Source organism: Paludisphaera mucosa (assembly GCF_029589435.1).
GTDB lineage: Bacteria > Planctomycetota > Planctomycetia > Isosphaerales > Isosphaeraceae > Paludisphaera > Paludisphaera mucosa.
This window is the reverse complement of sequence record NZ_JARRAG010000002.1, coordinates 2,011,044-2,126,386: the sequence shown is the minus strand read 5'-3', so window position 1 is coordinate 2,126,386 and position 115,343 is coordinate 2,011,044. Positions and strand designations below refer to the sequence as shown.

Sequence of the window (115,343 nt, the reverse complement as noted above, 5' to 3'; positions counted from 1 at the left end):
CCGGCCCTCGGCGCGCATCGTCCTGCTCAAGGGCTGCGACCCCCGGGGCTTCACCTTCTACACGAATTACGGCAGCCGCAAGGGCCGCGAGCTGGCCGCCAACCCCCGCGCCGCGATGCTCTTCTTCTGGAAGGACCTGGAACGCCAGGTCTCGATCGAGGGCCCGGTCGAGCGGGTCTCGGCCGAGGAGTCCGAGGAGTACTTCCACAGCCGCCCCGTCGCCTCCCAGGTCGGCGCGTGGGCTTCGAAGCAGAGCCAGGTCATCCCCGGCCGCGAGCACCTCGAAAACCTCTTTCGCGATTACGAGGCGAAGTTCGCCGCCGACGTCGTCCCTCGCCCGGAAACCTGGGGAGGCTTCCGAATCCTGCCGGAGACCCTGGAATTCTGGCAGGGGCGCCCCAGCCGCCTCCACGACCGGCTACGCTACCACAAGGACGCCGCCGGCGCGTGGACCGTCGAGAGGCTCTCGCCATGACCCGGAACGGCGACGCGACCGACCCGTCGATACAGCCACGGTGCCCGGCCTGCGGCGCGAGCCCGATCGGCGACGTCCCGGCCGAGGCCTGCGAGCGTTGCGGCCGCGGCGCCTGGTTCACCTGGCGCGACGATGGCGACCGCGTGGTCAAGCCGATGGGCGACCTGATGCACGCCCATCCGCTCGACCAGTTCCTGAAGTCGGTCGAATTCCGCCCCGGCGAACGCCTGATCCTCGACCTGGCCGACGTCCACTACATCGCCAGCGAGGCCCTCGGCCGCCTGATGGCCCTCCGCAAGCGGCTGCTGAACGTCCAGGGCCGCCTGACCCTGCGCCACCTCGACGCCGACCTCGTCGAGATCTTCCGCGTCACCCGCATCGCCTCGTTCTTCGACGTCGAGCCGTGAGGAGACGCCGGACATCCGCCGCTCTCGTTCCATGGATATAATGGGGCGCGAGGCGACCGAATCCGGCGGACGTCAGGAGCAGAGCGGATGAGCACCAACATCGATCCCACGGCCAGGGCCGAAGACCCCGACCGCCCTCAGGTCCTCGACCTGACCGGCCTTCCCGGCCCGGTCATCGACGGCCTCCGCACGATCGTCGCCAACCTGCGGGGCGAGGCTCGACAGCGACAGGAGACGACGACGCCCCGGCCGGAATCCGGCGAGGAGAGGCTCCGTCGCTTTTGGGAGTACGTCGAATCCCGAGGGGCGCGCGTCGGCGCCGTACGCGACGATCGCGAGGGCATCTATGAAGGAAGGGGTGAATGAGGCTGCTCGTCGACACGAACATCCTCGTCCGCCTCATCCACCTCGCGGCCCCGATGCATGGGCCGACCTCTCAGGCCGTGGCGCGACCCTTCCTCGACGGGGGAACCCTGTGCATCACGCCCCAGAACCTCGATGAGTACTGGGTCGTGTCGACCCGCCCGACCGCCGCCAACGGTCTGGGCCGGACACCTTCCGAAGCCCTTGCGGACATCGAGCAGTTCAAGTCCGTATTCCCGCTCCTCGACGACGTCGCGGCGATCTATGCGATGTGGGAGGAGATCGTCGCATCGACGCCGGTGATCGAGGAAAAGGCGCACGACGCACGTCTCGTCGCCGCCGTGATCGTCCACGGGGTGGATCGGATCCTCACCCTCAATCCCCAGGACTTTCGCGCCTACCCCGACATCCAGGTCGTGACGCCGGGCGACGTCCTGGCTCCTTGACCGGCATTGGCAGGCGAACACCGGTCGGGTACGCTTGGGGGCTTGGAAGCAGGTGCGGGGGAACGCCCTGGGGTCGCGAAACGGCCCCGGGGAGAGCGGAGAAGCGGCCGAAGATGCTCCAGATCAAGCTGCCGGACGGGTCGGTCAAGGAATATCCCGAGGGGACCAGCCCCCGCGACGTCGCGGCCGGGATCGGCAAGCGGCTGGCCGACGCCTCGGTCGCGGCCGTGGTCGACGGCGCGATCGTCGACCTCGACCGCCCCCTGGAGAACGGCGACCCGACGCGCGGGGCCATCGAGCTGAGGCTGCTGACCTCGCGCGACCGCGAGGCCCTCGACGTCCTCCGCCACTCCACGGCGCACATCATGGCCCGCGCCGTGATGCGGATCTTCCCGGGCGTCCGGCTGGCCTTCGGGCCGACCACCGCGACCGGCTTCTACTACGACATGGAGGTCGACGGCCGCAGCATCTCCGAGGACGACTTCCCCGCGATCGAGGCCGAGATGGCCAAGATCACCAAGGAGGCCGAGCCCTTCGAGCGGTTCACCCTGCCCGTCGACCAGGCCCGCGAGTTCGTGGGCGACCTCGGCCAGACCCTCAAGGTCGAGCACATCGACGAGGAGCTGAAGAAATTCGGCGTCCTGAGCTTCTACCGCCAGGGCGAGTTCGTCGACCTCTGCCGGGGGCCTCACATCCCCAACGCCGGGAAGGTCGGGGCGTTCAAGCTGCTGTCGATCGCCGGGTCGTACTGGAAGGGCCGCACCGACCGGCCGATGCTCCAGCGGCTCTACGGCACCGCGTTCTTCGACAAGAAAGAGCTGGACGCCTACCTCGCCCAGGTCGAGGAGGCCCGCAAGCGCGACCACCGCAAGCTCGGCAAGGAGCTGAGCCTGTTCACCGTCTCGCCCCTGGTCGGCCCCGGCCTGATCCTCTGGATGCCCAAGGGCGCCATCGTCCGCGGCCTGCTCGAAACCTTCATGAAGTCCGAGCTGATGAAGCGGGGCTACCAGCCGGTCTACACCCCGCACATCGGCAAGGTCGAGCTGTACAAGACCAGCGGCCACTACCCGTACTACAAGGATTCCCAGTTCCCGCCGCTCAAGATGCCCGCCGACGCCTCCGCCAAGGAGTTGCTCGACGGCCTCGCCGCCCAGACCCTCGACGACGACGCCCAGCGCGTGCTGCTCGCCAAGGCCGGCATCCCCGAGCGCCTGCCCGACGCCTCGTCCGAGTCGAAGTTCACCCGGCCGTACTTCGAGATGAGCGCGGCGGAGCGGATCGGCTACCTCGAACAGACCTGCGAGTTCGAGGAATACCTGCTCAAGCCGATGAACTGCCCGCACCACATCCAGATCTTCGCCGCCCAGCCCCGCAGCTACCGCGAGCTGCCGCTGCGGCTGGCCGAGTTCGGGACGGTCTATCGCTACGAGCAGTCGGGGGAGCTGTCGGGCCTGACCCGCGTCCGGGGCTTCACCCAGGACGACGCCCACCTCTTCTGCACCCACGAGCAGGTCCGCGAGGAGTTCCGGTCGACCCTGGAGCTGACCCAGTTCGTCCTCGGCTCGCTGGGCCTGGAAGACTACCGCGTCCGGCTCTCCAAGCACGACCCCGAAGACCCCAAGTACCAGGGCGCCGCCGGCGACACCTGGCGCGGGGCCGAGGCCGACATCCGCGCCGTGCTCGACGAGATGGGCCTGCCTTACGAAGAGGCGGCCGGCGAGGCGGCCTTCTACGGGCCCAAGGCCGACTTCATCGTCCGCGACTGCATCGGCCGCCAGTGGCAGCTCGGCACCGTCCAGCTCGACTACCTGCTCCCCGAGCGGTTCGGCCTGGAGTACGTCGGGGCCGACAACCACATGCACCGGCCGGTCATGATCCATCGCGCCCCGTTCGGCAGCATGGAGCGGTTCATGGGCATCCTGATCGAGCACTTCGCCGGGGCCTTCCCGCTCTGGCTGGCGCCCGAGCAGGTCCGCGTCCTGCCGATCTCGGACAAGGCCGCCGACTACGCCGAGACCGTCCTCAAGAAGCTGACCGACGCCGGCTTCCGGGCCTCGATGGACCACCGCCCCGAGAAGATCGGGGCCAAGATCCGCGACGCCCAGATGCAGAAGATCCCCGTCATGTTCGTCGTCGGCGCCAAGGAGGCCGAGGCCCAGAGCGTCGCCTACCGCGACCGCACCGCCGGCGACCTCGGCGTCATGACCCTCGAAGACGCCCTCGCCCGCGTCCGCAAGGAAGACGTCGAGCGCGTCTTCCACCAGGCCGCGCCTCTGGCCCCTCCGACGCCTCCTGAGGAGTCGGGCGCGAATCACGAGTATTGAGGCCGGGCGAGGGACGAGGGTTTGGACATGGGCGACCGCCTACGCCTGGACCTCGGACCGCCCACGGGCGGATGGGTCGGGGTCCGCCTGACCGCTCCGAAGTTAGACCTGGAATTCAGCGCCTCGCCCATTCCCGACGATCCCATCGCCGGACTCGCCGGTTCCGCGAACCGACTGCTGGGCGGCGATTCCGAAGTCATGGTGAACTGGAACACGGAGCCCGTTCGCTATCGGTTCCGCATGGTCACGGTCGCAGGCCAGAGCCGGCTGGAGGTTTCCGAGAGGTCGGCGAGCGATCGAGGGGACGGATCCGCCCCAATCGCGGTCGTGGAAACCGATGCGGCGACCCTGGCGAGAGTCTTTTGGCGCGGCCTCAGGAGGCTGCAGGGCAGCATCGCGGCCGACGCGTTCGAGTCGGCCTGGGGTCGTCCGTTCCCGATCCTGTCCCTGGAACGGCTCGGGGCCCGGCTCCGAGGCCTCGCGGCGGGCGAGGCGAGCGGGACTTCGCAAGCCCCCGAAACGACCGGAGACCCAGGCTGATGTCGCCATCCCCCGAGATCCCCATCGGCGAGGCCCAGATCCGCGAGGCCGTCGAGCGCCTGGCCCCCTGGGTCCACAAGACCCCGGTGATGACCTCGCGGACCCTCGACGAGCGCGCCGGGGCCTCGGTCTTCCTGAAATGCGAGAACCTCCAGCGCGTGGGGGCCTTCAAGTTCCGGGGGGCGATGAACGCGCTCCTGCTGCTGGACGAGGAGGCCAAACGCGCGGGGGTCGTCACCCATTCGTCGGGCAACCACGGCCAGGCCCTGGCGCTCGCGGGGGCCCAACTCGGCGTCCCGGTGACGGTCGTGATGCCGCACACCGCCCCCCAGATCAAGCAATCGGCGACGGCCGGCTACGGGGCGACGATCCGGCTCTGCGAGCCGACCATCGCCGCCCGCGAGGAGGCCGTGGCCGACGAGGTCGCCCGCAAGGGGCTGACCCTCGTCCACCCGTTCAACGACTGGAACGTCATCGCCGGCCAGGCCACCGCCGCGTGGGAGCTGCTCGACCAGGCCGGCCCGCTCGACTGCGTCATGGTCCCCGTGGGCGGCGGCGGGCTCATCGCGGGCACGACCCTCGCGGTCAAGGCCCGGTCGCCCGAGACTCTCGTCGTGGGCGTCGAGCCCGAACGCGCCGACGACGCCCGCCGCTCGCTGGCGTCCGGCCGCATCGAGCCCTCCGGCGACCCCCGGACGATCGCCGACGGCCTCCGCACGACCCTCGGCACCCGCCCCTTCGCCGTCATCTCCCGCCAGGTCGACCGCATCGAGACCGCCGCCGAGGCCGACATCGTCGCCGCCCTCCGGTTCCTCTGGGAACGCCTCAAGATGCTCGTCGAGCCGTCGAGCGCCGTGGTCGTCGCCCCCTTGCTCGAACGCCAGCCGGCCTTCGCCGGCCGCCGCGTCGGGGCCGTCCTGTCGGGCGGCAACGTCGACGTCGGCCCCTTCTTCGACGCCCTCGCGAACCGCTGGCTTTGAACCTCCCGAACTCGGCTTCGTCTGGCTCCGTTGGTAAGCCCAAAGGGGGCCGAATCCTCGACCTAAATCTTTCTCCAATATCGATTTATGAGATTGTGACAGATTGGCTTCAATGGCGCGTTTCGAACGAAAATCTCGGGGCACGACCTCGGCGCGTCACGAGCTGCGAACCTGGGGACGGGACGGCCTCCTCCCGGCCGGATTGACGACCCCTCGACGGCGTGAGGACGGTCGGGCCAGGGCCATGGAACCCATCGAGACGCTGGTTCGTCGACTGAATCGCATCCGATGGTGCAGGGAAATGATCACAGCCGACGCGGAGGCCCTGATCCAGGATTTCCTGCAGAAGGTTCGCCCGGCGATCCAGCGAGTGCTCGCGACTCATGACGTCACCCCGGCCCATGCGTACGGGCTGACCCAGACCGCGGGCCACGCCTCGCCCGAGTCCAGGCATGCGGTGGAAGTCGTGTTCCAGAAGGGCCTGTTCATCGGGGCGGGTGCCCGGGAATCGATCATCGTGGCGATCTCTTCGGCCTATGGCTGGGAGCATGATCCGGAACTCTCCGACTTGCCGAACCCGTGGCTTCCCATGTTGAACTCGATCGAGATGGGTTACACGCCGAGCGGCGATGAGGACCCGGACGGCCAGTGGGTGCAGCTCTGGGTCGGGCACCGAGGCGGTATCGCGACGTATCTCATCGTCTGAACCCTCCGCTGGACCGCTCGAACAAACCAACAGGCGCATCGCCCTCTCCATGCACCATGCGCCAGGATCGCCGATTTGCGATCGGAAGTTCCGGGAGCAAACGGCGATTCGCCGACGGACGGGGGGGGGCCGACTCAGGGGATCGGATCGGCCGAGATCACCACGTCGTCGACGAACAGGGCCGCGACGTCCGGGCGGCCGACGTGGGCCGTGACGCCGACCTCCAGGTCGTTGTAGACGGCGTTCGCCAGGGGGAGCGTCGGCCCCTCGGCCTCGATGAGCTTCGCGCCGTCCTGCCATAACGCGACCCGGCCGTCAGGCCGCTCCGAAAGCCGCAGGTGGAGCCGGACGTTCGTCCACCGGCCGACGGGGAAGGCGACCTCGCGACCCGGCGGCTGGCGGTACGCGGGCTTGTCCGCCCACTTCAACTCGGCGTAGAGGGCTCCCGACGACGGGTCGATCAGGATACGCATCCCCGGATATTCCTTGATCCAGGTCGACTCCAGGTCGGCCAGGCCGAGGGGCCTGCCGCCGTCGGCCGCCGCGAAATACCAGGCCGAGAACCAGACGTCGTCGCCTTTGACGAAATGGAGCAGTTCGGTCGAGAGCGACGCCTTGGCGCAGATCATGCCCGGCGAGGGGGCGACGCACTCGCATCGCAGCGACCGACCGCCGGAATGGGCCTGCGCGGGGGCGACCTCGACCCGGTTGTCGAGGAAGCCGCCCCTTCCGCCCAGGATGCGATTCCGGAGCGCGACGTAATCGGCGACGTTCGGGGCCAGCGGCGACTGGAGCGTCAGGGCGGTCCAGCCCCGCGACGGGTCGATGAGGTCGGCCAGGCTCTCCGCCCCCTCGAAGCCTTCTTCGAAATGGCGACGGGTCGGATAGAGCTTGCCGGTGTCGAGGTCTCTCCGATTGGGCGTGCCGTCGACGACGACGTAATTCTCGGCGAAGAAGTCGGGGTCGTAGAGGGCCTCGACGAACGTCAGGCGGCCGGGATCGGGACCAACGCGATAGACGGCGCCGCGGACGACCTTGTACATCTCTCCGTCGTGCTCGACGGCGTACTCCACGTCCTTCTCATGGGGTGCGGCGATCGTCGTCGGGCCCGGGCCGAGCCGCGAGATCGCCGCGATCCCCGCCGCCAGGACCACGGCCAGGCCGACAGCCCGGCGCCCGCGTGGGAACTTCATCGAATACGCCTCCCGCCCGTGCCGAGTCGCACCACCTTCTCGATACGCGAAACTCTCGGCACGGTGGTCAAACCATGAGGGGCAGCAGCAACAAGTAAAGGCCAAGGAGGATGACGAGGACGATTTGCGGGCCCGGCTCGTCTCGATTGCGGGAGCCCCACCAGGCGCCCATCGCCAGCACGGCGAGGCCCAGGCCGAGGAACTCGTAATGGCCCGACCGGCGGACGTGCCAGGCCGCGGCCTCGTGCAGTCGCGAACGCTCCGCCGGCATGCCCGCGGCTCGGGCCATCGCCATCATCCCACGGGCGGCCTGTCCCATGGATAGGAAATGGGCGGCGATCGCCCCGAGCAGCAGGGCCGACGTGGCCAGGTACAGCTTGCGCCTCGCGAGAGTGGACATGGCGACGACCTCCCGCCGACATTCTCGCATCCGATCGCTGGCATGTGCCAGGGACGAACCTGCACCTCGCCTCGCCGGTGTCTGGGGCTTGCAGCCGGCGCCCAGGCCGCCTCGAATCGCGGGCCCACGACGCGCCAGCCCCTTGTGCTGGATCCGGCCGGGTCGCAAGATCGTGGCACCTTCGGAATCCCTTGGGTCGCGCGATCGAGAATCCTCATGACGTTCCTCGCCTGGCTGGCGATGTTCGACCTCGCGGCGGTCGTCTTCCTGACCGTCCGCCGGGTCGACGTGCGCCTGGTGCTCTTGCTGGGGGCGGTCCCGCTGTTCGCGGCGGCGGGGGGCCCGGGGATGGTCGAAATGCTGGCCCGGGTCGTCGCCGAGATGAGCAACCCGGCGACCATCGTGCCGATCGGCTCGGCGATGGGGTTCGCCTACGTCCTGCGGATCACCGGCTGCGACCGCGAGATGGTGCGGCTCCTGTTGCGTCCGCTCCGCTACGCCCCCGCGCTGCTGGTCCCGGGGGGGATCGCGGCGGGCTACCTCGTGAACACGACGATCGTCAGCCAGGCCGGCACGGCGGCCGTGCTGGGGCCGATCCTGATCCCGCTGCTGCGGGCGGGCGGGCTCGACGCCGCGACGGCCGGCGCGGTGCTCTTGCTGGGCGCGTCCATGGGCGGCGAGCTGTTCAACCCCGGCGCGGTCGAGATGCGGAAGCTCACCGAGCTGACCGGCATCGAGGGCCAGACGCTCGTCGCCCGCCAGGCCCCGCTCAACTTCGCGGCCTGCGGGGCGGCGCTCCTGACCTTCTGGATCCTGGCCCACCGACGGGCCAAAGCCGTGACGGATCCCGAGGACGAGCCGAAGCCACTCGGCCCGGACGAGCCGCGCGTGAACCCGTTCAAGGCCGCGATCCCGATCGCGCCGCTGGCGATCCTGTTCGCCGACGGGGCGCTGGGCGCGGCGTCGCCGCTGGCGGCGTTCGCGGGGCCGTCGAAGATCCTGGCGGCGATGCTCGTCGGCGTGATGCTGGCCTGGGCGGCGGCCCCGCGCACCGGGCCGAGGCTCGCGCCCGAGTTCTTCGAAGGGGCCGGGTACGCCTACACGCACGTCATCTCGCTGATCGTGGCGGCTTCGACCTTCGCCGAGGGGGTCCGCCGCAGCGGCCTGATCCAGGTGATCGTGGGGAGCCTGACCGACCGCCCCGCGCTCGCGCCCGTGGCCTCGGTGCTCTTCCCCTGGGGCCTGGGCGTGGTCTCCGGGAGCGGGATCGCGCCGGCGGTGGCGATCATGGAGTTCTTCGTCCCCGCCGCCGACGCAATGGGGCTGGATCCGGTCCGGATCGGGGCGTTGGCCTCGCTGGGCGCGCATTACGGCCGGACCATGAGCGCGGCGGCGGCCGTCGTGGCCATGTGCGCCCGCCTGTCGGACGCCCCGGGGCCGAGCCTTATCCGCCACGTCGTGGTTCCGCTGCTGGTCGGGATGGGGGTCATGATCGCCGTCACGACGCTCCGCCTGTTCTGACCGAGGCCCGGTCCGTCTTGCCGCCGGCGCGGCCGCCTGGTATCCGTTAGGGTTTCCGCGCGTCCCAGGATGCCCATCGAATCGTCCAGCCCGAGGGGGTTTTTGCAGCCGTGGCCGACAACCATTCGTTCGACGTGGTCAGCGAGATCAACCAGGTCGAGATGCACAACGCCGTCACCCAGGCCCAGCACGAGTGCACCGTGCGCTACGACTTCAAGGGGACCAAGGCTGCGATCGAGTACAACAAGAAGGACAACACGCTGACCCTGACGGGCGACCACAAGGGCCAGTTGGAGACCGTGCTCCAGGTCCTCAAGGAGAAGATGGCCAAGCGCGGGGTGCCGGTGAACGCCGTGGTCCGGGGCAAGCTCGAAGAGGCGACGCACGACTCGGTCCGCGAGACCATGACGATCCACTCGGGGATCGAGTCCGACGACGCCCGCAAGATCGTCAAGGACGTCAAGCAGCTCAAGGTGAAGGTGCAGGCCCAGATCATGGACGACAAGGTCCGGATCACGGGCAAGAAGGTCGACGACCTCCAGGCGGTGATCGCCCACCTTAAGGAGAACGGGCCGAAGTATCCTCTCCAGTTCGTCAACTTCACCTGACCCGCCCTCGCGCTCGCCGCCCGCAAGGTCGCCGGCCCGGCCGGGCCGCGCGGGGTGATGCGTCGTCCTCCCGCCGCCGATCACTTAAGGACCTGGCGGTGTTCCGGGCTCGCGATCGGCGAGAGTCCGCCCGGACGGAATCTCGAGGAGGACGACGGATGGGCTTCCTGAACGGACGTATGACCTTCACCCGCTTCCGCGTCGGCGGCCACTCTCCGCTGCCGTTCTCGGAGGAGACGCTGGGCCAGCTGGAAAGCCACAGGATCGGCCAGCACAGCCCCGCCGAGCCGACCGACGGGGTCAGCACCGGCTGGGCCGGCGGCGGCCACGTCCTGGACGTCAACTTCGACCTCGCCAAGAATCTCATCAACGACGCGCTCCACGCCTCGATCCGCGTCGACACCGACAAGATCCCCGGCACCTTGCTCCGCGCCTACACCCAGATCGAGCTGGACGCCCGCGCCGCGATGAACCCCAGCGGGACGCCGACCAAGGCCCAGCGCACCGAGGCGAAGGAGGCCGCCAAGGCCCGCGCCGAGTCCGAGGCCGCCGACGGCCGGTTCCGCCGCTGCAACCACTACCCGGTCCTGTGGGACGGCCGCGGCGGCATCCTCTACGTCGGGTCGACCAGCTCGAACGTCGTCGAGCGGGCCACGGCGCTCTTCCGCGAGACGTTCGAGCGTCCCCTGGAGCCGATCACGGCCGGATCCCTGGCGATGGGGACCTCGGACTCGCTCGCCGAGTCCGACCGGGTCGCCCAGAAGCTGGGCGAAGGGTCGCTGAACCTCTACGGCGGCGACAGCGGCGACGCCCTCTCGACGGTCGCCTGGGCCGAGAAGGCCCCCAACATGCTCGACCACCTGGGCAACGAGTTCCTGGTCTGGCTCTGGCACCAGCTCCAGAACGAGAGCGACACCATCCCCCTGGCCGACGGCTCGGACGTCGCCGTGATGCTCGCCAAGACCCTGACCCTCGACTGCCCCCGCGGCGAGACCGGCCGCGACAGCCTGACCGACGACTCGCCGACCCGCCTCCCCGAGGCCTTCCGCGCCCTGCAGTCCGGCAAGCTGCCGCGCAAGGCCGGCCTGATCGTCGTCCGCCACGGGGCCCAGTACGAGTTCACGATCCAGGCCGAGAGCCTGGCCGTGACCGGCGCGTTGCTCCCCAAGCCCGAGGAGCGGCTCGCCCCGTACGAGGCCAAGAGCGAGCGGATCGACGGCCTGCGGCACTTCGCCGAGACCCTCGACCTCCTCTTCGACGCCTACCGCGCCCGCAAGACCGCCAACTCCTGGGCCGACGAGGTCGGCCGCATCAAGCGCTGGCTGACCAACGCCGCGTGAACCGGCCTCGATGGCTTCTCGTAGGGTGGGCGCCGCCCACCGGTTTCATTCGATTCGGAGGGCGGCGCCCACCCTACGGGGCTCAGGCGAGGCGAGTGGGTCGTAGCACCATGTTGAGAAGCTCCAGGGTGACGACCTCACGCAACTCGCCTCGATTGAACGCAGCGAGAAGGGCCTTTTCCGACCTGTATTTTTCCCAGAACCGCTCCCATGCCTTCGGGTGTTTTGGCGAAGGCATGCGGATCTTCCAGTGAACGGACTCGCACCCGGCGTGGCACGTGGGACAGTGAAGCGAGGGTACGTCCTGCGGCCGTCGATAGGATTTGCGACAAGAGATGCATACCCAGGTCCGTTGACTCATATTTCGGCCTCGCAGCCTGCGGGCCGGCGAAGCCTCGGCAGGAATGGTGTGTTCACCCAAATCCCGTAATTTGGGAACCGCCCATTGGTTTCATGCGGGGCGGTGGGCGGCGCCCGCCTCACGAGGCTACCTCACCGGTTCCGCTTCGGGGAGCTTCCAGGCGCCGTCGAGGATCTCCTTTCGAGGGCGGTACATCCTGAGCAGATAGTTCCATCCGGGAGTGATGGGCAGGTAGTTCGGGGCCGTCCTGTCACCCCCGAAATGGATCGTCACCGAGCCGTCCGCGTTCGGCCTGGCGGTGACGTCGTTCACGGTGTAGGCGTTCTCCGGGTTCTTCTCGAAATAGCCGCCCTCGTCGTACACGCTCACCGACCAGAACCCGTCCACCGGCACGTCCTTCACGGTCATTCGGTATGCCGTCTTGCCGTCGTTCTCCCTGGGGGAAGCCCCCGCATAGAGCGCGGCGTAACGCGGGTTCCCGCCCCAGCCGGCGGCCGTGCCCAGGAGGTGCTGGACCGGGTCGACCTCGCCCTTCCGACCGAACATCTTCGTCGATTCCAGTCCGCCGTTGGCGGTCACCACCGCGAGCAGGGCCTCGCGGATCTGCTTCAGCGACGCCTGGTCCCATTCGGTCACCTCGAACTTGCCCGACGACTCCTGCTCGACCTTGATGCCGTCTTGCAGGGCGTGGACTTGTCTCACATCCGCCTGGTCGTTCGGGTTCACGAATGTACGGATGGCCAGGGCGACGTACCGCGTGCCCGCTTGGTCGCTCGTGAGCGTGTGCGTCCCGGGTGCGTAGAAGACATCCGTGGCGTAGTGGTCCTCGTTGATGACCTGCATCGCCATGTACCGCTTTCCCGCGTCCGGGAGCGTGATGGTGACCGGCGCGGCGTCGAGGTCGAAGACGCCGAACGAGTAGAGGGTGTCGCGATTCAGGCGGATCACCGTCTGATGGTCGATCGCCGCGAGTTCCCGCTCGTGGTGGAACTTCCCGAATCCGCCATCCTTGACGAATCGCCCGAAATAGGAGTCGGACTCGGCGCGGCGGAAGTTGTCGACCGTGACCCGCACGGGCTCCTGCGCCTGGGACAGGACCGTGGACACGCAGCCGATCAGGCCGACGGCGGCGGCGGCTGAAAACGTTCGCATGACGTCGCTCCAAGGGGCGGATTGGAAACCTTCAACGCCCATGTTACCCCGGAAGCAGGTCTTCGTCAGTGAGCCGTAGTGGGTAGGCGGCGTCCACCGTACAAGGCACGAGGGCGAAGGGTATCGCGCCCGGAAGTCCCGACTCGCCAAGGCCGTCCCACGGTTGCCCCTTACAAACAATCATGTGTGCCGCATTATCGATTTTCGTGGACAAGGGAATGGGCCGCGAGTCAAATCGTCCTGGGGAGGGACTGACACCGAAATTGGAGCCCCCGCCATGGGCAAGATCTCGCAACTCGACATCGCGTTCGCCGGCTCATTCCAGGCTCGTCTGGCGGTGGGGATGGACTCCTCCGCTGCGTCGCCCACCGACCCGTACGGCGTTTACGGCCAGAAGTCGGGGGGCCTCCCCGCGACGCACGCGTTCCGCGAGCGTCCGTTCGACCGGATCATCCGTCTCTCCAACCCCGTGGACTTGCGGAACCTCCAGGTCAACCCGTGGTCCGACACCGTGGTCCGGAGCGTGAATCTGCTTGTGGACGGCAAGTACCAGTCGGCGGCGCCAGGGAGCACTCTCGTGGGGCAGACTGTATCCCTGGGCGATCGGGCCAGGTGGATCGAGGACGAGGGTTGGGAGCTTGAAGGAATGATCTTGAGTATGGGTCCCTTCCTGATCGGCAGGTCAACGGCCAACATGCCCGGCACGAATGTGAACACAATCCCGGCCCGGCAGGCGGAATACCAGAAGCAGAAGGCCGCACGCATCTCCGCCCCCGACGGGGCGATCGACCCGATCCGGCTGCGGGTGCTCACAGAGATGCTGATGACGAATTTGAAGTCCTGGTCCGAGAACTACACCAACATCGGTTCCTATGATTGTCGTCTCGATCCCGGGAGCCTCGTTTTCACGGCCAAGTTCGGGGGTGGCGCCACCATGGACACGCCGAAGAATTACCTCTGGGGCGCCAGCCTGGCCTTCTCGCACTGGGACGTCGACGCTCTGTGCGGCCGCCTGAACGGTGCGGTCGGTGCCCTGCACAAGAGCATGTCTCCAGCTGGTGCGGGCGTCATCATGGGCGGTATCCCGGCCCGCCGTCAGGGTGGACCCTGGTCCTGAAGTCCCGTAGGGTCGGCACCGCCCACCGGTGTCATTCTCCGGCGCTTTCATCGGCCCCGACGCCCAAGTTCAAGGCCGGCGTTCGGCCGTCGCAACAACAGCCCCAACGTGCAGGATACAGCCCGGCGCGGAACCATCGATCGAGGTTTGAAGAAGGCTGGAGGTGCGGACACGAAGTCAGGCCGTGTCGCACCGGGTCGTCATGGATGTAATCCACCAGGCCTTCAAACTCGTCCTCGCTTTCGACGTTGTGCTCCCAAAAATTGGCGCTGCAAGGCGTCGCTCTCGGGGTGCCGGCGCCGCGACCGGCTGACGTCGAAGCTCGCCACGTCACGCCCCGGGAGCGAGCGGGGAAAAGCACCTTCATCCGGCCGACGCGCCGTGAGCAGTCCGCTTCACCCCCGGGGCAGCGACCAGAGGAAATGCGCGTGGTCCGGGAGGACGACCGCCGCAGGGATGCGGAAGGGGGCCTCGCACATCACCTGCCCGAGCGCCCGCCGCAACCTCGCAACATTCTCCGGCCCGTCGAGGATCGGTGCGCGACGGTAGGTGACGAGCGTCAAGAAGACGATGCCCCCAGGGACGTACGCGCGACGGCGGTTGGGGCATGTGCGCCCCCCATTCAGCGGCCTTGACGAGGTGGGCGACGCCCACCCTGCAAGGCTTTGCGGCGTTCCATGCGGGTGGATCACAGCGGGCAGGTCGGTTTGTTTTTCATGGGGTGGGACCTTGTTTTGAGTCCGCCGACGGGCCTCGCAGGGAGCGTCGGCCCGGCATCATGGGCGGGACTTGACGGGCCGAGCGGGGGTCGACGGGTCGATCACCAACTGGGAGTCGAATGACGACCTCCGCCGGGCCGCTTCGCCCTCCCGAAGATCCAGCAGGAAAGGTCGTGGCACCGTCGACGGGCCATCCTCCTCTTGCATCCCAACGACGGCGAAGCGTTCGCCCAAAGATGCGCGAAGATGCCGCCCCATGGAGGCCGGCATCCGCTCGTAGGCATCCCATGGGCCGCCAGCGGTCGCCGCGGCCTGTGCGTGCACTTTATGGGTTACCACGAGGACCCGCCCCTCCGGCCCTTCCTGACCGAGCGCCCAGAGGACGTTCTCGGCCATCGCCGAATCCCGCGCGTCGACCATCCGCCAAGCGTCGCGCGGTACGGGCCCGTTGGGCGGGGCGGCTGGAGCCACGCGGAACATGCGATCCGCCTGCCTCGCCACGACGGCGGACCGGTGGGCCCACTCGTGGTCGGCCGCCGAGGCCGCGGCCAAATACGCGACGCGTTCGCGTTCCAGAAGCGCGACGAGATCGTCGATCGTCGCCGTGAAGGCGTCGTGCTCCTGATCCGTCCAAGGGGCCAGGGGGTCGGCGAGGCGGCGTATCCACGGCTCGAAGGCGACCCCGAGCTTGTGACCTGATTCGACGTCCACGCGGCTCAGGTAGGCGAGGGCAGCCTCAATAGGCGTCGCGGTCGGCCGAGAGCCCCACGGGCCGGTGTAGCTCAGGTCGATCGCGTAGAACCGGACCGGGCGTTTCTTACCAGGTCGCGCGTTGTAGTCCCGCATCCACCGGACGAGCTGCAGGTTTTCTTCGAGCGGCTCGTGCCACCACGTGCGGAGGTCGGCGAGGATTTCCTGTTCGGCCCCCGGCCCGCCTGCGATGTACTCGGCCAATCGTCGAGATTCCGGGAACGCGGACTCCACCGCGATCGCGGTGAAGTCGAGATCCTCGACCAGGTGCTCGAACAGCCGGTTGCGGAAGGCTAGCGGCTCGTGGGCCCCGAGCGTCGACTCGCCGAGGGCTACGATGCGGGCGTCGCCGATGATCGAGCGGAGCGGGGCGAAGTCGGCACGATCGCCCCCGGGCTCGATGCTCCGCAGCGGTGCGGGCTGCACCGACGCCGGTCGACTCGGTTCGGCTTCCTGGAATCCCTCGGAAGCCCAGGCTGCACCCGTGGAAGCGGCCGCCAGCACGAACGCCGCGACGGCGGTGAGGAGCAGCAAACCGGCAGCCCGGCGACCCACGCTCGGACATGCAACGGCTTCGACGAACGCCCTGAGATCCATTTACCAGCTCCGTGAAACTTCGAGGACGCTCCACACGAAAGGAGGCTTCGTGCGGTGAGGTCGAAGATTATCGCTGCGAATCAACCTCGCAGTTTCCAGTCGAGAGTTTGCCTGACTTTCGCACCCGCTCAATCGCCCAGCCCCCCCTGCCTTCCAGCCGGTGTCCCACTCAATGTGGTTCTGCGGGGAGTCGTGATGGATCGAGCTGCCGTTATCAGGCGGCGAGTCCCGTAGGGCGGGCACCGCCCACCGGCGTCATCCTCAGGCCATCTCATCGGACCCGACGCCCATGATCAAGGCCGGCGTTCGGAAGCCGTCCGCGACGATCGTCGGGCGACATGCTCCTTCCATTCAGCGGCCTCGAAGTGGCGGACGGCGCCCACCCTATGAGGGTGCAAGGCTTCCTCGAAGACCCGTGGGGTGGGCATCGCCCACCGGGAAGATTCGAAGCGTTGGGTCTCGGCTTCAGGCGCTGGCCTGGTCCAGCTTCTCGTTCGCGGCGGCGTCGAGCCGGATGTGGACGGATTGCACCAGGTCGTCGAGTTGCTCGACGCTCGTCGCGCTGGCGATGGGGGCGGTGACGCCGGGGCGGGCGATCAGCCAGGCGAGGGCGACGCTCGCCGGCTTGACGCTCAGGCCGGCGGCCACCTCGTCGAGGGCCCGCACGACGCGGAAGCCGCGGTCGTTGAGGTACTTCTTGACGTTCCCGCTCCGTGCGGCGCTCTTGGACAGGTCCGCCTCGCCGCGGTACTTGCCGGTCAGGAAGCCGCTGGCGAGCGAGTAGTACGGGATGACGCCGATGTCCTCTTTCCGGCAGAGCGGGCCCAGCTCGGCCTCGAAGCCCGAGCGCTCGACGAGGTTGTAATGGGGCTGGAGGCACTGGTAGCGCGGCAGGCCGTCGCGGGCGCTCAGCTCGAGCGACTCGGCCAGGCGGGCGGCGGTGAAGTTCGACGCGCCGATGATGCGGACCTTGCCCTGCTTGATGAGCTGGTCGTAAGCCCCGAGCGTCTCCTCCTGGGGGGTCTCGGGATCCTCGTCCTTGTGCGTCTGGTAGAGGTCGATCCGGTCGGTCTGGAGCCGCCGCAGCGAGTCCTCCACGGCGCGGAGGATGTAGGCCCGGCGGAGCCCCTTCTTGCCGTCGCCCATGTCCATGCCGACCTTCGTCGCCAGCACGACCTGGTCGCGGCGGCCGTTCTGCTGGAACCACTTGCCCAGGATCGTCTCGGACTCGCCCCCCTGGTTGCCGGGGGCCCAGCGCGAGTAGACGTCGGCCGTGTCGATGAAGTTCAGGCCGGCCGCGACGAAGGCGTCGAGGATCCGGAACGAGGCCGCCTCGTCGATCGTCCACCCGAACACGTTGCCGCCCAGCGCCAGGGGGGCGACCTCCAGCTCCGATCCGCCGATCTTCCGCGTTTCCATCGCCGACTCCTCGATCAACCGGGATGCGACTTCGGGCCGCCAGCCGGGTCGGCGGGCCTCGCGTCATTCTAGCAGGGCCGCAAACCCGTTCGACGGCGTGGCCGTGCGACGTCGTGGATGCGGACCGACCCGGGACTCGTTAAACTAATCAAAAACCAAGGGCCCGGACGGATGGGTCGGGAACCGAGAGCCGAGGAACGCGCAGGACGATGCCACCCACGATCGACGCCGTCGCCTTCGACCTGGACGGCCTGATGTTCGACACCGAGGCCCTGTTCTTCCGGGTCGCGTGCGAGACCCTGGAGGCCCGGGGCGGCCGGTTCACGGCCGAGATCATGGCGGCGATGATCGGCCGACGGTCGGTCGAGGCCGGCCACGTGCTCCAGACGATGAGCGGGGTGGACGCGAAACCCGAGGAGCTGCTGGCCGACGTCCGCGAGCGGTTCCTGGCCGTCGTCGACACCGACGTCGCCCCCACGGCGGGCCTCTTGACGCTGCTGGACCGCCTGCGGGACCTCGGCGTGCCGGCGGCGGTCGCGACGTCCTCGCGGCGGGCTTACGCCGAGCGGCTGCTGAACGGGCACGGGCTGCGCGACCGGTTCGCGTTTCTGCTGGGGTCGGAGGACGTCAAGCGGGGCAAGCCGGAGCCGGAAATCTACCTCAAGGCGGCCGAAGGACTGGGCGTGGCCCCCGAATGCCTGATGGTGCTGGAGGACAGCCCGGCCGGCGTCGCCGCGGCGCGCGCCGCCGGCGCGTTCGTGGTGGCCGTCCCCCACGAGCACAGCGTCGCCGAGGGCCTCGGCCTGGCCGACCTGATCGTCCCCCGGCTCGACGCCCCCGCGCTGCTGGCGCGGCTGGGCGGCTGAAAGGAGCAAGCCGATGTCCACGTCCGCCGAGCCCCGCCCCCAGACGTTCGACGCCCTGCCGACCGTCACGCGGAGCTTCATGCCCTACATCGCCCCGATGTTCGCCTACGTGGCGCTCGGCAGCCTGGAAAGCTACCTGCCGAGCCCCGGCTGGTACCCGGCGGCCTACGCGGCGAAGGCGGCGATCGTGGCGGCGATCATGTGGTACTACCGCTCGACCTGGAACGACCTCCGCCCCGCCCCCGGGGTGCTCGACGTCCTCCTGGCGGTCGCGACGGGGCTCGTGGTCATCGCGCTCTGGATCGGTCTCGACGGCCGCTACCCCGACCTGCCGTTCATGGGAGGCGCGCGCAAGGCCTTCGATCCCGACGTCCTGGGCCCCGCCGGCAAGGCGGCGTTCATCGCGGTGCGGCTGCTGGGACTGGTGCTGCTCGTGCCGGTGTTCGAAGAGCTGTTCTGGCGTTCCTTCCTGATCCGCTGGCTGATCGACCAGGACTTCTGGAAGGTCCCCATCGGCCGGGTGACCTGGATCTCGGCCCTGGTCTGCTCGGCCTTCTTCGCCCTGGCGCATCCCGAGTGGCTGCCGGCCCTGCTGACCGGCCTGTTGTGGGCGGGGCTGCTCGCCTATACGAAGTCGGTCTCGGCGTGCGTGATCAGCCACGTCGTCGCCAACCTGGCGCTGGGGATCTACGTGATCGCGACGAAGGCGTGGAAGTTCTGGTGATTTGAGGATCGCCCGCGGAGGGGCTCCATGATCATCCCCTGGGGGACCGACGCCCCGATCTACCACCGGCCGTACGCCACGATCGCGGTGATGATCGCCTGCGTCCTGGTGTTCGCGGCGGACCCCTACCACCGGCACACGGAATGGATGCTCGCCCTGGGCGACGGGATCCACCCGGTCCAGTGGGTGACGAACATCTTCATGCACGCCGACATCATGCACCTGCTCGGCAACCTGCTCTTCCTCTGGGCGTTCGGGATCATCGTCGAGGGGAAGCTGGGGGCGATCGGCTTCCTGGCGGTCTACCTGGCGATGGGCGTCTTCCAGAGCGGCTCGATCCAGCTGCTGGCCGACCCGGCGGGCAGCCAGCACATGCTGGGCGCGTCGGGCGCGATCTACGGCCTGATGGCCCTCTGCATGATCTGGGCGCCGCGCAACGACCTATATTGCGTGGTGATCCTCTCGGGCTTCATGCGGCTCCTGATCTTCCAGCCCGAGATCCCGATCCTCTGGTTCGCCGCCTTCTACATCGCCTGGGAGGTCCTGGTGGCGAGCCTGACGTCGGCGAGCGTCCAGGCGCTGGCGGTGTCGTCGGCCCTGGCCCACGCCTCGGGGGCGCTGGGGGGCGTGATCGTCGGGCTCGTCCTGCTCAAATTCGACCTCGTCGACTGCGAGGGCTGGGACCTGCTCTCGCGGATGAAGCACGGCCGGACCGGGACGATGAACAAGACGTCGAAGCGCACGCCGCACCGGTCGATGGTCGAGAAGGTCCAGAAGAAGGTCGCCAAGGCCAAGAAGGCGAAGGCCGCCGGCGAGGCCCCGGACCTCGTCGCCCTGCGGACGCTCCGCGGCCACCTCGACGCCGACGAGACCGAGGCCGCGATGGGGTTCTACCGCTCGACGCGACGACGGCTCAAGGGTTGGCGGCCCCCCGACCCCGAGCGAGTCGACCTGATCAAGGCCCTCGTCGCCGCCCAGGCCTGGGACGACGCCGTCGGCGTGATGCAGGCGTACCTCGACGAGTCGAATTTGCCCTCGCCCAAGATCCGCCTCAAGCTCGCCGAGGTCCTGATCCGCCGCCTCGACCGCCCGGTCGCCGGCCTGCGGACGCTCGAGCGCGTCGGCGAGACCGACCTGCCGTCGAACCTCGTCGACGGCCGCCGCAAGCTCGTGGCGCTGGCCGAGCAGATCCGCGATGAGGGCGTGCTGGAGCTGGACGCCGAGGTCCAACCGATCTGATCGGCAAAAACCCTGCGAACCACCTTTCGCTCCCGACCGTAAAACTCCTCGAAGACCGCGTCGTCACGCCTGAACACGGTTTCCCGACCTTGCAAAGTCCGAAGCTGTTCGGCACGATGAAGGGGTCGCACGTCCTGGGGAAGGCGGGGCGATTTTCCGGCCTCGACGCCCCCTCCCGACGGCGGTCCCCTTGCATCCCCACGCCGTCGTCGCTGCGCGGCCGAGCCCCCATCGATCGCACGACATCTCAGGATTCCTCATCAACGGTTCGAGGAGGGCTTCATGACTCGCATCGGTCGTTTCGCGGTCCTGGCGTCGCTGACGTTGGCGGGCCTACCCGCCGCGGAGGCTCGGGCGCAACAGGCCCCGCCGCCCGCCCCGACGCAGACGCCGCCCCAGCAGGACGGGGCCAAGATCGACATCGGCGAGGCCATGGCCGCCGCGCGAGGGCAGGGGTTCGGCGGCCCCCGGCCCGGCGGGTCGGGGAACTTCCGCGACTTCGCCGACGTGACGAAGGACGCCGAGAAGATCGACGGCCTGTTCACCCTGTACAAGACCGGCGATCACCTCTACGCCGAGATCCGCCCCGACCAGTTCAACCAGACCCTCCTCGTGCCCGTCACCATCGCGCGGGGCATGGCCAACGCCGGCATGCCGGCCGGCGACGACGACCTCGTCCTGATCTTCAAGCGGGTGGGCGACCGGATCCAGGTGGTCCGCCGCAACATCCATTACAAGGCCCCCGCGGGCACGCCGATCGACAAGGCCGTCAAGCAGAACTACACCGACTCGGTCATCATGGCCCTGCCGATCGTCGCGCTCAACATGATGCGCGGCGGCGCGCCGCTGATCGACCTGTCGGACGTCTTCATGACCGACTTCGCCCAGCTCGGCCTGGGCCCCATCGACCGCTCGCGCAGCTCGTGGCAGAAGGTGAAGGGGTTCCCCAACAATCTGGAACTCCAGCTCGAGACGACTTACGCCGGCGGCCGGGGCGGCATGGGCCGGGGCGACGGCGGCGTGGCCGACTCGCGCGGGCTGACGATCGTCGTCCACTACAGCATCATGAAGACCCCCGACGCCTCCTACCGCCCTCGCGCGGCCGACGACCGCGTCGGCTACTTCCTGGCCGCCGCCAAGGATTTCGGCGTCAACAGCCAGGACGGCAACTTCGTCCGCTACATCTACCGCTGGCGGCTGGAGAAGTCCGACCCCCGCGCCAAACTGTCCCCGCCCAAGAAGCAGATCGTCTGGTACGTCGAGGACAACGTCCCGCAGGAGTACCGGCCCTACGTCGAGGAGGGGATCCTCGAATGGAACAAGGCATTCGAGAAGATCGGCTTCAAGAACGCGATCGCCGTCCGCTGGCAGGAGGCCGGCCGCGACGAGTTCGACCCCGAGGACACGAACTACTGCACCTTCCGCTGGGTCGCCAGCGAGTCGGGCTCGGCCATGTCGTGCGTCCGGGCCAACCCCATGACGGGCGAGATCATCGACGGCGACGTCATCTTCGACGCCAGCTGGATCCGCCACTGGAAGCAGGAATACGCCCTGCTGCTGGGCAGCACCACGGCCGCCGGCGGCGATCCCCAGTACACCCCGCTGGCCCTCGGCGAGGTCGTCAGCCCGATCCTGGCCTCGAAGATGGGCTACGGCACGCCCCAGGCGTCGACGATGCCGGGCCTCGACCTGCTCCAGAAGCTCCCCGGCCAGATGGTCCCCGAGCTGATCCCCGCCGACCAGAGCCTGCTGCAGTGGCGGCTCGCCAAGAACCTGGCGCGCAACGCCCAGGGCTTCTGCCAGCGGCACCAGGGGTTCACGCAGGACCTCAGCCTGGCCGCGATCAGCCTCGCCCAGGCCCCCACGCCGCCGGCCGACGCCGCGAAGAAAGACGACGAGAAGAAGGACGGCGAGAAGAAGGACGGCGAGAAGAAGGACGCCCCCAAGCCCGAAGAGAAGAAGAAGCCCGAGATCAAGGACGAGCTGCCCGAGGAGTTCCTCAGCCAGGCCATCAAGGACGTCGTGATGCACGAGGTCGGCCACTCGCTGGGCCTCCGCCACAACTTCAAGTCGAGCACGATGCTCACCGCCGACCAGCTCAACGACACGGGGGTCACCCACGAGAAGGGCCTGGGCGGCAGCGTCATGGACTACAACCCGGTCAACATCGCACCCCGGGGCAAGAAGCAGGGCGACTACTACTCGACGACCATCGGCCCCTACGACTACTGGGCGATCGAGTACGGCTACAAGCAGGCCGACGGCGACGAGGCGGGCGAGCTGAAGAAGGTCGCCGCGCGGGCCGCCGAGAAGGAGCTGACCTACGCCACCGACGAGGACGTCGTCCTCAACGACGACCCCTACGTCAACCGCTGGGACCTGGGCTCCGACCCCTGCCAGTTCGCCAAGGATCGCATCGAGCTGGCCCGCGAGCTGCTCAAGGACCTGGACTCCCGCGTCGTCAAGGACGGCGAGCCCTGGGCCCGGATGCGACGGGCGTTCAGCGTCCTGCTCAACCAGTGGGGCAACGCCGCGACCCTGGCCTCGCAGTACGTCGCCGGCCAGTCCATCTCGCGTGACCACAAGGCCGACAAGGACGCCCACGACCCCATCGACCCGGTCCCCGGCGAGAAGCAGCGCGAGTGCCTGAAGTTCATCACCGAGCACGTGCTGACCGACAAGGACTTCACGTTTTCGCCGACCGTGATGCGCCGCCTCGGCAACGAGCGCTGGATGCACTGGGGCAACGAGGGCCTGTTCTCCGGCCCCAACGCCGACATCTCGGTCTATGAGCGGATCCTGGGCATCCAGCGGATCGTGCTGGGGCACTGCCTCAGCGGCGACACGCTCGCCCGGCTCCAGAACCAGGAACTGCAGGCCAACCCGGGCTCGTCCCCGCTCCGGATCGACGAGGTTTTCCGGGCCCTGACCGACGGCGTCTGGGCCGACCTCGACAAGCTGCCGACGAAGGACGAGAAGGATCCCAAGCCGGGCCTCTCGACCATCCGCCGCAACCTCCAGCGCGAGCACCTGCGGCGCCTCGGCACGCTCGTCATCGGCCAGGCCGGCGGCGGTGGGCTCGGCGACGGCGGCGGCTTCGTCGTCTTCGTCGGCCGCGGCGTCACTTCCGTCCCCGCCGACGCCCGCTCGCTGGCGCGCTTCCACCTCAAGGACGTCGCCGCCCGCATCACCAAGGAACTCGACGCCAAGGGCGCCCAGCTTGACGACACCACCCGCGCCCACCTCGAAGAGTCCAAGGAGAAGATCGCCAAGATCCTCGAGGCCCGCATCGACAGCCGCGACCTCTGATCAAAGCGTCCATGCGAGCCTTCCCTGGCGGGGGAAGGTGGCCCGAAGGGCCGGATGAGGGGGAGACGGGCCACGAGCCGTCGCTCTCTCCTCCGGCCCTTGTGCTTTGATCCTTCTCCCGCCGGGAGAAGGTGCCGCGCAGCGGCGGATGAGGGTCGTCGGGATCCCGAAGGCGCGACGGAACAGGGAGGCGTCCGCGAAGCGCCGCGACCACTCATCCGGCCGTTCCGGCCACTTTCTCCCGGCGGGAGAAGGATTTGGCTCGACCCGCTCAGAGCTTCAGGAAGATCCGGTTCTTCTCCAGATATCGGATCAGCGCCCAGCAGATCGTCAGGTGGAGAAGCGTTCCGGCCGAGGCGTACCAGAGGGGCGCGTCGCGGGGCAGATAGGCGCGGACGGCCCCCTCGACCAGCGTGGGAGCGATGTAGGCCGCCAGGGCGTTCGTCCCGAACGTCCGGAAGACGCCCAGCGACGCCCCGAAGGCGTCGCACGCCGCGACGAACAGGGCGTAGACGGCCAGCGAGAACCCGGCGGCGAAGGTCATGTACGACACGCTCCCGGTCCGCTGGCTCATCGTCCAGAGGTCGACGACCTTGGCCATCGAAGTCGCGGGGGGCGTGAACGGCGGCGGGGCGAGCACGAGCATCGAGGCGAGCCCGTAGCCGGCCAGCATCAGGATCGCGGCCCAGCCCAGGAGGCTCGGCACCGCCGACGCACGAGCGCGGCCGGCGAGGTCGCGCGCGGCGATCGCGTCGTAGGCGAGCGTGCCGACGAGCATCGGGATGGCCCAGCTCAGGATCCCCAGCCAGCCGCCGTCGATCACCGGCGTCTTCCACGCGTAGTCCAGGTAGAACCACCAGGACAGCGTCAGGTGCAGGATCGCGCCGCCGATAAGGTACAGGACGCGGGTCGGCGCCGAGGCCGCCACGACCGGCAGGATCCAAACCGAGGTCAAAGCGATCTGAACGAGCGTCTGGCAGAGCTCGCGGCGGAAGGCCGTCGTCAGGAATCCCCCGAGTCCCAGGTCCTTCAACTCCGCCCACGTCTTGACCCGGCCGTCGAGGTGGTAAAGCACGAATCCCAGCAAAATCAGACCGAGGGCGCGGCGGACGACGGCCAGCGACGCCGCGCGGCGGCCGAGCGTCGCCAGCCGTCGGAGGAAGGTCAGCCGATACGAGAAGCCCACCGCGAAGAAGAACTGCGGCATGATCGTGTCGGCGTAGCTGCAATACGTGTTGTGGTGCCGGAACGTCGAGTGGAAGGCGTTCAGGCCGCCGGCGAAGTTGACGAACATCATCGCCGCGACCGTATAGCCCCGGAACTGGTCGAGGGACGCGATGCGCCCGGGCGAGGTCGACGGCTCGACGTCCATTTGCGTACCGTTCGCTTTCGCCGAAGAAGGGAAACCGCCCGACCTCAATCCTGGGCCGGGTCGTCGAGGTCGAGCCGGGCCAGCCAGCCCGACCGGGCGACGACGGTGACGGAGCTGAGCGACATCGCCAGCGCCGCGATCATCGGCCCGTAGCGTCCGAAGAGTCCGAGGGCGGCCACGGGTATCCCCAGCGTATTGTAGGCGAAGGCCCAGAACAAGTTCTGACGGATCGCCTTCAACGTTTCCCGGCCCAGCTTGAGCGCCTGGGGGACCGCGCGGAGGTCGCCCGAGGCCACGACCACGTCGGCCGCCGCCTTCGCCAGGTCCGCGCCCGTGCCCAGGGCGATCCCGACGTCCGCCGCCGCCAGGGCGGGGGCGTCGTTCAGGCCGTCGCCGACCATGGCCACGCCCTTCTGCTTCGGATCGTTCCGGATCGATTCGATCGTCGCCGCCTTGGCGTCCGGCAGCACGCCGGCGATCACGCGGTCGGCGGGCAGCCCCAGCTCGGAGGCGACGGCGCGCGCGGTCGCCGGGTTGTCGCCGGTCAGCAGCACGACGTCGGCCCCCTGGCTCCGGAGCGTCGCGACGACCTCCCGGGCGTGGGGCTTGAGGCGGTCCGCCAGCGCCGCGGCCCCGGCGGCGCGGCCATCGACCGCCGCGCAGAGGACGGTCTTCGCCTCGGCCTCCCAGGCGTCGGCGATCGGGTCGAGCGCGGCGACGTCGACGCCCTGTTCCATCAACAGCGCCCGCGACCCGACGAGGACCTTGCGGCCGTCGACGGCCGCCGAGACGCCCCGCCCTCGGATCGCCCGGAAGTCGGCGACGGGCCGGCCGTTGGCCTTGCCGGCGAAGGCCCGCGCCAGGGGGTGCTCGCTCGACGCCTCGGCCGCGGCGATCAGCGCGACCAGTCCGGCCTCGTCCCAACCCGGCAACGCATGCGTCGCGACCAGGCTCGGCCGGCCTTCGGTCAGGGTGCCCGTCTTGTCGAACACGATCGTGCCCAGGCGGTCCATCCTCTCCAGGGCCGACGCCTCGCGGATGAAGAGCCCGGCGCGGGCGCCACGGCCCGTCGCCACCGCGACGGCCATGGGCGTCGCCAGGCCCAGGGCGCAGGGGCAGGCGATGATCAGCACGGCTGCCGCGTTCAGCACGGCCCGGCCCCAGTCGCCGCCGAGCAACCCCCAGCCCAGCAACGTGGCGCCCGCGATCGCCAGGACGATCGGGACGAAGACCGACGACACGCGGTCCGCCAGCCGCTGCACGCCCGCCTTGGAACCCTGGGCCGCCAGCACGAGCCGGACGATCTGCTCCAGGGCGCTCTCTTTCCCGAGCCGCTTCGCCTCGATCACGAGCGAGCCGTCGCCGTTGAGCGTCGCACCGGTGACGCGATCGCCGGGACGCTTCGGCGCCGGGGTCGACTCGCCGGTCAGCATCGACTCGTCGACCTCCGACTCGCCCTCGACGACGTCGCCGTCGACCGGGATCGTCTCGCCCGGCAGGACTCGGAGCCGGTCGCCGCGACGGACGTCCGACAGCGGCGCCTCGACGACCCGCCCGCCCTCGACGATCCTGCGGGCCGTGCGCGGGGCCAGGTCCAGCAGCCGCTCGACGGCCGCGCCGGCGTTCCCGCGGGCGCGGACTTCCAGGAACTTGCCCAGCGTGATGAGCGTCAGGATGATCCCCGCGTCCATGAAGAAATGTGCCTGATGCAGCCGGCCCGCCAGCAGGTGGACGAGGCTGTAGGCGAACGCCGTGGACGTCCCGAGCGCGATCAGGGTGTCCATGTTGGCCGAGCCCTGGCGAAGCCGCTGCCAGGCCCCGCGGATGTACGGCCACCCCAGGGCCGCCTGGAGGAAGGCCGCCAGCCCCGCCATCGACCAGCCCAGCCAGGCCGCATGCCCCCAGGCCGGGACGAGCATCGAGCCGATCCCCAGCGCGACCAGGGGGATGGTCGCGGCGACCCCCACGATCAGGCGGTTGCGCCAATAGGCCACGCTCGCGGCGCGTTCCTCGCGGAGCCTCGCCGCGGCTTGGGCCCCGAAGGCCCACTCCTCGCGACGCGCCGAATAGCCGGCCCCGGCCGCCGCGCCGGCCAGGTCGCCGACGTCGACCCGATCGGGGTCGACGACCACCGCCGCGCGCTCCGTCGCCAGGTTGACCCGGACGTCCTCGACGCCGGGGACCGCCTTCAACGCCGTCTCGACCCTCACGACGCAGCTGGCGCAGTGCATCCCGCCGATCGCCAGGTCCCACTCCTCGCGGGAGGACGATTCGACCGCCGGCGAGGGGGCGGGGGGGGTGATCGGCGTCGGAGGCTCGGGCGTCCGGCCGACGATCGCGACGATCGGCGACGGCGACGTCGGCGGTCCGAGGTCCTCCGTCGCGTAGCCGGCCTCGTGGATCGCCCGTTCGACGGCCTCGCGACGGGCGACGGCCGGGTCGACCGAGACCTCGGCGCGGCCGGCTTCCAGGTCGACGACGACCGACTCGACGCCGGGCACGGCCTCGATCGCCCTCGTGACCGAGCCGACGCAGTGGCCGCAGGTCATCCCCCGCACGGCAATCTCCCACACCTCCATCGCGACGGGCATGGCTCATTCTCGCATAGCTGAATTCGATCACGGGTCTCGGCGATCATGGCTCCGCGGCGTCCTCGACCCTCGCACGCCCATTATAGGACGGCACCGAAATCCTCGCCCGTTCCGGCCGTTGCGACCGGTGGGAGGCCCGAACCCCGACCCAGGCGACTCATGAGAGAGTTTTTACGAACGAACGGGTCCGAACGCGCATCGCCGTCTACTTTGGCCAGCCGACCTTGTCAGGCGCGACGCGTCGTCGCCGAGGGTCGACGGCCCTCGGCCGCGAATCCCGCGAGGGTCCGGACCAGGCCGCGACGTCGGCCGCCGACCGCGGACTCCGGACCTCCCGATCTCGCCCGAGGTCGCGGCGCGAGGCCCTCGCGAGGGCCTCGCCGGAGGCTGAAGGAGCCCCGCCGAGGCTGCCGGCGCCCGCGAAACGGGGCGCAAGAAAAATCGTAGGGTGGGTTGACTCGCACGCGGATTGATCGTATTTTGACGTTCGTTCGCGACATGACGACGAGAATCATCGACGAAACGTCATGCCGTTGTGCGAGTTGATTTTCATATTATCCCTTCATGCTGTTCCACCGCCCGCCGACTCCAGGCGGGGCGGTCGTCACAACGAAGTTCAAGGTCCGATTCCCGGCGGCAAGGAAGCGCGCGTCGAGTTCGACCTTACTCCTGAGCGGATTCCGCCGGCCCCGCCGGGGGGGTCCGCTCACGTTCGGCCACACGGCCCGGCCCCCGATCTCACATGGATGCGATGATCGGTCCGGGCCGCAGTGGGCCAACGATTCGCCTACTTTGGCGGTTCCGAAAACGAGCGAGACGCCGCCGCGAGGCGGCCGTCTTCGTTTTTGGGAAGGCGGCGGCTCAAACCGTCCCCATCCCTGCCAGGCCGGGCGACTCAGGGGACGACGCGGTCGGTGTACGCGGCGTCGGCCTGGTCGCGGAGCATGACCGAGTCGGGCACCGCGCTCCGGGAGAAGAAGGGGTTGGCCGAGGGCTTGCTGGGGGCCTCTTCCGGGATCGGCTCGGGCGCGCGCTCGCCCAGCCGGACGGCGACGCGTTGGAGGATCGCGCGCGAAAGGGGCTCGTCGCCGAACCAACCCACCCGCGCGACCGCCGTGGCGGCCCCGCCGCGCGACCGGATCGTGACCGAGGCCGAGCGGTCGTCGCTCGTGACGGCCTCGTAGCGGAGGACGGTCCCGTCGCGGAGGGGCCGGACGTCCTTCATCCCGAGGTCCCCGAGCGACTCGACGACCGCGGGCCCCACGACGCCGGGCGGGGCGGCGAAGGTCTGCGACCCCTGGCCGGCGGAATAGGCGAAGCCCACCTCCGGCACGGCGACGTGGGGGGTCGTGATGGCGCACCCCGCGGAAACCAGCACGAGGCCCGCCAGGGAGGCCCGTCTCGCCGCTCGTCGTCTCATCCTTGAGATCCCCCGGGCGCGACCCGCATCCCCGCGATTCGCGAGGGCCGGACCCGTGCGCCGTCCGTTCGCGGGCACGCTATCGCGGCCGACCAGCCCGGTCAAGGCCGTCCTCCGCGGGCCGCGGGCCAAGAGCGGGTTGTCAAGAATGCACCTGCCCGGATACAATTCATCAACGTCCACCCATCCCGCGCGTGCCGGGGTGGTTTTTTCGTTTTTCCGGCTTTCGCTCGTCCTCGGCAGTGCGTCGTCGAACGGCCATGGAGGCCGCGGCGGCGGCGCCCCCGGAGGCGGCGAGTCCTCCCCGGCCGCGGCCCGGCCCGGGGCGGAAGACATTACGAATCGAACACATGGTAGATCGCAACCTCCTTCGCGAATTCGACATCAACGAGGACGAACTGGCGGCGGTCGTGACCGCCGAAGACGGCTCGAAGACTCTCGAGGACTTCCTGGGCGAGGGCCAGAGCTTCGAGATCGGCGGGATCGTCTCGGGCAAGGTCATCGAGATCGTCGGCGACCAGGTCGTCGTCGACGTGGGATACAAGTCCGAGGGCCTCGTGGCCCTGAACGAGTGGGAAGACGAGCCCCCGCCGCAGCCCGGCGACGAGGTCGAGGTCCTGCTCGAAGGCATGGAGGACGAGACCGGCGAGATCGTCCTGTCCCGCAAGAAGGCCCACCGCATGCGGGCCTGGGAAATGGTCATCGCCAAGTACCACGAGCTCGACGTGGTCAAGGGCAAGGTCACCCGCAAGATCAAGGGCGGCCTGCTGGTCGACATCGGCGTCAACGTCTTCCTGCCCGCCAGTCAGGTCGACATCCGCCGCCCGTCCGACATCGCCGACTTCATCGATCAAGAGATCGAGTGCATGATCCTGAAGATCGACGAGTCCCGCCGGAACATCGTCGTCAGCCGCCGCAAGCTCATCGAGATCACCCGCGAGCAGCAGAAGAAGGCCCTGCTCGAGGAGATCGCCGAGCGCCAGATCCGCAAGGGCACCGTCAAGAACATCGCCGACTTCGGCGCGTTCGTCGACCTGGGCGGCATCGACGGCCTGCTGCACATCACCGACATGAGCTGGGGCCGCATCAACCACCCCAGCGACATGCTCAAGATCGACGACCAGATCGAGGTCATGGTCCTCCACGTCGACAAGGAGCGCGAGAAGATCGCCCTGGGCCTCAAGCAGAAGAGCGCGAGCCCCTGGGAGAACGTCGCCGACAAGTACCCGGTCGGCACCCGCGTCGTCGGCGAGGTCGTCAACGTCATGTCCTACGGCGCCTTCGTCAAGCTCGAAGAGGGCATCGAGGGCCTGGTCCACATCTCCGAGATGTCCTGGACCAAGCGGATCAACCACCCGAGCGAGCTGGTCAACACCGGCGACAAGATCGAGGTCGTCGTCCTTGGCATCAACAAGGACAAGCAGGAGATCTCGCTCGGCATGAAGCAGACCCAGGTCAACCCCTGGGACCAGGTCGCCAACAAGTACCCGCCGGGCACGATGGTCGAGGGCACCGTCCGCAACCTCACCAACTACGGCGCGTTCATCGAGATCGAGGAGGGCATCGACGGCCTCCTGCACATCTCCGACATGAGCTGGACCCGCAAGATCGGCCACCCCAACGAGGTGCTCGAGAAGGGCCAGCGGATCACCTGCCAGGTGCTCAACGTCGACCAGGACCGCAAGCGGATCGCCCTGGGGCTCAAGCAGCTCAAGGAAGACCCGTGGGAGACCGACATCCCCGGCCGCTACGAGCCCAACGACGTCGTGAAGGGCAAGGTCACGAAGCTCACCAACTTCGGCGTCTTCGTCGAGCTGGAGCCGGGCCTCGAAGGCCTGCTGCACATCTCCGAGCTGGCCGACCACAAGGTCGACAGCCCCGAAGAGGTCGTCAAGGTCGGCGACGAGATCGAGGTCAAGATCCTCCGGGTCGACCGCGGCGAGCGCAAGATCGGCCTCTCCCGCAAGAAGGCCCACTGGACCGGCCGCGACGACGAGGAAGGCGAGACGACGCCCGAAGGCGCCGAGGCGGCCCAGGCCGCGCGGGAAGCCAAGGAGACCAAGGAGCTCAAGGGCGGCCTCGGCGGCGGCGGCCCGCTCTTCAGCATCGGCGGCGCGACCGCCGAGACCGAAGAGTGAGCTGATCCGCGAATCGCCTCGACGTGGAATCGAACGCCGCCCCGGGCTCGTCCCGGGGCGGCGTTGCTTTTTGCGCGCGGCCGACGCGACGGGCTCAGGAGTCGGCCTTGATCCTGCGGGCGATCGCGACGGCCGGGGACTCGATCAACTCGACCCCTTCGGGAGCGGGCCCTTCGGCCGGCTCGCGGACGACCAGGAAGAGCCGCGAGGCCTGATGCGCCGCCCCCGCGCGTCGGAGCTTCGCGGCGGCCTCGGCCAGGGGCTCGCCCGGGCGCTGGACCCGCACCACGACGGGACGTCCGTCGTGGGACTCCTCGAGGATCGCGTCGATGCCCGCGTTGCGCTGGACCGGGACGCAGTCCAGGCCGGCGAGCAGGGCCAGGCTCGCCGGGTCGGCCTTCCGGTAGGCCTCGCGGCCCCGCTCCAGCAACCGCGATCGACTCCGCACCGGGTTCTCCAGCCGCTTTCGCGTCAGTGCGACCGCCTGCTCGGAGACGTCGACGCCGATCGCCCGACGTCCCAGCGCGGCGGCGGCGATCAGCGTCGTGCCGCTGCCGCAGAACGGGTCGAGGACCAGGTCCCCCGGGCGGCTCGCCAGCGCGATGATCCGTTCGAGGAGGACCAGCGGCTTCTGGGTCGGATAGCCCGTCCGCTCGCGGGCCTTGGGGTTCAGGTGGGGGAGGTCCCACACGTCGCTCATGGGGACCCCGCGCTTGGCGCCGCCCGGCACCGGGCGGCCCTGTTCGTCGCGCTCGTAGACCGACTTGTCGAAGGCGTCGCGGCGACGCCGCTGGAGGAGCTGGTCGACGTTCGTCGCGGGCGAGTACGCGTCCCAGATGGGGTTGAACACGTAAGAATCGGTCTTCGTGTAGTAGTGGATCGTCTGGTGGGCGGGGAGAAGGCCCGACGATCCGCTCGACCATCGCCGGTAATGCCAGATGATCTCCGACCGGAATCGCCCCGGGCCGAAGACCTCGTCCAGCAAGCAGCGGGCGACGTGGCCCGACCCGCGCCCGCAATGGAAGAAGACGCAGCCGGAGTCGGCCAGCACGCGTCGGATTTCCACCAGCCTTTCCCTCAGGAATGAGGCGTAGGCCTCGGGCGTCTCCCAGACGTCCTCGAACTCGTAGGCCGTGGTGCGATCCCGCGTGTGCAGGCGGTGCGTCCGGCCCGTGGCGAAGGGCGGGTCGAGGTACGCCAGGTCGACGACCCCCGACGTCATCGTCTTCAGGTGCGACAGGCAGTCGTCGCGATGGACCGAGCAGCCCGACGCCTCTCCGGGCTCGCCAGTCGTCACGGCTGCCACGAAATCCCTCCGCTCGAACGCGAGGCCTCGCCCTGTCGCCGGTGCGACCCGCACGACCGCTGCAATGCGGCCGTCCGCGTCAAATTCGGCAACCGGAAAACTACCTCAAACCCCCACGTTCCATGTATTCACAGGATATCCTAGTTTTCCGGTTCCTTCTCAGCTTATCACGCAGCAGGGGGCCGTCCGATATTTCGTTTGTCAAGCGGCGGCGGGACGGCGGGGGCGAACAGGGGTTTGGGTCGAGGCGCGAGGGTTTCGGGCCGGGCTGAAGGCCGGTCCGGGCGGATCTTGCAAGACGACGCGAGACCAGCGGGCGCGGCGGGCCGAAGTCCGGCGCGTCGACGCTTCAAACGCCCCTGCGCCGCGAAGGGACGAGCGGGGGCCGGCGCCTCCGCCCGGGATTCGTCGCATCGCCGAGGTGGATCGGAAGGCTCCCGAATCGGGACGCGTCCGACGCCGCGGTTTCGGTTCTCGTCTACCGATTCGGGGACGTGAGCGGACCTTGTTACGACCGACACAACGAGGATCTTCATGGCCCGGATTCGACGACATCGCCGTGATACGGTGCAGAGCCCCCTGGAGACTTATCTCCGGGAGATCAACGAAGTGGCCCTGCTGAACGCGGACGAAGAGAAGGATCTCGCCCGTAAGATCGCCGTCGGCGACGATATGGCGCGGGATCGGATGATTCGGGCGAACCTGCGCCTCGTCGTCAATATCGCCCGCGGCTACGTGGGCAAGGGCCTGGCGTTGCAGGACTTGATCGAAGAGGGGAACCTGGGCCTGCTGCGGGCGGTCGAGGGCTTCGACCCCGCCGTCGGCACGCGGTTCAGCACCTATGCCAGCTACTGGATCAAGCAGTCGATCAAGAGGGCCCTCGTCAACACGGCCAAGCCGATCCGGATCCCGGCCTACATGGTCGAGCTGCTCTTCAAGTGGCGGCGGACCTCGGCCGAGATGCAGGAGACCCTGGGCCGGGCCCCCACCGTCGACGAGATCGCCAAGATCCTGAACCTGCCGAAGAAGAAGCTGGCGATCGTCAAGAAGGCCATCAAGGTCTACAACCTCGTGCCCCAGACCGACCAGCCCGAGAACGGCTGGAGCCTGGGCGAGATGTTGATGGACGAGCGCACCCGCGCCCCGGACGTCGAGATGGTCGAGGCCGACAACCTCCGGCTGGTGATGAACCGCCTGGAGGAGATGGACAAGCGCGAGGCCACGGTCCTGCGCATGCGGTTCGGCCTGAACGACGCCCCGCCGAAGACGCTCAAGGAGATCGGCGAATCCCTCGGGCTGACGAGGGAGCGGGTCCGACAGATCGAGAACGAGGCATTAGGTAAGTTGTCGGCGTCGCTCCACGCCGACTGACCGACGTCGCGAAAGCCTGACGCCGCCGGGCCTTCCGTCGGCGCAGGAGGCGGGTGGCGACGTAGCCGCCGCCGCAGGTCGCGAGGAAGAGGACGAGGGTCGGCTCGGGGACCGGGATCGGGGCCGACTCGCCGCGGGTCGCCCGCAGGCTGGTCAGGGGCCGTCCGCCCGTGAAATCGGCGGTGAAATCGCCCTGGAACGTGCTGCCGCCCTGCGGCGTGATGCGGAAGTACGCCTCGGGGCCGAACGCCCTCGCCAGCTTGCCCCCCGTCACCTTCAGGCTCAGGTCGAAGACGCCTGAGATCCCCTTGGCGTCCTGGCCGAGGCCCTGCGCCCCGAAGGCGGTCGGCCGCCCCTTGAGCAGCAGGCCCTCGTAGACCTTGCCGGCGATGGTCACCGAGCCGCGAAGCTCGAATCCGTTGTCGGGCTGCTCCACGAGCTTGCCCTGGCGATCCAGCGTGAGCTGCAGGGTCTCGTTGAGGGTCCCCTCGACGTCGGGCATCACGTCGATCATGTGGCGACGGGTCGGCCCGAGCGTGATGACGTGGGGCGCGTTCGTGACCCGGAACACGCCCAGTTGCCGGGTCCGGTCGAACTCATAAGTCTGTTCGCCGACCATGTCGCCGGCGATGTTCGGGTAGGCCCGGAATCCGTGCGGGCGGATCAGGTCGGCCCGGAGCGGGGAGCCCAGGGCGCCCAGGGTCATGAAGAAGGCGGGTAAGACCAATCGTCTGATGTCGTATCGCATCCGGTGCATGGCGTCGTTCCTTCGTACGCTCGCGTCCCGCGAGCGCGACCTGACCTCCTGGTGATCGGCATCATGCTGATCCCTGCGGACTTCCCGCCGCGAAGGCCGCGGAAGGAGTTCCGGAGAGCGACGACGGCAGCCCGAATCGCAAGCGATGGTGTCAGGTCGAAGGTGTGGGCCTGGGCTGTCGCCGATCGAGGATCTCGGCGCGACACCTCGGAAGGGGTCCCGACGGTCCTCGACGTTCGGGATTAAAACGAGGACCGGCGAACCTGTCAACCCCGGTATTCCGGCGAAAGGCCCGGCGTCCCCTTGCCCGAGCTTGCGCCGGGGGCCTAGACTCGGGGACGAACGTCGCGAAGCCGTCCAGCGACATCGCCCCCTTACGCCAAGCCCAACGAGGCGACGTCCCGGACGATCCCGCGGCGACGAACAGCATGCCCTCCCCGAACGCCCCCGGCGACCTCGATTTCCGCACCCCTCGCAGCGAAGAGCCCGGCGATCCGGCCGACCTGCCGGATGTGGAAATGCCCTCGGCGGGGTTCGTCCTCCGTTTGTTCGTGATCCCGGCGCTGGTCGTGGCGGCCGTCGTCGCGGTCTGGCTCCTGTTCGGCGTGCTGGCCGGCGGCCGGGGCGACGCCCTGCAATACGTGCGAGAGATCCGCTCGGGGACGGGGAGCTGGCGGTCGGCGTTCGAGCTGGCGAATCTGCTCCAGGGCGACCCGAAGACGGCGACCGACCCCCGGATCCTCGGCGAGCTGACTGACATGCTCGGCGTCGAGCTGGATCGCGCGGCCGATCCCCGGCTCGCCCAGTACCTCGCGCTGGCGATCGGGACGTTCCGCACGCTCGACGCGCGGCTCGCCGACGGTCGAACCCCGGACCCGCTCGCGATGCTCGCCCGGGCGCTCGACGGCCGATTCGACTCGTCGATCCGCCTCGCGGCGGCGGCGAGCCTCGCCCGGCAGGGCGCGCGGCTGGAGGGCGGTCTCGACGACCCACGGGTGATCGTCGCGCTCGGCGACGCCGCGAACGCCGCCGACTCGCCGGAACTCCGGCGCCTCGCCGTCTTCGCGCTCGGCTTCTGCGGCGGAGAGGCCGCGACCGGCTCGCTCCGGGGCCGGCTCCGATCCGACGACGATCGGTTCGTCCGCTACAACGCCGCGATCGCACTCACCCGCCGCGGCGACGCGTCGGCCCTGGCGATCCTGCGCGAGATGCTCGGGGCGGCCGCCGCCAGTCGTCCCGACGACGAGTCTCCGGACCTCGTCGAGACGATCCAGCTCCAGGCGCTGGAAGCCCTCGCCGCCTCGAAGCCGAACGACGCGATGCGCCAGCTTCGGCCCGAGATCGAAGCCCTCGCCCGCACGGGCTCGGCGGCCGTGCGGACGCGCGCCGAAAGCGGATTGCAATTCCTACAATCCGGCCGCGCGTTGTAAGAATTACAATGCGCTTCCCCGCTTGAGTTTTTCCCCCTTTCTTTCGTACTCCGCGCGTGGGTTTTGCGTAGAGTTACGATAGCGAGGAGGTCCGCGGGGATCGGGTCGCGGCGCGCCGCTTGCTCCACTCCGCCTGATGAATACATCCCTTCCTCCCGATGCATTCGTTGCAATCGCTAGAGGAAGAACCACGGCTCCGGGAATTCCCGCCAAATCCTAAAGTCGCAAAATGGGCCGGTGTTATACTCGATTTCGTGGGGCCCTGAGAGGGGCCGCGAACGTATAGGTTTCGGCATGAGAGCGGCGGCCCCTTGAGGGATTTTTCGAGGGGCCGGGGAAATTTCATCGTTTTGGGGGGGCTTTCTCAGGGACGAGACAGCGCACTCCCTCGGGGCCGGCCGCCCGGCCGCATCGGTCCGGGCGGCGAGGTGGAAGCCCGAGGATCCGCCGAGGAGTTCCGCATGTTCAAGTCCTTGAGAGCCGTGCGCCTGGCCGCCGGAGCGGCCGCCGCCATCCTGGCGGGGTCCGCCTCGCCCGCCTGGGCCACCTACGGAGGCGGGGCCTGCCATTCTTGCGCCCCGTCCCCGGTCGTCGCGACGCAGCTGAGCGTGGTCGCACTGGCCCCTCAGGTGCAGACCGTCTACCAGACGGTCTACGAGACCGTGTACGAGAGCGAGCCCGTCACCGTCATGGAGACCCGGTATCGCACGGCCTTCCAGACGGAGAACTACACCGTCATGAGGCCGGTCACCGAGACCTCCTACGTCCAGCGCAAGTACACGGTGGCGAAGCCCGTCTATCAGACCGTCAACCAGGAACGTCGCTACTCGGTCATGAAGCCGGTGTACCAGACCGAGCGTCGCGAGCGGCGCTACACCGTCACCAAGCCCGTCTATCAGACCGTCAACCAGGAGCGCAAGTACACGGTCATGAAGCCGGTCGTCCGCACCCAGCAGATGGAGCGGCGCTACTCGGTGGCCAAACCCGTCTACCAGACGCAGAAGATGGAACGCCGCTATTCCGTCATGAAGCCGGTGTACCAGACCGAGCGTCGCGAGCGGCGGTACACCGTCACCAAACCCGTCTATCAGACCGTCAACCAGGAACGTCGCTACACGGTGATGCGGCCGGTGACCGAGACCGTCATGGTCGAGCAGCCTTACACGGTCTGCCGACCGGTGACGACCGTCCGCCAGGAAGTCGTCGAGACCGGCTACTTCGAGCGGCAGTATACGACCATTCCGGGCCCGGTCGTCGAACGCCAGGTGCGAGTCCCCGTCACGGAATGCGACGCCTGCGGCTACGAGAAGCCTCGCGGCCTGCTGGGGTGCCTGCACAAGAAGAAGGTCACCGCGACGGTCGCCGTCCAGTGCCCGCCTCGCACGGTCAGCCAGCGGGTCTTCGTGTCGCGGCCCGTCATCCGGGACGTGAGCGAGACCCGGTACGTCCGCGAGTCGATGGTCCGCCAGGTGCCCGTCACCCAGTGCCGCTACGTCGCCGAGGAACGCGTCGAGTCGAACCCCGTCACGACCTGCCGCTACGTCGCCGAGGAGCGGGTCGAGCCCTACGAGGTCCAGACCTGCCGCTACGTCGCCGAGGAACGCGTCGAGCCTTACGAGGTCCAGACGTGCAGCTACGTGAACGAGGAGCGGGTCGAGCCCTACGAGGTCCGCACCTGCGAGATGGTCGCCGAGCAGCGTTCCGAGACCATCCCGGTCACTACGTGCAGCTACGTGGCCGAGGAGCGGGTCGAGCCCTACGAGGTCCAGACCTGCCGCTACGTCGCCGAGGAACGCGTCGAAACGACCCCGGTGACGACGTGCAGCTACGTGAATGAAGAACGCGTCGAGGAAGTCCCGGTGACCCAGACGCGGATGGTCGCCGAGACGGCCAGTCGTCAGGTCCCGGTATGCGTGGCGGAGCAGGTTCCCGTCACGACGAGCCGGGTGGTCGCCCGCTACGTCCCCCGGACCGTGGCGGTGCAACAGACCACGTCGGTCCCCGTGATGGTCCCGAGCTGCCTGAGCTGCAACTGATCTGGATCACGACCGTAACCGCCGCCGGCCGCGACGCCGAAACCGTTCGCGTCCGGCGGCCTGCGACGAGGGGCGACGCCCTCCCATTCGTGGGAACGGCGCCGCCCCTCGTCCATTTTTCCAGGCGACCGATCAGTCGTCGAGCGTGAGGTCGAGCTTGGTGGGCTCGGTGCCGATCTGGACGTGGATCTCGGGGTGCTCGGCGTCGAGATACTTCGCCGGGACCGGGTAGCCCGGCCGAGGCGCGACTTTCAGGGTGGTTCGGTCGGTGACGAGGGGCGGGCGGATATAGACGGCGTAGCGGCCGGGCTGCAAGGCGATGTCGGACCGGGACGACACGATGTTGAAGCGGCCTCCTCGGCCGAGATGGCCGGCGCCCCAGGTGTTGGCCTTGTCGGAGACGGGCATCAGGATGACCGCCCCCTCGGTGAGCGGCTTGCCGCGGCACACCACCTGGCCCCAGACCTGCGATGGTGCGTCTTCGTCGGATGAGCCGCAGCCCGCCGCGAGCAGGCCCAGCGCGATCGCCGCGAGGACTTCGCGCCGCGAGCGCCCCGGAATTTCACGGAGACGGATTGTCATGAAAAGAGACCTTGTGCCATCGATCGCCGTGGATGGGGGCGAACATCATCCTAATTCCCCGGGCTCGGGCGATCAATGCGCCTGAGCGGCGACCGAGCGGAGGCGGGCCGCGAGCGAGTCGAGCGGCCCGAAGTCGAGCAGGCCCTCGCCGGCCGCCGCCAGGCATCGAAGGCCGGCCGACCGCCAGGCCGCCGGGATCGCCGCGGTCGCGACGTCGAGCCCCGCCGCGTTCGCCGAGAACGCCGGCAGCACCAGGAGCGCCGGGCCGACGAGGAAGCACGGGGCCGCAGAGCCTGCCACGCGCAGGGAGGGGTGGTGATGGCCGATCACGGCCCGATCGCCGACGACGGGACGGTCGCCATGCTGGATCGTCCAGCCGGCGACGGCGGCGGACGCGGCGATCGCCGGCGGCCGGGGCGACGCGGCGAGGCTGCGGTCGTGGTTGCCGGGCACGAGCAGCAGCTCGACCCCGCGGCCGGCGAGCCAGACGTCGAGGCGGGCGACGTCGGCGGCGGTCCGCGCGCAGGGACGGTGCGATTCGACCAGGTCGCCGGCGACGATCAGGCACCGCACCTCGCAGCGCGCGAAGACCCGCTCCAGGCGGTCGCGGGTCTCGGCGAGCGAGTGGGCCGGCACGCAATCGCCGGCCGCCCCTCGCGCCCATTCGTAGCCCAGGTGGACGTCGGCGATCACCGCGGTCGCCGCCTCGGGCCGGACCGCGGCCCCCTCGGGGGTCAGGAGCCAGCCCTGATGCAGGCTTTCCGGGTCGGTCACGCTCACGACGACCCTCCGGCCGCGGCGGTCATCCGGGCGTGGAGCCGACGCAGGGCGTCGTCGGGCGAGTCGTAGCGCAGGGGCTCGTCGCCGCCGGGCGCGATCCAGGCGGTGGCGAACGGGGAGGGGGCCGCAAGCCGTCGCAGCCGCACGGTCGGCCCCGATTCCAGCCAGCGGGCCGCCGCGGGGACGTCGAGGACGTCGCAGAGGATCTCGCGGCGGGTCTCGCGGAGCAGGGGGTGGTCGGGGCAGGCCGCCTTGACCAGGGGGTACAGCCGCGTGGAGACCCAGTTCATGCCGCCGACCCGCACCCGCCGACCGGGCTCGGGATTGCGCAGGACCATCAGGGCCGTCGACGCGACGTGGCGAAACCGTCGCGCCGCCAGCTCGCCGCGGTCGACCCCTTCGAGGACGTCTTCCTCCAGGCGGTCGAGCGTCGCGATGTCGGCCAGGTCGGCCTCGGCCACGCGGACGTCGTCGGGGAGCCTGAGGATCCAACCCAGATCGGCGGGCTGGAAGGTGGCGTCGCGGCCGAACCGCCGCCCCAGCCGCGCCGAGACGGCCCGGCCCAGGGCCTCGCTCGCTGAGCGGTTCAAGGGCGCGTGAAAGGCGTAGGTCCAGCCCGGTTCCAGCGGCGTCGGGAACTCCTCGATCAGCAGCATGTCGACGGTCGGGGTCTCGCTCCAACGGTCCTGGGCCTCGATCAGCTCGGCGACGACCTCGGCGGCGCGCGAGTCGAGTTCGAGCGTCTCGGCCAGCCAGTCGCGGACGGCGCCGGGGCCGTCGCAGGCGGATCGTCGCGACGCCTCGGCGCGGAACGCGGCCAGTTCGGCGGCCAGCTCGGTCGACAGGGCCTGGCGGTCGCTGTGCCAGACGGGCAGCGCGCCGGCCTCGCCGCCGACGAGCTTCGCCTGGAGGACGAGGCCGTCGAGCCGGCGGAACTCCAGGGTGCGGCCGTCGAGGACGAAGCGGTCGCCGGGCGAGAGCCGCTCGGCGTAGCTCCCTTCCACGGTCCCGATCGACGTCCCGTCGGCGACGACCGCCGCGGACTCCTCGGCGTTGATGGTGCCGACGTTGCTCCACAGCCAGCGCTGGACGCGTCGGGAACGGACGCCGAACCAGCCGTTGCGCTTCCAGATCCGCGGCGACGTCCAACGAGGCGCCGCCCCCGGCTCGGGCTCGAACGCGCCCGAGGGGCCGGACAGCTCGCCGGCGAGGAAGTCGAGGCAGGCGAGGAAGTCGTCGCGATCGAGGTCGGCCGTCGGCCCGGCTTTGCGGAGAAGATCATAGGCCGCGTCGATCTCGGTCTCGCCCGCGCAGGCGATGCCGATGAGCTGCTGGCAGACGACGTCGAGCGGCGAGGCGATCGGCTTCAGGGGCTCGATGGCCCCGGCCCGCGCGGCCCTGGCCGTGACGGCGCCGGCGGCGACCTCGGCGGCCGTCGCCGCCAGGATCAGCCCCCGCGCCTGGCCGCCCACGCGGTGGCCCGACCGGCCGATTCGCTGGACGCACCGCGCCACGCCGCCGGGGAGGCCGATCTGCACGGTCAAATCGGCCGTCCCGACGTCGACGCCCAGCTCCAGGCTCGTGCTCGTCACGACGGCGCGGAGCTTGCCGGCCTTGAGACGCTCTTCGACGTCGCGGCGCCGTGTCGCATCGAGCGCCGAGTGGTGGACGGCGACCTCGGTCTCGCCGTCGAAGGCGTGGCGGGCCTCGCCGCGGCCCGAGGGCTCGTTGCGCAAGTCGTGCGCGACCTTCTCGGTCATGGGCCGGCTGTTGGCGAAGACGACCGTCGTCCGGTTGTCGGCGACGGCCTTGCGGATGCGCCGCAGCAGGCGACGGTAGGTCAGCCCCCGGTGCGGGCCCTCGCCGGGTCGGAGCAGCGACTCGACGGCGATCTCCAGACCCTTCGAACCGGCGGGGCGGGGGGCCTCGACGATCCGGCACGTCCGCGAGGGGCCCACGAGGAACCGCGCGACCGGGTCGGGGGGGCGGCAGGTGGCCGAGAGCCCCACTCGCGCCGGGTCGTCGCCCGCGGCGTCGGCCAGCCGCTCCAGCGAAATCGCCAGGTCCGCCCCTCGCTTGGTCGCCGCCAGCGCGTGGACCTCGTCGACGACGAGATGAGACACGCCTCGCCAGTGGTCGCGCCAGCCCGACTGGCTGAGCAGGAGGGACAGGCTCTCGGGCGTCGTGATCAGGATGTGCGGCGGACCTTCGCGGAGCTTCCGACGCTCGTACGCCGACGTGTCGCCGGTCCGGACGCCGACGCGCACGGGGCATTTCGCCAGCCCCAGCAGCCGCTGAACCCCGCGCAGGGGGATCGACAGGTTCTTCTCGACGTCATATCCCAGGCTCCGCAGCGGCGAGACGTAGACGCATCGCAGCCCGGGCTTGAGGCCGTCCGCCGCATGCTCGCGCAGCAATCGGGCCACGATCGCGAGGAAACCCGCGAGCGTCTTGCCGGTCCCCGTCGGCGAGATCAGGAGGACGTTCTCGCCCGAGTCGATCGCCGGCCAGGCGAGCCGCTGGGCGGGCGTCGGCCCTTCGGGAAAGGCACCCGTGAACCACTCCCGGACGGGGTCGCCGAGCAACCCCAGCGCGTTTTCGGCGTCGTCCTTGCCGTCGATCATGGAAAATCCTGGGTGACTCGCCTTCGCCCCCCGGGGAGGGAGGGATGCGTCGACTGACGTCCAGGTCTTCGATGGTAGCCGGTCGCGCCGTTTTAGGGAATCGGCGCGACCGAGCGAAAAGCCCGAATCAGGGATTGGGACGCCCGTCCGCCTCGGGGTTTCGCCGCCCGGCTCGGGGGACCGGTCCGGCGGGATGGGGCGTCGGCGGAGGCCGCCGAGGGTTGGCTCGGGGCGCGCCGGCCCGAGGCGGCTGGGCGGTCGCGGGGCCCTCGCCGAGATGTCGCGGCGCGAACGGTCGACCCGCCGCCGGCCCGGCGGGATTCGGTCGGGCAGGGGCTCCTTCCGCCTTCCCGAGGTGAGAAAGACCCGGCCGATTCGCGGCCGGATCGGGCTGATGTCCCGGGAAGGCCGGCCCCGCGCCGCGCGCCACGGGCCTTTCGACCCGACCCGGCGGCCGCTCGCGGACTTGCGGTCGCGTCGATCCGGCGACGGGCGGCACCCCGTCATTGGCGGCGAGATGCCGCGGCCCGGCCGGTCGCGCGGCGGTCCCGACCGAGGGTGAGGCCTGATGCTCCGGGCGGCGCATGGGTCCGGTGGGGCGCTCGACCTGCGGGCGATCGAGCCTCGGGGCCGAGACGGGCGACGCCGCCATCGCGAACGGCCGTGGGCGGGCCTGGGCCAGTTGCGGCGGCTGGCCGGGCCGAGGGCCGCCGGGCCCGGGTCGCGGGGCGGCCTCGACTTCGCGGCCGGCTCGCTGGAGTCGAAAATCGGCCATCTCGCGAGAGCGCGTCTGCCATTGCCGACGGGCGTCGACGCCGACCCGTTCCATCCGCGGCCCGCCCGGTTCCGGCCCCGAGCGCCGCATGGCCACCTGATCGATGGGTCGACCGATCATCGCGGCGGGGCCGGGTCGGTGGCCGGGTCGGCCGCCGGGGCCCTGGCGGTTGATCGTGATGTTGTTGGTGATATTCACGTTCGTCTGGACGATCCGCGTCTGCTCGATGTACGTCCGCGGCGGCCGCATCGCGATGTTGTCGCGGCGCAGGACGTAGTCCTCGCGGCATCGCGCGGCCCAACCCGGGTTGCTCCTGACGTTCACCGACGCATAGAAGGTGAACAGCGGGTCGTAGTACGCCGGCGGCCGGGGCCCGGAGACGTAGGTCATCGAGAACCACGGGAAGACGCCGACGGACAGGAACGACCGGTCGTAATAGTCGCCGAAGCAATAGTGGTTGTAGCTCGGCTGCACGAACAGGTTGGCGACCAGTCCGGGCGCGGCGATGGTGATCGTCGGCGAGTAGACGTAGGCCGGCTGCAGGTAGACCGGTTGGGCGTAATAGACGGGCGCGAAGAGGATGCCGCGCTCGACGAGGGGGAGGTCCCAGTAGCCCTCGACGAACAGGCAGCCGCCGGGCGTCCAGACGTAGTGCGCGGGGACCCAGACCCAGGTCGGCTGGACGGCCGCCCAGAAGCCCGGCCGCCAGACGTACCGGGACTGGCGCCACGACCAGCAGCCGGGCGACCAGAAGACCTCGCCGGCGGGCTGGGGGATGTTCGGGCCGACTTCCAGGCTGGCGGGAGGCTCGGGGAGGTAGACGGCCTCGCCTTGCGCGGGCATGACGTCGGCGTCGAGGGTCGCGGGGCCCGCCTGGGCGACCGGGATCCACGCCCCGGGGACCCACTGGCAGCCGTTCGCCACGGGGTTCCAGTAGCCGGGGACCCACTGCCGGCCCGGCGGGGGCTCGCGCCAGATGCCGCTGATCCAGACGAAGTCCGCGCGCGACTGGTCCCAGCTCCAGTAGCCCGCCATCCACTGGACGTCGTCGCCCGCGGGCTTCTCGTCGGGCGGCAACTCCTCGACCGCCGGCGGTGGGGTCTTGGGGGCGACCAGGCCCGGCCTGGGGTCGTTGACGACCGGGACGGCGAAAGCCTCGTGGACCGGACCGCGCGTCAGCACTTCCACGCCGGCCTGGGAGCCGTCGGCCGGGGCCTGGGCGCGGGCCGTCGCGTAAAGCGTGGGCAAGCCGACCAGCCAGATCGCGGCGAGGGGCCAAAGTCCTCGAGCCCGCGGCTCTTCGTTGCCTAACTTCGGTGAACGACCCATCCTTGCGCTCCCGGTGTCGGAACGTGGCGACCCTTCGTTCGGACGCCTGCGAGACGCTTCGCCCGACGCGATCGCACGCCTTCCTATGAAGGAATACGCGGCCGCCGTGCCGCGCATGGGGCGGTTCTACCATAATCGCAAGAATCCGTCCCGGGCGATCCGCGAGGTCAGGCCGCCAGGGGATCGACCTGAAACTCGCGCGCCGCGACGCCCACGATCCGGGAATCGACGATCGGCCGGCTCTCGGCGTAGGCGACCAGCAGGCAGAGGTCGGCGATGTGGTTCAGCCGCCGGGGGACGCCCAGCGCGGCGCGGTGGAGGTCGACGAGCGCCTCGGCGGCGAACAGCCGATCGCGGGCCCCCGCCGCGGCCAGCCGGCCGACCACGTACGTCGCGGATTCGGCTTCGGTCAGCGGTGGCAGGAGGCTGCGCGCGGCCAGGCGGTCCTGGAAGGCCGCGGGGAGTTGCAAGACCAGCTCGGCCGTCCCGACCAGGAGGAGGGCGAGATCCGGGGCGCCGTCGGTGTGGAAGTTGAGCAGGAGGCGGAGGGATTCGAAGACCGAGGCGTCCTGGATGAGCTGGGCTTCGTCGACGATCAAGAGGGGGCGAGCCCGACGCGAGGCGTGGTCGCCGAGGGCCTCGCGGAGCCGTCGCAGGGCGGAGGCCATCGTGGGGGCGGCGACGGGCGCGCCTCCGAACTCCTCGGCGAGGTGCACGACCAAGTCGACGGCCGGCATGGCCGGGTACGTCAGGTGGACCGTGGGGGCCGCAATCTCGGCCGCCAGGCGGTTCGCCGCGAGCGTCTTGCCCGAGCCCGAGCCGCCGTAGAGCAGGGCGGGCCCCAGGCCGTGTTCCAGGCCGTAACGGACGCGCCGGAGGGCCGCGTCGCGGCTGGGGAGGGCGACGTACGCCGACGAGCGGGCGGTCTCGCCGAACGGTCGCTGTTCGAGGCCGAAATGCGCTTCGTACACGGGGCCTCCCGATGCGCTCAGGCGAACGTCTCGGCGAGCCCGAGCAGGGGGACGCCGCCGGCTTCGAGGACCTCGCGCGCCCGCAGGATCGACCGCTGGCCCGTCGCGTCTCGGTTGTGCACCAGCACCGCCGCGTCGACCGAACGATGCATCACGGCCGCGGAGAGCCCCGTGAAGAGCGGGCTGCCGTCGATCAGGACGAGGTCGAAGTCGCGCCTCAGCTTCGCCATCGCGCAGGCCCACGCGGCGCTCGCCAGGAAGTCCCGGGGCCGCGCGACCGCCGCCCGCATCGGCAGGACCCAGAGATGGTCGCCGGGGGCCTCGATCAGGGCGTCCTCGATCGCCTTGCCGTCCTCGACGACGTCGTCGAGGCCGACCTCGGGCTGAAGCCCCAGCGACCGCGCGAGCATCGGGCCGGAAAGGTCGGCGTCGACGACCAGCGTCTTCAGGGGCCTCCGCGCGAGCGTGCGGGCGAGCGTCAGGACGAGCGTCGTGCGGCCCTCGGCCCGGTGGCAGCTCGTGAAGAGCAGAACGCGGACGCCTTTCCGCTCGCGGGCTTCGAGGATGCGGTCCGCCATCTGCCGGAAGCGATCTCCCCAGGATTTCTCCAGGACCGAGACCACCTCGGGCCACTCCAGCGCGACCCCGCCGACCGTCGCGGGCGTGGGCCCGGCTTCGGGGGGCAGGAAGACGCGAGAGGGCCGGCCGGCCGAGGTCCGACGGGCCGGGAGGTGAGGCGCCGGGGGCGAGCCGGCGTCCGAGGCGGCCCGCTCGGCATCACGTCCCTGGCGGGCGTAGGCGTGGCTGAGCGCGTCGTCAACTTCCCTCATGCGACGGCTCCTCCCGGCGTTCGGCGGGCAGCAGGTAGCCGGGGAACACCACGGGGGTCTCCGGCTCGGACTCGGCCGGCTTGATCGACAGCCGGATCGACCAGGGGCTCGCCTCGTCCTCGTCGGCGGGCCGGGACGCCGAGGCGACCTCGGCGGCCGCGGCGCGGCGGACGGGCGGGAAGCCCCAGGCCCCGAACGCCGTGACGATCGGCGCGAACGCCAGGCAGACGCATGCGGCCACGCGAAACTCGCGACGCAGCCGGCGGCGAGGGCGGGTTCGCAAGGCCGGGCCGTGCGACCGGCGCCGTTCGGCCCACGTCCGTTCCCAGCTCTCGACGGGACTCGTCCGCGAACAGGCCGGGCCGACGTCGGGGACCTGGATCAGCGTCAGGCCCCATTCGAACCCGTCGTCGTCGAACCGGGCGGTCGCGTCGTTCGAGGGTGCGAGGAGAGGAGTCATGACGGTTGTCCTCGGTTCGACCTGGCCTTGTGCAGCGGGTTGGGGTTTCGAGAGGTCTCGCGGCGCCGTCGATCGTCTGAGGATGAGGCCCCGGAGCGTTCTCTCGCGATGGTTATGGGATCGACCACCGGCCCGGGAAACTTGAGCGGCCGTGACGAAAATACCGAAGCGGAAAGGACGTCCGATTCCGGGGCCGTTGCCGTCGCGCCGAGGACGCCGATCGTGCCGGTCGCGCCGGCGCGGCCACGGTCGGGAAACGCGACCGCCCGACCGGACGAGGCCTGGGCCGGCGTCGGGTCGGGCGGTCGCGGCGTCCGGAGCGGTCCGAAATACGGGCCGTCCGCGGACGGTTCGGGGTCGTTGCGATCGGGGCCTCAGCGCCCCCGGAAGAAGCCGAAGAACCCGCCGCGACGGGGCGCCGAGGCCTCGTTGCCGCCGGCGAACATGGGCCCGCTCACGCCGGGGAGGGTCCGGCCGGCCTCGTACTGGGCGACCGGCAGGAACTCGGGCGCCTTGCCGGCGAACCGGGCGTTGCCCGTGCCGCCGTTGGCCAGGTCGAGCGACCGGACGTTGTCGATGGTGATATACGGGTTGTGGCCGGCCCATCGGGAATCGAGCACCTGCAGGACGTTGAGCGGGGCGAAGAGCGCCTCGCCGCCGACCGCGATCCAGTCGGCCGCGGCCGGGTTGGACTCGTCGACCCGTCCGTCGAGGCCGTAGACCAGGCTGTACTCGTAATGCACCACGCGGTCCTTGTCGTCCTGCCCGTTGAGCGAGGACCCCGAGTTGGCGTGGACGTCGATGTTGATGTCCACGGCGCGGGGGCCGCGGCCGGGGATCGCCTTGTACTCGGCGACGTACTTGTAGATCGCCTGGTTCCAGACCTCCAGTTCCGTGCCTCGGGGCGGGAAGGCCCGCATGTTGGAGAGCAGGGGCTTGCGCTCGCCGCGGATGTGGGTCTCGTACATGGCGTGGACCCGGGCGACCTTCCAGTCGGTCGGATCCGGGCCGGGGCGGGGCGGGCCGAACGGGATGTCGGTCGCGTAGTCGCCGATCCGGTGGTTGAGATGGTTCTCGCCCAGCTCGGCGTAGAGCGCCTTCAGCTCGTCCTTGGTCATGCCGCTCCCCGGGGCCGGGACCGGGTCGTTGAAGAACATCGAGGCCACGGCGCCGCCGAGGCAGTGCCCGGGCCAGCGGGTGATGTCGTTGTTCTGGCTGTTGACCGCCTCCCAGATCCTCGCCGAGGTGCCGAAGAGCTGGTCGTACTTCAGCATCGGCGAGGGGGTCTGGAAGAGCGTGTTCTTGGGCCCCAGCCAGTACAGGTCGTCGTACATGTTGGGGAACCAGGTGGCGTCGTCGCCGGCGACCGGCGTCGTCTCCAGCAGCCCGTTCCGGCCGGCCAGGACGATGTCCTTGCCGGGCTCGATGTAGCTGCCGGGGGAGATGATCCGGACGTCGTCGCCCTTCAGGTCATACGTATCGACCCGCGCGTTGCCGCCGGCCCAGGGCTCGTGGAGCGAGTCGGCCTTCGTCGGCCAGTAGTAGAAATTCCAGGGCTTCTTGGCGGCCTGCCCCGTCTGGACGAACTTCGTCTCCACCTTGTAGGGCTTCGTCGTCCCTTTCACCTTGAAGGTGTACCAACCCTGCTGGTCCACGCCGACGTCCTGGCCGTTGGTCCGCGTCGCGCCGTTGGGCCCCTTGATCTCCTCGACGGTCCCCTCGCTCGTCTTGATGGTCAGATCGCCCCCGAACCGCGTCGGGACGTAGACCCCGTAATAATGCTCGCCTTCCCTGGCCTCGAGCGAGCCCCCCAGGGGGACGGCCACGACTCGCTCGGCGGCCTCCGCCCGAGCCGTCGTCCCGCACAGGGCGACGATCAGCCCGAACATCGCACCACCGAGCCGGTTGCCGATACGCATGCTGCCTCCCGATACCGGTGTTGAGTTGATGACGCTGCATCCTAATAGTGCAGAGCCCCCGCGAGGACCACCCTGTCCTCCGCCCGAGGCTCGAACTCGACCGCCCCAACAAGACAGCGGCTCCTTGCCAAACCTCATCATGGTTCGGCTTCGAGACAGGCGGGGGACGATCCCATTTCCCCGAGTCCACACACCCAACCTCTTGAAACTCGTCAAAGCCCCTAGAGTCCCCCAAGCCGGCATGCTCTCGATTTTCCCAAGTTCACTGAACGCCTCGTGAGGGTCTGCCGATAACCTGCTGTGGCCACCCCTGGGGTGGAGCGCGGACGTCGGCCAAGACGGTCGGCCCCGCGGCTTCCGCCACCATCCGAGGCCTTCCAGGTTGTCCTCTCTAAAACGGAAGAGGGGACAGGCCCCACGAGCCGGCCCAACGGGCGCGGGACGTGGGGTACGACAGGGCGGTGGTGTTGGCGTTCGGACGTTGTCCATCATCGGCCGGGACCAGACCATCAGGGGACTGTCAGCTCACCGCGTCGATCGAGACGTCGACCGACAACTTCACTCCTCATAGAGGACATCGCGATGACCAGTGCGGTTCTAGTTGTTGCCCTGAGTGTCTCGGGCCAACTGTTCCATCACAAGGCGACGCCGGCCGCTCCGAGCAAGATCCTGCCGACCGCTCAGGTGCCGTCCAAGCTAACGCCCGCCTCGGTGGCCCCGGCCCCGCAGGCCCCGGCCAAGATCGCCCCGGCGCCCCAGGCTCCGGCCAAGATCGCCCCGGCCCCGCAGGCCCCCGCCAAGATCGCTCCGGCCCCCCAGGCGCCCTCGAAGGTCGCCCCGGCCCCTGTGATCGCCCCGGCCCCGCAGGCCCCGGCCAAGATCGCCCCGGCGCCCCAGGCTCCGGCCAAGATCGCCCCGGCCCCGCAGGCCCCGGCCAAGATCGCTCCGGCCCCGCAGGCCCCGGCCAAGATCGCTCCGGCCCCCCAGGCCCCGGCCAAGGTCGCTCCCGCGCCCCAGGCCCCGGCCAAGATCGCTCCCGCGCCCCAGGCCCCTGCGAAGGTCGCCCCGGCCCCCCAGTTCGCCCCGGCTCCTCTGGCCCCGGTGAAGGCCGCCCCCCAGGGCTGAGCCCGACGACCACTTCGCGCCGATCCGACCGGGATCGGCCGGCGTGGCTGGGATCTCCTCGTCAAGCATAGAACGGCCGGCGCCGCGCCTCAACCGAAGCGCGGCGCCGTCGTCGCTTTTATCGCCTCGACTTCTTCGCACGATCTTCGGACCGAGCCGAATCCGCATCTCTCCCAGCGCACCTCCGACCGGTCTCCCCCTCCTCGCACGTCGTCTCCAGCACACGGCCCGCCCCATAGTCGGCGTCCATCTCGACGCCCGGCGATCGATGCAAACCTCTGGGAAATTCCACCTTTCGCCATCCAGGCGGCGACCGGCGGGTGCCGGGTCGCTTTTTTTGGAAGAATCTCGCCACGGCTCGCAATACGCGACCTAGGGTGTTCTTAGAGGCACAATCCAGCCGCAGCCCGCGCATCGGCGGCGAGATCTCCCTCGCCAACTTCGCCGGGGACGGCCCAAGGAACGACGCGATCCCGTGCCTCCTGTGATCCGCATCCCAAGGGAGTGCATCGAACATGGCACAGTCGCCCAATGTCTCGCGCGATGGGAATTCGTCGGGCCCGGATCGCCGCTCTCGGCCGAAGATGGAAGGGTTGGAGGAGCGCCTCCTGCTCTACGCCACCCTCGGTGCGAACTGGGTTTACGGTTCCCGGATCACATACAGCTTCGTCCCCGACGGCACGTCGATCGGCGGGACGCCCAGCACGTTGTACCAGACCCTCAACGCGCTCTACCCGACCAGCGTCTGGCAACGCGAGTTCAACGAGGCCGCGGCCGTCTGGCAGGCGGTCGCCAACGTCAACCTGGTCCAGGTCTCGGACGACGGTTCGGCGCTCGGGGCCGCCGGCTACCAGCAAGGAGACCCCCGGTTCGGCGACATCCGCTTCAGCGCGATCCCCCTGGCGTTCGGGACCCTGGGGGCGGCCTACTCGCCTCCCCAGCTCAACGGCGGCCCCCTGGCGGGGGACGTCGTCCTCAATTCCATCATGAGCTGGAAGATCGACGCCAATTACGACCTGAAGACGGTCGCGATCCACGAGATCGGCCACGCCCTGGGGATGAGCCACTCCGAAATCAGCAGGGCGGACATGTACTCGTATTACACGGCGATGAAGCAGGCGTTGCACAGCGACGACGTCAGCGGGATTCGCTCCATCTACGGCGGCCGGCAGGGCGACGCCTGGAACAGCAACGGCCAGAGCAACCTGTCGTACTGGGACGCCAAGAGCCTCGACGGCTGGCGGACGTCGGCGAATCAGATCACGGTCGCCGACCTCAACATCACGAACCCGGGGCAGACCGAGTGGTTCTGGGTGACGATCCCGTCGTCGAACATCGGCAGCTTCACGGTGTCGGCGCAGTCGACCAACCTCAGCCTGCTGACGCCCCAGGTCACCGTCTACGACGCCTCGCTCGGGCTGAAGGGGAACGCGTATTCCTCCCAGTTCGGCGACACGGCCACGCTCACGATCCCCGGCGTCTCGACCGGCCAGGGCTTCTTCATCCGGGCCACGGCTTCCGGAGGCGGCTCGACGGGGGCCTACGCCTTGCAGGTCAACTTCGGCACGGTCCCTCTGACGCCCGTCGCGCCGCCGTTCACGATGGTCCCCACCCAGAACAGCCAGGGAGCCGGCCTGAACACCCTGGTTCAGGGGACGGTCAACACCGTCCGCGCGACCGAGCGTGCGCTCCAGGACCATCACGTCCAGCTCAAGATCGGCAACCTCTCGGCGTGGGGCGACGCCCTGCTCGCCCCGGGCTTCGCGCGGGCCTCGCCGGCGCTCGAGTCGCTCTACGCCGCCGCCGCGGCGAAGGCCCAGGCCGCCTCCGCCCCGATCGCCGCGACGGCCGAGGCGAGCGCCTTCGGGGCCGCCTTGAGCTTCCGGCACGAGGTCTCGCCGTCGTGGACCGGGGGCCTCCAAACGACGACCGGCGCGATCGACGACGTCCTCGCAGGGTGGGGCGGATTCGAGAAGTCATCGGTGGGCAAGCGACGTCCCCACCGGTCGTGAGGGCCTCGCAAGGGTCGTGAAGCGCGAGAGACGTTCCAACTGGTGGCGCAACCATGAAGACGCAGCAGAGCTTTCGCTGGAACGGTGCCGGGATGGAGCGTCTGGAACGTCGTCGCACGCCGTCGACGACCGCGGGCGTCGCGATCGTCGCGGCGGCCCAGTCGTCGGGCGACCTCCGGACCACGCCCGCCGACGGCGACGTCGTCGATGCCGCGAACGCGCCCGACGCGCTGATCTTCAGGTTCAACGCAAATCCCTCCACTATCTGGGCGGATTACAACGTCGCATTCTCACGCATCGAGGCCGACGGCTCGGAGACGCCGATCTTCGACGGGTACAACTCCGTCGCCGGCGTGATCGACGATGCGGCCGGGACCGTGTCGCTCCCCCTGAAGGGGCCCCTGGAACCCGGACGATACCGCCTCGCCTTGATCGGCGGCGGCCCGCTGTCCGCCGCCCTCTCCCGGTCCGCCGCCCTCTCCCAACAAGGCTGGGACGCGACCCAGGACCACGTCGTCGCCGAGTTCGAGGTGAAGGCGCCGGATCGTTCCGCCGGCGCGGCGGACCTGGGACTTCTCGGCCCCGCCGTCCTTAGGGTGCAGGGAAACCTGACGAACTCCGGGACCGATTTCGCCGCCTACCGGATCCGGCTGGGAGCGGGGCGGGAGCTCTGGCAACTGGGGCTCCAGCTCGATGCAGAGCGGATCGGAAGCCCCCTGAACGCCGAGTTGAAGGTCTATGACGAAGCCGGCAACGACGTCGCGGCCACCCATTTCGGCGCCAACCTCCCGCTCGCCTATCCCAACGACCCATACCTTTTCGTCGGGCTGGCCCCGGGCGATTACGTGGTCGTCGTCAGCCGGTCGGAAGGACGGCCCGGCGGGGCGTTCCAGCTCGATCTCGTCGCCGACCCGGTGACCGCGCCGGCCCGCGTGACCGACTTCACGCTCGACCGGACCGACGGGGCGGTGACCGGTTTCACCATCGCATTCTCGTCGGCCGTCGATCCGTCCCGACTGCTGACCGACGCCATCCGGGTCGTCGACGGCCGGGGAGGCGCGCATCTCGTGGAGCTTACGAAGGTGGACCCCGGCCTCCAGCGGGTCGCCTTCCAGTTCGTCGAACGGCTGCCGGACGGGGACGAACTCATCCAGTCGCTGGCGGCGGGAAGCTACAGCCTCATCGCCTCGGGCGACGCACCGATCGCGGACCTGATCGGTCGGATCCCGGTTGCGGACGGTGTGCCCGCCGGGACTCTCGCCCGATGGACCGTCTCGCCGGAAGAGGGCTCGAAATTCAAGGTAGCCCGCCACGTCAGCCTCGGGGGCGGCGTCATCACGCTAGCGCCGGGAGAGTCGACCGAGTTTCCGTTCGTGATCGCCGACGATTCGCCCCTCGTCCAGATGGACGGCGACGCCCTCCTATCGCTTGGGGTGAACCTCACAGGCGGATCGCTCCGGTTCGAGGTGTTCGACGGCGGCCTTCGCGTACTGCAGTCGGGATCCGCATCCTTGACCAGTGCGATTCCCCTCGTCCTCGGCCCCGGCTCGTACGTCCTCCGCCTGACGGCCGCCGGCGACGCGCCGCTGGTCGCCACCTGGATCCTGACGAGAGGCCATTCCGACTCGCTGATCGGGAACGCCATCGGCTCGAACGGCGCCCTCAGCCTCCGCCTGGGGGCGGATCCCGGCGCGACCACCCCCACGCCGAGCCCTCCGCGTCCTCCGGTCGAAGTTCCGGGGAGTGCCTCGGCCGCCGGGTTCCCCATGGGGCCTTCGCCCTGGGCCTACGTCGCGAACAACGGCTCCGGGCTGGTCGGCCGACCCTCGACGAACGGCGACGGCGTCGCGGCCGTCGGACCGACGGTGCCGGGCGGGCTCAACGCCGTCGCCTGGGGCGGTCCTGGCGTCGGCCTCAATGGGCTGGCGTCGAGTCTCGTGCTGAGTTCGAACGTGCAGGCCGACGACGGCGCTTCCAGAGGACCCGCCGGGTTCGTCGAGGACGCTGCCGAGCCGAGCAATCGCGACGACGCCGTCAAGGTCGCCGCCTCCGAGGGAGACGCCGACGACGCGGCGCTCCGGCGCGCCGACCGCGTGGTCGAGGCCGTGAGGAGCGGGCTGCGATGGCTGGTCGACGGGCCCGAGCCCCTCGCCGGGCCGGTCGCGGCGATCGCCGCCGGCGATCGGCTCGACGGCCGGGTGATCGCCCTGGCCGAGGCCGTCGACCCGAACGGCGACGGCCCATCCAGGGGGGTCGTCGAACAATCGGCGTTCGACCTCCCGATCGGCGTCCTGTTCGTCACGGCCTCGGTCGTCCACCTCCGGCGGGCCCTGCCGCGATGGTGGCGCAAGCGGCGGGCCGTCGCCGCGCCGGCCTCGGCCCCCGCGAAGTCGATCTACCACGGTCCCCGTCGCATGGCCCCGCTCGACCTTCGATCGCGGGCACGCGACTCGGATCGCGTCTGAGCCGATCCGTCCGTCTCAGGCGTCGATGCGGAAGGCCTCGTCGGCCGTCAGGATCATCAGCGCGACCTCGACCAGCTTGCGATTGTGGTCGCTGGCCAGCCGCTGGAGCCTCCGGAACGCGTCGTGCTCGCCGAGGCCCGTGCGCTTCATGAGGAGGCCCTTGGCCCTCTCGATGAGTTTTCGATCTTCCAGCGCCTGGCGGAGGTCGGCGGTCTCCTTGTGCAGGGCCTGGAACTGCTCGAAACGGCTCATGGCGACGGTGATCGCCGGCTCGAGGTCGGCCTGCTTGATCGGCTTGACCAGGAAGGCGAGGACGTGCTCCTGCTCGGCCCGCTCCAGGACCTCGGCGTCGTGGTGCGCCGAGACGAGGATGACGGGGATCGGGGTCGCCTCGTAGATCCGCCGCGCCGCCTCGATCCCGTCCATCACGGGCATCTTGACGTCGGTGATGATCAGGTCGGGCGTGGCGGCGCGGCAGGCCGCGATCAGCTCCGCGCCGTCGCTCGCCGCGGCCACGACGACGTGGCCCAGGCGCGGCAGGATCGCCTGGAAGTAGTCGCGCATGTCGCGCTCGTCGTCTGCGACGGCGATGCGGAGCGATCGGATCATGCGTCCGGCCCCCAGCTTCGGGGGATCGTCAGGGTCCACACGGCCCCCGCCATCCTTTCGCATTGAATCAGGATCTAGGCGTGGAAGCGGCCGGCTCAAGACGCCGGCCGTCTCGATTGTAGCAGATCCGCGCAGGCGAAGATCCTGGCGCCCGCGCGTCGCGAAGATGGACGTCGCGATCGATTTCGGCCCACGAGCCGCACTGGCTCCGTCTCCTCTCCCGCGGCCCGTCCTTCCCGCGAGGATGCGAGTCGCGAACTTCCTTGCCGGCGGACCTCGAGCCGGTTCCGCGACGGCCGTTCGATCGGGCTGCGAACGCCCAATGCTGGTTAAATGATTCAAACAATCTGCGGACTTTGAATTAAAATAATTAAATAGATTAGCTGCACCCTTGACTTGTTTTCATCATGTTCCCATGGTATTGCTCTTGGCAGAACAAAACAACTGTTTTCCGAATGCATTCCTTAGTATTACGTTGCATTCGGGACGCCGACGCACTGCATCCACCAGCCAGGAGTCTGAGCATGTTCGGATCCACTCCCCGTCGCCTCCGACACCGAACCGGGGGAAGTCCATCCGGTCGGCCCGGCTTTGATCGACCCGCCCCCGGACGACGTTCCCGGGCCAGGGCGTTCCGCCTCGAGTTCCTGGAGGAACGCATCTGCCTGTCGCCGGTCGCCTCCGACGACTTCTTCAACATCCGCGTGGATCAGCCCGAGGTCGTGGACGTCCTGGCGAACGATTACGATTTCGCGAGGCCCATCGATCGCTCGTCGATCCAGATCGTCTCGGGGCCGAGCGAAGGCTCGCTGTCGACCCAGAGTTCCAGCTTCCTCTACACGTACGATTTCGACGGCAGCCCCGTCGGCAGCGGGACCGCCTCGGGGCTGGGCGCATTCTCCCAGGGCGACGCGGGGATCGAGCTGAAGGTGTCCGGCGGCTTCGATACGTCCTTCGGAGGCTCCCATTCGGAGTTCGGGGATTACACCCTCTACGTACGCCTCGGCGTGAGCGACTTCTCGAACTTCGATCCGTCGATCTACGACTACAGCTTCAGCGGGACGCTCAACCCCGGCGCCGTCGATTCGTACCCGATCCCGAGCGTCCCGCAGTTCACGCCCTACATCGCCTGGATCGACAATACGGTCGGAGCGGGCGCGCCGGACACGATCCTCGGCGCGTTCGATTCCTACAGCTACCAGCTCTACACCCCGGACCCGGGCTTCGTCGGATCGGACAGCTTCCAGTACACGGTGCAGAACGATCTCGGCGAGGTCTCGAACGTCGCCACGGCATACCTGACGGTCGCCCCCAACCAGGCGCCGGTCGCGAACGATGACGTATACACCGCGATCGAGGGCCGGCCGAATACGCTCTACCTCTACTTCAACGACTACGACCCCGACGGTTTCATCGACACGTCCTCCTACGCCGTGGTGACGCCGCCGACGCATGGAACGGTGACGCTCGGGAGTTTCGGCGAGGTCTACTATGCTCCGGACGCCGGCTATACGGGCCCCGACAGCTTCACCTACACGGTGAACGACAACGAAGGGGTCGTCTCCAACGTGGCGACGGTGAGCCTGCAGGTCCAGCTCAACGAGGCGCCGGTCGCCGCGGACGACAGCCTGCTGGCGGACGCCGGGCTCGGGATCGCGGTCAACGGCCTCCTTGCCAACGATTTCGACCCCAACGGCGACTTCCTCAATCCGTCCAGCATCTCGGTCGTGACGCCGCCGAGCCACGGGACGATCGCCTTCAACAACCTCGTCGGCGCGTTGGTCTACACGCCCGATCCGGGCTACCTGGGCACGGACGGCTTCCAGTACACCATCGACGACGGATACGGCGGGGTGTCGAACGTCGCGAGCGTGGCGATCGTCGTGCAGCCGACTTCGTCGACCCTGACGTCGCCCACGAGCGGCGGCACGCTCCCCTCGGGCGTGACCCCGGTGGGAGGCCTGGTCCTCGACCTGATCGGCGTCAACGGCGTCCGAGTCGTGAGCCAGCTCGCCGCCAGCAGCCTCTACGTCGGATTCTTCAACGACGGCACCCCGGTCGCGTATCGGGGCAACCCCGGGACCATCGGGATCCAGACGAACTTCAGCGCCGAGCTGCTCGCCGCGCTCGGCGGCGGCCTGGCCGAGGCGGCGCTCCGCGTGACCCTCTACGACGGCGACACCGGCGTGGGCGACTTCGACGACCAGGGCCAGAACTTCCTGCTCGTCAACGGCGTCCAGATCGGCGACTTCAGCGACGTCCCCACGGTCAGCACCACGGGCGACGGCGAGATCCTGATCTCCCGCAACCCGGGCGGGGGATTCCGGGACAACACCGTCGACACGGGCTTCTTCTACACGAACGATCCGACCTTGCTGGAGCAGCTCTACGCCACCCTCGGCGGGGGCTCGGTCACGTATCAGGTCCAGGACGTCGACCCGTACGACAATTTCTTCGACTTCACCCAGGGCGTCGACGGCGGCCTGATCGACGTCGGAACCCTGCCCAACTCCCGCCCGATCGCCCGGGACGACGCCGCGACCACCCCGCTCAACACGCCGATCGTGATCAACCCGCTGGCGAACGACATCGACGTCGACGGCACGGTGATCGCCGCGTCGGTGGTCATCGCCCTGGCGCCTTCCCACGGCACGGCGAGCGTCGACCCGACGACCGGTGCGGTCACGTACACGCCCAACGCCGACTTCTCGGGGTCGGACACCTTCCGGTATACGGTCCGCGACGACGACGGGGCCATCTCCAACGAGGCGACCGTGACGGTCAACGTCCTGCCCCTGCCGTCGGTCGCCGACGTGAAGGTCCTGTACGGCGGCCGATCCTACTCGCTGCTCACCAACACGCAGGTCCTGCCCTGGACGACGATCAACGCCATCTCGTTCTCCTTCAACAGCCCGGCCAACCTGTCGATCGGCTCGTTGTCGCTGACCGGGATCAACGTCGCGAATTACCCCATCGCGGCGTTCGCTTACGATCCGTCGACGATGACCGCGACCTGGACCCTGGACCGGACGATCGGTCCCGATCGCCTGGTGCTCTCGATCCTCGGCGACGAGGTGCTGCGATTCAACGTGCTGCCGGGCGACTTCGACCAGGACGGCGTGGTGACGATCATGGACAGCCGGGCGATCCTCCTGGCCGCGGCGGGCAACGTCTTCGCCGACCTCGACGGCGACGGCGACGTCGATCTCGACGACGTCAACGCCTCGCGTCGCCGGTTCCGTTCGACCTTGCCGCCCATCGTTTGAGGCCCCGCAGGCCGACGCATCGTCCGGGAGTGGGGGCGGCCGGCCCGCCCCCATTTCACCACGACTTCCATTCATCCCGACATGAACCATAGACTACTCGACGACCGAGGTGCTTCCATGCTAAAGATCTTCCGACGTACGCTGTTCTCGCTCGCGCCCGCCGTGTTGGCCCTGTTCCTGGCCGACGCGCCGTGCCGCGCCGGATTCGTGGTGACGACTACGGCCGTCGTGGCGAATCAGGGCGGGACGGGCTATTTCGAGGTGCTGCTGACCAACGATTCGGCCCCCGACCGCACCCTCTCGGCCTATTCGATCGACATCCAGGTCGGGCCCGGCGTCTGGATGACGTCCGTGGACGACGCGACGTCCGTCGCCGCTTTCGTCTTCGGTTCGGAGGGGACGGGCACTCTCAGCTTCGACCCCCTCCCGGCGAACTTCGTGAACGTGTCCGATCTCAGCACGTCGCTGGACGGATTCGTGACCGTCGCGGCGAACCAGACCGTCTCGCTGGGGCGAATCGGCTACTCGGTCGCGTCCAACGCGGCGCCCGGGCTGGTCCCCATCACCTTCGTGATGGGACCCGGCACCATGCTCCTGTCGGGGTCGGGCGTCAGCTATCCGAGCAGCGTCCTGTCGTTCGCGCCGGGGACCTTCGAGGTGGTGGGGTCCGGTACGGCGGTCCCCGAACCGTCGAGCGTCCTGCTGTCGCTCAGCGGCGTCGGCCTGCTGGCCGCCGCCGGCTGGGCTCGGCGGAAGGCCCCGACGGCGGCCGCCCGGTCATAACGACCTCGATGCTCGCGGCGGCGCGGTGCGATCGGTTCAGGCGTCCGGCCCGGGGCCGCGGGGGATCGTCAAAATTACCTCGGCCCCGCCGGAAGCGGACGCACCGACCTCCACGCGGCCGCCGTGGGCCTCGACGATCCGCTTGACGATGGCCGTGCCCAGGCCGGTCCCCCGCGTCTTGGTCGTGAAGAAGGCGTCGAAGAACCGGGCGCGCTGTTCGGGGGTCAGGCCCGGCCCGTCGTCGCGCACGACGATCCGGACCTCGCCCCGGCCCTCGGGCTCGACGACGGAGACGGCCACCTCCACCCTCGCCGATCCGGGGGCGGCCGCCAGGGCGTTGTCGAAGAGGTTGGCGAACACCTGCTCAAGCCGGAAGGCGTCGACCGCGCAGTCGAGCGCCTCGGCCTCGGCGGCCTCGACGAGGAGGGCGTCGCGGCCGGCGCGGGCCCGGCCGAGGTTCGTCCAGGCGCGACGCCAGACCTGGTCGAGCCGACAGGGCTGCAAGTCCAGGTGGATCGGCGCGGCGAATTCGCGGACGTCCTCGTAGAGGCGGTGCAGATCGTCCTGCGCCTGCTGGAGGCGGCCGATCAGGTCGACGGCCGCGGGCCGATCCTCGACCTGGAGAGCCAGCATCTCCAGGCACGCCTGGCTGCGCTGGAGGGCGTTGCGGCTCTCGTGGGCGAGCCCCGCGCACATCTGTCCGATCGCCGCCATTCGCTCGGCCTGGAGCAGCCGCTCCTCGGCCCGTCCCAGGTCGGTGACGTCGCGGCCCACGATCAACAGGGCCGGGGCCCCGCCGCCGAGGCCGTCGTCGATCGCCCGCAACGCCCAGCGCATCATCCGCAGCGAGCCGTCGCGGCGGCGGACGACCCCGTCCCGTTCCGTCGCCGACGCTTCGCGGATCGCGCGATCGCACGCATCCTGGAAGGCGGCCCGGTCCTCCGGGGGGATCAGCGTCTCGGCCAAGCCCCGGCCGAGGACCTCGGCCGCCGCCACGCCCGTCGACCGCTCCGCGAACGGGTTGAGATACACGACCTCGCCGGAACCCGTCCGTGCGACGGCGACCAGGAGGTCGACGGCCTCGGCCAGCTCCCGGAAGGCCCGTGCCGGATCCGGAGATCGATCCCGCGGTTCCGCATCCGCCATCCGACCACCAGGGTTCGAGGTCCCGAGAAAGGATCAACCCGCGAGTCGGGCGGGATCCATGGTAGCAAATCCGGTACGGGAGGCGTCCGACCGATCGCTTCGACGCGAAGCGACCGTCGTCCATGGCGCGCGGTTTGCCTATACGCTGGCCGAACCCGTTCACAGGAGGCGACGACGACGTCCGTCGCGTCTCGCGGACGCTCCCGCCCACCCACTCGCCAATCGAAGGATCCTTTTCATGCGCGTCTGGCCTGGCCGACCATTCCCCCTCGGAGCCACCTGGGACGGAGCCGGTGTGAACTTCAGCCTGTTCGCGGAGAACGCATCACGCGTGTCGCTCTGCTTGTTCGACGGTCCGGACGCCACTCGGGAATCGAGGACGGTCTCGCTGCGGGAGCAGACGGCGAACGTCTGGCACCAGTACCTGCCCGACGTCGTCCCCGGCCAGCTCTACGGCTATCGCGTCCACGGCGATCACGACCCGGCGACCGGCAAGCGGTTCAACCCCCACAAGCTGCTGCTCGACCCCTACGCCAAGGCGATCGGCCGCGACCTGAAGTGGGACGACTCGCTCTTCGGCTACCCGCTCGACGCCGCCGACCAGGACCTGGCCTTCGACGAACGCGACAGCGCCGCGTTCGCGCCCCTCGCCGCCGTGGCCGACACCTCGTTCACCTGGGGAGACGACCGCGCGCCCCTCGTCCCCTGGCACAAGACGTTCATCTACGAGGTCCACGTCAAGGGCTTCACGAAATTGATGAACGAGGTCCCGGAGAAGGTCCGCGGCACCTACGCCGGGCTCGCCTCCGAGGGGGCGATCCAGCACCTCAAATCGCTGGGCGTGACGGCCGTCGAGGTCCTGCCGATCCATTATCACATCGACGACCGCTTCCTCACCGACAAGGGCCGCGTCAACTACTGGGGCTACAACACACTGGGGTTCTTCGCCCCCGACCCGCGTTACTCGACCCAGCCCGGCGACCCCCTGGCGGCGGTCCGCGAGTTCAAGATGATGGTCCGCGCCCTGCACGCGGCGGGCATCGAGGTCATCCTCGACGTCGTCTACAACCACACGGCCGAGGGCCAGCAGCAGGGGCCGACGCTCTCGTTCCGGGGGATCGACAACGCCGGCTACTACCGCCTCAGCCCCGAAGATCCCCGCTACTACATGGACTTCACCGGCTGCGGCAACACGTTCAACATGAGCCAGCCCCACGTGCTTCAGCTCATCATGGACAGCTTGCGGTACTGGGTCGTCGACATGCACGTCGACGGCTTCCGGTTCGACCTGGCCAGCACGCTCGCCCGCGAACTTTACGAGGTCGACCGCCTCGGCGCCTTCTTCGACATCATCCACCAGGACCCGATCCTCTCGCAGGTCAAGCTGATCGCCGAGCCCTGGGACGTCGGGCCCGGCGGCTACCAGGTCGGCTACTTCCCCGTCCTCTGGACCGAGTGGAACGGCAAGTACCGCGACAACGTCCGCCGCTTCTGGAAGGGCGACGGCGGCACCGTGTCGGAGTTCGCCACCCGGCTCACCGGCTCGAGCGACCTCTATCAGCAGACCGGCCGCGCCCCCTACGCCAGCATCAACTTCATCACCTGCCACGACGGCTTCACGCTTAAAGACCTCGTCTCGTACAACGAGAAGCACAACGAGGACAATGGCGAGGAGAACCGCGACGGGGCCGGCAACAACGATTCGTGGAACTGCGGGGCCGAGGGCCCGACGGACGATCCCGAGATCAACGCCCTCCGCCAGCGTCAGATGCGGAACTTCATGACGACGCTGATGCTCTCGCAGGGCGTCCCGATGCTCCTGGCCGGCGACGAGATCGGCCACACCCAGAAGGGCAACAACAACACCTACTGCCAGGACAACGAGCTGACCTGGCTCAACTGGCAGCTCGACGACGACCAGAAGCGATTCCTCGACTTCACCCGCCGGGTCGCGCTGATCTTCCGCGAGCACCCGGTCTTCCAGCGCCGGAAGTTCTTCCAGGGCCGCGCGCTCCGCGGTTCCGAGATCAAGGACATCTCGTTCCTGGTGCCGTCCGGCGTCGAGATGACCGACGAGGACTGGGACGCCGGGTTCGTCAAGTGCCTGGGCGTGCGGCTGGCCGGCGACCTGATCGGCGACGTCGACGAGCGCGGCGAGCCCATCGTCGACGACACGGCACTCATCCTGCTCAACGCCCACCACGAGGCGATCCCGTTCACCTTGCCCGAGACCAAGGAGGGGCAGGTCTGGCGGCGGGTCCTGGAGACCTTCGCCGACGACACCGAGCCGCTCGTCGCCGAGGGGGGCTACATCTACGACCTCCGCGATCGATCGATGGCCGTCTTCTTCACCCGCGACCTGGGCGAGGCCCAGCCCGACATCTCCGCGAAGCAGGTGGAGGTGCTCCGCCGCGACGCGAACACGCCGACGCCCGCGATGCCGTCGCCGCACCGCACGGCCTCTCGCGAGATCTGACGACGTCCGTACGCTTCGCACAGGAACGAGGATGGGGGGGCGGGTCTCGGGGCCCGCCCTTCCGCTTTCCCGGCCGCCCCCAGACACGGAGACCCTCCCATGGAAGCGACGCCGCACCAGCCGGCCGAGGTCGAACCGGCCGCGCTCGACGCCCACGCCGAGGCCCTGCTCGCCGCCACGCTCGAGGAGATCGGCTGCCGCCGCGTGGTCCCGACCGCCACCTACCGCGTCCAGCTCCACGCCGGCTTCCGGTTCGACGACGCCCGCGCGATCGTCCCCTACCTCGCCAAGCTGGGGATCACCGACCTGTACACGTCGCCCTACCTCAAGGCCGCTCCCGGCAGCACCCACGGCTACGACATCACCGACCACTCCCAGCTCAACCCCGAGATCGGCGAGGAGGCCGACCACGAGGCGATGCTCGCCGCCCTCCGCGACCACGACCTGGGCCTCCTGCTCGACGTCGTCCCCAACCACATGGGGATCCTCGGCAACGAGAACCCCTGGTGGAACGACGTGCTGGAGAACGGCCAGGCCTCCGTCTACGCCGGCTCGTTCGACATCGACTGGTCGGCCCCGACGAGGCCCGAGAATCGGGGCCGCGTGTTGCTGCCGTTCCTGGGCGGACTCTACGGCGACGTCCTGGAGGGGGGCGAGCTGAAGCCCGGCCGCGACGGCGGCGCCTTCCGGGTCGAGTACCACGACCATCGCTTCCCGCTCGACCCCCGGAGCTACCCCGCGATCCTGGAGCCCGCCCTGGAGCCGATCCTCGCGACGCTCGGCTCGGACGACCCCGGCGTCCTGGAATTCCAGAGCATCCTGACGGCCGCTCGCAACCTCCCTCCCCATTCCGAGACCGATCCGGCCCGGATCGCCGAGCGGAACCGCGAGAAGGAGATCGTCAAACGGCGTCTGGCCTCGCTCCTGTCCGAGCAGGCCGCCATCGCCGAGGCCGTCGACGCCGCGCTGGCCGCCCTTCAAGGGACGGCCGGCGAGCCTCGCAGCTTCGACGCGCTCGACGCCCTGCTGGAGTCGCAGCCTTACCGCCTGGCCTACTGGCGGGTCGCGGCCGACGAGATCAACTACCGCCGATTCTTCGACATCAACGCCCTCGCCGCCCTCCGCGCCGACCGCGAGGAGGTCGTCCGCGCGACGCACCGCCTGGTCTTCGACATCCTCGCGCGGACGCCGGCCTCCGGGCTCCGGATCGACCACCCGGACGGCCTCCTCGACCCGCGGACCTACCTGGCGCGGCTGCAGGAGGCGCTCGTCGTCGTGATCGCGCACCGACTGCACCGCGAGGGCCCCCAGGCCGAGGCGATCCCCTGGTCGGAGGTCAAGCCCCGGATCTGCGGGACCCTCGCCGCCGAGCCACCGGGGGCCGTCCGCCCACCCTCGCTCTACGTCGTGGTCGAAAAGATCCTCGCCTTCGACGAGAAGCTCCCCGAGGAGTGGGCCACGCACGGCACCTCGGGCTACGACGCCCTCAACCGGATCAACGGCCTGTTCGTCGACGGTTCGAGCGGGCCGAGCTTCGCGCGGCAGTATGAGGAGCTGATCGACGACCCGACGCCCTATCGCGACCGGGTGATCGAGGAGAAGCAGCTCATCATGGACGCCTCGCTCTCCAGCGAGCTGCACGTCCTGTCGCACCAGCTCGAACGGATCGCCCACCGCGACCGCCGGGCGCGCGACTTCACCCGGAACACCCTGCGAACGGTGCTGCGCGAGGTCATCGCGGCCTTCCCCGTCTACCGCAGCTACATCACGCCCGAAGACGTCTCGGCCGAGGATCGGCAGCTCGTCGGCCGGGCCGTGGGCCGGGCCAAGCGCCGCAATCCGCTGCTCAGCTCGGCGATCTTCGACTTCCTGTCGCGCACCCTCCTGGACCGCAACGCCCGGCCCGTCGACCTCCCCGCGGACGAACCGTCGCAGGCCGACTTCGCCGGCAAGTTCCAGCAGGTCACCGCGCCGGTCACCGCAAAGGGCATCGAAGATACGACGTTTTATATCTACAACCGTCTGATCTCGCTCAACGAGGTCGGCGGCGAGCCCGACCGCTTCGGCGCGCCGCCGGGCTCGCTCCACAAGTGGTTCGCACGCCGGGCCGAACGGCACCCCTACGCCCTCTCGGCGCTCTCGACCCACGACACCAAGCGGAGCGAGGACGTCCGGGCTAGGATCGACGTCCTCTCGGAGATCCCCGATGAGTGGTTCGACGTCTTCGTGAGCTGGACCGACCTTAACCTGATCCACCACCGCGCGCTCCACGACGACGCCGAGACCCCCGGCCGCAATGAGGAGTATCTCATCTACCAGGTCCTCCTCGGCGCCTGGCCGATCGAAGAGATGGACGACGAGGCCCTGGCCGCCTTCCGCGACCGCATCCGCGCCTACATGGTCAAGGCGACCCGCGAGGCGAAGGTCCACACGAGCTGGCAAAACCCCTACGAGGAATACGAGGCGGCACTCGACGCGTTCCTCGTCGACATCCTCGACCGCTCCAAAAACCCCGCGTTCTTCAGGGATTTCCTCCCCTTTCAGAGGCGTATCGCCTTCCACGGGCGGATCAACAGCCTGTCGCAGTCGCTCCTGAAGATCGCGGCCCCCGGAGTTCCGGACACCTACCAGGGGACCGAGATCTGGGACCTGAGCCTGGTCGACCCCGACAATCGCAGGCCGGTCGATTACCAACGCCGCGAGGCGATGCTCGACGACCTGATCCGTCGGGCCGAGGCCGCCGGCGAAGACGCGTCGTCCCTCGCCCGCGAGTTCGCCGAGGGGCCGTTCGACGGCCGGGCCAAGCTCTACCTGCACTGGCGGGCCCTGCACGCGCGGAAACGCTCGCCACGCCTGTTCGCCGAGGGGGAATACACGCCGCTCCAGCCCGCCGGAAAGTACGAGACCTCGATCTTCGCCTTCCATCGCCGCCTCGACGGCGAGTCCGCGATCGTCGCGGTCCCCCGACTTACGACTCGCCTGCCGCTCGAAGGGCGGATGCCGCTCGGCGAGCCCGCCTGGGGCGAGACCGTCGTCCGGCTGCCGGGCGTCGAGCCGGGCGTACGCTACCGCGACGTCTTCACCGGCGCGATCGTCACCGCCTCCGACCGCGACGGGACGACCGCCATCCCGGCCGCCGTCCTCTTCGCCGACTTCCCCGTCGCGCTCCTCATGGAGGAATGACCCGCTCGCCCGTATAATCGCCGGACTTGGCCCCAGCCCCCGACTCCAAGTCCGTCGAGAATCTGCACATGACTGAGCGAACCTTCTTCCTGGTTCGGGCCGCCGCAGCGGCGTTGTTCGTCTCCGCGTCCGTGGCGACCGCCGCCGCTCAGGACGCTCCGCGGCGACCCAACATCGTCTTCCTCTTCTCCGACGATCACGCCTATCAGGCCGTCGGGGCCTATCAGGATCCGCGGAAACTGCTGGAGACGCCCAACCTCGACCGGATCGCGCGCGAGGGCGTCCGCTTCGACCGCTGCCTCGTCCCCAACTCGATCTGCGGGCCCAGCCGGGCCACCGTTCTGACCGGAAAGTACAGCCACCTCAACGGCTTCTACAACAACACGAACAGCCGGTTCGACGGCGCCCAGGCGACGTTCCCCAAGCTCCTCCAGCAGGCCGGCTACCAGACGGCGGTCGTGGGCAAGTGGCATTTGGTCTCGGCCCCGACCGGGTTCGACTACTGGAGCATCCTGCCGGGGCAGGGGATCTACTACGACCCGGACATGATCGAGATGGGCGTACGTTCCCGGCGTTCGGGATACGTCACCGACGTCATCACCGACCTCTCGCTCGACTGGCTCAAGAAGCGAGACAGGTCGAAGCCTTTCCTGCTCATGTCCCAGCACAAGGCCCCGCACCGCCCCTGGTCGCCGGCGATCCGCCACCTGGGCCATGACGGCGACCGCGCCTACCCCGAGCCGCCGACCCTTTTCGACGACTACGCGAACCGCTCGCTCGCCGAGCGCGACCAGGACATGACCATCGCCCGCACGATGACGCCGAACGACGTCAAGATGGGCGGCTTCAACGAGCGGTTCTCTCCCGAGCAGCGGCAGGCGTGGGACGCCTATTACAAACCCCGCAACGACGCGCTCCTGAAGGCCGGCCTCCAGGGGGCCGACCTGGTCCGCTGGAAGTACAACCGCTACATGCACGACTATCTCGGGTGCATCAAGGCGGTCGACGAGAACGTCGGGCGGATCCTCGAACACCTGGACCAGGAAGGGCTGGCCGAGAATACGATCGTGGTTTATGCGTCCGACCAGGGGTTCTACCTCGGCGAGCACGGCTGGTTCGACAAGCGCTGGATCTTCGAGGAGTCGCTCAGGACGCCGCTGCTCGTCCGCTGGCCGGGCGTCGCGAAACCGGGGCGGGTCGAGGGCCGGATCGTCTCCAACGTCGACTTCGCCCCCACGTTCCTGGAGGCCGCCGGGATCGCGATCCCGCCCGAGATCCAGGGCCGGAGCCTCGTCCCGATCCTCCGCGACGCGGCCCCAGCGGATTGGCGCCGGAGCTTCTACTACGAGTACTTCGAGTACCCGGCTCCGCACCACGTCCGCCCCCATCACGGCGTGGTGACCGATCGCTACAAGCTCGTCCGTTTCGACGGGCCGGACCTCGACGCCTGGGAGCTGTTCGACCTCCGCGAAGACCCGCGCGAACTGAAGAACGTCTACGACGAGCCGACGAACGCCCCGATCGTCGCCGAGCTGAAGCGCGAGCTGGAGCGGCTTCGCAAGGAGCTGAAAGTCCCCGCGAAGCCGCCTCGCGAGGCCTTCGGCGACGCCCCCCTCTCGAAGCCCTCGCCGCGGTCGTGAACGTGATCAAGACGGCTTGCGCCGCTCGCGGAGCGCAGGGTGGATGTCGTAATCCTCGACCAGGGTCGACCCCATCTCGGCGATCTCGGGGCGGTCGGCCGCCGGCCTCGGCGTCAGCACGACGGCCGAATGTCCGGACGCGCGCCACGGCTGCTCGGGCTCGATCGGGGGGATCCCCGAGCCGCCGTATCGGGGATGCTCGCTGAACCAGAGCAGCGACCAGTCCATGCCCGGCGGCGGCGCCAGCAAGGGCTCGGTGTTCGCCGTCGGGTACAGGTCGCGGCCGAGGTTCACCAGAATCAGCCGACTGTCGTACGCCTCTGCGAAGAAGCGAAGCACGAACGCCTCGGGACCGATCACCGCGCCCTGCACCTTGAGCGCGTCCTGGGCCCGGAAGATCGGATCCTCGCGACGGAGTTTCAGGAGGTCCCGGATCAGGCGGAACTCCGAAACCTCGCGATGATCGCCCGGCTCCTCCAGCTTGCAGGCCGAAAACGTGGACCGGGCGCCGGGGTCGGCCAGGGCCTCGCGAAGCTCGGGCAGGGTCGTGCTGCGGAACCCGGAAAGCTCATCCAGGCGCCCCTTGCAGACGGCGGCCGCCAGCTCGTCGTGGTGGTCGCTGAAGTAGAGGAAGGGGCGTTCGCTGCCAAGCTCCTGCCCCTGGAAGAGCATGGGGGTCTGGGGCGAAAGCAACCATAGGGCCGTCAGCGCGCGGTAGCGTCCCGGGCTCGTGATCGTCTTGAGGCGGCTCCCCTTCGCCGAGTTGGCGACCTGGTCGTGGTTCTCCAGGTAGGTGACGAAGCGTGGGGCCTCAACGTCCAGGGCGTAGGTCCCCCGGCGTTTCTGCTGCCACTTGACGACCTGTCCCTGGAACAGGAAGTTCCACTTCACCGCCGAGATCAGCTCCTGGGGCGTCCCCTGGTAGTCGCCGTAGTAGGCCTCGGCGCGTCCGGTCGCCGCGACCTTCGCCGCGTGGTGGAAGTCGTCGTTCCAGAGGCCGTCGAGGCCGTGGCCGCCGTCGGCCTGGGGACGGATCATGCGGACGTCCTGCGCCTCGTTCTCGGCGTAGATCAGGATGCTGCGCGAGCCGGCCGCCTCGCGGGCGCGTCGGGTCATGGCGGCGATGACGTGGTCTTTCGAGTCGTCGTGGATCGCCTGCGTGGCGTCGAGCCGCAGGCCGTCCAGGTGGAACTCGTCGATCCAGTAGCCGGCGTTGGCGATGAAGAACTCGCGCGTGGGCGCGGAGTCGAAGTTGATCGAGGCGCCCCAGCCGCTGGCCCGCTCGTGGTGCAGGTAATCCTCCGAGAAGGTCGTGTGATACGTGCCGTCGGGGCCGAAGTGGTTGTAGACGACGTCCAGGATCACGCCCAGCCCCAGCGCATGGGCGCGGTCCACGAATCGTCGCATGGCGTCGGGCGTGCCGTAGGGGTGATGAGGCGCGAACAGGTCGACGCCGTCGTAGCCCCAGCCGAACTCGCCGGCGAACTCGGCGACCGGCATCAACTCGACGGTCGTCACGCCCAGCTCGACCAGCCGAGGGAGCCGTTCGACGGCCGCGTCCCAGGTCCCCTCGGCCGTGAAGGTGCCGAGGTGCAACTCGTAGAGCACCTGCCCGCGCAGCTCGACGCCCATCCAGCGGGCGTCTGTCCAGGCGAACCTCGACGGATCGACGACCTCCGAGGGTCCGTGGACCCCGTCGGGCTGGGACCGCGAGACCGGATCGGGGAAGGGGCCCTCGCCGTCGAGCCGGTAGCGGTACCGCGTCCCCGCGCCGAGCCCGGTCGCGAACCCGGAGAAGTAGCCGTCGGCCTCGGGCTCCAGGGCGATCCGCCGGGCGTCGGGCCCTTCCACGATCACCTCGACCGCCCCCCGCTTCGCCGCCCAGACGCGGAAATGGACCCCGCCGTCGTGGACCTCGGCGCCGACCGGCAGCCGACGCCTCGCGGAAATCCCTTCGGTGCTCGCCTCGTTCATCTCGCTCATGGCATCGTCCCGAGGCCCGCGCCGTCGTCGCGCCTCGGCTCCTTGGTCGTGACCGGCTCTCATGAAAAGTTTGGCGACTCGCCCACCGCGTCGATCTGACTCGCAACTCCCATTCCTCGATTTCCGTTGACCCCGGCGAGGCCGAAGACGACGATCGGGTCGTCCGATCGCCTCATACTCACACGTCTCGTGAAAGGAGCCGACGATGCCTCGTTCGGCGATCTCACGGTCTCTCGTCGCAATCTTCGCGCTCGGAGTCGCCGGCTGCGGCTCGCCCGCGCTCCTCCAGGTCGAGACCACGATCCGGCCCGACGGCTCGTGCGATCGGTCGATCTGGCAGCCCAAGGAACAGCTGCTCCCCGCCGAGGCCCTCACCCCGGCCTGGGACGCGCGTTGGGCCGTCGTGGCCGACGTGCCGATCCCGCCGGCGTTCGCCGAGCAGGCCTCGGCATCAAGCGACCGGGCGTATTTCCACGCCCAGGGCGTCTTCGCCACCCCGGCGGCGATCCCCTCCCACCTCCGCAAGTCGATCGAGGGGCATCCCGAATTCGGCGCCGGCGAATTGGTTCACAAATACGACCGCACGGATTACGGCCTGTTCGTCGAGCATCGGTGGAGCGAGTCGCTCACGAACGGCGTGACCCGCGAGGGCTTCGTGCGGGCTCGCGACGCGTTCGCCGAGGCCGCCCTGCCGATCCTCGCCGACGGCTTCAGCCGGATCTACGGGCGGGATTTCGACGTCGACGCCGCCGTCGACGAGCTGAACCGACGCGGCCCGGCCTTACTCCGCGACCTCCTCGACGTCTGGTACGACGCCGCGGCCGTCGGCGACGCGGCCAAATCTTCGCAGGTCTTCAACGCAGGCTTCGTCGCGGCTATCGAACGGGCGGGGGTCGGCCTCCACGACGCGGGCGGGGCCGTCGTCTCCGTCGAGGAAGGGACGCGCCGGATTCGTGAGCACCTGGCCGGACGCATCGCCGCCACCTTCCGCAAAGACGGTAGGCCGCCCCGGGCTGAGGAGATCGAGACGATCCTCTCCAGCACGACGGATCCGGCGATCTCCGAGGCGTGGTCGAAGTACGCCGCCGAACGCAAGGCGGATTACGAGTCGAGGCTCGCCCCGCTGCTGGTGCAAATGACCGGCTTCTACGCCTATCCGCCGTTGCTCCAGCCCCCCGCGCCCCGGTTCGCGTTCGGGGTTCGGCTCCCCGGCGAGTTCGTGAGGGCGGACACCAACGGCGAGGTCGACGCGACCGGCCGCGTCTCCTGGAGGTTCGACGCCGGGCGTCTCTATCCGGGCGGATTTACGATGACCGCGAGGAGCCTGGACCTCGACCGCGACGCCCAGCGCCGGCTCCTCGGACGGGTGGCGATTCCGGACGCGGCGTCGGCCCTCTCGGTCCGCGACCTCCTGGCCGACGATCCCGACCTGATCGCCGTCTTGTGCCAGGCCTGCAAGACGGGCGACGCCCAGCTCCTGACCCCGACGCCCGGCATGGACGACGCTCGAAAAATGCGGCTCGCCCGACTCCGAGAGCGACTGCGAATCGCTCCCTGAGCGGGCGAGCCGCCGTTCTCCTGCGACCCTGCGTCGCCTTGTTTGTTCGCCGCCATTCCATACTGCAAGTTCGTCGTCCTGGGACGGCGGGCGACGCAAATGGCGGAAAATCGGCCGCGAGACGGCGAAAGAACCGCCCGTCGTCGTTCCCCCGCAAAACACGCGATCGGATTAAAGACTTGCAAACCAAGGCGTTGGGTCGAGCGACGTCTTCAGGCATCCCACGTGCTTGGCAGGACCGCGTTCGACGACCCTTCAGACCGATCCCTTGGCGCGGCGTCGCCTCGCGCGATCGAATCAAGAAGCCGTCCGCGACGCATCGACCCCAGCCACGGTGAAACGAGAGCATCCCATGAGCGTCAGCACCCGTCGTTCGTTCCTCGAGAATTCGGCCGGCGCGTTGGCCATGGCGGCCGTTTCCGGCCCGCTGTCCGGTCGGTCCGTCGCGCAAGAGGCGACGCCCACGACGGCCGACGCCCTAACGGCGAAGGCGGTCCGCTTCCTCCGCTCGCGGCAGGACGCGGACGGCGTCTGGTCGGCCGACCGCAAGGAGCCCGGGGTCACGGCGCTGGCGGTGACGGCCCTCCTGCGGTCAGGCCTTGCGGGGCCCTCCGACCCGGCGGTCGTCAAGGCGCTGGCCTACCTGGAGACGTTCGTGAAGCCCGAAGGGGGGCTCCCCGACGCCGCTCACGCCAACTACGCGACGGCCGTGGCCCTGATGGCCTTCCACCACGCCAACACCGACGGCCGCTACGACGCCCTCGTCCGCGGCTCTCAGGCGTTCCTCAAGGACAAGCAGTGGGACGAGAAGGAGGGGAAGACCCCGTCCGACCCGTTCTACGGCGGCTCCGGCTACGGCGGCCGCAGCAACCGGCCCGACCTCTCGAATACCACGTTCATGCTCGAAGCCCTGCGCGACTCGGGCGTCCCGTCCAGCGACCCGGCCTACCAGCGCGCGGTGGTCTTCATCTCGCGCTGCCAGAACCTCGACTCCGAGTTCAACGACCAGCCGTGGGCGAAAAAGGTCAACGACGGCGGCTTCATCTACACCCCGGCCAACGGCGGCACGAGCATGGCCCCCCCGGAGGAGAACGGCGGCCTGCGCTCGTACGCCTCGATGACCTACGCCGGCCTCAAGAGCCTCATCTACGCCGGCCTCACGCTCGACGACCCTCGCGCCAAGGCGGCCCTCGAATACCTCAAGAAGCACTACACCGTCGACGAGAACCCCGGCCTCGGCCAGCGCGGGCTGTATTACTACTACCAGGTCTTCGGCAAGACCCTGGCCCTGCTGGGCTCGGACAAGTTCCAGGACGCCGCGGGCGTCGAGCACGACTGGCGGGCCGACCTGATCGCCGCCCTGGCCAAGCGACAGGGCGCGAACGGCGAGTGGGTCAACCCGAACGACGGCTTCATGGAAGGCGACGCCAACCTCGTCACCGCCTACGGCCTGCTGGCGCTCGCCTCGACCCGCAGGAAAGCGTCCTGAACCCGCCCACAGACGCCCCGAGGACCCGGAGGGAAATCCGGCATGCGTTCGAGCCTCATCGTCCTGCTGGCGGCGTCGGGGCTCGTCGCGTGCCCCGGCGCCTCGTCGCAAGCCCAGGGACCGTCAGCCCCGGCGCCGGATCACGCGGCCGCGAGCCTGCGAGCGTACGAATCGACGGGCCTGTCCATCCTGAAGCCCTACGAGAAGGGGAAGATCCCGGTCGTCCTGGTCCACGGGCTCTGGGCCTCGCCCTGGTCCTGGGACCGGATGATCCGGACCCTGGAGAGCGACCCCGCCATCGACGGGGCCTTCCAGTTCTGGACCTACGGCTACTCGACGGGGGACCCGCTCCCTTACTCGGCCTCGAAGCTCCGGGCCGTGCTCGACCAGGCCCGGGGCCAGTTCGACCCCGACCGGTCGGATCCGGCCTTCTCCCGGCTCGTGTTGGTCGGCCACAGCATGGGCGGGCTGATGTCCTGGATGCAGATCACCGCAAGCGACCGGGCCCTGTGGCGCGGCGTCACCGATCGAAGCTTCGAGGAACTCCGCGGACGCCAGGACGACGTGGAGATGACGCGTCAGTGCTTCTTCTTCGAGCCTCGCACGGAGATCGCGCGGGCGGTCCTCATCGCGACGCCCCACCTGGGGAGTCGGATCGACCACGGTTCGATCCGCCAGCTGGGCAGCCGCCTGGTCCGCCTCCCCGACCCGCTCACGTCGTGCCATCGCCGGCTCCTCGCGGCCAACCCGCCCGACTTCTTCAAGGGCCGCTTCTCGACCCACGTCCCGACCAGCGTGGACGAGCTGGCCTGGCGCGACCCGATGATCACGGCCGTCGCCTCGCTCAAGCCCCGCGCGGGCGTGCGGATCCACTCGATCATCCCCACCCTTTCCGGCCAGGCGGGTCCTCATGAGACCGACGGGGTCGTCCCCTACGAGAGCGCCCACCTGGAGAAGGCCGAGTCCGAGACGGTCCTCAAGGCCGGCCATCTCTGCCAGGACCACCCCCGGGTGGCCGAGGAAGTCCGTCGCATCCTGATGGAACACGTCGCCGATCGCTCCTGAGCGTCCCAACCCGGTCGATCCGACGGCGGCGGTTGACCTTGCATCGCGAGGGCGAGTTTCGGACAATGGGTGTTCGCCTGATACCCGTCCGCGGCGGGGGTCCGGGCGAGCCGGGGGGGACCCGGGCAATGGGGGTTTGTGAACCTGGTCAGGGCGGGAACGCAGCAGCCATAAGCATCACCCTCATGTGCGCGGGAGAACCTCCCCGGCTCACCCAGGCCCCCGCAAGTCGGGCGGGCCGATCGGAAGGAACCGAATCGAGGTCGCATCGTCCCGGGCATGACGCCCGGCCCGGATCTCGGCGACCCGCGAAACCGGAACGAGGGAGCGCCGGCTCGTGTCGCAAGGTCCCGCCTCGAAAAAGCGAGCCGACTCGCCGGCCGCCGTCCCAGCCGGTGGCGGGGCCCCCCCGCCGGCGTCCGACAATTACACGGTCGTCGCCCGCCGCTATCGTCCCCAGCGCTTCGAGGACGTCGTCGGCCAGGACCACGTCGTCCAGGCCCTCCGCAACGCCATCCGCCTGAACCGGCTGGCCCAGGCGTACCTGTTCTGCGGCACGCGGGGCGTCGGCAAGACGTCGATGGCCCGGATCTTCGCCAAATGCCTGAACTGCGTGAAGGGCCCGACCGAGGAGCCCTGCCAGGTCTGCGACATCTGCCAGGCGATCTCGGTCGGGCAGGACGTCGACGTCATCGAGATCGACGGGGCCAGCAACAACGGCGTCGAGCAGGTCCGCGAGCTTCGCCAGAACGTCTCGCTCCGCCCCAGCCGATCGCGGTTCAAAATCTACTACATCGACGAAGTGCATATGCTCTCCACCGGCGCGTTCAACGCCCTGTTGAAGACGCTGGAGGAGCCGCCGCCGCACGTGAAGTTCTTCTTCGCCACGACCGAGGCGAACAAGATCCCGATCACCGTCCTCTCGCGGTGCCAGCGCTACGACTTCGCGGGGATCGCCCCCGACGCGATCGTCGAGACCCTCAAGTCGATCTGCGACCGCGAGGGGGTCGAAGCGGACCTGGACGCCCTCCAGATCGTCGCCCGCCGCGCGGGGGGCTCGATGCGTGACGCCCAGTCGCTGCTGGAGCGGATGCTCTCGTCGGGTAGCCCGAGGCTCACGCCCGACGTGGTCCACGGCCTGCTCGGGACGGCCAGCGACGACCGCCTCATCGGCATGGTCGAAGCCCTGGCGACCCACGACTCGGCCGCGGCCCTGACGTTGCTCGACCAGGCCGCCTCGGAGGGAGTCCAGCCGACCGAGCTGCTCGCCGGGGTCATCGACTTCCTGCGCGACGCCCTGGTCCTCTCGATCGGGGCCGAGTCGCTCACGCTGACCATCGCACCGCGTCAGAAGCCGAGGCTGCAAGCGGCCGTCGATCGCTGGTCGACCGATGCGATCCTCGCGTCGCTCCAGATTCTCGCCGAGGCCCGGGCGCGGATGCGAGGCGTTTCTCATGGCAGATTGCTCTCGGAACTGGCTCTCGTCCGCGTCGCCCGCCTGGAAAACCTCGATGAACTCGGTGAAGTCGTCCAGAGGCTCAAAGCCCTTGAAGCCGGCACGACCCCGCCGCCCAAAGTTTCAGCAACGAGCGCGAAGAAAAAGCTGTCTCAATCCGACTCCATCGCCAGCCAGCAATCGGGGATCGGCAAGCCTCCTCATTTCGCAGCCCCCGTCGAAGCCGTACGGGTAGCCTCGGTCCTTCCGCCCGTGCTACGAGCCACCGAGCCGGAAATCGTTGTGGAGCATCGGCTTGCGATCGAGCAAGAACGTCGCGTCGAGGCCTTGCCGCCGCTCGACCTGGAGGTCGTCCAGAAGATCTGGCCCGACCTTTTGAAGAAGGTCGGGGCGAGCTTATCCTGGCGACTCAGCCAGGCGCAACCGATCGGCGTCGACGAGCCCGACGTCCTGGTCATCGGGGCCAAGCCGGGATACAATTCCGTGGCTGATCCGTGCGGAGCCGACGAGGCCCGCAAACGGATCGGCGAGTGCCTGCAATGGCTGCTCCAGAGGCCCTTGAGCGTGCGCTACGAGGCGTCGCAAGCCGATGGCGCCCAGCCGGAAGCGCCCGAATCCGGGTCCCGGCGCCTCGACCAACTCGGCGCCGACCCGCTGATCCAGAAGGTCGTGGAACTCTTCGAGGCCCGGGTCTCCCATTTCGAGCCCGAAACCCGGCGCGACGGCGAAGACGGCTCGACGTCCGTCCACTAATTCGTCATGATGGAGAAGTCCCTTTGGCGACGACCCCTCGGGGTCGGTCGATCGATCGTGGACGCTCCCTCGAAGACGCCGACCAGAAGGGGTGACCTGACGTGTTCGGAAAACTTGGCGACATCGCGGACCTCATGAAGAACGCGGGCAACATCCGAGAGTCGATGGCGAAGGCCGCCGAGGCTCTCGGCAAGATCGAGGCCGAGGGCGACTCCGGCGGCGGGGCCGTCGTGGCCAAGGTCAACGGCCGGATGGAGATCACCTCGATCCGCATCGATCCCAAGCTGCTCGCGGACGGCGACGTCGAGCTTCTCGAAGACCTGGTGGCGGCGGCCGTCAACGCGTCCCTGGTGAAGATCCGCGAGAACGCCGCCCAATCGCTGACTTCCATGACCGGCGGCTTCCCCGCCAACCTCTTCCCGGGCGTCGGCGGAGGCTCCTGACATGGCGGGCTACGGTGCGGCGCTCGACCGCCTGACCACCACGCTGGGACGCCTGCCGGGCATCGGTGCCAAGTCGGCGGAGCGGCTGGCCCACCACCTGCTCAAATGCCCCGTCGACGAGGCCCTGGACCTGGCCGAGGCGATCCGCGCGGCCAAGGAGCAGGTCCGCCACTGCGAGCGCTGCTTCCACCTCACCGAGGTCGAGCAGCCCCTCTGCGGCATCTGCCGCGATGATCGCCGCGACCCGGCGCTGGTCTGCGTGGTCGAGCAGTCGCGTGACCTCCTGGCGATCGAGAAATCGGGCTCGTATCCCGGCGTCTACCACGTCCTTTTAGGCCGGCTCGCCCCCTTGCAGGGCATGGGCCCGGACCAGTTGACCATCGCCGCGCTCGAGGTCCGCGTCCGCGAAGGGGGCGTCCGCGAACTGATCATGGCGACGAACCCCAATCTCGAAGGCGACGGCACCGCGCTCTACATCGCGCAACGTCTCCAGGGCGAGCCGGTCCAGATCACCCGCCTGGCTCGCGGCCTGGCGTCCGGGAGCACGCTGGAGTTCGCCAGCCGCGACATGCTGGCCGACGCCCTCACCGGACGCCAGCCTTTCTGAGCCGCGCAACAGACATCTCCATCGAGGGTTCCGCCGATCGCGGTTGCGTCGCCAGGCACCCCTCGGGATGTGTTCCGACAACTTCCCCGGGGTTGCCACTTGAACGCCGGAAAAGCGCGGCATAATACTTGCTAGAGAACACGTCGCCGTGACCATCGTGGGCCGACCGCCCACCGTCGCGACGATGTCGAGGCCCGTCGGTACTGGGGAATTACGGATCATGCGGCTTGATACCTCCCAGCAGATGCGAACCGAGATGCGCCTCCGCATGGCACCTCGGATGATCCAGTCGATGGAAATCCTGCAATTGCCGATCATGGCCCTGCAGGAGCGTATCGAGCAGGAGTTGAGCGAGAACCCGGTGCTGGTCGACCTTCGCGAATCGGCCTCCCCGGCCGAGGACGGCGAGGAGACGAACGGCCCGGCGGTCGCCGAGCCGGCCGACGCCGAGCCGAGCGAGTTCGACAACCTCGGGAACATGGACGAGAATTGGAGCGAGCTGTACGACGAAGGGCCCCGTCGCAGCCGCGCCTCGCTCAGCGAGGAAGGCGACCGCAAGCTCGACGCGATGCAGAACATGGCGTCGCGGCCTCGCTCGTTCCACGACAGCCTCACCGAGCAGCTCGGCTTCTTCGATTGCGAGCCGATCCTCCGCGAGCTGGCCGAGTACCTCATCTACAACCTCGACGACAACGGCTATCTGCCGAAGAACGTCACCCTGCACGACATCGCCCGCGATTTCGGCCGGGACGTCACGGTCGAGCAGGCCGAGGACTGCCTCCGGATGGTCCAGCGGCTCGACCCGCCCGGCGTCGGGGCCCGCGACCTCAAGGAGTGCCTGCAGCTCCAGCTCACCCCCGACACCCCCTGCCACGACATCCTCCGCACGCTGATCGGCCACCACCTCGACGACCTCCAGCACAACCGGCTCCCCACGATCGAGAAGAAGACGGGCCTCTCGATCGAGGCGATCAAGGACGCCATCGAGCACCTTCGCCGGCTCAACCCGCGGCCGGGGTCTTCGTTCAACCTCAGCGAGAACACCCAGTACGTCGTCCCCGACCTGATCGTCGAGCCCAACGAGACGGGCGCCTATGACGTCCGCCTGGCCGACGAGCACACGCCGAACCTGTCGATCTCGCGGTACTACCAGAAGCAGCTCCGCAACAAGGGGACCGACCCCGCGGCCCGCGAGTTCATCCAGAAGCGGATTCAGTCGGCCCGATGGCTGATCGAGTCGATCGAGCAGCGGCGGAATACGCTGCTCAAGGTCGCGCGGGCGATCATCGACCACCAGAAGCCCTTCCTGGACAAGGGGCCGGAGTTCATCGAGCCCCTCAAGATGCAGCAGATCGCCGACCGCGTGGGCGTCCACGTCACCACGGTGAGCCGGGCCGTCGACGACAAATGGGTCCAGACCCCGCGCGGCATCTTCCCGCTGAAACGCTTCTTCGGCGGAGGCACGGTCACGGCGGACGGCGAGGAGATCGCCTGGGACACCATCAAGCAGAAGCTGCTCGAAGTGGTCGCCAAGGAGAACAAGTCCGACCCGCTTTCGGACGAGGACATCGTCGACGAGATGGGTCGGCACGGCCTCAAGGTCGCCCGCCGCACCGTCACGAAATATCGCCAGGCCCTGATGATCCCGTCGAGCCGCCAGCGCAAACAGTTCTGACCGTCAGGCTGTGCAAACGTCTCGACCCGTCGAATATTCTAGAGTGCCGCGCCCGAGTCGAGAGTTCCGTCAGCCCTCTTGAAGCCGGGCCGGTCACGCACCTTTCGCTCGAACGTCGGTCGATCGGAAGTCCTCGGCAGGTACAGGGGCGTCGGCCTCCCCTCGCATGACTGGCCGAGCAAGGCCTGGCGTTCGCCCCAAGCGGCCTCGATGAACCCAACTCCTCGGGGCGTTCGCGAGGCCGTCCAGGGCGTTCCCGGTGGATTCTCGATAGCCTGATTGCGTCGATGCTCGTCTCAGCTCGCGTCACATTCGTCTTGCCCACACTGGCGGAGCCGATCGGACGCTCACGAGTCGTATGGGCGACGACCTGTGCCGAGAGCGACCATGGCACGCCGGCGGGGACGGCGGAAAACGGTTTCTCGGACAAACGTCGTGATGACGTCAGGCGGTGGCGGTGGCTGTGGCCGGGCCGCGGAGGACGTGCTGGCCGTTGGTCGAGAGGGAGGTGCGGGGCTCGCCGATCTCGTCGTCGAGCCGCTCGATGACGGGCTTGGAGGCGGCCCCGATCAGGCGGGCCATGGCGACGTCATAGCCCAGGATGCGGACGATCTCCAGGACGCGCTGGGCTTCGTCGCCGCCGACTCGGCGGCAGATGCCGAGGAGTTTGTGATCCTCGGAGGTGAGGGCGTCGTCGGCCTGCGCGGGCTCGACGTCGATCCTGTCGTCGGCCAGGTAATCGAGCGAGACGCCGACGGCCTGGGCGAGCCTCAGCGCGTTGTCCAGGCCGGGACGGGACTTGCCCTGGAGAATCCGCGAAATCTCCGAGTCGCTGACCAGGGAGAGCTTCGCCAGCTTCTGGCCGTTGAGGTTCTTGCTCTTCATCAACATCAAGAGCTTTAGTTTGAGTTCCATGACGCGCCGGCCGTTATTCTCCCCGATAAGGGGGACTTTGACTTCGTGTTTGCAATATTCCGACGAACGCACAAGCCCGCAAGCGGGAAAGAGGTCCTGGATTTCGTGGGGCGAGCGGGGATCAGCGTCCCCGGATCGGTGGGGTCGCCCCCCTCGACGTCGGACCCGGCGGCCGGTGGGACGATCTTTCCGAAGGTCGCGAAGGCAGGCCCGGCCGGGTCTCCAGCCACATCATAGCTTTCGGCGACCGCGGTGCAATCAAAAAAGCCCCAAATAATTCGCGGCTTCGGCACGCGGCGGCGGCCGGGCCCGGAGCGGGCTTGGCGCGAAGGGAGGCGACGCTCGAAGCGACGCGATGCGGACTCACGCAAGATTCCACTCTCGCAATGATCGACAAATATTAAACTCTGTCGATCACGTAAACGGGAAAACGCCGCCCCGCGGAGACGGCGTCTCTCGGATTCCGGGGGACGGGCCGATCAGGACGAGCGGCGGACGACGTACTCGGCCATCTCGGACAGGACGTCCTTGAAGGGGGAGGGGCCGACGGCCTCGAGCACCGCGACGGCCCGCTCGACGTGCCAGCGGGCCTTCGACCAGGCGTAGTCGAGGGATCCGGAATCCTCGAGCAGCGGCCGGAGGCGGCGGCGGGCGTCGGCGCGGGCCTCGTTGAGCAGGCGTCGCGCCAGCTCGACGGCGGCCGGCTCGCCGACTTCGAGCAGGCGGATCAGGGGGAGGGTGAGCTTCTGCTTCTCCAGGTCGGTCCCCAGGCTCTTTCCGGTCGCGCGCTCGTCGCCCCAGATGTCGAGGACGTCGTCGGCGATCTGGAAGGCCATGCCGATGTGCGAGCCGTAGGCCTCGAGCGCCTCCACGACGGCGGGCTCGGCCCCCGCGTAGTGCGCGCCCAGCCGGCAGGAGACGGCGGTGAGGGCGGCGGTCTTGCCGGCGATGATCTGGTTGTACGACGCCTCGTCCAGGTCGAGATTGCCGCGGTGATGCAGCTGCTGCATCTCCCCCTCGCAGACCTCGTGGGTGGCCTTGCCGATCCAGCGGCAGGCGAGGGTCGATTCCAGCGACGCCGCGAGGTGGTAGGCGTGCGAAAACAGGTAGTCGCCGAGCATGACGGCCTGCTCGTTTCCCCACTCGGCGTTGACGGTCGCGGCGTAGCGGCGGACCATCGACTCGTCCAGGACGTCGTCGTGGACCAGGGTCGCGGTATGGATCATCTCGACGACCGCGGCGAGCACCGGGTGCGCGGCGGTCGTGCGGCCGCAGGCGCCGCCCGAGAGCAGCACGAGCGCCGGGCGGAGCCGCTTGCCCTGGTAGTCGCCGCAGTGGTCGACGAGCGCCTGCACGAACGCGAACCGGCTCCGCAGCTCGTCCTGGAAGATCCGCTCCGCGTCCGCCAGCCCGGCCTGGATGGGCGCGAAGAGGCGCCCGAGCGTCCGCCGGCTCTCTTCGGCCTGAAGCCCCGATGGTCTGGTCATGCCCGTCTCCACTCCGCTGCGTCCACCGTCACGTCGGTTCATCCCGATCGATCCCGCACGTAGGCGCCCCGCGCGCCCCCGGTCTTCTCCTCCAGCCGCACCCGCTCGATCACCATGGCCCGGTCGACGGCCTTGCACATGTCGTAGATCGTCAGGGCGGCGACGCTGACCGCGGTCAGCGCCTCCATCTCGACCCCAGTCCGGCCGTGGACCTTGACGGTCGCCGTGATCTCGACGGCGTCCGGCGGCCGGGGCGTCAGGTCGACTTCCACCGCGTCGAGGCCCAGGGGATGGCAGAGCGGGATCAGGTCGCCCGTCCGCTTCGCCCCCATGATCGCCGCCAGGCGGGCCGTCTCCAGGACGTCCCCCTTCGCGGCCTGACGATCGAGGATCAGGCGCAGCGTCGTCGCCGCCATCCGGACGAGTCCGCTGGCCCTCGCGGTGCGCAGCGACGGCTCCTTGGCCGACACGTCGACCATCCGGCTCGCCCCTCGCTCGTCGTAATGGCTCAGCTCTCCCATCGAGCCCTCGAAAGTTTCGTTCAATTCGTTCTAAACATATTTTACGAATCAGCCCAATCGAGGCTAGAGGGTGTCGCGCCGAATCTTCATCGGCGACGCGAGGCGTCGCGATCGACCGGCCGCCCCGAAGAAGATCTCCGATCGGGCCTCTCGACTCAAGGCGAGGCTCGGGCCGGGCCCGCAAACCGCCAGAGTTCCGAGAGCCGCACGCCTTGCCGGCTCCGCGAGGCGACCAGGCGTCCGGCGCCGTCCGCGAGCCGCTCGCGAACCGCGGCCCCAGTATAAGCTTGACGGCGGAAGTACAGGACCCAGTCGGCTTTCGAGACGGCGGACTCGTCCTGGATCACGACGTCGCGGCGCACCAGGGGGGCGGTGGTCGTGGCGACGCCCTGCCCGGGGTAGAGCGTCGGGGCCAGCGCGACGACCTCGCCGGGCCGGACCTGACGGGCCAGCTCGTCGAGCAGGACGCGATCCACGGCGTCCCCCCAGTACGTCAGTTCCAGCCCGAGACGCTCCGCCCCGGGGAGGCCGCCGACCAGCAGATTGTAATAGCTGAGCCCGAACGGGTGCATCGAGATCGTTCCAAACGCCTGGCAGAGCATCAGCCCGACGAGCCCGCCCCGGGCCGCGCGGCTCCCGCCCCAGCGCGTCCAGGCCCGCGAAAAGCCCAGGCCGATCAGCATCGCCCAGGCCGGGAAGACGAGCAGGAACAGCCGCTCGCCGTCATAGACGGGGACGTGGGTGCTGAACAGCAGGAGGAACAGCAGGATCGAGGCGGCGAGCAGGCCGGGGAAGGGGTCGTCGCGGCGGCCCCGCCAGCCGCGGACGAGTCCGGCCGCGCCCAGGGCGTGGAGCAGGACCGGGACCGTGACGGCGAAGTAGAACCAGGGATAATGCCAGGGGAGGGCGGTATCGTCCCAGTCGGCCCCGAAGTAGCGGACGTGGATCGACGTGCGATGCACCCCCGTCCCCCAGTAGGCGGCCCAGCGCGCGAAGCCGTCGTACCAGAGCCAGGGCCATCCCGCGAGGAAGACCCCCACGCCCACCATGAACCAGGCCGCGACGACGCCGATCGCTTTCGCGGGCCGCAGGCGGAGCAGGGCCCAGGCCAGGACGAGCGGCGGCAGGAACCAGGCGTGGATCTTGACGAGCAAGGCCAGGCCCCAGAGCGCGCCGGCGGCGAGCATGGCGAGGGCCGGCCGCCTCGCGTCGACGGCCCGCGCGGCGGCCAGGAGCGCGAGCGTCCAGAAGAGGCACAGGAACGTGTCGAGCGCCGCCAGATGGGCGTGGGCGAAGACGCGGGGCATGACGACCAGCGCCCAGGCCGACGCCACGCCCGCGGGCCCCCCCCAGCGGCGGGCCGCCTCGGCCGCGATCAGGCCGACCAGGACCGCGAAAGCCAGCGCCGGCGCGATCCTCCCCGACAGGACGTACAGACCGGTCGGGTCGGGGCCGAAGATCCAGGCTTCGAACGGCTGGAAGGCCTTCGAGGCGAGTCCCAGCAGCCAGCGGCCCAGCGGAGGGTGCTCGGCGTTGTCGCGGAAAAGGGCGTCGACGTTGCCGCGCTCGAAGAACCGCAGGCCGACGCGCGCCAGGAGCGCGACGTAGTCGCGGCCCGGCCGGACGTCGAGCGGCTCGTCGATGGTCAGCCCCGGCCCCCGCAGGGTGGCGAGGGTCAGGAAGGCCGCGACGAGGCCGGCCGACAGGCCGAGGCGGCGATGGGTCGTCGGGCCTCCGGGCGGGGCGCTCGTCATGGTCGCTCGTCTCGGGGTGGGGATCGGCGGCGAAGCGGGCCCTCATCCTACGGATCGGGGCGCGGGTCGTTCCAGGGGTGAGGGGATCGTTCGAGGGCCGGCGACGGGCGACGCGCCGGAAATCCGACGAGCCCGGGCCGCCCGCCACCTCGACCCTGGGGAGGGTCGGGGGTGCGGGCCGCCCGGGCTCGGTCGGCCGGAGAACCGGGATCTGGGTCGACGTCGGGTTCCCGGGGCGACGTGCGACCGTGTGCGATCGGCTCAGGGCTCGTCGGACTTCTTCTGCGAGATCAGCCGACGGATCCGCTCGGCGAGCAAGGCCCCGTCGAACGGCTTCTTGAAGCCGTCGTTGAATCCGAGCGAGAAGATCTCCTCGCCGGGCTCGTCGCTGGTCAGGGCGAGGAGGATGGTCGACTGGTGGTCCGGGCTCTTGCGCAGGTTCTGCGCGATCTGCCCGGCCTCGATGCGACCCAGGGCCATATCGATGATGATGCAATCGGGGTGGAAGCTCTCGGCGCGGATGCCGGCTTCGAAACCCGACGCCGCGGTCTCGATCCGGAAGTCGTCTCCTTCGCGGAGATGATCCCGGAGGACGGCCTGGAGCGGGGCGTCGGCCCCGACGACCAGGATCTTATTGTAGACCTCGGCCTCGAGATCGCCCAAGGGCATTCCATGCTCCTTGAGGAACCGCAGGAGGTGTTCCCGCGGGATCCGGCGATCCTGAGAGCCGGGGATGCGATATCCTCGCAAGCGGCCCGAGTCGAACCACTTGCTCACGGTCCGAGGCGCGACTTTGCAAATCTTCGCGACCTGGCCGGTTGTAAACACCTTCTTCATCTCGAGGACTCCACTCGCCCTGATGGGTGCGAGGCCACGGAGGCTTCCTCCTCCCTCCGGATAGGAACCACGTCGGCCCGCGACGGCCGGGCTTCGCCGCGGCGGTCTTCCCTCCCCGTCTCCGGGTCGAGTCGCTCGCACGCGTCGAGGGCCCATCCAATCGCTCCGACCCTTCCCCCGTTCTTTATCGCCCCGTGAAGCAGCGTTCCTACAACTCGAATCCAGACTCAAGTTTCCGAAAGTCCGGAACGTGTCGGAGGCCGCCCTCCCCGTCGTGGGCGAAGGCTTCGGGAACCCGACTCCCCAATGTTCGATAAAGACCGAGGGACCCCCCGTCCTCTCACGAGGCGGGAAGCGGCCCCAGCCCGCATCCTTCAAGGGCGTCTCGCTCGCTTCCTTGCTGTAGCGGACCTGACCGTCAAGACTATTATTCGTGCCGCGCGGGCTGGGACTTTAAGAGGGGCCGCGAGTAGTCGTCGCGAGCCCTCCGCCGGCGATGGATGCGCGGATGGCGGGGGTTGTAAGGGGGCGCAGGCCGGCCCGGAGGGGGAAACACGAAGGCCCCGCGGCCGGCGACGCGGATCGTCGCCGGCCGCGGGGCCGGGTGGTAAGCCAGAAATGGCGGCGGTCACTCGCCTCGGCGGCGGAAGACGTCGAACATCCGGGGCCGGCCGGGGCGGGACGACGAATCGTCGGACGAAGCCGAGGCGGCCTCGCCCGAGGTCTTTTGGAGGGCGTCGTCCTTCTTGGCGGCGGGCTTCTCGGCGTCGTCGGAGGCCTTGGCGTCGGAGCCCTTGGCGTCGGACTTGGTCCTGGCGTCGGACTTGGCCTTGGAGCCGGCGGTCTTCGAGTCCGCCGCGTCGGCGGCCTTGGCGTCGTCCGAGTCGTCGCCGTCGGACTTGTCCGCCTTGTCGGGCTTCTTGGCCCCGTCGTCTTCGCGGCCGCGGATGTTGAACATGCGGCGGAGGAACGAGCCCGAGGCCGTCTTGACCTCCTCGTCCATCTTGGGGGCCTCATCCTTGCCCAGCAGGGCCTTGTTGAGGTACTTCATGTTCGCCTTGGGCACCGAGTCGACGAACAGGGGGCCGGGGAGGTTCTTCTGCCGGTCGGCCGCCTCGATGATCGCCACGACGTCGGGATAGGTCGCGCCCAGCCGGGCGACGTGGCGGATGACCTCGCCGATTTCCAGCGAGCTGTGGATCTTGACGTCGGAGTCGCCGAATCGGCTGGGGACGATCTTGGAGATGTCCACCGCGTCGTCGTGGTCGGCGGCGTTGAGCAGGATGTCGCCCTGGCCGAGCACCAGCGGCGGCACCAGGTTCTGGCCGCGGCCGAAGACGACGATCTCGGAGCGTCGCGTCCGCGAGACGTGGACGACGGGCGGGCCTTCGGAATCGACGATGTAGAGGGCGAACGGGTCCTCGGGCCGGGGGCGGCGACTGTTGATGATCGCGACCGCCATGGCGTCGGGCGACTCGTCGTCGACCCCCTCTTCGGAGCGCGGGTCGTCGAGGATCCGGACCTGGCCGAGCGTGGCGTCGTTCGGCTCGACCATCCTCATGGCGTTGAAGGCGCCGTAGCGGACCTCGATGTCGGACTCGTCCATCAGGTGGCGGAGCCGCGCCCGCGCGGTGGGCTCGTCCATCGCGGCGAGGGCGGCGAGGGCGTAGGCCCGGTACTGCTGCATCGCGACGGCCGTCTCGCCCAGGACCTTCACGCCGCTCGCCTGGTCGAGATAGGCGAGGGCCTCGGCGGCGAAGAACCGGACGTGGGGGTCTTCGCTCTTGAGCCCGGCCTCCAGGGCCTGCGCGGCCGAGGGCCCGAGCGCCTCCAGCTTCAGCGCGGCGACGCCCGAGGTCTTGGGGTCCAGCAGCTCGCGGGCCGTCGCCGCCACCCGCTTCTCGCGGAGCTGGGGGGTGTCGACCATCGGCAGGAGCTGGACGACGCGGAAGTACCGCTCCTGGTTCTGATGGTAGACGTCCGGGACGCGAAGTTCCAGGTACGTGTCGGTCTTGGCGGTGCTGGCGCCCTTCTTCTGGCCGTGCTCGTTCTGGCGGAACCGCTCGTTCACGACCTTCTCGATCATGCCCGCGTTGCGGACGAAGCGGCGGTTGTCCTTCAGGATGAGCTTGTAAGGATGGTCCTTCTTGACCCGGCCGCCGCCGAGGACCCGGCCCGCCTTGGGGTTGGACCCGTCCTTGGCGTCGCCGATCATGACGGCCCCCGAGGCCGAGCCCAGCTCGCTGCCGGTCTTCGGGGCGCCGCTGGCGTGGAGGACCTCTCGGAGCCGGGTGTGCATCAGGTAGCCGCCCGCCAGGCTCTTGACCGAGCTGGCCGGGGGCAGCTCCAGCTCGACGTCGAAGCGGTCGCGCGGCGCGGCCCCCGTGGGGATCTTCATCCTGACGATCACGAGCGCGAACTGCTTGCTCTCCAGCTTCTTGCTGGGATACTCGACGCCCGCCTTGGCCATCTCGTCGACGAGCTGGTCGCGGTGCCACGAGGGCGGCGTGTCGCCGCCGGTGCCGTCCAGCCCGGAGACCAGGCCGACGCCCTCGACGGCCGTCTCGCCGTTCTGGAAGACGTAGGCGAGGTCGCCGACGGACTCGTCGACCTTGGGCGCGTTCTCCGCCGCCCGCTTCTTCGTCAACGGCCCCGCGCCGACCTGGCTCACGGCCAGGGCCGCGATCGCGACCAACGCACCCAACGCCCAGGACCGCCTGGGGACTGTCCGCCGCATGGACCTGCCTCCTTGCCTACCGCACGGGGAGAACCCCCGGACTCGTCTTCGAAGATGTGACCGAAGACGCGTCGCTCGCGAACGAACGGAATGCCCACCCACGTCCTGTGAACCGGGCGTCGCGGATCCAGGCCGAACCCACGATCGGCGGACTCTAGCCCGGCCCTTCGGGGCCGTCAAGTCGAAGTGGGCGATGCAGCCCGGCGTCGCCGCCGCCGGCCCATGCCAGGAAATGCATCAGGATCACGGCGAGCTTGGACTCGTCGCCGGCCCCGTGCCAGACCGCGTCGGGCACTCGACAATGCAGCCAACGTGGACCTTGCGGCGAGCCGGCCCCATCGACGCTCTCCGCGATCGACTCGAACGAGCGGTCCTGCAATTCCGTCCCCACGAGGTCGATTTTCCCCCACCAGCCCGGGTTGTCGCACGTGGTGATCTTCACCCCGTAGTCATTCTCCCAGAGGCCGTCGAATTGCCTTGCATACCAGTCTTGCAGGCCGTGCAGGATGCTTTCCATCGGGCGTCCCATGGGTCGTCGTGGTCGTCGGGCGTTCGACGGTGGGGCTGCCGGCGAAGGGGGAACGGGGCTTCGCGGTCAGCCTCGTTTCGGCCGTCCCGGACGAACGACGTCCCAGCCCCGCTCGCGGGCGAGCCTCGTCAAGCGCTTGCCGGGGTGGACGACGACCCCCCGGCCGACGCGGCCGAGCAGGGCCCGGTCGCTCCAGTTGTCGGCGTAGGCCGCGGCCTCGCCGATCGGCAGGCCGTACCGCCCCGCCCATTCCTCGGCCCAGAACAGCTTCCCCTCGCCGTAGCAGGGGGGGCCGCCGCCGACGCCGACCAGCCGGCCGCGGTTGATCACGACCTTCGTCGTCAGGGCGTCGGCGCAGCTCAGGTAGATCCGCAGGGGCTCGATCACGAGGCCGGGCGACGACGAGACCAGGACCAGCGGCGTCCCCAGCTTGCGCAAGGCGTTGAAGTGCTCGACGACCCCGGGATAGAGCCGGGGCTTGACGTGCTCGACGAAATTCTCGTAGGCGATCCGCTCCAGCTCGACGACCGGGACCGAGGCGATGTTCTTCAGCCCATAGGCGATCAGCGCCCCGTAGTCGAGGCGACCGAAGCGGTGCTGGAGCCCGTGATAGAGGGCGCGAAGCAGCGACGACCGGCGGATCAGCCCGCGTCTCATGAGGATGCGGGCGAACAGGAACGTCGTGGTCTCGGCCAGGAGCGTGCCGTCGACGTCGATGAACGCCGCCGACGGGGGCTTCTCGTAGGTCGGCCAGCCGTCCGGCCGGGGCTCGTCCGCGATCATGGTCGGCCTTCTCCGGCCGTCACGCGGCGGCCGACGTCGTCGGCCAGGGAGCGGGCGTCACCGGCCGCGCCGGCCTCGGCGATGACCCGGACGATCGGCTCGGTGTTGCTGGCGCGGACGTGGACCCAGCGATCGGCCCAGGTCAGCCGCAGGCCGTCGCGGCGGTCGATCTCGGCCGTCGAATGCGCGGCGGCGATCCGATCCCAGAGGCCGGCGATCGCGTCCGGACCGAGGCCGGGGGGCAGGGGATACTGATCCTTGACCATCGCGAACCGCGGCAGTTCGTCGACCCAGGCCGAGAGCGGCTTCGACGCCGGCCCCGAGGCCAGCAGGTCGAGCGTCAGGGCCATGCCGACGAAACTGTCGCGGACCAGCCCGACTCGGGGGTCGATGACGCCGCCGTTCCCCTCGCCGCCGATCACCGCGTCGGCCGACCGCATGGCCTCGACGACGTGGATCTCGCCGACCGGCGTGCGGACCGTGAGGCATCCCCGGTCGCGGGCCAGGGCCTCGGTCGTCATGGAGGTGGAGAGGTTCAGGACGACCGCCCCCCGGCGCTGTTCGAGGCGTCGCAGTGCGGCCAGGGCCAGGGTCAGCTCCTCGCCGATGTAGCGGCCGCGCTCGTCGATCAGGGCGAGGCGGTCGGCGTCGGGATCTTGCGCGAAGCCGACGGCGGCCCCCACCGCGGGGACGATCCGGGCGAACTCGGCGAGGTTCTTCTCGGTGGGCTCGGGCGTGTGGTCGTAGCGGCCGTCGGGCTCGCCTCCCAGGATGATCGCGCGGCAGCCCAGGCGGTCGAGGAGCGTCCGGCCCAGGCGGCCGCCCGCGCCATGGCAGGCGTCGAGGGCCACGGCGAACCGTCGGGCCCGGATCGCGTCGACGTCGACGACCGCGAGCACGCGCGCCAGGTGGATCTCGTCCGGTTCGTCGAGCGTCCGGATGCGTCCCAGGCCGTCGAACGGGGCCCAGGCGAAATCCTTCCGCTTCCAGCGGTCGAGCACGAGTCGGCCCGCGTCGGGGCTGAGGACCATGCCCGCGGGTTGAAAGAATTTCAAGCCGTTGTATTCGGGGGGGTTGTGCGAGGCCGAAATCTGCACGCCTCCCGCCGCCCCCCGCTCGCGGACGAGGACGCCGACCGTGGGCGTGGCCGTCGCGCCGACCTTCCAGACCTCGCGACCCGTCCCGGCGACGCCGGCCGTGACGGCCGCCTCGAACACGGGCGCGGTGATCCGGCCGTCGTGGCTCACGACGATCGGCCCGGGCCCGCACTGGCTGGCGTAGGCCGCCGCGTACTCCAGGGCCGCCGCCGGGTCGAGCCCGTCCCCCACCCATCCCCGGATCCCGGAGACGCTCGCGATCCGCGTTCCCTTCACGACTCCGCCGTCCTTCCCGCGTCCCCGTTCGCCCCGCCGCCGCAGCCCCGTCCACCCGACCGTCCCGGTCGACCCGCCGCCGGGCGAGGCCGCGTCAGGCGGCGTGCATGCCGATCCCCAGGAGGATCAGCCGCATGGCCTCGCGTTGCTCCGCAGTGATCCGCTCCTCGCGGCGGAGGGCGTCGACGCCCTCCAGGCACCGGTCCAGGGCGCACTCCACGCCCGGACGCGAGGCGTTCCGGGCGATTCGACCCACGCACGCGACCACCCGGTCGGGACAGACGAGGCTCGACATGGCGTTCTCCTCCTTGAGGGCCGGGCGTCGGATCGAGGGCGTTGCGAACCCTGGTCCGCCCGTCGGCTCAACTCGGCAGGATGCCCCGGCCGGTCGCGGCTGTCAAGGGGAACGGTCGATGTTCGACCCCCGCGACGGCCGGCTCGACGGGGCGGCCTCTTGGATGGGACTTCACGGGGTGTTAGCCTGGACGGCCCGAAGCCCTGCATCCCGACCGCACGACACCAGGAAAGGACCCGGCGGCCATGGCCGTGGAATGGAACGACGAGCACCGCGGCGCGCTGGTGGAACTGCTCAAGCGCGACGCCCTCCGCGTCGGCCAGTTCACGCTGGCGAGCGGGCGCAGCTCGCATTACTACATCGACGGCCGGAAGGTCACGCTCGGCGCCGAGGGGGCCCGGCTCATCGCCCGCGGCGTGCTCAAGATCCTCCGGGAGCATCCCGAGCTCGCGGCCGTCGGCGGCCTGACGATGGGCGCCGACCCGATCGTCGGGGCCGCGCTCGCGCTCGCGCCCGAGAACGGCCTGGGGTCGCTCCGCGGCTTCCTCGTGCGCAAGCAGGCCAAGGGGCACGGCACGGGCAACCTCGTCGAGGGGCCGCTCGAACCGGGCTCGACGGTGGCCATCGTCGACGACGTCGCCACGACCGGGGGCTCGTCGCTCCAGGCGGTCGACGCGGTCGAGGCCCTCGGCTGCAAGGTCGCCGTCGTGGTCGCGGTGCTCGACCGCCTCGAAGGGGCGGCCGAAACTTTCGCCGCCCGCGGGCTCGCCTTCCGAAGCCTGCTGACCATCCGCGACCTCGGCGTCGAACCTCTCAAACGGGACTGACCAGGCCCGATCAAGGACGATCGCGCGGATGGAAACCAGCCTGCACCGGAGCCTCAAGGAGCGATACGGCACCCTGGGCGGGGGCCGCTGTGAGGTCGCCGTGGCCGGCTTCCGCATCGACGCCGTCGCCGAGGACGGCACCCTGATCGAAATCCAGTCGGCCGGGCTGGGAAATCTGAAGCCCAAGCTGCGCAGATTGCTTCCCCACCACCGGGTCCGAGTGATCAGGCCGATCGTGCTGCGACGCGTCGTCGTCCGCCGCGAGCATGCCGACGGTCCCGACCTCTCGCGCCGCCGCAGCCCCAAGCTGGGCAGTCTCGTCGACGCCTTCGACGACCTGGTCGGCCTGGCGTCGCTCCTTCCGGATCGCAACCTGTCCGTCGAATTGCTGGGCGTGACGATCGAGGAGATCCGCGTCTCGCGCCGGCGTCGGCCGGGATTCGCCGTGGTCGATCGCCGTCTCGACGCCGTCGTCGATTCGGTCTCGATCGTCCTGGCGGCCGACCTCTGGAATCTCCTGCCGCTCGGATTTCCGACGACAGAGCCGTTCACGACCGCCGACCTTGCGCGAAAATTAGGCAGGTCGCTGCCATTCGCACAGCGAGTGGCTTACTGCCTCCGGCTGGCGGGGGCCGTCGAGACGGTCGGCAAGCGGGGTAATTCTCTGATTTATGAGGCCCAGGACGACGTCGTCTTGATGAGGTGAGAGACGAGCGACCGTCTTGCACGCATGCAGTTTATTCGGGCTGCGGATCCGGCCAAGCAAGGGAGAGGAGGAATCCATCCGTGAGCGAGACGCTGTAGGTCTCAAGAAGGCTGGCGAAACGACTCAGATCTTCGGGGTGACCACCGCGAGCTGTCCGACGTAGGCGTTCGGGTTCTGCGAGGCCGCCGGCGCGATGCGACCACCGTTATAGAGGAGGCGGAGGTTCCGGCGGGCCCGATCCCAAAGCTGCGCTTCCAGGATCTCGAGTCCATCGTGATACGACCCGGCGGACGACGCCTCGGATCGGGAGGATGATGTGGGGTTCATGTCTTTGCCCATCGTCACTAAGACTTCAATAGCCAGTATTTCGGTTGAAAGAAAGAGCCGTCGATTGGGGGGGGACGTCGCTCTGACGGCGAGTTCTCGGCCCTTCGAATCCGGCGGCCGGTGGACGATGACGATCCAGTCTCCCCCGTCAGCGCCGTCGAGACGCGGATCATGGTCTCGCATCACGCATCCAGGCGGGCCGGACGGACGAGGCGGACTGGACGGTTGACGGATCGAGATCCAGGGGGTCAGGCGGGGCCGAAGGATGGCGGGATGAGGTTGGAAGGGGGCTCATGGTGGAGCCGCCTCCTCCCGCGGGCCGGGTCAACAACAGCGAGGCGTCGACCGGTTCCTGATACGAGAAGCCGCATGGGCCAACCTCCTTGCCTGGCGTTTACGCAGGGCTTGCGTCGCAGCCGCATTCTCAAGATGTCTGTCGAGCCCAACGAGCATGGCCACGGATCCATGGGACGGCGATTGAGGGATGACTACATGACGTCGATCGGGTTCGGGAGATCATCTCCGTCGCTCCGATGGGAGGGTCGCGGGATATTCAGCAAAAACCGCGCCCGAGTCGATGCAGGTCGCAATGCCGGGTGACACCTTGCAGGCCGGGCCTCCCGCGATGGTTAGGGGAAGGCGGGCGAGCGGCCCCGGCGGATGGCCGAAGCCGGATGTCCGGCCGCCCCAGGATGAAGCGGATGGCCCGAACGCAGAATCTACTGCCGCGGGACGCGCTTGTCAAATAAAAAAGCCCGGAGGTTCTGATTTCAGGGATCCCTGCCGACCGGCCCCGCACGGCGTCCGGCGGGCTGGGCTGACGCGGCGGCCGGCCCGCTGCTTATAATGGGATATGGAGGGCGGCGACGCCCGCCGGGTTCGCGCGGCGGAGGGGGTCGGGGACCGCCCTCGCGGTCATCGAGGGGCGGCGTCCATGAGTCTCGTCGGCGAGCCGGTCGATCTGGAGCACGCGCTACGCGGGCGCTTCGGCCTGCAGGACTTCCGTCCCGGCCAGCGCGAGGTCATCGAGGCCGTCCTGGGGGGCCGAGACGTCCTCTGCGTCATGCCCACGGGCGGCGGCAAGAGCCTTTGCTACCAGCTCCCCGCCGTGGTGACGCCCGGCCTGACGCTCGTCGTCAGCCCGCTCATCGCCCTGATGAAGGACCAGGTCGACGCCCTCACCCAGCGCGGCGTGCGCGCGACCCTGCTCAACAGCACGATCGACGCGGCGCTCCAAACTCAGCGCATGGCCGAGATCGAGGCCGGCCTGTACGACCTGGTTTACGTCGCCCCCGAACGGTTCCGCAGCAGCCGCTTCACGGCCATGATCCAGCGCGTCCGGCCGGCCCTCATGGCGGTCGACGAGGCGCACTGCATCAGCCAGTGGGGCCACGACTTCCGGCCCGACTACGCACGTTTGGGCGAGGCCCGTCGGCGGATCGGCTCGCCCCCCTGCATCGCGCTCACGGCCACCGCCACCGACGTCGTCCAGCGCGACGTCGCCGAGCAGCTGGGCCTCCACGACCCCCGCCTGTTCGTCACGGGGTTCGATCGGCCCAACCTCCGCTACGTCGTGGCCAAGACCGGCCGCGACGAGGCCAAACTCCAGGAGTTGAGCCGGACCCTCGAACGCGCCCCGGGCCCCGCCGTCATCTACGCCTCCAGCCGGGCCCGCTGCGAGGCCGTGGCGGCCTACGTCGCCAAGGAGTTGCGTCGCGAGGTCGTCGTCTACCACGCCGGCATGGACCGCGACGCCCGCAGCAAGGCCCAGGACGACTTCATGAACGGCGAGGCCGACGTCGTCGTCGCCACCAACGCCTTCGGCATGGGGGTCGACAAGTCCGACATCCGCTCGGTCATCCACTTCAACATGCCCGGCACGATCGAGGCCTACTATCAAGAGGCCGGCCGCGCCGGCCGCGACGGCCGGCCCTCGGTCTGCGTCCTGCTGTACTCGGCCGGGGACCGCAGGCTGCAGGAGATGTTCATCGAGAACGAGTTCCCGCCCCGGCAGGCCGTCCACCAGGTGTACGACTACCTGCGGAGCCTCGACGACGACCCGATCGAGCTGACCTACGCCCAGATCCTGGAGCAGTCGGGGGTGGACGTCAAGGAGTCGGGGGTCGGGGCCTCGATCCAGATCCTCGACGACGCCGGGGCGATCGAGAAGTTCTCGCCCCGCGAGAACATGGCCATCGTCCGCTTCAACATGGAGGCCGACGAGCTGGAGGGGAGCCTGGTCGAGCGGATCAGCGCCCAGGCGCCGGTGAAGCGGGCGGTCCTCGCCGGCCTGGAGGCGATGGCGCGGGGCCGGGTGGGCGAGCCCTGCTACTTCCGCCCCGACGAGCTGGCCGCCGCCCTGGGGCTCGACCGCCCGGCCCTCAACCGGGCGATCAAGGGCCTGACCGCCGAGCTGCCGATCGACTACATCCCCCCCTTCCGGGGCAACGCGCTCCGCGTGGTGGACCGTACTCGCAAGGCGCGCGACCTGGAGATCGACTTCCGCAAGCTGGAGGTCCGGAAGCGGCACGAGTACGAGAAGCTCGACCGGATGACCCAGTACGCGATGAGCCCGATCTGCCGGAGGTCGTTGATCCTCAGCTACTTCGGCGAGCGGGCCAACCTCTCCGAGCACTGCGGCGGATGCGACAACTGCCGGTCCGACGGCGACGGGCCGGGCGGCGTGGACGCCACCCTCGTCGACGCCCCCGCGGCCCGCGAGACGATCCAGAAGGTTCTGTCGGGCGTCGCGCGGGCGAAGGGGCGGTTCGGCAAGACGTCCGTCGCCCAGATGCTCGCCGGGTCCGATTCCGAGCGGATGACCCGCGGCGGCCTTCAGGCCCTGAGCACCTACGGCATCCTCCGCAATAGCGGCCTGACCCATCGCGAGATCGCCGACCTCATCGACGCCCTGGGCGGGGCGGGCCTGATCGAGAGCCAATCGGTCGACGGCTTCAAGCCGGTGGTCTCGCTGAGCGAGGCCGGCTGGGCCTGGCTCCGCGACCGCGAGGCCCCGGCCCTGAGCCTGCGGCTCCCCCGCGAGGTCGCCCACAAGTTCGCCGCCGTCCACGGCCTGGCGCGGGCCTCGGCCCGGGCCGCGACGGCCTCGCGGTCCGCGGATTCCTCGGCCGCGGGCGATTCGGCGACGGCCTCCGACTTCTGCGGCGATCCTCTCTGGGAGCGGCTCAAGGCCCTCCGCCAGCAATGGGCGCGCGAGGCGAAGCAGCCGGCCTATTGCGTCTTCACCAACCAGACGATGGAAGCCCTGGTCCGCCAGCGGCCGACCACCCCGGCGGCCCTCGGCGAGGTCAAGGGCCTGGGCCGCGCGCGGATCGAACGCTACGGCGACGCCCTGCTGGAGGCGATCGCCGGCCTCCAGCCCGACTTCGCGCCGACGATCGACGAGCCGTTCACGGAGCCCGACCCGCTGCTCCCCACGCCACGCCCGCCGCGGACGACGACCCCGCCGGCGACCAAGACGCCCGTCGCGGCGGCGCCGAGCCCGGCCACGCCCGCGATGCCGGCACCGGCGACGTCTTCCGACCACGTCTCGACCGAGGAATGGACGTGGCGGCTGCTGGACCGCGGGTTCACGATCGAGGACGCGGCGGCGATTCGCAGCCTGGATCCCTCGGTCGTCGTCCGGCACCTGGTCTGGATGGTCCGGCGCGGCAAGCCGCTGGCGGCCTCGGCGATCGCGCCGGAGGCCGTCGTGACGGCGTGGGATGCGTGGATGGCGGCCCGCCCCGACGGCGAGGCTCCCGTCGAGCCGGCCGACCGCCTGTATCTCTGGCCGCTCTTCCGCGCCTGCCGGACGGGCCTATGACTCCGCCCGGGCGGGGAGGACGACGATGACGACCTGGGACCTGTTGATCCGGCTGACGACGGCCGCGGCGCTCGGGGGCGTGATCGGGCTGGAGCGGCACCGGGCGGACCAGGCGGCCGGGCTGCGGACGCACATGCTCGTCGGCCTGGGCTCGGCCCTGTTCACGATCGTCTCGGCCCACGGCTTCCAGGACGTGCTCCGGCCGACCTACGTGGTCCTCGATCCGTCCCGGATCGCCTCGCTGGTGGTCAGCGGGATCGGCTTCCTGGGCGCGGGGACGATCCTGCGACGCAACGAGGCCGTGCTGGGATTGACCACGGCGGCGAGCATCTGGGCCGTCGCCGCGGTGGGCCTGGCGGCCGGCTGCGGTATGATTCTCGCGGCGGTCCTCGCGGGGTCCGTGATCCTCGCCACGCTCACGGCGATGAAATGGTGCGAGGACCGCGTGGGGGTCCGGCCCGGCATGCGGGTGCTATCATTGCTCGTCGAGAGCCGCGACGCCGCCTCCCGCGTGGTCGACTCGGCCTTCATCCAGGCCAGCGTGCCGGTGCAGGCGATCCGGATCGGCGGCGACCGCCGTCCCGGAGACCACCGCGTCGAGGCGACCGTCGCCGGCCTCTCCGACTTGGCCCTGCTGGCCCTGGCCATGAGGCTTCAGGCGACCGAGGGCGTCCTGGAAGTGTCCTTCGAAGGGAAGACGCTATGAACCGGCGGCGGTGGTGCATCTGGATCGTGATGGCGAGCGTCCTCGGCGCCGGCGCGGCGCGGGGGGACGACGCGGCGGGGCCGGACGTCGATCGGCCGCCGGCCGCGGGCCGGCTGCGCATCGAGCCGATCGGGCTCTCGACCCCGTCCCGCTACACGCCGGGGAAGGTCCCGGTCGTATTCGTCCACGGCTTCTGGGTCGGCCCGCGCACGTGGGAGCCGATGATCCGGGCGCTGGAAGCCGATCCCGAGATCGCCGCCGGACACCAGTTCTGGACCTTCGGCTACGCCACGGGCGATCCGCTGCCGTACTCCGCCTACCGGATGCGGCTCGCCCTCGACGAGGTCCGGCGCCGTCTCGACCCCGACCGGGCCGACCGGGCGCTCGACCGGATGGTGGTCGTCGGCCACAGCATGGGCGGCGTCCTGGCGAAGCTGCTGACCGTCGACAGCGGCGACCGCTTCTGGCGGCTGGTCAGCGCCCAGGAGCCCGACCGGCTGGCGGGCGAGCCCGCGGACGTCGCCCTCGTCCGCGAGACGCTGGTCTTCCGCGCCCGTCCCGAGGTCCAGAAGTTGGTCTTCATCGCCACGCCCCACCGAGGCGGGACCGCCGATCAGGAGATCCTGCACGACGTCGCCAGCCGGCTGGTCCGCAAGCCCGACCCGCTTCGGAACGCCTACCGCCGCCTGATCGCCGCGAACCCCCCCGATTTCTTCACGAACTCGTTCCGGGCCAGCCTGATCACCAGCATCGACGAGATGCGCTGGAACTCCCCCATGCTGGCGGCGCTGAACGCGCTCAGGCCCGCCTCGGCGGTCTCCATGCACTCGATCATCCCCATCAAGAACGGCCCCCCCGGCCCCGGGGGCGACGACGGCCTGATCGCCTTCGCGAGCGCCCACCTCGACGGCGTGGCGTCGGAGATGGTCGTCGCCGCGGGCCACTTCTGCATCGACGACTCCCGGACGTTCGCCGAGGTCCGTCGCATCCTCAAGGCTCGTTGAGCGCCTCGGGGCGGACGGAATTCAACTTGCGATTCCATCCCGGCTTAGGTAGAACCTGGACAGGATTCGACCGGGAGCGGGTTGATTTTCGGCGAGGATCGGCCGGACAATCGTCTCTAGATGATGAACGACGGCGACCCCGGCACCCCCAGCACGAAGCGCAGTGTCAGCCACTATGAAGGACCAACCGACGGATAAGACGAACGAGCCGCTCTCGCCCGCCGAGTACGGGGCCAGCGTGATCTCGCGCACCTACAAGGCCGGACCGGCTGCCATGGCCCTGGTCATCGGCCTCGCCGCCCTGACCGCGCAGGCTTCCGAATCCGACCTGGTGCGCGACATCCAGCGCTACTGCACGGTCTGCTGGCGGAACGCCCGGCTCGACCCCCGCGTCTGGGACGACTGCACGCAGGAGGTCTGCTGCCGCCTGCTCACCAAGGCGCGCGACGGGCAGCTCGACCTCGCCCAGGTCCTCTCCGACGACACGCCCGAACGGCGGGAACTCGTCCGGGCGATCGACATGGTCCGCAAGCGCGTGCAACGCACCAAGCGACACCAGCCGATCGACGCCCTGGCCCTGCCGGCGCCCGACGCCGACCAACGGCACCGCGACCGCCTCGAACTCGGCGAGATCCTCGAATCGGCCCGCCGCGCCGTCCTCTCGCCCCGCCAGGACCGGATCGTCGAACTCTGGATGCGCGGCTGGTCCGTCCCCGAGATCGGCTCGGACCTCGGCATCGCCGTGAACCGGGTCAGCGACGAGAAGTACAAGGCCCTGCGGAAGCTCGAACAGCACCTCCGCAACGGCCACGACGAGCTGGAAGCCTTCACCCAGACCCAGGCCCGCGCCGAGGACGCCTCGCGACGCGAGATCGCCTGACCCGGGCGAGATCCAGGGTCGGACGAGGGGGCGAGCAAGCAAGCCGCCCCCGATCTTCCGCCCTACACTCACTTCAGCTCCTGCACGGCCTCCAGGACGGCCTCGGCGTGCCCGGGCACCTTGACCTTGGGGAACACCCGCGCGATCTTGCCGTCGCGGTCGAGGACGTAGGTCGTCCGCTCCACGCCCATGTACTTGCGGCCGTACATGCTCTTCTCCTTCCAGACGCCGTACGCCGCGCAGACGACCTTCTCGACGTCGGCCAGGAGGGTGAAGGGAAGGTCGTACTTGGCGACGAACTTGGCGTGCGAAGCCGAGGAGTCCGGGCTGACCCCCAGCACCGTCGCCCCGGCGGCCTCGAACGCGGGGAAGCCGTCGCGGAACCCGCAGGCCTGCTTGGTGCAGCCCGAGGTGTCGTCCTTGGGGTAGAAGTAGAGGACGACGGGCGAACCTTTGAGCCTCGCGAGGGTCGTCTCCTTGCCGTCCTGATCGGGTAAGGTGAAGTCGGGCGCGGGCGTTCCGGGTTCCAGCATCGCGAGATGGCTCCAGGGGGGGTTCGGCCCCGGCGCGGGCTTCGGGCCGGGCGATCGTTTGTAATCGGGGCGGCCGGCTCCGTCGAGGGGAGGATCGTCGTGGGGCGCGTGGAAGTCTTCGATCATACGGCCGACCTGGGGCTGCGGATTTGGGCGGACGACCTGTCCGACCTCTTCCGCACGGCCGCCGAGGGGCTGTTCGACGTCGTCACGGCCGACCGCTCGACGATCGAGCCCCGCGAGGAGGAAGCCGTCGCGCTGGCGTCCGACTCGCCCGAGCACCTGCTGCTCGACTGGCTCAACGAGCTGATCTTCCGGGTCGAGACCCGCCACGCCCTCTACGCCCGCTTCGACGTCGCCGTCGCCGCCGACGGCCGCTCGCTGACCGGCGTGATCGCCGGCGAACCGATCGACCCCGACCGCCACGAACTGGACCACGAGGTGAAGGCCGCCACCTACCACGGCCTCGTCGTGCGCCGCGAGGCGGACGGCTGGTTCGCCGAGATCATCGTCGACATCTAGATAGGCGGCTTCGCTTCGGCTTCGATCTGGGTTCGTCCGCTTCCGCCCGAAATCCGCCCGGATGACGCAAACCCTTATCTCATAATCGATTCCGCATCAAAATCCGGTCCAGGAATCGGGTTCGTTGGTCGAAAACGGTGTGAGAATTTTCGGCGTCCGCGGCTGGGTCTCGATCGTCTTCGCATCGACAGGGGGACGAGCGGGCCGCGAAAGGCGCAGGCCCACAGGTTGAGGATGGATCCGTTTCCGCACATGGAAACGTCGGATCTTCGCCGATTTCGATCGATCGGCCCCTCCGGGCGACCGGGTCAGCTTACGACGATCCGTTCGATGGGGATCGCGTGGCGGGCGAGGAATTCGTCGGCCTCGTGGCGGCGGAAGACGCCGGCGGTCGTGCCGACCTCGCGGACGCAGCTCGCGCCGACGGCGCTGGCGAGGGTGAGGCAGTCGATCTCGGACTTGCCTTCGAGCAGGCCGACGATGTAGCCGGCGTTGAAGGCGTCGCCGCCGCCGGTGCCGTCGCGGAAGGTCACCGGGAACGCGCCCATGCCGACCTCGTTCTCGTTCGAGAGCGAGATCAGGCCGCGGTCGCCCATCGTCACGACGACCCGGCGCGCGCCCATCGCGCGGAAGGCGCGGGCCTGGCGGAGCGGGTCGTGCTCGCCCAGGATCAGGGCCGCCTCGTCGGTGTTGGGGACGAAGACGTCGGTGTAGGGGAGCACCTTGCGGAGCGGCTCGACGTAGTCCCCCTCGCCGGGCGTGACGACGTCGAGGATCGTGTAGCCCCCGGCCTTCTGGACGCGGGCGAACCGCTCCGCCAGGCCGTCGCCGTCGAGCTGGGGGAGGATCAGGAAGTAGCCGATGTGCAGGACCTTGGGCGTGACGGCGATCGCCGCGTCCATGTCGGCGGCGACGTAGCCCCGGTTCGCGCCCAGGGTGTGGATGAACCGCCGGTCCTCGTTTTGGACGTTCACGATGAGCGTCTGGCTGGTCTCGCGCTCGCGGTCGACGGTGATTTCGCTCGTGCCGACGCCGCCCGATTCGAGCGACTCGACGATGAAACGCCCGAAGGCGTCGTCGCCGATCCGGGCCGAGACCGAGACCGGCACGCCCAGCCGGGCGAGCGCCATGCTGGTGTTCGCCGCGCCGCCGCCGATGTTCAGGTAGAGCTGGTCCACGGCGATCAGCTCGCCGGCCTTCGGCAGGCGGGGGATCGGAGGCGTCAGGTGATCGACCAGGACCATCCCCGCCGAGACGACGGGCGGGCGCGACGAGGCGGAGGGAGAGGACGGCGTGGACACGGCTGGAGGTCCCTGAGGAATGAGCCTGAGAAATTCAAGTGGCCGGGCGGGGGTGCCGGCGATCTGACGACGAGCGTCCTTCTCCCCTTGTGGGAGAAGGTGGCCGGAGGCCGGACGAGGGGGACCACCAGGGCGGAGACGGCGTCGGCGGCACGCGCACGGCCGCCCCTGCGGACCCTTCCCCCGGGGCGGAGGACGGATCAGGCCGCGCCTGCGCTCCGACGGCTCGCCTGCTCGTCCTCCCCCTCATCCGGCCCTGGCGGGCCACCTTCCCCCGCGAGGGGGGAAGGCCGTTCGACGTCGCAGGCTACCGTTTTAGCTCGGATTGTCGAGCGACGCCACCACCTCGTCGCCTTGGGGGGCCTTGGCCGCCTCGGGCTCGACGTGGCCGGAGCGCTTGCCGATGAGCTGGCTGATCTCGGACTCGGTGAGGACTTCCTTCTCGATCAGGGCCTCGGTGACCTTCTCGAGTTCCTCGCGGTGCTCTTCGAGCAGCCGGAAGGCGTGCTCCTCGGCCTCGCGGAGGATGCGGCCGACCTCCTCGTCGATGATCTGCTGCATGTGCTCGGAGTGGTCGCGGGGCTCGGACATCTCGCGGCCCAGGAACGGGTGCTCCGAACTGGACCGGAACGAGACCGGGCCGACGCGGTCGCTCATGCCCCACTGGGTGACCATCTTGCGGACCAGCCGGGTGGCCTGGTCGAGGTCCTGCGCCGCGCCCGTGCTGAGGTCGTCGTAGATCAGCCGCTCGGCGGCCCGGCCGCCCATCATGGTGTAGATCCGGGCCTTGATCTGGCTCTCGTTGTAGCTGACCCGGTCCTCCTCGGGGAGGAACTGGGTGACGCCCAGCGAGCGGCCGCGGGGGATGATCGTGACCTTGTGCACCGGGTCGGACCGGGGGGTGAGCCAGCCGACGAGGGCGTGGCCGACCTCGTGATACGCGGTGGCCCGCTTGTCGCGGTCGGTGATGACCTCCTCACGCTTGGCGCCGAGGATGACCTTGTCGAGCGCGGCCTCCAGGTCGCGGTCGTCGACGGCCGCCTTGTCCTCGCGGGTGGCGAGCAGGGCGGCCTCGTTGACGAGGTTGGCCAGGTCGGCGCCGCTCATGCCGACGGTGTTCCGCGCGATCCGGTCGAGGTCGACGTCGGCCGCCAGGGGGACGTTGCGGGCGTGGACCTTGAGGATCTCCAGCCGGCCCTTCTTCGTCGGCAGGTCGACCGTGACGTGGCGGTCGAACCGGCCGGGGCGGAGCAGGGCGGGGTCGAGCACGTCGGGCCGGTTGGTCGCGGCCAGGACGATGACGCTCTCGCTGGGCGAGAAGCCGTCCATCTCGGTCAGGATCTGGTTGAGGGTCTGCTCGCGCTCGTCATGGCCGCCGCCCAGACCCGCGCCGCGGACCCGGCCGACGGCGTCGATCTCGTCGATGAACAGGATGCAGGGGCTGTTCTCCTTGGCGGTCTTGAACATGTCGCGGACCCGGCTGGCGCCGACGCCGACGAACATCTGGATGAACTCGGACCCCGAGATCGAGTAGAACGGCACGCCCGCCTCGCCGGCCACCGCGCGGCCGAGCAGGGTCTTGCCCGTGCCCGGCGGGCCGACCAGCAGCACGCCCTTGGGGATCCGGCCTCCCAGGCGCTGGAACTTCTCCGGGTTCTTGAGGAACTCGACGATCTCCTGCAGCTCGGCCTTGGCGTTCTCCAGGCCGGCGACCTCTTCGAAGGTCGTCCGCTGCTTGGACTTGTCGTGCCGCTTGGCGGGGCTCTTGACGAAGCTGCCGAGGATGCCGCCGTCGAACTGGTCGCGCGCCCGGCGCATCATCAGGTAGATGAAGCCGAGGATCAGGAAGGTGGGCAACAGCAGCATCAGCCAGACGACGCCGCTGGCCTGGTTGGCCGGGCTGGGCTCGATCCGGACGCGGTCCTCGGGCGTCTTCCCCCCCTTGCGGAGCTTCTCGATCACCGGCTGGATGGCGTCTTCGGACGGGAAGTAGGTGAGGAACTTCCGGACTTCTACCGTCGCCCGCGAGGTCGGCGAAGGCTCGTAGGGCTTGGCCTCGCGAAGCTCGCCGCGGACCTCGGTCCCCATCAGCGAGACGCTCTTGACGTTGTCGTGATCGACCTGGTCGAGGAACCAGGGGTTGTACACGACGGGCGTCTCGGGCTTGGGGACGAACTGCCAGAAGATGAAGGCGAATCCCACCAGGAGGATCACCCAGAGCCACGGGGGCGTCGGCGGCCCGCCGGCGCCGTTCGGCTTCCGCACGGGCGGGGTCGACGGCCGGCGAGGGGGCTCTTGCTGCTGCGGTCGGTTCTCCATGCGGTCTCACTCTATGATGGCAATCGAAGCGGCGCGTGTTTCGATCGTTTCGATCCAGGGGGCGCGTGCCAAGCTCGCGGGGATCGCCGAGTCCCGGCCCGTCGGCGCCGGCGCGGCGGCCGAAGGGCGATCCCTGGAATTGTAGCGAAGATCGGACGAAAGGTCAGGGGGTAGGGGGGCCGGAGGGTCCCTCCGTCGATTCCGTCGGGGGCGTCGCCTGCGGACGTCGCAGCCGGGTCATCCCGTACCATGCACCGAGCACGAAGGACGTCGGGACGGCGAAACAGAAAAGCAACGCCGGCACGGCCCGGGGCGGTGCCGGACGCCGCACGATCACGACGCGAGCACCGGCTTCCTCGGACCCGGCCAGGAGCCGGTCCACTACGGGCTGGACGGCGGCCTGGGTGGGGAAGACGACGGAATACCTCGTGACGAAGGCCGGTGGCATGTCCTTCGATGTAGGCCGGTATTCCCTCGGCTCGCTGAGAATCCCAACGGCGCTGATCCCGTCGCCGGCCAACTCGAGAGTCGAGACGACGCCTTCCTCGACCCGGTCGAGGAACCAGGGGCTGTATGGGACCGGCGTGAAATTCGGCACGAACTGGTAGAAGATCGAGGCGAAGCCGAAGAGGAGGATGGCCCCCAAAACCAGGCGTCGCAGGAATTTCGGCGACGACGCGGCCGTCCGGCCGACGTTCGGATGCTTCATGACAGGTTCCCGCTACGAGGACCGCGACGATGCCTGGTGACTCCACCACCGGAATTCTAGCCCTCCCGACTCTCGACGTCAGCCGACCGCCGCCCCGCGCGATCTCCGAAGATGTAGGCCGAGCAGAGGCGCCCCATGATCCGGTCGCAGAACGCCTTGCGGCCGAGATCCTCGCCCGCGGCGCCGGCGGCGACCATGAGGGGGATCAGGTGCTCCTCGCGAGGGTGGGCGAACCGGCCGCCGGGGGCCGAGGCCCAGCCGTCGAGACGTCGCCGCCGCTCGTCGGCCGAGTGGGCCGCGACGGCGTCCGAAAGCCAGGCGTCGAAACGATCGGATTCCTCGGCCCCGTCACCGCCGAAGAACGCCCTGAGGTTGTGGAAGCTCATGCCGCTGCCCAGGATCAACACCCCCTCGTCGCGCAAGGGGGCGAGCGCCGCGCCGGCCCTGGCGTGCAGGTCGGGGTCGAGCGAGCGGTCGAGGGACAGGGCGACGACCGGGAGGTCGGCGTCCGGGTACGCCACCTTGAGCGGCACGAAGACGCCGTGGTCGAACCCCCGCTCCGGGTCGACGGCCGCCGTCAGGCCGGCCGCTTCGAGGAGCCCCGCCACCCGCGCGGCCAGGGCCGGGTCGCCGGGGGCCGGGTAGGTCAGCTCGTAGGTATGGGGCGGGAAGCCGGAATAGTCGAAGATGAGTTCCGGACGCGGACCCGAACTCACGCGGAAGCCGGGCGTCTCCCAGTGGCCGGAGACGATCAGGATCGCGCGCGGGCGGACGCCGACGAGGTCCGGCAGGCTCCTCAGCCAGGCGGCCAGGCGGTCCCACGAGTCGTGCGGGCCCATCGTCCAGTCCATGAAGAAACAGGGGCCGCCGCCGTGGGGGATGAACACGACGGGCATGCGAGCCCTTGGGGCGTCTCCGGTGGTCACTCGGGCATCCTCGTGATGGGGGATCGACAGTCGTCCTATTGTCGACCCCGGACGAGGCGAGAAGCTCCTCGGACGTTTCGCGGGCTCTTGGCGTCGTCGCCGGCCCCGCTCGGCGAGTAAGATGATTCCCCGCCCGCGTTGAGTCGGGCATCCTTGCGGTTCGAGCCTGTCGGGAGGCGTCGTTGAGACCTGGGCGAGACGGTCTGGAAGCGCTCTTGCGCGATTGCGGCGTGGACCTGTCGTCGGAGCAGCTCGACGCTCTCTGGACGTACCACCAGATGCTCCGCGCCGCGAACGCGTCGCTGAACATGACGCGGATCCACAACTTCGAGAACATGGTCCTCAAGCACTACGTCGACAGCCTGCTGGTGCTGGAGCTCGTCGACCTCCCCTCGCCCTTGATCGACATGGGGACGGGGCCGGGGCTGCCCGGCATCCCGCTCAAGATCGCCCGGCCCGAAGTCCGCATGATCCTCTGCGAGCCCCGATCGGCCCGCGCCGAGTTCCTGACGCAGGTCTGTGAGCGGCTCAACCTTCAGGACGTCGAGGTCTACGCCCACAAGCTCGGGCCCGATTACCCGGGGCAGGTGCAGGGGATCATCACCCGCGCGGTGGCCTCGATCCCGGAGACCTTCGAACGCGTCGCGAGCTGCATCGAGCCCGGGGGCCGGATGATCTTCATGAAGGGCCCCGGCTGCGATCCCGAGATGGCCGAGGCCGAGCGCGACTGGCCCGCGCAGTTCCGGCTCCAGGCCGACCACGCCTATACGATCCCCGGCACCACCCACGACCGTCGCCTCGTCGTCTACGAGCGGACGGACGTCGACCCGCCGCTCTCGGCCCGGGACGCCCAGGCGCGCGCCGTGCGGGCCTTCGAGGGGACCGTCCGCGAGATCACGAGCGAGTCGAACGCCACGTTCCGCCAGCTCTCCGACCTGCTGACGGGGCGGGGCGTGCGCAAGAACGGCCTGGCGATCCTGGCCGGGCCGAGGATCACGGCCGAGGTCGCCGAGCGGTTCCCCGATCGCGTGGTCGGCTGGATCACCGACGCCGAGGGGCCGCCCCCGGCCGACGCCTCGTGGACCTGGCATCGGCTGTCGACCCCGCTCTTCAAGGCGATCGACGTGGCCGGGACGCACGCGCCCCTCTTGCTCGTCGAGGCGCCCGCGACGGCGACGTGGTCGGACGCCGCCCCCTGGCCGAAGGGCTGCACGCTGTTCGTCCCTTTCCAGGATCCGGAGAACGTGGGCGCGGTGATCCGCTCGGCTGCGGCGTTCGGCGTCCCGCGCGTCGTGCTGCTCCAGGAGGCCGCCCACCCCTTCCACCCCCGCAGCAGCCGCGCCGCGGGCCCGGCCCTGTTCCAGACGGAGCTGCTGGCGGGCCCCTCGATCCGCGACCTGGATTCGCGGGCGCATCCCCTGATCGCCCTCGACGCGACGGGCGAAGAGCTGGACGGCGAGCCCTTCCCGGAGACCTTCGGCCTGGTCGTCGGCGTCGAGGGCCCCGGCCTCCCCGAGCACCTGCGCCAGGGCCCGCGGCGACGAATCCCGATCGCGACCGGCGTCGAATCGCTCAACGCCGCCACCGCGACGGCCGTCGCCCTCTACGCCTGGTCGCGACGGGCCGGCGGCCTCTCGAAGCCCCGACCTTAACGCGACGATCGGGCAGGCCCTTATTTCTTCCGCGCCTCGCGGACGAGGTGCGGGAGTTCCGGGAGGATGATCTTGGTCATCGCCAGCTCGACGGCCGCGCGGGATCCGGGCATGACGAGGACGGCGATCGCGCCCATGAGGCCGCCGACGGCGCGGCTGAGCATGCAGGCGGGGCCGACCTGGGCGTAGCTGAGCATTCGGAACAGCTCGCCGTAGCCGGGCAGGGGCTTCGTCAAGAGGGCCGAGACCGTCTCGTACGTCTGATCGCGGGGGCTGACGCCGGTCCCGCCGGTGACGAGGACGGCGTGGACGTCGGGCTCGCCGGGCTTCGGCCGCGCGTGGGCCTCGAAGAACGCGCGGAGGGCGTCGGGGTCGTCGGGGACGATCGACCGGACCACGACGCGGTGGCCGGCGACCTCGGCCAGCTCGACGATCAGGGCCCCCGACGCGTCGTTGGCGATCGTCCGCGTGTCGGACACGGTCAGGACCGCCAGGTTCAGTGTCGTGAGCGCCTCGGCGCGATGCTCGGAAACGGACTGGGGTATCGTCATATCAATCGTCCTTGGAATCTCGGCGCGACGGGCCCTCAGGACTCGACCCCAGCCCGCCTCAGTTCTTCCACCAACAAGGGACCCATCGAGATCCCGGGGTTGGGGAAACCGGCGCGGAGATAGAGCGAGACGGCCTCAGCCGACTTCCGCCGCTGGATTTGGGTGAGCGCTCCCACCGAGAAGCGACCTGGATCGAGGGATGAATCGACGCAGCCGTGCATCAGGAGTTGGTCGAATCGATCTCGAGACTCGTAGATCGTGATCGGGACGCCGGACCCCTGCAGGAGTGCGGCGTGGGCCTGGAGGAAATCCTGCCAGGCTCGCGACTGGAGCGCGTCGGCCTTGCTGCGTCGAAAACCCATGTAACGGCTTCCCGCGGGGGGACTACGCCACGACCGAGCGGACGACCTGGCCGTGGACGTCGGTCAGGCGGAAGTCGCGGCCGGCGTAGCGGTAGGTCAGGCGCTCGTGGTCGAAGCCGAGCAGATGCAGGATCGTGGCGTGCAGGTCGTGGACGCTCACGGGGTCCTCGACGGCCTTGAAGCCGAACTCGTCGGTCGCGCCGTGGATGGTGCCCCCCTTGATCCCGCCGCCGGCCATCCAGACGGTGAAACCGTAGTGGTTGTGGTCGCGGCCGAGCTGGGCCTTGCCGCCGGCGTCCAGCTCGACGGTCGGGGTGCGGCCGAACTCGCCGCCCCAGACGACCAGGGTGTCCTCGAACATCCCGCGCTGCTTGAGGTCGGTGATCAGGGCGGCGATGGGGCCGTCGATGTCGCGGGCGTGGCTGCGATGGTTGGCCTCGAGGTTGGAGTGGTCGTCCCAGGGCTGGCCCGCGCCATGCCAGAGCTGGACGTAGCGGACCCCGCGCTCCAAAAGGCGGCGGGCGATGAGCGTCTGGCGGCCGTGGACGGTGTCGCCGTAGAGGTCGCGCACGACCTGCGGCTCGCGGCCGACGTCGAAGGCGTCGGCGGCCTCCATCTGCATGCGGAAGGCGGTCTCGAACGACTGGATGCGGGCGTCGAGCCGGGCGTCGGGCCGCTCGCGGCGGTGCTCCTCGTCGAGCGCCCGCATCAGGTCGAGCTGCCGGCGCTGGGCGGCGCGCGAGGCGTGGGGGCTGCGGATGTTCTCGATGAGCTTGTCGACGTCCTGGAAGCGGGGGTCGACGAACGTCCCCTGGTAGACGCCGGGGAGGAAGCCCGAACTCCAGTTCTCGGCGTCCTTGATCGGGAAGCCGTTGGGGCACATGGCGACGAAGCCGGGGAGGTTCTGATTCTCCGTCCCCAGCCCGTACAAAACCCACGCGCCGACGCTCGGGCGGGGCAAGACCGAGTCGCCGCAGTTCATCAGCATGAGCGACGGCTCGTGGTTCGGCACCTGCGCGACCATCGAGCGGATCACCGCGACGTCGTCGATGTGCTGGGCCGTCCGGGCGAACAGCTCGGAGACCTCGATGCCGCTCTCGCCGTAGCGGCGGAACTTGAAGGGGGACGGGAACGCCGCGCCGGTCTTGCGCTCGGTCGTCAGGTTGATCGGCACCGGCCGGCCGGCGTACTTCGCGAGGGCCGGCTTGGGGTCGAAGGTGTCGACCTGGCTGGGGCCGCCGTTGAGGAAGAAGTGGATCACCCGCCTGGCCTTCGCCGGGAAGTGCGGGGCCTTCGACGCCAGGAACCCGCCCGGCGAGGCCTCGCCGGCGCGGGCACCGTCGTCGGTCAGCAGGCCGCCCAGGCCGAGAGCCCCCAGCCCGAGCGCCGAACGCTGGAGCAGGGCCCGTCGGCTGATCGTCGGCGCGTCGCGAGGATCGTCAAGCATCGTCCGGACCTCCGCCTCATTCAATCGACGAAATCGAACTCGTTCGACATCAGCAGGACCTGCGCGAGCTGCTCCCAGGGGGCGAGCTTGCGGGGCGAGGGCCCGGCGAAGTCGCGACGGGCGTCCCAGGCGGTCGACGGCGACGGGGGGTCGGCCCGCAGCACGCGGACGGCCGGCGCCCACAGATGCTGGTCGTTGTTCAGGACCTCGCGGACGTCGACGACGAAGTCGAGCGTGTCGCCGGGCTCGACCTCGACCGACGGCGCGGAGAAGTCCTCGCGGCGGTTGTGGACGAGTGCCGACTTCAACACCCCCTTCCTGCCGTGGACGAGCCAGCCGCGTATGCCGTCGCCGCTCGCCTCCTCGTGGATCAGGGTCGAGGCCACGGCGACCTCGCCCCGGATGGGCGACGTCCAGCGGCGGTACGTCGCGTGGGCGAGGTCGTTGCCGGGATGGCCCCCTTCGCCCGTGATCCGCGCCCAGCCGAGCTTGGGGTCGGGCCAGGTCGGGCCGCCGCCCCACCCCTTGCCGTCGTAGTGGGGCAGGGGGGTGAACGACTTCGGGGCCGGGCCCGAAGTCGCGTCGACGGGGCCGTAGCCGTAGCTCCAGGCGAGCGTCTCGGGAGCCGGCGGGGCCTCGGCCTCGGTGGTCGCCGAGCGCACGAAGGCGACGGCCGCTTCGGCCTGCGCGGCGGTCGGCCCGCGCTGGTAGACGGCCTCGAACAGGCGGCGGACGCCGGCCGCGGGGTCGTCCTTGGGCAGCCTCGCGGCGATCGCCCGGGCGCGGTCGGCGACGAACGGGTGGTTGAGCGCGAAGAGGGCCTGCTGGGGCACGGTCGTCTCGCTGCGGGCCGGCGTGTGCAGGTCCGGATTGGCGAAGTCGAACGTCCGAAAGACCCCCGGCAGGTACTGGCGGTCGATCAGGCCGTAGAGCGTCCGGCGCGTGTTCGGGGCGCCGTCGAAGAGCGCCGCGGCCCGGCCCCCCATGCGGTCGTCCAGCTCGCCCGAGGCGGTCAGCAGGGTGTCGCGGAACTCCTCGAACGTCAGCCGGTGAGGGTTCATCCGCCAGAGCTGGCGATTCTCGGGATCCGCCTGCTCGGCCCGCATGCGGACCCCGGCGTCGGCCGGCGCGCCGGAACGCTGGCGGTAGGTCGAGGAGAGGAGGATCAGGCGGTGGATCGCCTTCGTGCTCCAGCCGCCCTGCACGAGCCGGGTCGCGAGCCAGTCGAGCAGCTCGGGATGGCTGGGCGGCTCGGCGCGGACGCCGAAGTCGCTGGGGGTGCGGACCAGGCCGGCGCCGAAGTGCCGCGCCCAGATCCGATTCACCCACACGCGGGCCGTCAGGGGGTTCGACGGGTCGACGATCGCCTGCGCGAGTTCGAGCCGGCCGCTCCCCTTCGCGAACGGCGACGGGTCGGGGCCGATCAGCTTGAGGAACCGCCGCGGGACCGTGTCGCCGAGGGTCGCCGGGTTGCCGCGGCGGAAGATCCGGGGCTCGCAAAGCTCGGCGCGGTCGACCACGGCGACGGCGAAAGGGGGGGCCGTCGGCTGCAAGAGCCAGCGCTCGACGTCCCCTTGAAGCTTCCACATCGCGTTGATCGTGTCGGTGTCGAAATACCCCTCGGTCGAGACGATCGGCTCGTCGGGGACGCGGCAGGGCGAGTCGTCCGCGTACAAAACCCGCCGCAAGGCCTCGGCGTCGGCGTCGGGAAGGGCGGTCGTCCCCGGCGAGGCCGCGAGGGCCGCGCGCCACTGCTCCTCGATCTCGGTGAACAGCTTGCCGTAGCGCTCGGCGGCCTCGCGCACGGTCGCCGGCGGAGGGGTGAACGCCTTCGCGACGATCGCGTTGAGGGCCGCCGCGCCCGGCTTCGTCAGCTCGGCGACGGCCTTCGGGGCCTCGGCGGCGAAGTCGGCCTCGGGGATGGTAGCGAGCCGTCGCCAGGGGCGGAAGATCGGGTCGTCGACCCTGGCCTGGTTCTCCAGGTAGGTCGTCCAGCGGCGCACGGCCGCCGGCACGACGTCCTCCTTGCCGACCACGATGTCGAAGCCCTCCTGGGGGACCTTCGCCAGGTCGAGCTGGGCGAACAGGTACTCGACCACCTTGCCCCGCACCCGCGCCGCCGCGGCCTCGCGGGCCGCGGCCATGCCGTCGCGGACCGCGTCCTGACGCTTCCGCAGCTCGGCCTCGAACGCCTCGCGCGCCGGGCCTTCGAGGACCGGCTCGCCGACGCGCCTGAGCTGCTCGGCGCCGTTCAGGAACACGCCGTAGAGCGAGTAGTAGTCGGCCGTCGGGATCGGGTCGTACTTGTGGTCGTGGCACCGCGCGCAGCCGACGGTCAAACCCATCGTCCCCCGCGAAACGACGTCGATGCGGTCGTCGATGACGTCGCGCGTCACGCCCAGGAACCTCCTGCCGATGGTCAGGAAGCCCATCGCCGCGAGCGAGGCGGGATCGTCGGGCGTCGCCTGATCGGCGGCGAGCTGGCGGACGAGGAAGCGGTCGTACGGCATGTCGTCGTTGAACGCCCGCACGACCCAGTCGCGATACGACGGCGCCTGGACGAGGAACCGCTCCTCGCGGGCGTAGACGTAGCCCTTGGTGTCGGAGTAGCGGGCGACGTCGAGCCAGAGCCGCCCCCACTGCTCGCCGTAGCGTTTCGAGGCCAGCAGCTTGTCGACGAGCTTCGCGTAGGCGTCCGGATCGGGGTCGGCTGCGAAGGCGTTCACCTCATCCATCGTCGGCGGCAGGCCGGTCAGGTCGTAGCTGAGGCGGCGGATCAGCGTGCGACGGTCGGCCTCGGGCGAGGGGGGCAATCCGGCCGCGTCGAGCCGGGCCCTCACGAAGGCGTCGACCGGCGTGCGGAGCCAGGCGGGGTCCGCGGGCGTCGGGACCGGCGGATCGACCACCGGCCGGAAGGCCCAGTGCCGCGACCAGGCCTCTTGGCGGGTCGTCACGGCGGGGGCCGCGGACTCGGTCCAGGGCGCGCCCGCGGCGATCCATCGCTCCAGGGCGGCGACCTTCTCGGGCGGGAGCTTCCCCTTGGGGGGCATCTTGAGGTCGCCCGTCTGCCGGACGGCCGCCAGGATCAGGCTCTTCGCGGGGTCGCCGGGCACCATCGCCGGGCCCGTATCGCCCCCCTCGACGAGCGCAGGGCGGGCGTCGAGGCGAAGGCCGCCCTTCTGCTTCTCGGGCCCGTGGCAGGCCTGGCAATGCTCGACCAGCAGGGGCCGGATCTCGGTCTCGAAGCCGTCGTCGCCCCGGGCGATCGACGCGAAAAGCCCCAGCGCGATCACCGCCCAGGCGGCGCCCTTCCGTCGATCCGCGGTCATGTCACGCCCTCGGGACCAGGTGGGCCGGATCGCCTCTCGCAGGCCCCGGATTGTAGTCGATCTGGCGAGGCCGCCGCAACGCGCGGATGGCCCGGAGGCCCGCCCGCCCTCCCGCTCGACGCAGCTTCCCCCGTGTGACGCGCAAGCGTGGCCGGCATGCCTGCGTCGCCCGGATCCACGGTTGTCGGGGCGTGCGGTCGGCCTCATAATGATCATGAGACGCGGTTCGGACGGTCCCAAACGAAAGCGAGGCTGCCGTGGGTCGCGGAACGCTGGGCGTCGGTCTGTGGGTCGTCCTGTCGGCCCTGGTCGCCTCGGCCCGAGCTGATCTGATCGTCCTCAAGGGCGGCGGGTCGGTGCAGGGGAAGGTCGTCGCCGACGCCGCGGCCAAGAAGGACGGGCGCGTGATCGTGGTGCTCCCCAAGGGGAAGACGCCGCTGACGCTGCGGAAGGACCAGATTTTGGAGGTCCTCGCGAAGCCCGGCCCGCTGGACGAGTACGCGACGATGCGCGAGAAGCTCGCGGCGACGGCGCAGGCCGAGTTCGACCTCGGTGCCTGGTGCAAGGCCCACGAGCTGCCCGACCTGGCCGAGGTCCACTTCGAAGCCGCCCTGAAACGCGACCCGAATTTCGCCGACGCCCACCTCAAGCTCGGGCACGTCGAGCACGACGGCCGGTGGCTCACGCCCGACGAGCAGCGCCGGGCGCGGGGCATGGTCCTGCACAAGGGCAAGTGGGTCATGGAGGACGAGAAGGCGAAGGACGACGAGCAGGCCCAGAACACGGCCGGATTCGCCTCGTGGGTGCGGCGGATCAAGGTGCTCGTCCAGGGCGTCCGCGCCGAGGCGCCCGACCGCCGCCGCGACGCCGAGGACCAGCTCCTGCAGCTCCGCGACCCGGAGGCCGTCGGCCCGCTGGTCAAGGTTCTGGGCGATCAGGACGCCGACCTCCGCATCCTGCTGGCCCAGACCCTCGCCGAGATCCCCGGCGAGCCCGCCGCGCGGGCCCTGGTCGACATGATCCTGCGCGAGGCCGAAGACCCGGTGCGGGCCGTCGTCCTGGACCGGCTCCGGAGTCGCGACGAGCCGATCGTGCCCTCGCGGCTGGTGCGGGCCCTCCGCTCGTCCGACGTCCGCGTGATCAACCGCGCCGCCTGGGCCCTGGGGAACCTCGACGTCTTCTCGTCCGTCCCCAGGCTGCTCGACGTGCTCGTCACGTCCGAGGAGCGGGTGGTCCTCTTCCCCACGAACGGGGGCGGCGGGGCTTACCCCGGGACCGGCAATCCGCCCCTGATCGCCTACAACGGCAGCTCGGCGGCCTACATGACGGGGCCGGTGGTCGGCCCGGGCGCGGTGGCGTATGGGGCGTTCGTCGTCCCCAACACCATCGGCCTCGACCCGTACAACGACGGCGCGCCGCTCAGCGTCGGCGACGGCATGGGCAACCCCGGCACCCTCGGCGGCTTCGGCTACAACGCCGGCGCCGGCGTCGGCGCGGATCGCGGACCGCAGCCGGGCCTCGTGACCTTCACCTCCCAGAACGTCGAGGTCCGCGCGGCCCTGAACCGGCTCACCGGTCAGGACTTCGAATACGACGTCCCCCGGTGGCGGAACTGGGTCGCCCGCTCCTTCAACCCCCGCCCCGACCCGGGCCGCCGCGCGCCCCAGCCTTGACTTGATCGATCGCCGTCCCCGCCGTACCATTCGGGCTCGACGTCGGCGGGGATGACGGGGGGGCGGCGCTTTGACCGAGTCGGACATGGATGAGGCGACGGATTTCGACTACGACGCCGAGCGGCTCCTGCTGATCCGCGAGGTCCGCCAACGGTTGGAGTCGCTGTCGCGCGCGGGGGCGGCGACGATCCCGAAATCCCCCGAGCGCCCGCGCGTCCCGCGGCCGGCCGCCGCGACCGTCGCCCGGCCCCGGCCGGAGGTCGAGCCCGAGCCGATCCCGCCCCCGGTCGTCGAGCGACCCGAGCCCCCGCCGCCGGTCGCCACCCCCATCGCCGCCGCGACGTCCACGCCCACCCCGGCGAAGCCGAAGCCCCGGGCCGTCGAGCCGCCGGCGCCGGCCTCGCTGTTCGGCGTCGTGGAGTTCAAGACGCCGGCCCTCGCCCCCGAGGACCGTGCCGCGGCGCTCGCGGTGCTGGCCCAGGAGGTCGCGGGCTGCGTCAAGTGCGCCGAGCTGGCGGCGACGCGGACCCAGACCGTGTTCGCCGACGGCTCGCCGACCGCCCGCCTGATGTTCATCGGCGAGGCCCCGGGCGCCGAGGAGGACCGTCGCGGCGTCCCCTTCGTGGGCAAGGCCGGCCAGCTCCTGACCGACATGATCACCAAGGGCATGGGCCTGCGCCGCGAGGACGTCTACATCGCCAACATCCTCAAGTGCCGGCCGCCCGAGAACCGCGACCCCGCCCCCCACGAGGCGTCGAACTGCTTCCCCTACCTCGAGCGCCAGATCGAGATCGTCCGCCCCGAGTACCTCTGCCTGCTGGGGAGGATCTCGACCTCGACCCTGCTCAACACGGCCCTCAGCATGAGCCGGCTGCGCGGCCGCTGGCATCGCGTCTTCGGCGTCCCCACGATCGCGACCTACCACCCCGCCTACCTGCTGCGCAACCCCGCCGCCAAGAAGGACGCGTGGGAGGACCTGCAAATGCTCATGCGGGCCATGGGCCTGGTCGTCCCCAAGAAGAAGGGTTAGGCCGCCGGCCTTTTCTTGCGTTTTCTCACCGGAAGCGCATGTTAGAATCATCCGGCGCGGATTCGCGCGAATCGCGGTCGTGATCCCGGGCGCACGTCCGGCGAGCCGCGAGGGACCCCCGCAACCCGGCCCGGAAGGCTCGGCCCGATGAACGACCATGCGCCCGAAGGTACGGAGGGGCCGTCGCCGTCCGAGATGACGCGGATCGCCGAGGCCTGCGAACGTTTCGAAGCCGCCTGGCGCCGCGGCGAGGGCCCCCGGATCGAGGACAGCCTGGCCGCCGTCGGCCCCGACTTCGACCCGCTGCTGGAGAAGATCCTGCCGTTGGAACTCTCGCTCCGCCTCGCCGCGGGCGAGGCGCCGACGCCCGACGAGTACCTCTCGCGGTTCCCGGGCTCGCGCGGGGTCGTCGAGGGGGCGTTCGCCGAGCAGACGACCGCGGCCGACCTCACCGCGGCCCCGCCGCCTCCCGTCGCCCCGCCGGGCGGGCCCCCGGTCGCCGGCGCCGGCCCCGGGGAAGGGCCGTCCGGCGGATCGTCGTACAACCTGCTGATCGGGATCCTCGCGCTCCAGAACGGGTTCATCGACCATCACACCCTGATCGCGGCGATCCAGGCGTGGGCGCAAGACAAGACGCGGCGCCTGGGGGCCGTCCTCATCCGGGCGGGCAAGCTCGAAGAGCGGCAGCTCGCGCTGCTGGAGGCGCTGGCGGACGAGCACCGGCGGCGTTACGGCGACGACATCCACAAGAGCCTGGCGGCCCTCGGCTCGCTCGCGCCGGTCTTCCGGGCCGTCGAGGGCATGGGGGATCCGGACGTCGAATCCAGCCTGACCTTCGACCCGGCCTCGACCCAGTTCGGCACCGAGGCCACGACGGCCCGCGACGAGGCCGAGGCCGGCCCCTGGCCCGATGGCGAGGCTCCCCCCGGCGGCCCCGGGGAGGGCTGGTCCTCGTCGCGGTTCGAGATCCTGAGCCTCCACGACGCCGGGCAGCTCGGCAAGGTGTTCATCGCCCTGGACCGGGAGCTGAACCGGAACGTGGCCCTCAAGGAGATCCAGGAGAAGCTCGCCGACCATCCCGTCAGCCGCGGCCAGTTCGTGCTGGAAGGGATCATCACCGGGGCCCTGGAGCATCCGGGCATCGTCCCCGTCTACAGCATGGGCCGGCGGAAGGACGGCCGGCCGTTCTACGCCATGCGGTTCATCCAGGGGCCGAGCCTGCGGGACAAGCTGAAACAGCTCCACGGCGACGCCGAGGCCCGTCCGCTCGCCGAGGGCGAAGCCCCCCCCACGCTCCCCCGGCTGCTCCGCCATTTCGTGAGCGCCTGCCAGGCGATGGCCTACGCCCACAGCCGCGGCGTGCTGCACCGCGACCTGAAGCCCGAGCACGTGCTCCTCGGCCCCTTCGGCGAGACCCTCGTCGTCGACTGGGGCCTGGCGATCGCGATCCCCCGGAAGGACGGCGAGCCGGGCGACGCTGAAGCGTCCCTGCATCTCCCCC

At 69.7% G+C, this 115,343-nt stretch carries 86 protein-coding genes and 1 other RNA gene (2 of these 87 cut by a window edge); 46 read left to right on the top strand and 41 right to left on the bottom strand.

Annotated elements, in window-relative coordinates; translation table 11 throughout:
- The 7 genes from pdxH to PZE19_RS17855 all read left to right on the top strand — a co-directional run.
- Positions 1-475 carry the 3' portion of a pyridoxamine 5'-phosphate oxidase gene (pdxH, locus tag PZE19_RS17885; RefSeq protein ID WP_277861993.1) on the top strand. 164 nt of this gene lie to the left of the window's left edge, so only the last 475 of its 639 coding nucleotides appear in the window; its start codon lies beyond the left edge, outside the window; it ends in the stop codon at positions 473-475.
- Entirely contained in the window at positions 472-882 is a 411-nt protein-coding gene (locus PZE19_RS17880; protein WP_277861992.1) for an STAS domain-containing protein, read from the top strand. The genes pdxH and PZE19_RS17880 overlap by 4 nt, the downstream gene beginning before the upstream one ends.
- Before the next feature lie 87 nt (positions 883-969).
- Positions 970-1,248: a hypothetical protein gene (locus PZE19_RS17875; RefSeq protein ID WP_277861991.1), complete on the top strand. Its 279-nt coding sequence runs from the start codon at positions 970-972 to the stop codon at positions 1,246-1,248.
- Positions 1,245-1,691 (top strand): type II toxin-antitoxin system VapC family toxin, encoded by a 447-nt coding sequence (locus PZE19_RS17870; RefSeq protein WP_277861990.1) that lies wholly within the window; start codon positions 1,245-1,247, stop codon positions 1,689-1,691. Before PZE19_RS17875 ends, PZE19_RS17870 begins: the two co-directional genes overlap by 4 nt.
- A 113-nt stretch (positions 1,692-1,804) precedes the next feature.
- Positions 1,805-4,015, top strand: a complete 2,211-nt coding sequence (gene thrS / locus PZE19_RS17865) for a threonine--tRNA ligase (protein WP_277861989.1) — start codon at positions 1,805-1,807, stop codon at positions 4,013-4,015.
- A gap of 539 nt (positions 4,016-4,554) precedes the next feature.
- Entirely contained in the window at positions 4,555-5,535 is a 981-nt protein-coding gene (locus PZE19_RS17860) for a threonine ammonia-lyase (RefSeq protein WP_277861988.1), read from the top strand.
- 244 nt (positions 5,536-5,779) lie between these two features.
- On the top strand, positions 5,780-6,241 hold the full coding sequence (locus PZE19_RS17855; protein WP_277861987.1) for a hypothetical protein: 462 nt from the start codon (positions 5,780-5,782) through the stop codon (positions 6,239-6,241).
- A gap of 134 nt (positions 6,242-6,375) precedes the next feature.
- Here the strand turns inward: PZE19_RS17855 and PZE19_RS17850 are convergent, their stop codons facing one another.
- Together PZE19_RS17850 and PZE19_RS17845 are read right to left on the bottom strand one after the other, a co-directional pair.
- Positions 6,376-7,434 (bottom strand): polysaccharide lyase family protein, encoded by a 1,059-nt coding sequence (locus PZE19_RS17850; protein WP_277861986.1) that lies wholly within the window; start codon positions 7,432-7,434, stop codon positions 6,376-6,378.
- A 67-nt stretch (positions 7,435-7,501) separates the two neighbouring features.
- Positions 7,502-7,834: a hypothetical protein gene (locus tag PZE19_RS17845; protein ID WP_277861985.1), complete on the bottom strand. Its 333-nt coding sequence runs from the start codon at positions 7,832-7,834 to the stop codon at positions 7,502-7,504.
- A 216-nt stretch (positions 7,835-8,050) separates the two neighbouring features.
- Between PZE19_RS17845 and dcuC the strand changes: the two genes are divergently transcribed.
- The 3 genes from dcuC (at position 8,051) to PZE19_RS17830 (ending at position 11,303) form a co-directional block, all read left to right on the top strand.
- Positions 8,051-9,355, top strand: coding sequence for a C4-dicarboxylate transporter DcuC (dcuC, locus tag PZE19_RS17840; protein WP_277861984.1), 1,305 nt, complete (start codon positions 8,051-8,053; stop codon positions 9,353-9,355).
- 110 nt (positions 9,356-9,465) lie between these two features.
- Positions 9,466-9,963, top strand: a complete 498-nt coding sequence (locus PZE19_RS17835; protein WP_277861983.1) for a YajQ family cyclic di-GMP-binding protein — start codon at positions 9,466-9,468, stop codon at positions 9,961-9,963.
- A gap of 158 nt (positions 9,964-10,121) precedes the next feature.
- Complete coding sequence (locus PZE19_RS17830; RefSeq protein WP_277861982.1) at positions 10,122-11,303, top strand: hypothetical protein; 1,182 nt, start codon at positions 10,122-10,124, stop codon at positions 11,301-11,303.
- Between the two features lie 487 nt (positions 11,304-11,790).
- Here PZE19_RS17830 and PZE19_RS17825 read toward each other — a convergent pair whose 3' ends face one another.
- On the bottom strand, positions 11,791-12,816 hold the full coding sequence (locus PZE19_RS17825; RefSeq protein ID WP_277861981.1) for a DUF1214 domain-containing protein: 1,026 nt from the start codon (positions 12,814-12,816) through the stop codon (positions 11,791-11,793).
- 277 nt (positions 12,817-13,093) lie between these two features.
- On the opposite strand from PZE19_RS17825, the gene PZE19_RS17820 reads away from it, so the two are divergent.
- Positions 13,094-13,933, top strand: a complete 840-nt coding sequence (locus tag PZE19_RS17820; RefSeq protein WP_277861980.1) for a hypothetical protein — start codon at positions 13,094-13,096, stop codon at positions 13,931-13,933.
- Positions 13,934-14,709: 776 nt separating this feature from the next.
- Here the strand turns inward: PZE19_RS17820 and PZE19_RS17815 are convergent.
- Together PZE19_RS17815 and PZE19_RS17810 are read right to left on the bottom strand one after the other, a co-directional pair.
- Entirely contained in the window at positions 14,710-15,999 is a 1,290-nt protein-coding gene (locus tag PZE19_RS17815; protein WP_277861979.1) for an erythromycin esterase family protein, read from the bottom strand.
- A 465-nt stretch (positions 16,000-16,464) separates the two neighbouring features.
- Positions 16,465-17,418, bottom strand: a complete 954-nt coding sequence (locus PZE19_RS17810; RefSeq protein WP_277861978.1) for an aldo/keto reductase — start codon at positions 17,416-17,418, stop codon at positions 16,465-16,467.
- Positions 17,419-17,627: 209 nt separating this feature from the next.
- On the opposite strand from PZE19_RS17810, the gene PZE19_RS17805 reads away from it, so the two are divergent.
- The 4 genes from PZE19_RS17805 (at position 17,628) to PZE19_RS17790 (ending at position 23,556) form a co-directional block, all read left to right on the top strand.
- Complete coding sequence (locus PZE19_RS17805) at positions 17,628-18,284, top strand: HAD family hydrolase (protein WP_277861977.1); 657 nt, start codon at positions 17,628-17,630, stop codon at positions 18,282-18,284.
- Between the two features lie 13 nt (positions 18,285-18,297).
- On the top strand, positions 18,298-19,008 hold the full coding sequence (locus tag PZE19_RS17800) for a CAAX prenyl protease-related protein (protein ID WP_277861976.1): 711 nt from the start codon (positions 18,298-18,300) through the stop codon (positions 19,006-19,008).
- A 27-nt stretch (positions 19,009-19,035) separates the two neighbouring features.
- On the top strand, positions 19,036-20,247 hold the full coding sequence (locus tag PZE19_RS17795) for a rhomboid family intramembrane serine protease (RefSeq protein WP_277861975.1): 1,212 nt from the start codon (positions 19,036-19,038) through the stop codon (positions 20,245-20,247).
- Positions 20,248-20,529: 282 nt separating this feature from the next.
- Positions 20,530-23,556 (top strand): zinc-dependent metalloprotease, encoded by a 3,027-nt coding sequence (locus PZE19_RS17790; protein ID WP_277861974.1) that lies wholly within the window; start codon positions 20,530-20,532, stop codon positions 23,554-23,556.
- Between the two features lie 271 nt (positions 23,557-23,827).
- Here PZE19_RS17790 and PZE19_RS17785 read toward each other — a convergent pair whose 3' ends face one another.
- The 3 genes from PZE19_RS17785 to PZE19_RS17775 all read right to left on the bottom strand — a co-directional run bounded on the left by PZE19_RS17785 (position 23,828) and on the right by PZE19_RS17775 (position 28,939).
- Positions 23,828-24,928: a heparan-alpha-glucosaminide N-acetyltransferase domain-containing protein gene (locus PZE19_RS17785; protein ID WP_277861973.1), complete on the bottom strand. Its 1,101-nt coding sequence runs from the start codon at positions 24,926-24,928 to the stop codon at positions 23,828-23,830.
- 44 nt (positions 24,929-24,972) lie between these two features.
- Positions 24,973-27,519, bottom strand: a complete 2,547-nt coding sequence (locus tag PZE19_RS17780) for a heavy metal translocating P-type ATPase (protein ID WP_277861972.1) — start codon at positions 27,517-27,519, stop codon at positions 24,973-24,975.
- A gap of 895 nt (positions 27,520-28,414) precedes the next feature.
- A complete protein-coding gene (locus tag PZE19_RS17775) occupies positions 28,415-28,939 on the bottom strand; it encodes a DUF3568 family protein (protein WP_277861971.1) in 525 nt (174 codons plus the stop codon).
- Positions 28,940-29,289: 350 nt separating this feature from the next.
- Between PZE19_RS17775 and PZE19_RS17770 the strand changes: the two genes are divergently transcribed.
- On the top strand, positions 29,290-31,077 hold the full coding sequence (locus tag PZE19_RS17770) for a 30S ribosomal protein S1 (protein WP_277861970.1): 1,788 nt from the start codon (positions 29,290-29,292) through the stop codon (positions 31,075-31,077).
- Positions 31,078-31,171: 94 nt separating this feature from the next.
- Here the strand turns inward: PZE19_RS17770 and PZE19_RS17765 are convergent, their stop codons facing one another.
- Positions 31,172-32,383, bottom strand: coding sequence for a DNA-methyltransferase (locus PZE19_RS17765; RefSeq protein WP_277861969.1), 1,212 nt, complete (start codon positions 32,381-32,383; stop codon positions 31,172-31,174).
- Positions 32,384-32,917: 534 nt separating this feature from the next.
- On the opposite strand from PZE19_RS17765, the gene PZE19_RS17760 reads away from it, so the two are divergent.
- Positions 32,918-33,754, top strand: coding sequence for a sigma-70 family RNA polymerase sigma factor (locus PZE19_RS17760; RefSeq protein WP_277861968.1), 837 nt, complete (start codon positions 32,918-32,920; stop codon positions 33,752-33,754).
- Here PZE19_RS17760 and PZE19_RS17755 read toward each other — a convergent pair.
- Positions 33,654-34,511 carry a hypothetical protein gene (locus PZE19_RS17755; RefSeq protein ID WP_277861967.1) on the bottom strand — a complete coding sequence of 286 codons (858 nt, stop codon included), beginning with the start codon at positions 34,509-34,511 and terminating at the stop codon, positions 33,654-33,656. The genes PZE19_RS17760 and PZE19_RS17755 overlap by 101 nt on opposite strands.
- Before the next feature lie 428 nt (positions 34,512-34,939).
- On the opposite strand from PZE19_RS17755, the gene PZE19_RS17750 reads away from it, so the two are divergent.
- Together PZE19_RS17750 and PZE19_RS17745 are read left to right on the top strand one after the other, a co-directional pair.
- Positions 34,940-35,941 (top strand): HEAT repeat domain-containing protein, encoded by a 1,002-nt coding sequence (locus tag PZE19_RS17750; RefSeq protein ID WP_277861966.1) that lies wholly within the window; start codon positions 34,940-34,942, stop codon positions 35,939-35,941.
- A 461-nt stretch (positions 35,942-36,402) separates the two neighbouring features.
- Positions 36,403-37,977, top strand: coding sequence for a hypothetical protein (locus PZE19_RS17745; protein ID WP_277861965.1), 1,575 nt, complete (start codon positions 36,403-36,405; stop codon positions 37,975-37,977).
- A 132-nt stretch (positions 37,978-38,109) separates the two neighbouring features.
- Here the strand turns inward: PZE19_RS17745 and PZE19_RS17740 are convergent, their stop codons facing one another.
- The 8 genes from PZE19_RS17740 to PZE19_RS17705 all read right to left on the bottom strand — a co-directional run bounded on the left by PZE19_RS17740 (position 38,110) and on the right by PZE19_RS17705 (position 48,247).
- Positions 38,110-38,559, bottom strand: coding sequence for a hypothetical protein (locus tag PZE19_RS17740; RefSeq protein WP_277861964.1), 450 nt, complete (start codon positions 38,557-38,559; stop codon positions 38,110-38,112).
- A 72-nt stretch (positions 38,560-38,631) separates the two neighbouring features.
- Positions 38,632-39,339: a metallophosphoesterase gene (locus PZE19_RS17735; RefSeq protein WP_277861963.1), complete on the bottom strand. Its 708-nt coding sequence runs from the start codon at positions 39,337-39,339 to the stop codon at positions 38,632-38,634.
- Entirely contained in the window at positions 39,336-41,963 is a 2,628-nt protein-coding gene (locus tag PZE19_RS17730; protein WP_277861962.1) for a DEAD/DEAH box helicase, read from the bottom strand. The genes PZE19_RS17735 and PZE19_RS17730 overlap by 4 nt, the downstream gene beginning before the upstream one ends.
- Positions 41,964-42,090: 127 nt before the next feature.
- Positions 42,091-44,067 (bottom strand): hypothetical protein, encoded by a 1,977-nt coding sequence (locus tag PZE19_RS17725; RefSeq protein WP_277861961.1) that lies wholly within the window; start codon positions 44,065-44,067, stop codon positions 42,091-42,093.
- Positions 44,068-44,234: 167 nt separating this feature from the next.
- Positions 44,235-45,038 carry an ExeA family protein gene (locus tag PZE19_RS17720; protein ID WP_277861960.1) on the bottom strand — a complete coding sequence of 268 codons (804 nt, stop codon included), beginning with the start codon at positions 45,036-45,038 and terminating at the stop codon, positions 44,235-44,237.
- Positions 45,039-45,055: 17 nt separating this feature from the next.
- Complete coding sequence (locus PZE19_RS17715) at positions 45,056-45,868, bottom strand: CpsD/CapB family tyrosine-protein kinase (RefSeq protein ID WP_277861959.1); 813 nt, start codon at positions 45,866-45,868, stop codon at positions 45,056-45,058.
- Entirely contained in the window at positions 45,855-46,328 is a 474-nt protein-coding gene (locus PZE19_RS17710; RefSeq protein ID WP_277861958.1) for a hypothetical protein, read from the bottom strand. Before PZE19_RS17710 ends, PZE19_RS17715 begins: the two co-directional genes overlap by 14 nt.
- A 374-nt stretch (positions 46,329-46,702) precedes the next feature.
- On the bottom strand, positions 46,703-48,247 hold the full coding sequence (locus PZE19_RS17705) for a hypothetical protein (RefSeq protein WP_277861957.1): 1,545 nt from the start codon (positions 48,245-48,247) through the stop codon (positions 46,703-46,705).
- Positions 48,248-48,829: 582 nt separating this feature from the next.
- Between PZE19_RS17705 and PZE19_RS17700 the strand changes: the two genes are divergently transcribed.
- The 3 genes from PZE19_RS17700 to PZE19_RS17690 all read left to right on the top strand — a co-directional run bounded on the left by PZE19_RS17700 (position 48,830) and on the right by PZE19_RS17690 (position 53,849).
- The gene (locus tag PZE19_RS17700) at positions 48,830-49,372 is read left to right on the top strand and encodes a hypothetical protein (protein ID WP_277861956.1); all 543 of its coding nucleotides are present in this window, start codon (positions 48,830-48,832) and stop codon (positions 49,370-49,372) included.
- A gap of 593 nt (positions 49,373-49,965) precedes the next feature.
- Complete coding sequence (locus PZE19_RS17695; protein ID WP_277861955.1) at positions 49,966-51,384, top strand: matrixin family metalloprotease; 1,419 nt, start codon at positions 49,966-49,968, stop codon at positions 51,382-51,384.
- A 53-nt stretch (positions 51,385-51,437) separates the two neighbouring features.
- Positions 51,438-53,849: a hypothetical protein gene (locus PZE19_RS17690; protein WP_277861954.1), complete on the top strand. Its 2,412-nt coding sequence runs from the start codon at positions 51,438-51,440 to the stop codon at positions 53,847-53,849.
- Positions 53,850-53,864: 15 nt separating this feature from the next.
- Here PZE19_RS17690 and PZE19_RS17685 read toward each other — a convergent pair whose 3' ends face one another.
- The gene (locus PZE19_RS17685; protein ID WP_277861953.1) at positions 53,865-54,458 is read right to left on the bottom strand and encodes an ANTAR domain-containing response regulator; all 594 of its coding nucleotides are present in this window, start codon (positions 54,456-54,458) and stop codon (positions 53,865-53,867) included.
- A gap of 524 nt (positions 54,459-54,982) precedes the next feature.
- Between PZE19_RS17685 and PZE19_RS17680 the strand changes: the two genes are divergently transcribed.
- The gene (locus PZE19_RS17680) at positions 54,983-57,724 is read left to right on the top strand and encodes a cadherin-like domain-containing protein (RefSeq protein ID WP_277861952.1); all 2,742 of its coding nucleotides are present in this window, start codon (positions 54,983-54,985) and stop codon (positions 57,722-57,724) included.
- 117 nt (positions 57,725-57,841) lie between these two features.
- Complete coding sequence (locus tag PZE19_RS17675; protein ID WP_277861951.1) at positions 57,842-58,507, top strand: PEP-CTERM sorting domain-containing protein; 666 nt, start codon at positions 57,842-57,844, stop codon at positions 58,505-58,507.
- Between the two features lie 36 nt (positions 58,508-58,543).
- Here PZE19_RS17675 and PZE19_RS17670 read toward each other — a convergent pair whose 3' ends face one another.
- On the bottom strand, positions 58,544-59,653 hold the full coding sequence (locus PZE19_RS17670; RefSeq protein ID WP_277861950.1) for a two-component system sensor histidine kinase NtrB: 1,110 nt from the start codon (positions 59,651-59,653) through the stop codon (positions 58,544-58,546).
- A 238-nt stretch (positions 59,654-59,891) separates the two neighbouring features.
- Between PZE19_RS17670 and glgX the strand changes: the two genes are divergently transcribed.
- From glgX to PZE19_RS17655, 3 genes are all read left to right on the top strand, one after another.
- The gene (glgX, locus tag PZE19_RS17665; RefSeq protein ID WP_277861949.1) at positions 59,892-62,129 is read left to right on the top strand and encodes a glycogen debranching protein GlgX; all 2,238 of its coding nucleotides are present in this window, start codon (positions 59,892-59,894) and stop codon (positions 62,127-62,129) included.
- A 99-nt stretch (positions 62,130-62,228) separates the two neighbouring features.
- A complete protein-coding gene (gene treY, locus PZE19_RS17660) occupies positions 62,229-65,312 on the top strand; it encodes a malto-oligosyltrehalose synthase (RefSeq protein WP_277861948.1) in 3,084 nt (1,027 codons plus the stop codon).
- Between the two features lie 68 nt (positions 65,313-65,380).
- Positions 65,381-66,952, top strand: a complete 1,572-nt coding sequence (locus tag PZE19_RS17655; RefSeq protein ID WP_277861947.1) for a sulfatase family protein — start codon at positions 65,381-65,383, stop codon at positions 66,950-66,952.
- 6 nt (positions 66,953-66,958) lie between these two features.
- Here PZE19_RS17655 and treZ read toward each other — a convergent pair whose 3' ends face one another.
- The gene (treZ, locus tag PZE19_RS17650) at positions 66,959-68,935 is read right to left on the bottom strand and encodes a malto-oligosyltrehalose trehalohydrolase (protein ID WP_277861946.1); all 1,977 of its coding nucleotides are present in this window, start codon (positions 68,933-68,935) and stop codon (positions 66,959-66,961) included.
- A 205-nt stretch (positions 68,936-69,140) separates the two neighbouring features.
- On the opposite strand from treZ, the gene PZE19_RS17645 reads away from it, so the two are divergent.
- The 8 genes from PZE19_RS17645 (at position 69,141) to rpoN (ending at position 77,981) form a co-directional block, all read left to right on the top strand.
- Complete coding sequence (locus tag PZE19_RS17645; protein WP_277861945.1) at positions 69,141-70,493, top strand: hypothetical protein; 1,353 nt, start codon at positions 69,141-69,143, stop codon at positions 70,491-70,493.
- A gap of 352 nt (positions 70,494-70,845) precedes the next feature.
- The gene (locus PZE19_RS17640; protein WP_277861944.1) at positions 70,846-71,982 is read left to right on the top strand and encodes a prenyltransferase/squalene oxidase repeat-containing protein; all 1,137 of its coding nucleotides are present in this window, start codon (positions 70,846-70,848) and stop codon (positions 71,980-71,982) included.
- Positions 71,983-72,024: 42 nt separating this feature from the next.
- On the top strand, positions 72,025-73,047 hold the full coding sequence (locus PZE19_RS17635) for an esterase/lipase family protein (protein WP_277861943.1): 1,023 nt from the start codon (positions 72,025-72,027) through the stop codon (positions 73,045-73,047).
- Positions 73,048-73,159: 112 nt separating this feature from the next.
- Positions 73,160-73,257: signal recognition particle sRNA small type (ffs, locus tag PZE19_RS17630), an RNA gene on the top strand.
- Between the two features lie 127 nt (positions 73,258-73,384).
- Positions 73,385-75,256, top strand: a complete 1,872-nt coding sequence (gene dnaX / locus PZE19_RS17625) for a DNA polymerase III subunit gamma/tau (protein ID WP_277861942.1) — start codon at positions 73,385-73,387, stop codon at positions 75,254-75,256.
- Positions 75,257-75,357: 101 nt separating this feature from the next.
- A complete protein-coding gene (locus PZE19_RS17620; RefSeq protein WP_277861941.1) occupies positions 75,358-75,699 on the top strand; it encodes a YbaB/EbfC family nucleoid-associated protein in 342 nt (113 codons plus the stop codon).
- A 1-nt stretch (position 75,700) separates the two neighbouring features.
- Positions 75,701-76,306 carry a recombination mediator RecR gene (gene recR, locus PZE19_RS17615; protein WP_277861940.1) on the top strand — a complete coding sequence of 202 codons (606 nt, stop codon included), beginning with the start codon at positions 75,701-75,703 and terminating at the stop codon, positions 76,304-76,306.
- Positions 76,307-76,526: 220 nt separating this feature from the next.
- Positions 76,527-77,981 carry an RNA polymerase factor sigma-54 gene (gene rpoN, locus PZE19_RS17610; RefSeq protein WP_277861939.1) on the top strand — a complete coding sequence of 485 codons (1,455 nt, stop codon included), beginning with the start codon at positions 76,527-76,529 and terminating at the stop codon, positions 77,979-77,981.
- Positions 77,982-78,425: 444 nt separating this feature from the next.
- Here rpoN and PZE19_RS17605 read toward each other — a convergent pair whose 3' ends face one another.
- From PZE19_RS17605 to PZE19_RS17560, 10 genes are all read right to left on the bottom strand, one after another.
- Positions 78,426-78,896 (bottom strand): helix-turn-helix domain-containing protein, encoded by a 471-nt coding sequence (locus PZE19_RS17605; protein WP_277861938.1) that lies wholly within the window; start codon positions 78,894-78,896, stop codon positions 78,426-78,428.
- Between the two features lie 479 nt (positions 78,897-79,375).
- Positions 79,376-80,383: a polyprenyl synthetase family protein gene (locus PZE19_RS17600; RefSeq protein ID WP_277861937.1), complete on the bottom strand. Its 1,008-nt coding sequence runs from the start codon at positions 80,381-80,383 to the stop codon at positions 79,376-79,378.
- A 38-nt stretch (positions 80,384-80,421) separates the two neighbouring features.
- Positions 80,422-80,904: a cyclic pyranopterin monophosphate synthase MoaC gene (gene moaC / locus PZE19_RS17595; RefSeq protein WP_277861936.1), complete on the bottom strand. Its 483-nt coding sequence runs from the start codon at positions 80,902-80,904 to the stop codon at positions 80,422-80,424.
- A gap of 155 nt (positions 80,905-81,059) precedes the next feature.
- On the bottom strand, positions 81,060-82,658 hold the full coding sequence (locus PZE19_RS17590; RefSeq protein ID WP_277861935.1) for a glycosyltransferase family 39 protein: 1,599 nt from the start codon (positions 82,656-82,658) through the stop codon (positions 81,060-81,062).
- Positions 82,659-82,919: 261 nt separating this feature from the next.
- Positions 82,920-83,495: a helix-turn-helix domain-containing protein gene (locus tag PZE19_RS17585; protein WP_277861934.1), complete on the bottom strand. Its 576-nt coding sequence runs from the start codon at positions 83,493-83,495 to the stop codon at positions 82,920-82,922.
- 628 nt (positions 83,496-84,123) lie between these two features.
- A complete protein-coding gene (locus PZE19_RS17580) occupies positions 84,124-86,232 on the bottom strand; it encodes a flagellar basal body P-ring protein FlgI (RefSeq protein ID WP_277861933.1) in 2,109 nt (702 codons plus the stop codon).
- A gap of 154 nt (positions 86,233-86,386) precedes the next feature.
- The gene (locus tag PZE19_RS17575; RefSeq protein ID WP_277861932.1) at positions 86,387-86,749 is read right to left on the bottom strand and encodes an Imm53 family immunity protein; all 363 of its coding nucleotides are present in this window, start codon (positions 86,747-86,749) and stop codon (positions 86,387-86,389) included.
- Between the two features lie 78 nt (positions 86,750-86,827).
- Positions 86,828-87,544, bottom strand: a complete 717-nt coding sequence (locus PZE19_RS17570) for an HAD family hydrolase (RefSeq protein WP_277861931.1) — start codon at positions 87,542-87,544, stop codon at positions 86,828-86,830.
- Positions 87,541-88,917 carry a phosphoglucosamine mutase gene (gene glmM, locus PZE19_RS17565; RefSeq protein ID WP_277861930.1) on the bottom strand — a complete coding sequence of 459 codons (1,377 nt, stop codon included), beginning with the start codon at positions 88,915-88,917 and terminating at the stop codon, positions 87,541-87,543. Before glmM ends, PZE19_RS17570 begins: the two co-directional genes overlap by 4 nt.
- A gap of 94 nt (positions 88,918-89,011) precedes the next feature.
- The gene (locus PZE19_RS17560; protein WP_277861929.1) at positions 89,012-89,212 is read right to left on the bottom strand and encodes a hypothetical protein; all 201 of its coding nucleotides are present in this window, start codon (positions 89,210-89,212) and stop codon (positions 89,012-89,014) included.
- A 245-nt stretch (positions 89,213-89,457) separates the two neighbouring features.
- On the opposite strand from PZE19_RS17560, the gene pyrE reads away from it, so the two are divergent.
- Together pyrE and PZE19_RS17550 are read left to right on the top strand one after the other, a co-directional pair.
- The gene (gene pyrE / locus PZE19_RS17555) at positions 89,458-90,039 is read left to right on the top strand and encodes an orotate phosphoribosyltransferase (RefSeq protein ID WP_277861928.1); all 582 of its coding nucleotides are present in this window, start codon (positions 89,458-89,460) and stop codon (positions 90,037-90,039) included.
- A 28-nt stretch (positions 90,040-90,067) separates the two neighbouring features.
- Complete coding sequence (locus PZE19_RS17550; protein ID WP_277861927.1) at positions 90,068-90,745, top strand: DUF8091 domain-containing protein; 678 nt, start codon at positions 90,068-90,070, stop codon at positions 90,743-90,745.
- 123 nt (positions 90,746-90,868) lie between these two features.
- Here the strand turns inward: PZE19_RS17550 and PZE19_RS17545 are convergent, their stop codons facing one another.
- Positions 90,869-91,255 carry a hypothetical protein gene (locus tag PZE19_RS17545; RefSeq protein ID WP_277861926.1) on the bottom strand — a complete coding sequence of 129 codons (387 nt, stop codon included), beginning with the start codon at positions 91,253-91,255 and terminating at the stop codon, positions 90,869-90,871.
- Between the two features lie 751 nt (positions 91,256-92,006).
- On the opposite strand from PZE19_RS17545, the gene PZE19_RS17540 reads away from it, so the two are divergent.
- The 4 genes from PZE19_RS17540 (at position 92,007) to PZE19_RS17525 (ending at position 97,488) form a co-directional block, all read left to right on the top strand.
- On the top strand, positions 92,007-94,898 hold the full coding sequence (locus PZE19_RS17540) for a RecQ family ATP-dependent DNA helicase (RefSeq protein WP_277861925.1): 2,892 nt from the start codon (positions 92,007-92,009) through the stop codon (positions 94,896-94,898).
- 25 nt (positions 94,899-94,923) lie between these two features.
- Entirely contained in the window at positions 94,924-95,604 is a 681-nt protein-coding gene (locus PZE19_RS17535; RefSeq protein ID WP_277861924.1) for an MgtC/SapB family protein, read from the top strand.
- Entirely contained in the window at positions 95,601-96,608 is a 1,008-nt protein-coding gene (locus PZE19_RS17530) for an esterase/lipase family protein (RefSeq protein ID WP_277861923.1), read from the top strand. Before PZE19_RS17535 ends, PZE19_RS17530 begins: the two co-directional genes overlap by 4 nt.
- Before the next feature lie 163 nt (positions 96,609-96,771).
- Positions 96,772-97,488, top strand: a complete 717-nt coding sequence (locus PZE19_RS17525; RefSeq protein WP_277861922.1) for a sigma-70 family RNA polymerase sigma factor — start codon at positions 96,772-96,774, stop codon at positions 97,486-97,488.
- A gap of 68 nt (positions 97,489-97,556) precedes the next feature.
- Here PZE19_RS17525 and bcp read toward each other — a convergent pair whose 3' ends face one another.
- Positions 97,557-98,021 (bottom strand): thioredoxin-dependent thiol peroxidase, encoded by a 465-nt coding sequence (gene bcp, locus PZE19_RS17520; RefSeq protein ID WP_277861921.1) that lies wholly within the window; start codon positions 98,019-98,021, stop codon positions 97,557-97,559.
- A 99-nt stretch (positions 98,022-98,120) separates the two neighbouring features.
- Between bcp and PZE19_RS17515 the strand changes: the two genes are divergently transcribed.
- Positions 98,121-98,543 carry an archease gene (locus tag PZE19_RS17515; RefSeq protein ID WP_277861920.1) on the top strand — a complete coding sequence of 141 codons (423 nt, stop codon included), beginning with the start codon at positions 98,121-98,123 and terminating at the stop codon, positions 98,541-98,543.
- A 308-nt stretch (positions 98,544-98,851) separates the two neighbouring features.
- Here the strand turns inward: PZE19_RS17515 and PZE19_RS17510 are convergent, their stop codons facing one another.
- The 4 genes from PZE19_RS17510 to PZE19_RS17495 form a co-directional block, all read right to left on the bottom strand.
- A complete protein-coding gene (locus PZE19_RS17510) occupies positions 98,852-99,844 on the bottom strand; it encodes a carbohydrate kinase family protein (RefSeq protein WP_277861919.1) in 993 nt (330 codons plus the stop codon).
- Between the two features lie 315 nt (positions 99,845-100,159).
- Positions 100,160-102,163, bottom strand: coding sequence for an ATP-dependent zinc metalloprotease FtsH (gene ftsH / locus PZE19_RS17505; RefSeq protein WP_277861918.1), 2,004 nt, complete (start codon positions 102,161-102,163; stop codon positions 100,160-100,162).
- 163 nt (positions 102,164-102,326) lie between these two features.
- A complete protein-coding gene (locus tag PZE19_RS17500; protein ID WP_277861917.1) occupies positions 102,327-102,872 on the bottom strand; it encodes a hypothetical protein in 546 nt (181 codons plus the stop codon).
- Between the two features lie 56 nt (positions 102,873-102,928).
- The gene (locus PZE19_RS17495; protein WP_277861916.1) at positions 102,929-103,768 is read right to left on the bottom strand and encodes a DODA-type extradiol aromatic ring-opening family dioxygenase; all 840 of its coding nucleotides are present in this window, start codon (positions 103,766-103,768) and stop codon (positions 102,929-102,931) included.
- A 260-nt stretch (positions 103,769-104,028) separates the two neighbouring features.
- Between PZE19_RS17495 and rsmG the strand changes: the two genes are divergently transcribed.
- Positions 104,029-105,450, top strand: a complete 1,422-nt coding sequence (rsmG, locus tag PZE19_RS17490; protein ID WP_277861915.1) for a 16S rRNA (guanine(527)-N(7))-methyltransferase RsmG — start codon at positions 104,029-104,031, stop codon at positions 105,448-105,450.
- Between the two features lie 20 nt (positions 105,451-105,470).
- Here rsmG and PZE19_RS17485 read toward each other — a convergent pair whose 3' ends face one another.
- Genes PZE19_RS17485 through PZE19_RS17470 form a run of 4 tightly spaced genes read right to left on the bottom strand, consistent with a single transcriptional unit; the run spans position 105,471 to position 111,139 of the window.
- On the bottom strand, positions 105,471-106,001 hold the full coding sequence (locus PZE19_RS17485) for a MogA/MoaB family molybdenum cofactor biosynthesis protein (protein ID WP_277861914.1): 531 nt from the start codon (positions 105,999-106,001) through the stop codon (positions 105,471-105,473).
- Between the two features lie 35 nt (positions 106,002-106,036).
- Positions 106,037-106,363: a hypothetical protein gene (locus tag PZE19_RS17480; protein ID WP_277861913.1), complete on the bottom strand. Its 327-nt coding sequence runs from the start codon at positions 106,361-106,363 to the stop codon at positions 106,037-106,039.
- A 22-nt stretch (positions 106,364-106,385) separates the two neighbouring features.
- A complete protein-coding gene (locus PZE19_RS17475; protein ID WP_277861912.1) occupies positions 106,386-107,810 on the bottom strand; it encodes a DUF1501 domain-containing protein in 1,425 nt (474 codons plus the stop codon).
- A 20-nt stretch (positions 107,811-107,830) separates the two neighbouring features.
- Entirely contained in the window at positions 107,831-111,139 is a 3,309-nt protein-coding gene (locus PZE19_RS17470; protein ID WP_277861911.1) for a PSD1 and planctomycete cytochrome C domain-containing protein, read from the bottom strand.
- A 257-nt stretch (positions 111,140-111,396) separates the two neighbouring features.
- On the opposite strand from PZE19_RS17470, the gene PZE19_RS17465 reads away from it, so the two are divergent.
- The 3 genes from PZE19_RS17465 to PZE19_RS17455 form a co-directional block, all read left to right on the top strand.
- Positions 111,397-112,812, top strand: coding sequence for a HEAT repeat domain-containing protein (locus PZE19_RS17465; protein WP_277861910.1), 1,416 nt, complete (start codon positions 111,397-111,399; stop codon positions 112,810-112,812).
- A gap of 85 nt (positions 112,813-112,897) precedes the next feature.
- On the top strand, positions 112,898-113,842 hold the full coding sequence (locus PZE19_RS17460; protein ID WP_277861909.1) for a uracil-DNA glycosylase: 945 nt from the start codon (positions 112,898-112,900) through the stop codon (positions 113,840-113,842).
- Between the two features lie 147 nt (positions 113,843-113,989).
- Positions 113,990-115,343: the 5' end (the start) of a serine/threonine-protein kinase gene (locus PZE19_RS17455; protein WP_277861908.1), read on the top strand. 1,775 nt of this gene lie beyond the right edge of the window; the window shows 1,354 of its 3,129 coding nt (coding positions 1-1,354); it begins with the start codon at positions 113,990-113,992; the stop codon falls past the right edge of the window.

Bases quoted from the DNA above. Each gene is read 5' to 3' on its own strand.
- PZE19_RS17880 (WP_277861992.1), top strand. From the start codon at position 472: ATGACCCGGAACGGCGACGCGACCGACCCGTCGATACAGCCACGGTGC.
- PZE19_RS17875 (WP_277861991.1), top strand. From the start codon at position 970: ATGAGCACCAACATCGATCCCACGGCCAGGGCCGAAGACCCCGACCGC.
- PZE19_RS17870 (WP_277861990.1), top strand. From the start codon at position 1,245: ATGAGGCTGCTCGTCGACACGAACATCCTCGTCCGCCTCATCCACCTC.
- thrS (WP_277861989.1), top strand. From the start codon at position 1,805: ATGCTCCAGATCAAGCTGCCGGACGGGTCGGTCAAGGAATATCCCGAG.
- PZE19_RS17860 (WP_277861988.1), top strand. From the start codon at position 4,555: ATGTCGCCATCCCCCGAGATCCCCATCGGCGAGGCCCAGATCCGCGAG.
- PZE19_RS17855 (WP_277861987.1), top strand. From the start codon at position 5,780: ATGGAACCCATCGAGACGCTGGTTCGTCGACTGAATCGCATCCGATGG.
- PZE19_RS17850 (WP_277861986.1), bottom strand. From the start codon at position 7,434: ATGAAGTTCCCACGCGGGCGCCGGGCTGTCGGCCTGGCCGTGGTCCTG.
- PZE19_RS17845 (WP_277861985.1), bottom strand. From the start codon at position 7,834: ATGTCCACTCTCGCGAGGCGCAAGCTGTACCTGGCCACGTCGGCCCTG.
- dcuC (WP_277861984.1), top strand. From the start codon at position 8,051: ATGACGTTCCTCGCCTGGCTGGCGATGTTCGACCTCGCGGCGGTCGTC.
- PZE19_RS17830 (WP_277861982.1), top strand. From the start codon at position 10,122: ATGGGCTTCCTGAACGGACGTATGACCTTCACCCGCTTCCGCGTCGGC.
- PZE19_RS17825 (WP_277861981.1), bottom strand. From the start codon at position 12,816: ATGCGAACGTTTTCAGCCGCCGCCGCCGTCGGCCTGATCGGCTGCGTG.
- PZE19_RS17820 (WP_277861980.1), top strand. From the start codon at position 13,094: ATGGGCAAGATCTCGCAACTCGACATCGCGTTCGCCGGCTCATTCCAG.
- PZE19_RS17815 (WP_277861979.1), bottom strand. From the start codon at position 15,999: ATGGATCTCAGGGCGTTCGTCGAAGCCGTTGCATGTCCGAGCGTGGGT.
- PZE19_RS17810 (WP_277861978.1), bottom strand. From the start codon at position 17,418: ATGGAAACGCGGAAGATCGGCGGATCGGAGCTGGAGGTCGCCCCCCTG.
- PZE19_RS17805 (WP_277861977.1), top strand. From the start codon at position 17,628: ATGCCACCCACGATCGACGCCGTCGCCTTCGACCTGGACGGCCTGATG.
- PZE19_RS17800 (WP_277861976.1), top strand. From the start codon at position 18,298: ATGTCCACGTCCGCCGAGCCCCGCCCCCAGACGTTCGACGCCCTGCCG.
- PZE19_RS17795 (WP_277861975.1), top strand. From the start codon at position 19,036: ATGATCATCCCCTGGGGGACCGACGCCCCGATCTACCACCGGCCGTAC.
- PZE19_RS17790 (WP_277861974.1), top strand. From the start codon at position 20,530: ATGACTCGCATCGGTCGTTTCGCGGTCCTGGCGTCGCTGACGTTGGCG.
- PZE19_RS17785 (WP_277861973.1), bottom strand. From the start codon at position 24,928: ATGGACGTCGAGCCGTCGACCTCGCCCGGGCGCATCGCGTCCCTCGAC.
- PZE19_RS17780 (WP_277861972.1), bottom strand. From the start codon at position 27,519: ATGCCCGTCGCGATGGAGGTGTGGGAGATTGCCGTGCGGGGGATGACC.
- PZE19_RS17775 (WP_277861971.1), bottom strand. From the start codon at position 28,939: ATGAGACGACGAGCGGCGAGACGGGCCTCCCTGGCGGGCCTCGTGCTG.
- PZE19_RS17770 (WP_277861970.1), top strand. From the start codon at position 29,290: ATGGTAGATCGCAACCTCCTTCGCGAATTCGACATCAACGAGGACGAA.
- PZE19_RS17760 (WP_277861968.1), top strand. From the start codon at position 32,918: ATGGCCCGGATTCGACGACATCGCCGTGATACGGTGCAGAGCCCCCTG.
- PZE19_RS17755 (WP_277861967.1), bottom strand. From the start codon at position 34,511: ATGCACCGGATGCGATACGACATCAGACGATTGGTCTTACCCGCCTTC.
- PZE19_RS17750 (WP_277861966.1), top strand. From the start codon at position 34,940: ATGCCCTCCCCGAACGCCCCCGGCGACCTCGATTTCCGCACCCCTCGC.
- PZE19_RS17745 (WP_277861965.1), top strand. From the start codon at position 36,403: ATGTTCAAGTCCTTGAGAGCCGTGCGCCTGGCCGCCGGAGCGGCCGCC.
- PZE19_RS17740 (WP_277861964.1), bottom strand. From the start codon at position 38,559: ATGACAATCCGTCTCCGTGAAATTCCGGGGCGCTCGCGGCGCGAAGTC.
- PZE19_RS17730 (WP_277861962.1), bottom strand. From the start codon at position 41,963: ATGATCGACGGCAAGGACGACGCCGAAAACGCGCTGGGGTTGCTCGGC.
- PZE19_RS17725 (WP_277861961.1), bottom strand. From the start codon at position 44,067: ATGGGTCGTTCACCGAAGTTAGGCAACGAAGAGCCGCGGGCTCGAGGA.
- PZE19_RS17715 (WP_277861959.1), bottom strand. From the start codon at position 45,868: ATGAGGGAAGTTGACGACGCGCTCAGCCACGCCTACGCCCGCCAGGGA.
- PZE19_RS17710 (WP_277861958.1), bottom strand. From the start codon at position 46,328: ATGACTCCTCTCCTCGCACCCTCGAACGACGCGACCGCCCGGTTCGAC.
- PZE19_RS17705 (WP_277861957.1), bottom strand. From the start codon at position 48,247: ATGCGTATCGGCAACCGGCTCGGTGGTGCGATGTTCGGGCTGATCGTC.
- PZE19_RS17700 (WP_277861956.1), top strand. From the start codon at position 48,830: ATGACCAGTGCGGTTCTAGTTGTTGCCCTGAGTGTCTCGGGCCAACTG.
- PZE19_RS17690 (WP_277861954.1), top strand. From the start codon at position 51,438: ATGAAGACGCAGCAGAGCTTTCGCTGGAACGGTGCCGGGATGGAGCGT.
- PZE19_RS17685 (WP_277861953.1), bottom strand. From the start codon at position 54,458: ATGATCCGATCGCTCCGCATCGCCGTCGCAGACGACGAGCGCGACATG.
- PZE19_RS17680 (WP_277861952.1), top strand. From the start codon at position 54,983: ATGTTCGGATCCACTCCCCGTCGCCTCCGACACCGAACCGGGGGAAGT.
- PZE19_RS17675 (WP_277861951.1), top strand. From the start codon at position 57,842: ATGCTAAAGATCTTCCGACGTACGCTGTTCTCGCTCGCGCCCGCCGTG.
- PZE19_RS17670 (WP_277861950.1), bottom strand. From the start codon at position 59,653: ATGGCGGATGCGGAACCGCGGGATCGATCTCCGGATCCGGCACGGGCC.
- glgX (WP_277861949.1), top strand. From the start codon at position 59,892: ATGCGCGTCTGGCCTGGCCGACCATTCCCCCTCGGAGCCACCTGGGAC.
- treY (WP_277861948.1), top strand. From the start codon at position 62,229: ATGGAAGCGACGCCGCACCAGCCGGCCGAGGTCGAACCGGCCGCGCTC.
- PZE19_RS17655 (WP_277861947.1), top strand. From the start codon at position 65,381: ATGACTGAGCGAACCTTCTTCCTGGTTCGGGCCGCCGCAGCGGCGTTG.
- treZ (WP_277861946.1), bottom strand. From the start codon at position 68,935: ATGAGCGAGATGAACGAGGCGAGCACCGAAGGGATTTCCGCGAGGCGT.
- PZE19_RS17645 (WP_277861945.1), top strand. From the start codon at position 69,141: ATGCCTCGTTCGGCGATCTCACGGTCTCTCGTCGCAATCTTCGCGCTC.
- PZE19_RS17640 (WP_277861944.1), top strand. From the start codon at position 70,846: ATGAGCGTCAGCACCCGTCGTTCGTTCCTCGAGAATTCGGCCGGCGCG.
- PZE19_RS17635 (WP_277861943.1), top strand. From the start codon at position 72,025: ATGCGTTCGAGCCTCATCGTCCTGCTGGCGGCGTCGGGGCTCGTCGCG.
- recR (WP_277861940.1), top strand. From the start codon at position 75,701: ATGGCGGGCTACGGTGCGGCGCTCGACCGCCTGACCACCACGCTGGGA.
- rpoN (WP_277861939.1), top strand. From the start codon at position 76,527: ATGCGGCTTGATACCTCCCAGCAGATGCGAACCGAGATGCGCCTCCGC.
- PZE19_RS17605 (WP_277861938.1), bottom strand. From the start codon at position 78,896: ATGGAACTCAAACTAAAGCTCTTGATGTTGATGAAGAGCAAGAACCTC.
- PZE19_RS17600 (WP_277861937.1), bottom strand. From the start codon at position 80,383: ATGACCAGACCATCGGGGCTTCAGGCCGAAGAGAGCCGGCGGACGCTC.
- moaC (WP_277861936.1), bottom strand. From the start codon at position 80,904: ATGGGAGAGCTGAGCCATTACGACGAGCGAGGGGCGAGCCGGATGGTC.
- PZE19_RS17590 (WP_277861935.1), bottom strand. From the start codon at position 82,658: ATGACGAGCGCCCCGCCCGGAGGCCCGACGACCCATCGCCGCCTCGGC.
- PZE19_RS17585 (WP_277861934.1), bottom strand. From the start codon at position 83,495: ATGAAGAAGGTGTTTACAACCGGCCAGGTCGCGAAGATTTGCAAAGTC.
- PZE19_RS17580 (WP_277861933.1), bottom strand. From the start codon at position 86,232: ATGCGGCGGACAGTCCCCAGGCGGTCCTGGGCGTTGGGTGCGTTGGTC.
- PZE19_RS17575 (WP_277861932.1), bottom strand. From the start codon at position 86,749: ATGGAAAGCATCCTGCACGGCCTGCAAGACTGGTATGCAAGGCAATTC.
- PZE19_RS17570 (WP_277861931.1), bottom strand. From the start codon at position 87,544: ATGATCGCGGACGAGCCCCGGCCGGACGGCTGGCCGACCTACGAGAAG.
- PZE19_RS17560 (WP_277861929.1), bottom strand. From the start codon at position 89,212: ATGTCGAGCCTCGTCTGTCCCGACCGGGTGGTCGCGTGCGTGGGTCGA.
- pyrE (WP_277861928.1), top strand. From the start codon at position 89,458: ATGGCCGTGGAATGGAACGACGAGCACCGCGGCGCGCTGGTGGAACTG.
- PZE19_RS17550 (WP_277861927.1), top strand. From the start codon at position 90,068: ATGGAAACCAGCCTGCACCGGAGCCTCAAGGAGCGATACGGCACCCTG.
- PZE19_RS17545 (WP_277861926.1), bottom strand. From the start codon at position 91,255: ATGCGAGACCATGATCCGCGTCTCGACGGCGCTGACGGGGGAGACTGG.
- PZE19_RS17540 (WP_277861925.1), top strand. From the start codon at position 92,007: ATGAGTCTCGTCGGCGAGCCGGTCGATCTGGAGCACGCGCTACGCGGG.
- PZE19_RS17535 (WP_277861924.1), top strand. From the start codon at position 94,924: ATGACGACCTGGGACCTGTTGATCCGGCTGACGACGGCCGCGGCGCTC.
- PZE19_RS17530 (WP_277861923.1), top strand. From the start codon at position 95,601: ATGAACCGGCGGCGGTGGTGCATCTGGATCGTGATGGCGAGCGTCCTC.
- bcp (WP_277861921.1), bottom strand. From the start codon at position 98,021: ATGCTGGAACCCGGAACGCCCGCGCCCGACTTCACCTTACCCGATCAG.
- ftsH (WP_277861918.1), bottom strand. From the start codon at position 102,163: ATGGAGAACCGACCGCAGCAGCAAGAGCCCCCTCGCCGGCCGTCGACC.
- PZE19_RS17500 (WP_277861917.1), bottom strand. From the start codon at position 102,872: ATGAAGCATCCGAACGTCGGCCGGACGGCCGCGTCGTCGCCGAAATTC.
- PZE19_RS17495 (WP_277861916.1), bottom strand. From the start codon at position 103,768: ATGCCCGTCGTGTTCATCCCCCACGGCGGCGGCCCCTGTTTCTTCATG.
- PZE19_RS17485 (WP_277861914.1), bottom strand. From the start codon at position 106,001: ATGACGATACCCCAGTCCGTTTCCGAGCATCGCGCCGAGGCGCTCACG.
- PZE19_RS17480 (WP_277861913.1), bottom strand. From the start codon at position 106,363: ATGGGTTTTCGACGCAGCAAGGCCGACGCGCTCCAGTCGCGAGCCTGG.
- PZE19_RS17475 (WP_277861912.1), bottom strand. From the start codon at position 107,810: ATGCTTGACGATCCTCGCGACGCGCCGACGATCAGCCGACGGGCCCTG.
- PZE19_RS17470 (WP_277861911.1), bottom strand. From the start codon at position 111,139: ATGACCGCGGATCGACGGAAGGGCGCCGCCTGGGCGGTGATCGCGCTG.
- PZE19_RS17460 (WP_277861909.1), top strand. From the start codon at position 112,898: ATGGATGAGGCGACGGATTTCGACTACGACGCCGAGCGGCTCCTGCTG.